Here is a 114618-nt window from a genome sequence, read left to right on the forward strand (position 1 = left end):
TAACAGTAACAGGCTGGTTACCTACGAAAGAATGCTGTAAGCGCATATGTGTTCTTACAGCGGTAAAAGAGGCGTTTCAGAGTGCTTGTAAGCACAAATAGGTGCTTATTGAGCAACTTAACAGGCTGGTTACCTACGAAAGAGTGCTGTAAGCGCATATGTGATCTTACAGCGGTAAAAGTTACATTGTTGAGAGTCTGTAAGCACAAATAGGTGCTTATTGAGCAATTTAACTGGCAGGTTACCTACGAAAGAATGCTGTAAGCGCATATGTGTTCTTACAGAGTTGAAAGTCACGTTCATGAGTGCTTGTAAGCACATATAGGTGCTTATTGAGCAACTTAACAGGCTGGTTAACTACGAAAGAGAGCTTTAAGCGCATATGTGTTCTTACAGCGGTAAAAGTGGAGTATCTGAGTGCTTGTAAGCACAAATAGGTGCTTATTGAGCAACTTAACAGGCTGGTTACCTACGAAAGAATGCTGTAAGCGCATATGTGTTCTTACAGCGGGAAAAGTGGCGTTTCAGAGTGCTTGTAAGCACCTATATATGCTTATTGAGCAACTTAACAGGCTGGTTACCTACGAAAGAGAGCTGTAAGCGCATATGTGTTCTTACAGCGGTAAAAGTGGAGTATCTGAGTGCTTGTAAGCACAAACAGGTGCTTATTGAGCAACTTAACAGGCGGTTACCTACGAAAGAATGCTGTAAGCGCATATGAGGTTCTTACAGCCGTAAAAGTTACATTGTTGAGAGTCTGTAAGCACAAATAGGTGCTTATTGAGCAACTTAACAGGCTGGTTACCTACGAAAGAATGCTATACGCGCATATGAGGTTCTTACAGCCGTAAAAGTTACATTGTTGAGAGTCTGTAAGCACATATAGGTGCTTACTGAGCAACTTAACAGGCAGGTTACCTGCGAAAGAATGCTGTAAGCGCATATGAGTTCTTACAGCCGTAAAAGTTACATTGTTGAGAGTCTGTAAGCACCTATATGTGCTTACAGAATACAGCGGCAGTTTGGTTATCAGCGATAGAGAGCTGTAAAGCGCATATGTGTTCTTACATCTAAACATTTATCACACAAAAAAATTTTACCAAACTTGTCTGACAACCTGATATTATAGAGGTATAAGTTACGAAAGGGGTGCGGGTATGAAGGTCTCATTATTTATTACTTGCTTAAGCGATGCGTTATATCCAAGGGTCGGCGAAGCGATGGTGCGCTTGCTGGCAAAGTACGGTGTTTCATTGGAGTTTCCGACGGTACAAACCTGCTGCGGACAGCCGGCCTACAACAGCGGCTATTGGAAGGAAGCGAGGGAGTCTGCCAAAACGATACTGGATGCGTTTGAAGACAGCGACTTCGTTATTTCACCATCAGGCTCCTGCACGGGAATGATTCACCATTATCCGAAGCTGTTCGAGGATGATCTGATCATGCTGAAACGGGCCAACAAGCTTCAGAGCAAGTCTTATGAATTCACACAGTTTCTGGTGCAGGTGCTTGGCGTTACCGATGTTGGCGCTGCATTTCCTCATAAAGTGACATATCATCCATCCTGCCACGGCAGTCGAATACTTGGCGTAAAGGATGAGCCGCTTGCGCTTATTCAGAATGTGAAGGGACTTGAGCTCGTACCGCTCCCATTTGCTGAGGATTGCTGCGGCTTTGGCGGAACATTCGCTGTCAAGATGGCTGATATTTCTGGAGCAATGGTGACGGAGAAGGTCGATCATGTGCTGGAGACGGAAGCGGAAGTGTTGGTCGGGCTAGATATGGCTTGTTTACTCAACATTGCTGGAAACCTGCGTTATCGCAACGAACCCGTCCGTGTTATGCACTTGGCTGAGCTGCTATATGAAGGGGTGAAATAAGATGGCTGTCGTGAAAAAGGAAGCTACAGTAAAAGCAAGAGCGGATCTTGCCCTCAACGACGAATTTTTGCGCAAAGCGGTGCGATTCACTACAGAACGGCTGCGCAATGGGAAGAAAAAAGCGACTGACGAGCACGGGAATTGGGAAGAATGGCGGGAGCGGGGCAGACAAATTCGTCTCCATACGATCGCGCATTTGGATTATTATTTGAACTTGTTTGTGAACAATGCCCGCGCAAACGGCGTTCATATCCATTTTGCGAGTACGGCTGAGGAAGCGGTCAAGCTGACGCTAGACATAGCAGAGCATGCGAATGCGAAGTCGGTCGTTAAATCCAAGTCAATGGTTTCAGAGGAGCTGCATCTTAATCATGCGCTTGAATCCATTGGCGTTGAAGCGGTAGAAACTGACTTAGGCGAATATATTATTCAGCTTGCAGGTGAAATGCCATCCCACATCGTCATCCCAGCCATTCACAAAAACCGCTATCAAATCGCCGAATTGCTGTCCAAGGAGGCTGGCTATACGCTGCCGCCGGATACGACGGCGCTTGCAGGTTTCGTTCGCAAAAAGCTGCGCGAGAAGTTTTTGGAGGCTGAGATCGGCATGACCGGCTGCAACTTTGCGATTGCGGAGACGGGATCGATGGTGCTTTTTGAAAATGAAGGCAATGCTCGGATGGTGAGTACCGTCCCTAAAACGCAAATTACGTTGATGGGTATGGAGCGAATCATTCCATCGTGGTCTGATCTTGAGGTGATGGCTACATTGCTGCCGCGCTCGGCAACAGGACAAAAGCTGACGATGTATATGAATGGCATTACAGGCCCGCGCCGCTCCGAGGATGCAGACGGCCCGGACGAAATGCACATCATTATAATTGATAATGGCCGTTCTTTGCAGCTTGGCGATCCGGAGTTCCAAGAGCTGCTCAATTGTATTCGCTGCGGTGCATGTCTGAATGCTTGTCCGGTATATCGCCACATTGGCGGTCATGCTTATGGCAGCACGTATAGCGGACCAATTGGAGCCGTGCTTACGCCGTCCTTGAACAAAAACATCGCCGAATGGGATGATGTCGCCAATGCTTCCAGCTTATGCGGCGCTTGCTATGAGGCATGTCCGGTCAAAATCCCCCTTCATGATATGCTTGTTTATTTACGCAGACGCAAGGTGGAAAGTGGAAATGGCAGCAAAATGGAGTCCATCGGTATGCAAGGCTTCGCCACCGTTATGGGCAATTCCTCGCGACTTGGCGGGGTACTGCGACTCGGTAAGCTCGGTCAGAAGCTCGTCGTACGAAGCGGCGTCATTAAGACGAAGCTTGGGCCGCTAAAGGGCTGGAACACCTATCGTGTGACACCTAGCCTGCCGAAGGAATCGTTCCGTGATCGCTGGGATACGCTTGATCAGGAGCTGAAGCAGGGTCTAAAACAGATGGAGCCGTCGATGCAAAATCGGATGGAAGAGCTTGTACGTAATCGTGAGCATGAGGAGAAGCAAGGTAAAGGAGGACATGGTCATGGCTGAGACACATAAACAATGGCTGGAAAAGCTTGAAGCAGATTCACGGGCGAAACAGGAGCTTTTTATGAATGATATTGCGGCTAAGCTGAGACATCCGCGAATGACACATAAGCCACAGCATCCATTTCGCGGAGCTCCCGATTTCTGGAACTCATTCGAATGGCCGGAAGAAGAGCGAATCAAACAATTTACAGACAATTTTCTTTCAGTAGGCGGTCATGTAGCCCATCTTCCATCGATGGATGATGTGAAATCCTTTATCGTTTCCAAAGCGGAGGAAATGAGTGCTAAATATATTATTCGTCAAAATCAGCCAGAGCTGAATGAACTCGATCTTGAAGGCGCTTTGAAGGATTCGCACGTATCGGTGTGGAATACGGATGCTGAGCAGCATTGGCGCGCTCGTGCAGCTGAAGCAGATTTTGGCATCGTGATCGCGGATCATGCCGTTGCCTATACGGGTTCGGTTACCGTATTATCAGCTCCGAATAAAGGGCGGTCCGTCAGCTTGCTGCCAACCGTACTGATTATTATTATCCCGATCGAACGTTTAAAAACGAGGCTTGGCGAAGTGCTCGTGACGTTTGATGAAGCGGGACGCGAGCAGCTGCCAGCTGGTATTCATTTTATTACTGGCCCAAGCCGCTCATCCGATATTGAGAATGATTTGACTATCGGCGTTCACGGACCAGGCATCGTGTATGCGCTGTTAGTCGGGTAGCTGCAAAGGTAAGGTAGGAGAAGCGGCTTGGCGTTGTTAGAAGGCAGTGCATGCCGTTTAAGGTTGGAGGTGAGAGGTTATTCTGTCATTAGAAGTGGAGAAGCTGTCAAAACGCAATCATTACGAGGAAATTACCGAGCAAGTGAAGCGTCTTATTATAGATGGCAAATTAAAAGTGGGAGATAAGCTTCCCTCTACGAAACAAATGTCCGAGCAATTTGGGGTAGGGCGCTCGACTACCCGCGAAGCGCTGAGCGCACTTAAAGCGATGGGCTTGATTGAAATTCGGCAAGGAGGCGGCTGTCGCGTCATTCGCAGCGTACCGATTGATATGGAGCTGCCGGAGCTAGCGTCTCTCCGTATGAACCGAAAGACGGTGCTGGAATTACTGGAAGCTCGCGAATCGCTTGAGGTATCCAATGCTGCAATCGCAGCTGTAAAGCATACGGATGAGGATCTTAAACAGCTGAGCCAAATTATCGATGAGATGGAGCGTGCCGCTGGTGATGAGTCCGAAGGTGAGAGACTGGATTTACGATTTCATCTCACGCTTGCCAATGCGACACATAACACAATCATAGTACGTTTGTTCGAATCAATTATGAATCATATCGAAACAGCTATCCATGATATTAGGCGGGTTGAGCTTTATTCGAGTACGGCGGTAGCGGAACGACTTTATAGGGAGCATTCTACAATAGTTGAAGCGATTGCGAAAAAGGACCCTGAGCTTGCAGCTGAGCGAATGAAGCAGCATTTGAAGCATGTTGAGAGCATCGTGCTGAAGCATTTGGGAGAGGGCTAGATGAAGGATAATCCTTAAATAGCATGCGATAAGATGTATTTCAATAGTACGTTGGCTAGTCAACATTTAAAAAGCCCGATTACCGAACAAACCATCATTATGGCTGTCGGAATCGGGCTTTTTTTTGTTATTCTGCTATTTTATTGTAGCCAGGTATTTATTAATGAATGCTTTGGCTTTGTCTGGATTTTTGCTGTCGACTCTGATGCCGATAATCATGTTTTCTTTGTACAGCGGAAGCTGGTTGACCAGTGCACTCTTGCTGAGGTCAATTCCGTATATATGCTCTTGGGTATCCTCGTCGGTCTTAAGCTTCTTCGAAAGGCTGTCAGTCATGTGCGGCTTGAACACTCCGTTAACATCGTCGTCTAGCTTCATAAGCATTCCCTGAACGCCGATCCAATCGAAAATGCTCTCATCCATAATATATACATCCGGATGCTCAGTAGCTAGTACGAGCACTGCTTTCTGCATATAGGCAAATTGTGATTGCTGGTCTTTAGGGACAAACGTAAGCGTAGAAACAAATCTTTTCCATTCGGGAAACGCTGTCAAAAGAGCGGTTTCAATCGGTTCTTTCTTAGGCGCATCATCCTTCAGCATGTAATTGCCCATAAATGAAACGTTCAAATCGACGGGCGGCAAATTAGCGAGCCGCTCTTGTTCTTCACGATAGTTCATGAAGCTGATTACACCATAAATAATAAGTGCTACCGCAGCGATGGCTCCGAGCGTGTGAAACTTGTAATAGCGCCAGAAATGATCCATTTTCTGAGCTTGTCCAGCCATCTTCTTGTATTTACCGTACTCTTGCTCGTTGAAGGCATCGGTTAGCTTGCGATCCTCGTACTCTAGAATCAGTCGATATGCTTTCGTAATCGTTGCAAAAGATTCATCCGCATCCCCCGCGTTATCCTTCTGCAGTTGTGCTCTGGAGCGTGATTGACGCATAAGTGTCGTATAACGCTTCTCCACTTCCTCTTTGGCCGCAAGTTCTGGCAGCCCCATCGTTTCATAGGCTTGTTTTAACTCGTCCACTTGTGTCACCTCAATTAGTAAATAGCTCCTATATGATTCCTATCTATTAGTATACGGAATTCCACGGGTAACGCAAATTTTGACGAATTTATTCGTATGGAATTTTTCTCGTATGCATAACTAGTAGAGAGCCATCGAGTGAAAAAGATAATGCACTGCGCTCCTTCATAAGGCATTCAAACGCAGGTGGACTGAATTTTGAACAAAAACCCCTTCTAATTAACTTCCTATCTTGCCGTATTTTGATATTCTAGAATGACATAAATAAACCGTTAGGATGGTGCCTTCATGACTGTTTCGCTTAAGTTTGATTTTGGGATCGGCAGCGCTCCCGCTTCACCATATATACAAGTACTGCCGAATACGATCTATAACAAAGACGCAGGCTACGGTTTTGAGTCAACATTGCGTATAAACTCACGGAATAGAGAAGAGGGGGATCGTCTTCGCGGAGCTTTCTGTATTCCACTTGAAGCCGCGTTTGTTGTTGATCTGCCAAATGGTTGCTACACGATAACAGCTACGATAGGCGATGCCATTGCTCCAACCTCTACTACGTTAAAATATGGCGTAGGGCGCATAGTGCTGCACAAGGCCGTTACATCAGCAGGACAATATGCGGTGCACAGCTTCACCGTCAAAGTAACCGATGGACGGCTGCGGCTCGCCTTCTCAGGAATAGCGCCGCGAATTAATGCACTTCAGATTGACGAGGCGAAGCAAGCGACGACGATTTATTTGGCGGGAGACTCAACCGTAACCGATCAAGATACGTTCCCATATGCCGGATGGGGGCAGATGCTTCCGCTTTATTTTAAGACGGATGTAGCGATTGATAATCATGCCATGTCGGGAAGAAGCTCACGAAGCTTTATTAACGAAGGGCGATTGGCAGCAATCATGGAGCAAATAAAGCCGGGCGACTATTTATGGATTCAATTCGGACATAATGACGAGAAGCCGGATGAAGAGCGGGCAACTGAACCGTTTGGCAGCTTTAAGGAAATGCTGGCCGTTTATGTAGAGGAATCAAGGGCACGCGGTGCAAAACCTGTATTAATTACACCGATGCATCGCCGCAAATTCGACGAGCAAGGCAGGATTATCGATACTCATGGTGATTATTTGCTCGGAATGAAGCAGCTTGCGGCAGAGCTGGATGTTCCGCTGATCGATTTGGCTGCAAAGAGTAAGGATTTGTATGAGCGTTTGGGAGACGAGTACTCTAAGGCGCTGTTCATGTGGGCTTACCCGGGGGAATTTATTCATTTTCCTGATGGCGCTCAGGACGACACACATTTTCAAGAGCTGGGCGGCATTCAAATTGCGGGATTAGTAGCAGARGGCGTGCGTGAGCTCGCTTTATCGCCGCTGCTTTTATATTTAAAGGGGCTTTAGAAGCGGCAGCGGTGGTGAAGCTAAATAGCTGAATTGACATAAAAAGAGGCTGTTCCACATGTAGATAAATCTACTTGAGGAGCAGCCTCTGTGACTTTTTTTATGCTGAAAAACGATGGATGATTGCTGGGATTTCACGTAAATCATGACATATCGCATCTGGATATTTAATTGAGTGGTCATTGCTCTTCAAAATCGTTCGCATCCCTAATTCGTTCGCCGGAATAATGTCAGCCTTGAGATTATCGCCAACAAAAACGGACTGCGCAGACGAGGAACTTAAATTAGAGAGCGACAATTGAAAAATAGCATGATCATGCTTTCGCAAATTGACCGCACCTGAAATCACAATATCATCAAACAGCTCCATAATACCGAGAGCATTTACTTTATTTCTCTGGTAAAATTCCCTGCCATTCGTAATCATGCCTAATTTATATCCTCGCTGCTTTAAGGAGAGAAGCATTTCATTCATGCCGGGAAACCCGACGCTGTATTGATGAAAGTGATTGTTTAAATCATTAAGCAGCGGCGAAAATAGAGCATCTTCAATCTTGAAAAATCCGATTAACTCGTGATAAACATCTTCTTTGGGTAGGAGTCTATTATTTAATTCAGTAAACTTCGCTATAAATTCATCTCTGTCTGCAATGAAGGTATGGAGTGCAAAACGTTCATACTGATACTTTGCAAAGTTGATCAACGATTGGTTTTTATCAAGCAAGGTCTGGTCTAAGTCAAAGATTATCGTATCAATGGTGCTCAATGAATCACCTCCGTCTGTTCTTGCGAAACAACATCGTATTTATTAGGTGGGGTTTAATAGATCGCTATGCCTTCCATTTCATAAGGGTAATCCATTTGTTTTTTAATACTTTTCACCTCATGCTCTTGTAAGAAAAAACCGATGATGTAAAGACCCAAGTCAATCGAGGTGGCGACTCCTCCGGCTGTAATGACATTGCCGTCCCGTACAATTCGCGAGCGAATAACCTCTTTGCAGTAGGGCTCTAATAAATCATAGGCGAACGGATGGGTGGTCGCGTTTTTATTGGTCAGATAACCAGCAGCTCCAAGCAGCAGCGATCCTGTGCAAACCGATACGATATACTCTGCCTGCTGAGCCTCCTTTATCCAAGCGGTGAACGATTCATCAAACCTTAACGCTCTTGTTCCAAGTCCACCGGGAATGAAAATGAGGTCATATTGCGCGAGATCCGGCTTGACTTGATTGACTTTAATCGTCATGCCAAGCTCATCCGTAACCTCATCCTGCAGCCCACAAATATCCCAAGAGAACTCTTTTGTTGATTCGTAGTACTTCAAGCGAGTGATGACATCATAGAAGCCGACAAAATCCAAAAAAGTAACGCCATCAAATAAAATAAAAGCTATTTTCATCGATGAAACACCTCTTTTCTTTATTGCAATAATATTACAAATATGGACTTCGGTATAGATTAAAGTGTCAAAAAAGCGGATCGAAGGCTCGATTCTGTTTCTCTTATCGACTACAATAGCAAAGACGATATTGTAGTATAAGTGAGGGAAATCGATGTTTGATCCAACTGTTTATGAAAATTTGAAAGTAGTCTTTGAGAATCAGCTCTATGATTTGGATACGCTCGACCGGAAAATTGATATTATCAACCGGGTAGATCGTCTAGAGCTGGCGGTTATGTCGCGAGAATTTATGCTGGAGTTTAAGCTTGCTGAATATGCTGGGGTGTCTGCGGAAATTCAGCTGACTGCTTCGCTGAAGGATTTGGCGGCGGAAATATTGGAGCTGACGGGCGAGACCCCTGCATGCTCGCTTCGAATTCGTTTCTTCATGGAAGTGACGGATGTCACAACGCAGTGCAGCCAAATTAAGCAAGTCATGCAGCGTATTTGGGAGCCGGATATAGAACCGACACAAACGATAAGCTACCTTTTTGGCACGGAGCTGCCTACCTTTTCGAATGTAATCGAGCTTGGCTTTAGTCGCAAAATAGGCGAAGAGCAAATGGAGGATATTCCGGAGCTGATTGATCATGTCCTTAAGACATTGATGAAGCTGAAAGAGATTGCTGAATAGATGTTTTTTTATATTCCAGCCCTCTAAGTTCCTAATATTTACAGTGAAATACTGTCTGTTTCTTTAAGCAAGAAGCTATGCTATAGTACTTGTGAATGAACAACTGAAGAAGAAACTCCGAAGCTGTTGTCTACGGACAATGATAGCTCTCGGGAGAGGTTCGCGAACTCCCTCTATAAAAAACTATGCGAAACGATTGTCCCATTAGGTGACATCGTCGTTTTCGCGTTCGGCGCGAAGCGGTTTTTTTAACGCTTCGCGCCGTTTCTTTGGTTTTTTATGTACATACGAAGGAATTCAAGCGATCTCGGTCTTCTCACATCAGAGAGGGAGATACAGCATGAAATCAGAAAAAGCGATCGTTGTGTTTAGCGGCGGTCAGGACAGCACGACCTGTTTATTTTGGGCAATGGAACGATTCGCGGAGGTAGAGGCCGTTACATTCAACTATGGACAGCGCCATAAGCTTGAGCTGGATTGCGCGGCGGCTATCGCCAAGGAACTTCAGATTAAGCATCATATTCTTGATATGTCGCTTCTTAATCAATTGGCACCCAACGCACTCACAAGAGACGATATCGCAATTGAGCAAAAAGAAGGAGAGCTGCCTACAACTTTTGTTGATGGGCGCAATCTCTTATTTCTTACGTTCGCAGCAGTGCTTGCAAAGCAGCTTGGTGCGAAACATATCATAACAGGCGTATGCGAAACGGACTTTAGCGGATATCCGGACTGCCGGGATATATTCGTAAAGTCGTTGAATGTGACATTGAACTTGTCAATGGACTATCCGTTTGTGATCGATACACCGCTTATGTGGCTGAACAAAGCCGAGACATGGAAGCTTGCGGATGAGCTGGGCGCCTTCGATTTTGTCCGTGAACGCACATTGACCTGCTATAACGGGATTATTGCGGATGGTTGCGGAGATTGTCCCGCTTGCCAGCTTCGAAGGAATGGGTTGGACGAATATTTAGTCCAGCGCATTTAGGGTGAAGCGATGATGCAGCAGATTTATCCGGCCGCACAGCATAGCTATAGTTATGAGCTTAATAAGGATTTTCACTTTGCAGCTGCTCACTTCGTACCGAGTGAAGAGGCTGGAAAATGCCAGCAGCTTCATGGCCATACGTATTATGCGAATGTAACAGTTGCAGGCGATGAGCTTGACGAGGCAGGTTTTCTTGTCAACTTCGCCATAATTAAAAGGTTGATTCATGATCGTTTTGACCATTCTTTGCTTAATGACGACAACGAACACTTTAGCAATGTGTTGCCTGATCGTTTTCCTACGACTGAAGTGGTAGCACGAACGATTAGCGACATCGTTCAGCGCCATTTGGATGGTACTGTAAATCGTCCGCAATGCGTTCAAGTCTTTTTGCGTGAAACGCCGACGAGCTATTGTATTTATCGTCCGAAGCGGGAGGCGTTCTAATGATGCCATCCAATAAACGAATTCCTGTAATGGAAATTTTCGGTCCAACGGTCCAAGGAGAAGGTATGGTTATTGGCCGGAAAACGATGTTCGTTCGTACCGCTGGCTGCGATTACAGCTGCTCTTGGTGCGATTCGGCATTTACTTGGGACGGCAGCGGCAAGGAAGATATTCGCATGCTGACCGCATTTGAAATAATAGAGCAATTAAAAGAAATAGGTGGAAATACGTTTGAGCATGTGACGATTTCCGGCGGCAATCCCGCATTGCTCCCGCAGCTGGGTGAATTTGTTGATGAGCTCCATAAACAAAACATCAGCGTTGCACTGGAGACACAAGGGAGTCGTTGGCAGGACTGGTTTTGGTCGATTGATGAGCTCACTTTGTCGCCTAAGCCGCCGAGCTCTGGCATGAAGACAGACTGGTCAAAGCTCGATGAAATCGTGTCCAACCTGAATCGGAAATCAACTAACTTTTGCTTAAAAACAGTCGTTTTCGACGAGGATGATCTAGAGTACGCGACATACATTCACCTCAGGTATCCAATGGTTCCATTTTATTTGCAGGCAGGCAATGCAAACTTGCAGGAAACAGAGCCGCAGCTCATGCTTCCTTATTTATTGGAGCGTTATGAATGGCTAATTGAGAAGGTTATGCCGAATCAGGATTTAAAGCGGGTGCACGTTCTGCCGCAGCTTCATACCTGGGTATGGGGCAATAAAAAAGGCGTTTAATTCAAAACAGCTGAGAGAGGCGGAAACGAGCATGGAAGGAAGAAGCAAAGAGGAACTGAGCGGTGTGACGCTGCTAGGCAATCAAGGAACACAATATTTGTTTAACTATGCACCGGAAATTTTGGAGGCCTTTGATAATAAACATCCAAATCGCGATTATTTCGTGAAATTCAATTGTCCGGAATTTACGAGTCTTTGCCCGATGACGGGACAGCCGGATTTTGCAACCATTTATATATCATATATTCCAGGTGACAAAATGGTAGAGAGCAAGTCGCTTAAGCTGTATTTGTTCAGCTTCCGCAATCACGGTGATTTCCACGAGGATTGCATGAACATTATCATGAATGATTTAATTGCGCTGATGAGTCCAAGATATATAGAAGTTTGGGGCAAATTCACACCTCGTGGCGGCATATCCATCGATCCGTATTGCAATTATGGCCAGCCTGGCACAAAATATGAGCAAATGGCTGAGCATCGTCTCATGAATCATGATTTGTACCCAGAGAAAGTGGATAATCGTTAATTTAGAATTGCAGCTCAAATTAGTAAAAGAGATACATTTATGATAGATTTTTCTGAATTGCCCGACTAAGGTCTAGGTGAATTTCATGCCTGAAGTCCATTTCAATTATTCTATTAAAGTCTATACTTAGTTTAGAGTTATTAGAGAATAGGTGGACAAACGATGATTAAAAATGCGATTTGTATGTCTGTACTGCTTTGCACCATAGCATCTGCATTAACGAACTTTGGAGTATCTCCCGTTCGAGCGCTTGCAGCTCCAAGCGCGTCACAAGCTGAATATATTAGTATAGATAATATGATTGAGCCCTTCTTGTTGCAGCCAAAGCAGGATGAAAAGGCATGAAGGCTGTTTTAACACAAGCCTAAACTTGCATGAAAGCATGACTAATTAGTAAACGCCGCGACCTATATGGAAGCGGCGTTTGCTGTTTCTAATAGAATACAATCAGCTCAAGCGCTGTCTGTCCCTATAAGCAAAATGATTGGTTGGGCCATGTCCGCTCCCAATCCCCAGCTTATCTTCAATAGCGGCTTGAATGAAGGCTTTGGCAGTTCTTATAGCTTCAAGTACAGGTTTGCCTTGAGCAATTTCTGCAGCAATCGCAGCGGAGAAAGTGCATCCAGTGCCGTGAGTATGCTTAGTGTCGATACGTTTGCTTTCCAAATATACAAATTGTTCTCCATCGTAGATGAGATCAACGAGCGGTTCGCTGCTTGAACCGTGGCCGCCCTTAATGACAACATAGCGGGAGCCCATCTGATGCAATATTCGGGCCGCTTCCTCTCGATCGCTTAACGTCCGGATCGGGATTCTTGCGATAAGCTCAGCTTCTGGAATGTTAGGAGTCGTTATAAGCGCGAGCGGCAGCAAATACGTAATCAGTGTCTGAATAGCTTCTTGCTGAAGCAGAGATGAGCCGCCTTTCGCCACCATGACAGGATCAATGATGAGATTATGCCAGTTATATTGCTTTACTTTCATTGCAACGATCTTTATAATCTCTGCGCTGAACAGCATGCCTGTCTTAACTGCGGATGGCTCCAGATCCTCGCCGATCGAATCGAGCTGGCAGCTAACAGCCTCAGCATCCAGCGGGTAGATGCCCTGAACGCCAAGCGTATTCTGCGCAGTCACTGCGGTAATAACCGACATGCCGTAGGTGCCGAGCTCTTGAAATGTTTTTAGATCAGCTTGAATACCTGCGCCGCCGCCGGAGTCCGAGCCTGCAATCGTAAGTGCTTGATATCTTCCCATCCGTGCATCTCCTTCGAAAGAGTAGAATTAATTTACAAGTTTGAAAAAGCATCCTCAGCCTTTATATTGTCTGGCAGCAAGTCGTTATCGACGAGCCAATCCCTAACATTAGACCAAGAAGCAGGCTCCTGATATCCAAATGATTGCTTCCCTGCATCCATGAGAGGCAGAAGAATGTCCAAGCTTTTTGTCTCGATTACTTGATCGAGAGGGGAGGTCTGGTTCTCATGCTCAAATAAAATCGACAACGATTTTTGTTTATTTTCAGCTACAAATTGTTGACCCTCCGTAATGGCTGCGATGAAGCTTTTGAACAACGCCTGCTTCTCAGCTAGTCCTTGATCACTTGCTACAAGCACAAGCTCGTAATAATCCGGCACGCCAAAATCAGTTGGGTTTATCGCCGTCATGGGATGCCCTTCCTTGGCAAGCAGCAATTGCTCATGATTAATAAATCCACCGATGATCGCATCTACCTTATTGGTTGCTATAGCCGGAATAAAGGAAAAACCAACGTCAATCATTTCCACATTTTGCGGGTCGCCGCCGTCATGCTTAATCATGGTGCGCATCATTGCTTCATACAGAGGGATGGAGGAGAAGCCGACCTTTTTACCAACAAGTTCCTTGGGTGATTTGGCGCTTCCGCCTTCTGGTACCATTAGATGATTAAGTGGATGCCTGACGATTGCTGCAATGGATTTAACAGGAATTTCCTCGCCGCGAGCCATCAATACCTGTGGCTGGTAGCTGAGCGCCAAATCAACCTTGCCGGCAGCCACTAGCTTCAATGCATCATTCGTATCCGCGGGCATTTGAATGTTGACCTCTAAACCATGCTTCGCAAAATAACCGTTTGTTTGAGCCGCATAGAGGAAGGAATGCACCGCATTTGGATACCAGTCGAGCATAATGCTAATAGTCTGAGGATTCTGTTTTGCCGTAGTGTCCTCGGGTTTGTTTTCAGTTGGGACAGCGTTGCTGCTGCACCCGTTAAGTACGAGCAGCAGAGAAGCAAGCATCGGAATAATCCATTTCATTTTTGCTTTGATGATCATGTATTGAACCTCTTTCTCTTTAGTATTGATTTCTCCAATAGGACAATGGCAGCAAATAATAAGATGCCAATGAGGGATAGCAGAAAAACGGATGCAAACATGGAGTCGGCGTTCAAATTGCTGGACATTCGGCGGCTATAGTAGCCTAGGCCTTCACTGCCTCCAAGCCATTCACCGATGGTGGCGCCTACAACGCAATAAACGATCGATAACTTAAGTCCTGAGAAGAAGGACGGTAGGGCGATGGGGACTTGTATTTTTCTGAAAATACCCCAGCGCGTTGCTCCCATTGTGAGCAGCAGCTCTTCATATTCGCTACCGCTTTTCTTAAGCCCGTCATAGGTGCTCACAACGATAGGGAAAAAAGCAGTCAAAAAAACAACAGCGACCTTGCTCCAAATCGTATAGCCAAACCACATAATGAAAATTGGAGACAGAGCGATAAGCGGGATGGTCTGACTGATGACGACAAACGGGTACAGCGCCTTCTCCAGTATTCGGAAAGTGTGCATGCCTGCTGCGAGCGTAGTCCCAATAATAATCGACAATAGAAAACCGAGGGACACTTCTTTAAGCGTAGCCAGCAGATGGTTGCCAAGCAGCAGATGGCCATCTTCGATTAATGCCTGAGCTATTGAGCTAGGTGACGGCAGTATGTAGGGTGGAACCAATCCGAGCTGTACGACCGCTTGCCAAACGAGCAGTAAGCTAATGAGCAGCAGTATGAATAGTCCGTAATGGCTCAGCCACTGGTTAATTAGAGGTTTGCGCATGCAGTCTTCGCTCCAAATCTTGCCGCAGCTTGATGAAGTCGGGTTCGTAATTTTGCTCATAGTGTCTTGGTCTCGGCAAAGGAACGACTATTTCCTGTATCCCTTGCGCCTCGTTAGCTGCACTTGGCAATAAATAAATGCGGTCGCTCAGCAATATCGCTTCCTCAAGATCATGTGTGATAAAGAGTACTGTTTTTCCAAGGTCGCTCCACAGCTCTAGCAGCCACTTATGCATACCGCGTTTGGTCATGGCGTCAAGCGCGCCAAACGGTTCGTCCAGCAGCAGCAGCTCTTGTCCGGTTACTAGTGTGCGCAGAAAAGCTGCCCGCTGTCGCATGCCGCCTGACAACTCGTCAGGGTAAGCTTGTTCATAGCCTGCCAGTCCGAAGCGCTCTAGCAGCTCCAAGATTTGGATCGTGTTATAATGGGGATTGCTGCGTGTCATCTCAAGTGGAAGCAGACAATTGCCGAGTATTGTTCTCCATGGCAGAAGAAGATCCTTTTGCGGCATATAAGCAATCTTGCCGAGACGATTGGGGGTAGGCTTGCCATGCAGCCTAATTTCGCCTAGGCTAGGCTGAAGCAATCCAGCCATGAGCTTAAAGAGCGTGCTTTTGCCTGAGCCGCTAGCACCGATGATAGAGACAAACTCACCTGAGTAGGCTTGAAGCGAAAGATTAGACAGTATAGATGTTTCAGCAAGCTTGTCGTAGGTGTAGCTTACTTGGTGAAGTGAGATTATAGCTGTAATACGCATCCCTCCGTAAACAAATAAAGACCCACCCATTTCCGAGGGGAAATGAGCGGGTCTAACGATCACACAAGGCTTGCGCGCATGAATGAATGCTTTGCTGCTCCACTTCCCTCCGCTGGAATGATCCAGATCAGGTTCCAAGGGTCCGGAGCAGATGCTCCATCTCAGCCGTTAGGCTCCCCTAGTGAAATAAATAGATTTATATGCAATTTGTATTTTATCTACTATAGCATACACTGGATAGATGTAAACCATAATTATCCGAAAAGGCGTTGGACAAATGAAAAATTTACTCGTAACGGGCTACCGAGCGCATGAGCTTAATATTTTTAGCCAGAAGCATGAGGGCATTGTTTATATAAAAAAAGCGCTGACAGGCAAGCTGGTTCCGCTTATAGAAGATGGGCTTGAGTGGGTGATTACCCCGGGTCAATATGGCGTGGATTTGTGGGCGTGCGAGGTCGTTATTGCGCTGAAGGAAATTTATCCTCATTTGAGACTTTCAATTATTTCGGCATACAGCAATCCGGAAGAGAAATGGAAGGATGATAAAAAGGAGTTTTATCAGCAGGTTTTAAAAGGGGTCGATTATTACGCTTCGGTCAGCAACCAGCCGTATAATGGCATTTGGCAGTTTACGGCTAGGGACGAGCTGCTGTTTCGGAAAACGGACGGTATTTTGCTCGTTTATGATGAGGATGCAGGCGAGGGCAGCCCCAAGTTTTTTAAAGAAAAAGCGTTAAAGAAACAGCAGGCTGAGGGCTATGGTTATTTCAGCATAAGCTCGGAGGACATTCAGAGCATTGCGGATGATGACAACCTGTATTCGGAAAATTAACGATGCATGGGAGTTGAGTAAGAGGAGTTTATTTCATGCTGGCAGGCAGAGACCTGTCAGCTTTTTTTATGCGCAAAGCTGACAGTTTGTATTTTCGAGATTATTGTGTTTGACAAATAATAGGTGGCGTATTATTATCTGATTAGATAAACATCTAATTAGACGAAAGTTAAATTTGTTTGGTGGAGGAAGAGGTGGCGAACGGTGCAATTAGATAAGGTGGTAGCCTATCATAAGGCATTATCCGATCCGACGAGAATTAAATTGTTGATTATGCTGGCTGAAGGTGAGCTTAACGGACAGGTGCTCGCAGAGAAATTAGGCGTGACGCCTGCTACGATTACGCATCATGCAACCAAATTAAGAGAGGCCAGCTTAATTAATGAACGCAGAGAGAAAAATACGATTTATTTTTCGTTGAACCATTATTTTATTAAGAGCAACGCTAATGCGGCGGCGGAGCTCATTTATCGGAATGCAGGCACAGAGAAGGGAGTGGACGACATGGAGGACAGCAATAAGAAACTGAAGGATTCAGTCATCCGCAACTTTTTTACAGCTGAGGGTAAGCTGAAGCATATGCCGGCTCAGCATAAGAAAAAATTGATCGTGCTTCAGCATATGGTTTCTCATTTGACGAGAGGGAAACAGTATACAGAGAAGGAAATTAACGAATTTATCAAAGGTTATCATGACGACTTCGCGACCATTCGCAGAGAGTTCATTATGCATCAACTAATGTTTAGAGAAAATGATATTTACGAATTGAATCCCCAAGAAATATGGGCGAAGTGGGAGATTCTTTCGTAAGCGGAAGTTGTTTATGATAATAACGGACATCAGATGCCTTATTTGCTTTATTCCTCTTCTATTGGCATTGGTTGCGGACATGAAGGCCGTTATTTGGCTCTAATCGTTATAAAAGGCTGCGATTTCTGCCAAATAACGGACTCTATGTCCGATAGAATCTAATTTAGCCTTTAATATTGCAAATAAGGGCTTCTATGTCCGTTAGAAGTAAAACTGAACTCATCGAGCGGCTGCTGTGCTACTGCGTCATAAAGGAAAAGTAATTTTTTTATCGAATGTAGTAACTTCTGAAGGATATCTGAAAGATAAAGTACATAATAAGAGTGGATTACAAAAGGAGCGAATACATATGACGTTGGCAGAAGGTACTAAAGAAAACCCATGGAAATTAAAAACACCCCCTCATACATCTGAATATGAAATGTATAAGGATGAAAAGGACGGTAAAGAAATTTTAGTATGCACAGTTGGGAAGACGGTCTTGCATTATGATTTCCGCTGCATTGATGACTTAAGCGCGATGCTCAAACAACATGGTGACTGGATTGAGCTTGGAAGCGCCGATGAGCAGAAGCCTGCTAAAGAGGGTACTGTTGAAGCATGGGGACGCTCGTCTGAAAACCCGATTGGCGGCTGGTATGGATTGAAAAAAGGGTTGCGCGGCAGATTCGGAATGTATCTTCCACCATTAATGGAGAAGCTGGGGCTTGCAGAAGTAGAGCATAATCCAAGGAATAATCGGATGAAGTCCATTTAATCGCAGTGGTGTGAAAACTTGAAATAGGACGAGAACCATACAATCCTATTGTGAATGATTATTGAGTTCGAGTGATTGGCTGCCGCAATGGCAGCTTTTTTTTATTGTAAGAGTGATTGAGAACTTACAAATATTTGTATATATTCATTTAAAAAGAATGATTAGGAGGGTTATTCCTTGACATCCTCACAATTGAAACCCGATAAACTAAAACCCGGAGATACCATTGGAATTGTTTCACCATCCTCGCCTGTTGCTTTTTATTGCCCTAACAGGTTGAATCGTGGAATAAATGCTTTAGAAAATATGGGATTTAAAGTAATTACAGGACAGCATAGCAGGAAGAGAACAGGTCACACGGCTGGAAGCCTAAATAATCGTTTGGATGATTTTCATCATATGATTCATGACCCTGATGTAAAAGCAATTATCGCTACAATCGGGGGATACAATTCACATCAACTGCTTGAAGAATTAGATTATTCGCTTATTAGCAGCCATCCAAAAATTATAATGGGGTATAGTGATATCACTGCACTTTTAGCAGGCATACATGCAAAAACAAATCTTATTACATTTATGGGACCCGCTATTATGCCGCAATTCGGAGAATTTGGCGGGCTCATTGATTTTACATACCATTCCTTTGTAAGAACTTTAATGAAAGATACACCAATAGGAATGATTAACTCCAGCGATCATTGGACAGAGGAACATTTAAGCTGGGACATTGACGATTCACGCCCAAGAGCGACCGTACCTAATACAGGCATGAAGATTTTAAAGCCAGGGCATGCGAGAGGACCTATACTAGCTGCGAATATGGGTACACTTCTCCTGCTGGCAGGTACACCTTATTTACCAAGCTTCGAGGGCAAAATTTTGTGTCTAGAAGACGACGAGAGTGAGCATCCAAGTACAATTGATAGATATGTTACACAATTTCGCCAGATGGGTATTTTTGATCAAATTTCCGGTCTGATTATTGGAAGATTCCATTCAAATGTAGGATTTAATGAAGAAGATTCGTTGCAAGAGCTGCTGCAAAATGCAACGAGAGGATATGATTTTCCGGTTATATATGATGCGGATTTTGGCCACACGGACCCTATGATTGTACTTCCGAATGGTGTTATGGCAAGTTTGCAAGCCACTGAGGAACGAGGGATACTTTTTTCGATTGAAGAATCGGCCGTGCAATAATAAAATCTACTATATGTCATTTATTTCAATACATGATATTGTGAATATTATTTTGGACAGAAATCAGCTGCTGTTTTAAACTAGAATAGAATTCAAACGATAATTTGGAGGGTAAAATATGAAATTAGAAAATGAAAAAGAGATCCTGACAATCGTTAATTCAGATGTTACAGCTTCCAGCTTCAAAAATGTTCGGGCGGAGCAGGTCACGCTTAACTGTTGTAATCTTAGCGGTATGAATATGAATGATGTGAATTTAACGGGATTACATATCTCCGATGCTAATTTGAGTGAGTTTGTCATTGACGGTGCACAGTGGGGCGGAGCCCATTTTCGCAACATTGGATTCGGTAATCCAAATCAGCCTGATGTTGAATTCAACAGAACACCTGTACAATTAACCAATTGTAATTTACATCAAAGCGTGTTTACGGATTGCAATTTGAAGAATGCTAAATTGGACAACTGCGATATTTCTGGTTTAACTATAAACGGAATTGATATCGAAAGTTTAATTAAACAGTTTAAAGCTATGGAGCAAAAATAAAAATAAATCAACTTTATCCAGCGAGGCACGATCACTTAAAGCCGTAAAAAGTTCGCCAACAAGGCAGCCTTTTGCGGTTTTTTTTAGAATCAATGGGATGAGTTTTGCTAGTAGGAGTTGTTCACGATTTAGAAGTATCAGTAACGGACATAGAGGACGCTATTTATGCGGTTAACGTACAATCGGTTTGCTAACGGACATAGGATACGTTATGGCTGTGAAAAGGAGGATAAATATAACTTTTGAAGCTGAATAAGGTCCTCTATGTCCGTTAGTTTGCAAAAAAGGGTGAAAATGTAGCAAATAGAGTACCTGATGTCCGTTAGCAAAGCAACATTGATCTAAATTGTCACGTCTCTATAATATCTGATCGAAAAATAGGAGGAGAGCAGCTATTCGAAACCATATTTTAACTGCTTTGCCGATTCATTTGTTGGCATGGGCAATGATTCTTGCGGCAATGTTATTTGATCCATTTCGTTGGTTTTTAAACCCCATCGTTAATAACACTCCAGCATTTTTAACTGTTTCAAGATGGTTGGCTCAATCATTATTCATAACGGGTCTAATTGGCTTTTCCATATATAAGTTAAGAACGAGCCCGCAGCTGTCAAGAAAAGATTTGAATGTAGTTTCTGTACATGTTTTATTTTCTATTGTTCATATTACAGTCGTTAGTGCGGGTATTTTTATAGCGGTCGGCTTTGAAGATTTATAGTAAATCACTATCGTACATAAGCAAATGGATGCTGCGAATTAAATGTATTTCTATATGAAGGCTGCCAAAGGGCAGTCTTTTTGTATTGTTAGGTCGGCCTGATTGAGCAGAAAATGATGACTAAATAAAGCCGTTATTGCGAGTACTATGTAAATGTAGAGCTACAGGAATCCTTAAATCTCTTATAAAGTGGAGTAATCGAAGGTAAGTTAATGATGGAAGGAGAGGTAACGTTGGGTATAACGTCCAATAAAGATGGTTTTGAGCTATTGGCATGCCTGCCTATGAAAGAGGATGAGCTCAGAGAGGATGTACCTTTAGCGGGATCATACGCGGTAATCAACTGTGGCGAGCGATTTCTTATTTGTTTTAACAAGTGGAGACAACAATGGGAAGTACCCGCAGGGGGGAGAGAGGAAGGGGAAACACCGAGGGAATGTGCAAGCAGGGAGTTATTCGAAGAAACATCACAAATCGTTAATGACTTCGAGTTCATCGGGTTGATAAAAGTGAAGAAGCCTAATGGAGATATCAAATATAATCCCATTTATTATGCTAGTGTAGATAAGCTCGTCCCATTCCAAGCAAATGAAGAAACTGAGCAGATCGTACTTTGGGATTTAATTGAAGAAATTGGTTATATGGACGAAGTCGACAAAGCGGTTCTTGAGTGGTGCAAGGTTATCTCTGCTAAAGGTAAAAACGAATGAAATATTGTATGACAAAATAACGATGACAACCGAGCAAAGAAAAACTTAATAAATAAAATATATTTATTGACACTTTCATTTTTTAGCTGGTATACTATGGAACATTACTCATACCCGATTAAAAACATCGGAATTAGAAACATGGAGGCAATGTTCATGAAAAACACAAAAGCATCATACACAAAACTGCTAGTAGCACTCCTCTTATCTTTCTCTGTTATCTTTACACAATCAGCAGCCTTTGCGGCTCCGTCTGAAGCAGCGGCACTAAAGGAAGATGGCGCAGCACAGTATAAGCAGTTTTTGAAAGAAAAATTTAATGTCAGCCTCTCCAGCAAAGTGACGAAGGGTGAATTCATTGAAGCAGTAGCTGATATTCTTGGTTACGAGCCATCAGGCAAAGAGGTCACTTTCTCCGATGTAAAGTCAGATAACAAGCTTTATCCGGCAGCGGCGGCTTTGTATGAGAAAGGCATTTTGTCTGGCCCGGCCATTCAAGGCGATCAAGTGCTTACAAGCGCTGTAGCGATTTCCATTGCGGTAAGAGCAGCAGATTTGAAGGAGCTTGCTTATACATACCCGGCTGTTAAAGTAAACAAAGTACTAACGAAGCTGAACGTTAAAAGCAGCGCGCTTGGCACAAAAGGTGCGCAAGAAGTTGCAGCAGCAGTAGATACTGGCTTGCTGCCAGCTGAATTTTACACAGGCTTCAAACCAAAAAATGCAGCAAGCGATCAATTGATCCACACATTGCTTGGTAAAGTGCTTATTACAAAAGGTCTTTACAAAAAGTATATCGGTTATGTTAACGACAACGATATTTTCCAAAAGCTAAGCAGCGCTTACGAAACTTCTGATATTATCGATGCGCCAAAGCTGCAAAAGCTGGTAAATACTGCTTTGGAGCAAAGCTTGATCACAGGCTATAACATCAAGGACTCCCGTTTCAATGCTAACTTCATCGATTCTTTGTCTCTGATTTACGGTCATTCCGATTTTAATCACGCGATTCAGCTTATTGGTTTGCTTCGCAGTGAAGGCCTAAATGCGAAAGTGCAATTTGAGCCAAAAACATCCGCATTTATTTTTCTAGCAGAATGGGGCAACCCTGGTCCAAACGTAGTTAAAATTGCAAATGGCAACTATATTTCGTATTCCAAAGAGTATGACCTTGAATTTGAATTTGCAACTGCGGCAGATAAAGCAGCTTTCCAAGATGTTGTTCTAGCTTATGCGAAGAAAGATGAAGAGGATCAAGCGGGACTTATCGTTGCATCATGGTGGCAGCCGCTTTACTACTCACAAACTGCACTGAAGGATTATGAAATTATTACGAACAATTTTATTACAGATCCAGACAGCCCTTATACAGTAAACCCGTTCTCGCTTAATGAGGATTCTGCGAAGGTCGTTGCAGGATTTAAAGCCATTGATCCTAATGTCAACATTACGCCTACTCAATTTTGGGTAGATAAGCCATTCTTTAGATATTTGCATAACGAAGCAGCTTAATAAGATTATTTGGCAAAATAGTTACGATGAAGCAGCCCTGACCATCATTGATGGTTAGGGCTGCTTTGTGTTATCGTTCAAGAAAAGGAGCTGGTATTTGATGACTGCAATTGCGCATGCTTTGGAAGCAAAGTTCGTGGAGCACGCCAATCCGGAGACGGCTCAGCCTATGGAGGCTTACATGCGCGGCCAATTTATTTTTCTTGGCCTAAAGACTCCAGAGCGAACGCAGCTGCTGCGCGAGTTTTGGAAGCATAATGAAAAGCCAAAGGGCGAGGAGCTGCTGCAAACTGCAGAGCAGCTATGGCAGCTGAACGAGCGAGAGTTCCATTATGTGGCGATGGGATTGATGGAAAGATACAGCAAAGAGGCCGAGCCTTCACATATCGACAGGCTGGAGCGGTGGGTAACGACCCATTCTTGGTGGGATACCGTTGATTTTCTGGCAGCACATTTAGTCGGCAGTCAGCTCTCGAAATATCCGGAATTAACAGCGGAGTATACGGAGCGCTGGATCGATTCAGATCAGATGTGGCTCCGGAGAACTGCTTTGTTGTTTCAGCTTAGGTACAAGCATGATACGGATAGAGATCGGTTATTTGACTACATACGCCGCACGAAGGACGAAAGCGAGTTTTTCATTCGCAAAGCGATCGGCTGGGCGCTTAGAGAATTTGCAAAAACCGATGCAGCCTGTGTGCATCGGTTTGTAGAAGAAACGCCGCTCTCGCCGCTTAGCAAGAAAGAGGCGTTAAAGCATATCGTTTAGCTTAACGTCGATTTGACTCATCGAGCTGCTGCTTTGAAGAGAAATAGTACAGCCACGATGCTGCAATGGCGAAGGCGGCAATGACGCCCATTCCCCAAAATATATTTGAAAATGCGCGGCCAAGCGGAACACTGCTTTGTGCCGCGAGAACGATACCGCTAATCGCTACGCTGAAAGCACCGCTAATGAATTGCGACAGCTGGAATAAGCCCATTCCAGCACCTACATGCTCACTTGGTAAAATTCTTGACAGCTCGTTCGAAACGCCCGAGTTTAACGCGGAGAAACTAACGCTCATCACGATATAAATTGCCATGACAACGTAGATGGATTGATCCGCGAACAAGGCGAAGGAAACAGCAGCGAGCAAGAGAAAGCAAGGAGTTAGTCGAAGCAGCAAGCTGTTGCCGTGTTGATCAATGATTTTTCCAATGCGATTGGAGGAAAGCATAGCTACAATGGCTCCCGGAAAAATAATGAGACCTGCTTGACCTGGTGTCAGCTTGAACAGGTGAATCAGCACCTGAGGCAGCAGAAAAAGTGTAGAAAAATTGTTAATGTAAGATACGACACCAAGTGTAATCAGACGAATATACCTTTTATTGCGGAACAGAGTAGGCTGAACAAAAGGATTTACTGCACGATTAATCCGTATCCAGAATAAGATTAGTGCAAGTATTCCGCCAATAAGAGCAATCAAGAAATGGTTCGTAATATAGAGCAGAACACCGGTGGAGCCAATTCCGACAAGTGCTGCACCTAGAATATCGAAGGACCCCTTGTTCGATGGTTCAACCGGCAGCAGTCGATAAAACACAGGAATGAGTAAAAGTGAGATTCCGGTAACGATAAACAGATCGTTCCAGCCTAAATATTGTGTTATAGCACCGCCGATGACGGGGCCTAGACCAAGGCCGAGTGACGCAGCCGAAGTAATAAGTGCCATGGATTTGCCCCGGCGAGCAAGTGGAATGAATCGTGTAATGAGAACGATGGTTAAACTAAGGACGGAGCCCGCTCCGCAAGCTTGAATCAGGCGCGCGACAAGCAGCAGTACATAATGATGACTAAAATAACCAAGCACAGATGCGCCGCCCATGGCGATTAAGCCAATCGTGAGCAGCAGACGAATCGGAACAAAGTCAGAGAGTCTGCTGAAGGTAATCGATGAAATGGCAAATATAATGGAATAACCCGTTATGATCCATGAAGCTGCCGATGGGGATAGCATAAACTGAGCCGTTACTTGGGGCAAGGCCAGATTAAACATCATCGTATTCATGATCACAATAATTACGGTTAAACCTAGCAGCGGGATAACGAGACCGTCTCTAAAGGCGGGCCGCTCCTCGGTGAATACGGGTGGGACAGTAACAGCGGCACTGTTTCTCATATAGAACCTCCAAAGTTGTCTCTTTATCTATTTTCATTGTACGAATATTATCGTACAATGAAAATATAGCATGAGCTATGGTATAATGCAATAAGTACTTAATGAGAGAGGTGCGAATGCCTTTGAAAATATTATTCCATCCCAATCGTGAGGATATTGAGCTTACTTCTGTTTTATATGCATTAAGTGATCCTATTCGGCTTAGCATTGTTGTCGCTATTGTTAAGCATGGCGAGCAGTCCTGCGGCCACTTTGATCTTCCTGTCGTAAAGTCTACAATGACGCATCATTTCCGTACATTGCGTGAAGCGGGTGTAGTGAATGTTAGAAAGCAAGGCACCCAGCATTTTTTGACGCTGCGCACAGAGGATTTGGATGCTCGGTTTCCAGGCCTGTTAACGGCCGTTATTCAACCGGCTTCTGTATAGACGAAAGTAAGGACTATTTCTTTTCTCGCCCATATACGCTAAAATAAGGCTGTACTTTGGCAACGAGAGAAGGAACAACTGTGGGTACACGCAAAGGCTTAAAACTTCGATTCGTCTTGGGGCTGTTCGTAATCGGCTCTGTTATCTTAACCGCCATCATCGGCGGTTATTTTGCATGGACGACAAATAAGACTTCACTAACGTCGGGTTATTTGGAAAGCAATTATCAATATGCGCAAAAGCTGTCCTCTAATACGAAAGAATTATTGGATATTATTAGCAACAATGTTGATGCCATAGCGGCAAGAGCAGGCATACAAAATATATCGCAAAAGGAATTGGATAGCTGGTACGATGCGAATGAGCAATATTTTAATGCGATTATCATTGTGGATTCCAATCGTAAAGTGATGTTATCTAGTTTGTCAAACGGAGGAGTCAAGGCAGGGGCAGTGCTGAACTCTTACGCATCGAAGCAAGCGGTTGAACAGAAACGCCCGCTTATTTCAGAGCCTTATGTGGGGACAACAACGAACCAGCTTCTTATGCTAATTTCTTCACCCATATTTAATGAACAAGGCGAATATGAAGGTTTTGTAGCTGGAACCATTTATTTGAGCGAGAGCAACGCGCTTAGCAAATTGCTCAACGAACATTTTTACGGAAACGGATCTTACGTCTACGTAGCAGATAAGCAAGGCCGCCTTATTTTCCATCCGGACCATCAGCGAATTAATGAAATAATTGCTTCAAATGAGGTTATTAATAAGGCGTTAGCTGGCCATAGCGGATCGCAGGAGATCGTTAATTCAAAGCAGAATCGTTATTTTGCGGGTTATGCGAACGAGTCGATAACCGGTTGGGCCATCGTAGCACAAACGCCTGCTTCAATTATTGATAAGCCGTTAAATGAATTGATATGGAGTATACTGCTGCAATTTCTCCCGTTATTTATCGTAATCCTGCTGCTTGCGTGGTATGTTTCCCATTTAATATCGAAGCCTCTATTTGAACTAGCTGCTTTCTCAGAGGAAGCGATTTTATCAACAAAGGCGATACGTTCCAAAATGCCCAAAACAAATTCTTACATCTATGAAGTGAGACAGCTTAATCAAAGTATAAATAACCATTTTAATTTACTGAACAAGGAAATTCGATTGGATGGGCTTACGGGACTTGCGAATAGGAAAACATTTGATTTGACCATTCAGGAGTGGATTGCCGAGGATATACCGTTTGCGCTTATACTGCTGGATGTTGACCATTTCAAAAAAATTAACGATCAGCACGGGCATCTTATAGGAGATGAAGTATTAATCTATACAGCTGCGCAAATAAAAGCATTTTCCAGAAGTCACGATCTTAGCTTCCGCTACGGCGGTGAAGAGTTTGGCATACTGGTTAAGCTAGGAAGCATTCCTACGGCAACCAATATTGCGGAGCGGCTTAGAGAAGGAATCGCTGCTGGCGCGAGTCCGACTGGCAGTCCAATCTACGTTTCAATCGGCATTTCAATGTCGAGTGGGAAGGCGAAGGATGCGAAGGAAATAATTGAAATGGCGGATCAAGCGCTTTATCGCTCGAAGGAAACAGGCAGAAACCGAACAACGGTTTACGACAATAAGCCATTAAGCGGACGAGAGGATTAGTTGTTCGGTTAAGGCTGCTCTGCTCCATACGCCATTCATCCTAAATAGAAAATCATACTGGTTTGTTTAACAGTACTCTAAAGCAATATAACGTTCCCCACATATTTGAACTAATTGCAGTAGATCTGGGCGTCGCCTCAAATTCGCCGCCATATGTGAGTCCTGCGGATTCGGCGGCGCGTTTGAGCTGCTGCAAGTCAACGGTCGGATAATCGAAGGTTAGCGCGATCTGGCCTCCTGGTTTCACTGTTCTTGCGAATTCTTTTAAGCTGAGGTCCTGATCTACATGTCTTAGATGCTCAAGCACAGAAATACAGAAGATGATGTCAAAATAATTATCCTCATAAGGAAGGTCAGTTATACTTGCCTGAGCATATTGAACCTTGGACCAACCCTGGTGGTTGGTTATTAACTGGAGAGCTGGCTGTCCTACGTCCTGAATAACTTCCTGAGAAATAGCCTCCCACGAGCTAATGCGCGCATCGAAATCGCAAGCATGCACCTCCTTGCAAACGCCACCCAAATAAAATTTTAATGGGTGCGAAATGCCGCAGGCTGCATCCAGTACGATATCATTTGGTGAAATGAGCGTTCGGCACCATTCATACTCATAGGGACGGCTCCACCAGGTTTCAGGCAAAGGATAGATAAGCGTATCTATCCTCGGATCAGTCGATGTGAAGAAGCGTGCTTCTTCGCGGCTGTGTTCATTTGGATTTAACATGCATTATTTTCCTCCCGCAAACGTGATTATATGGCAAGTTCACATGCAAGGCTCATTTTTCAAGCTTATGATGCAAGGGAAAGATTATGTATTTTACGTGTTTGTATGATGGGAAAAGGGGTTGAATAGATGGGTGCGTCATTCTCATTTCAGACGTTTCCGCGAATAGAGACGGATCGTTTTATTTTGCGAAAAACAGAGCAGCGGGATGTGCATGAATTGTTTGAGCTCTATTCCAATGATGATGTTGTCAAATATACACCGCTGCTGCCTTTCTCGGCAGAAGACGAGGCATGGCAGGAAATGAATTGGCATTTGGAGATTTATGCTCTACAAATAGGCATCAGATGGATAATTGAAGAGAAGAGCTCGGGTAAAGTAATCGGCACCTGTGGGTTTTTACATTACTTGAAGGAGCATGCGCGTACGGATTTAGGTTATGATCTATCTCCAAACTACTGGCGGAAAGGGATTATGAGTGAGGTAGCGGCGCCCATTATCGCTTTTGGCTTCAACAGCATGAAGCTCCATTGCATCGAGGCAAAGGTAGATCCGTCAAACACTGCATCGATCAACTTGCTCTGTAAGCTCGGTTTCAAACAGGATAGTCAGCCAAGGGAATTTGAGTTTGAGGATGGGAATTTTATTGAGCTGCTTGTATTTACGATGCTGCGCAAGGAGTTTGAATTATTGCACGCACGTTAGCGTCTTTCGCAAAGGACGTTTTCATCGTATAATAGGAGGAAGCGAGCCGCAGGAAGCTAAATGTATACTTGCTCGGCGGTGCTGCTTTATAATACTTTTTTTGGGAGGCATTACTAATGTCTATTAGCAAGGCGAGAAAAGCAAGGCAGAAGCTGGCGCAGCAAGGGCGCATGACGCCGGATGCACTGCGGGGCAGCTGGCTGGGCGTCAATCCAACGATCAAACGTACACCTACTTTGCAGGAGAAGCAGGCGAAGCTGAATAAGAAACACCGAAGGAATCACGCGAATTACAGCGATGGTTCCTTTTGTATTTATAGGGGTTGTTTGGTTTGGGAGAAGCAGGTTAGTTGACTTTGAATTTCGTGATTTTACTATGGTAATATGAAGACGTACATAATGAAAGCATGTTGCATTACATTGGGTTTGGTAAAAATTGATTTATGCCTATGTCATGCAACGGATACGAATCAATGACTCACAAACAGTCGTGCCAAGCAGGATTAAAAGTTAACTTTTGGGTAATAGTAAATTAACTTGCATCAAATCCTCGCTCCTCGCTATAATAAGAACAAACGTTCTTATTTGGAGGGGTGGCAATGGCCGCTAAAGAGGAAGAAGCCCGCGGAAAAGTCAGAATGGCAGCTAATCCACCGATACAGACCGAGGAAGAGCTTGTGCTGGTGAAGCAGTACGTTTTGCTTGGCATTGTTATGCGTATTTTGGATCATGATATACGTGTGATCGGCACTTCAGCCATTAAACTGCCGCGGTTTTATGAATCGATGATGCGCGGCATGCAGGATCGGGTGCTGCTTGACCTCGCTGGAATTAGAAGGAAATTCCGCGAAACAGGAATAAAGGTGTATGAGGAGAAGCGCGAAGCCGATGGTTTGCATGCCGAATATGTGTGCAGAGGGTACCATCATCGTTTTTTTATGCTGTGGGGCTTTGTAAAAGCGGAGTCTGAACGGGTGTTAAAACAGTATTTGTCCAGCTAATTTTGTAATTGTTCATGGTTTTGTCAAAATAACAAAAAAACTTTTCAGCTTTCCGTAGTTTAAGGTTGAGAACTTCGGACGATCTTATGTAATATAAGAGGTAGACATTATGATCGCAAAGGGGAGCACATAGCAATGCATAAGTGGATTATGTTTACTGTATTCGCAGCGGCGTCTTTGCTGGGCTTATATTTGCTCACATTCGCACTGCCAGCTAAGCCGGTTGATGAGTCTGCCTCGTTGCCAGAGGGCATGACTTTATTGAAGGTTGTAGCGTCCAACGATTTTGTATTTGATCAAAAAGAGTACAAAGTTAAAGTTGGAGACAAAGTTAGACTAAAACTTTCCAACAAAAGCGGTATCCACGGGATGCATATTGACGAGCTTCAAGTAGCTTTGGATAACGATCACCCGGAAACAGATTTGGAATTTAAAGAGCCAGGTACTTACAGAATCTATTGTTCCATTCCATGCGGTCAAGGACACACAACGATGGAATCGACTTTAGTGGTTGAAGCAGCCTAGTGCGTAATTGATTCATGTGCTGTAGAAATGAGAAAGGAGCCGAAAGGCTCCTTTTTGCCTAAAATAAAGCTATCGTGCTGAACGAGGATGATGCTCTTTATCACGACTGCGTACGATTAGAACGTCGGCGAGAAAGCCAAGCAGCGCCCATGTAGCAACAGTAAGCACATACATGAGCAAGACGTTAACCTCGTGCACGTCAACAAATAAATCAACGACCCATGCGGGAATGCTAAACATGAAGAAAACAAGATTGTGCGGGTCGTAACCCGTGGAGTTGAACAAGCAGATAGCTAGTCCAATAATTGTTGCAACAATTGTAACCGGATAGCGCATAACGTACACCGAGCCCCTTCGTGTTAAAGATTGCCGTAATGCGACTGCATAGGTTATTATGTGACAAATAGACAAAAGTTATGCGTCAATATTAGAGGAGGAACTAAATAATGCTTACTCATATCGTATTTTTTAAATTAAAAGATGGCAGCGCAGAGAGCGTAGCGCGTACCGCACAAGTGCTTAGGGATATGGAAGGGCAAATCGATGTATTAAAGTCGATTGAGGTTGGCGTGGACGTTGTGCATTCGGAGCGTTCTTACGATATCGCTCTTATTACGAAGTTCGAATCTTTGGAAGCGCTAGAAGTGTATCAAGTGCATCCTGTACATAAAAAAGTTATTGAACACATGATGCAAGTTCGTGAAGCTTCCGTCAGCGTTGATTTTGAAAGCTGAGAGGCAGGTTGAGCAGTTATGAGCGACATGAGGGATGTATACGAAATATTTACTTATTTGCTTGTTATCATATTTAGCAGCATTATTATGGTGGCGTGGCTGAAACGCAAAGGGAAAAAAAAGAAGCAAGGCTGAAAGCGGGCGACTGATTGATGTATTATGTGAATCGTGAACAAATAGCGGTAAGGTTGAATTCGATTACTGAAATTGCTTCGGCGCTGGACTCGCTTGCCGCTAATTGGCAGGGAACGGTGCTGGAGGGGCTGGCGCAGGAAAGAGCGCTGCATCTGGCTATTGAAACCGTAACAGATGTTGGCAGCTTCTTGATCGACGGGTTTATTTTGCGGGATGCGAGCAGCTATGAGGACATCATCGATATTACTGGCGAGGCAGGCGCGTTTCCGCTTGAAATGCAGGCGACGCTGACGGAGCTGGTGAAGCTTCGGAAGCCGTTAGTGCAGGACTATTATGTTTGGCCGAGAACTGAGCTTCATCCGCTTACGAAGACGCTTACTACTCTGCTGCCTGCCTTTAAGCAATCGATTGATGATTATTTAGAACGCGAGCTGTAGGCGTTTTTGCTATTTGCATGTAAACCATTACGATTGCAGAGCAAGCATAGATTATGACTTTATGATTGTTTTACGCTTGATTTACGAAAAACTAAAAATACGTTACAATGACGCTATCAAGCCTGCAAAGGTGGTGAAGGGTTGAAGCGGATGAAAACGGCAAGTGCATCAGATATAACGGCAGCTTCGCGCGGCGATCATTCCACGCGAGAGCGCATATTGATGCTGCTGAAAACAGGTGGCAGATTGAATGCTGGTTCCTTGTCAAGCGAGCTCGGACTAACAGAAATGGCAATCAGGCGGCATATGTATGCACTAGAGAGCGAAGGCAGCGTGAATATCGTATCGGTGCGGCAAGCCATGGGCAGACCGCTCCATGCGTATGAGCTGACAGCTGAGGCGGATGAGCTTTTCCCAAAAAATTATCATATGCTCGCACTCGACTTGCTGGGCGAGCTCGCTGATGACCCGGATACCGCAGCGCTTATTGACCGGATGTTTGATGGACGCAAGAACAAGCTGCTCGAGCGTTATGAGCCGCGGATGGCGGGCAAGAGCTTGGAGCAAAAGGTGAGTGAGCTCGCAGCGATTCAGAACGCTGGAGGGTATATGGCTGAAGTGGAACCACAAAGCGATGGCAGCTATATGTTGTATGAGTATAATTGTCCGATTGCTCAAGTAGCCGGCAAATATTTGCAAGCTTGCAAATGTGAGCTCTCCTTGTTTAAATCGCTGCTTGACGTGCCTGTTGAACGAACGGAATGTTTGGCGAAGGGCGGCGGCAAGTGCAGCTACCATATCGGTTGATGAAATAAATAGAGGTTGTCTTTGCAAATCGGAGAAGATTTGCTGAGGCAGCCTTTTTTTGTTGCCAATGTGGAGAAAGCAGTGATGCTTTATCATTTTTATTTCGGTTGTGTCATGACAAGCCCATGCTGCTTATACTGTCATTACGCAAGTGGGCATTCGTCTAGGAGCATATACGTATGATCCTGCAATTGATAGAGGAGGAGGGATGCAGGCATGGTCATGATGTGGAGCGCAGCGGTAGTTGCTGGAGCATTTGTCATTCTAGTTGGCGGTATACTCATTGCCTTGCGGTCGGCGCTAAGCAGAGTGAAGCAAGTGCAGGCTGAAGCGGAGGTTATGAGGCAGGACCTCAGTAAGTTATCCGCTGAGATTGGCGGGCTTGTGCAGCCGACCGAGGAAGCGATTCGCGCGGTACACCGTCAGCTGCAAGCCATGAGCAAGCTATTTGAAGCGGCAGGGCAGGTCGGCGGAGCAATTGCCCACACGACATCGACGGTTGAGCGGGTAACGTCTATATTATCGGAGTCGGCTGAGCAGCATGCGAAGCGGCACGAGACGAAGCGTCAAGTCGGTGAGGCGCTTGAATGGGCAGAGCTAGGGATGGCGGCATGGCAGCTGTGGCAAACTAGCCGAAAGGCAGCAACGACTGCCGAAGATGAGCATGGACCTGTATTCGAATCGGAATCTTAAGTCAAGGTGCTAAGGTCGAAGAGCACGCTAAACACGAAAGGAGCAAAAACAATGACAACACGTAAACAAACAAAAGGATTTTTTCTCGGCGCATTAGCTGGAGGTGTTGTAGGCTCGATTGCTGCATTGTTGCTAGCACCGAAGCCGGGCAAGGAATTGCGTCAGGATATTTCAACAGGCGCGCAGAAGGTTGGAGAAACGACGGTTAGAGTTGCAGGTCAAGTAGGCGATACGACGGGCCGTATTGCTAAACAGATCAGCGGCCAAGCGATTCAAATTGCCGATCGTACGAAACAAGCGGCAAGCAGCGTTGTAAGCACGGTAAGAGGCCGCAACAAGGGTACAGAGGAAACAGAAGCGGTTAGTGGCGATATTGCTTTTACAGAAGAGGGCAATGAGCAAGCAGCAAGTGCAATTGAAGCAGTAGAAGCCGGAGAAACAGAAGCTGCTACAGCAAAGGAACAATAGAGACTTAACGATAGATGCAACATACGTAAATTAGACAATGGGTAAAATGGTTCACTCGTATAATACAAAAAGGCAAACGGCAGGGAGCGAAGTCTCCTGCCGTTTGTTTTTTTATTCACGTGTATGGATAGGGGTTAGCCAACAATATGGTTGTGAACGTAATTGGATACGGGACGAAGCAAGCTTGCGAGCGGCTCCATATTGTAGTCGTTCATCGATGGTGAAGTTGCGGTAATGGCTTCACCTGGCCCTACTACAGAAATTTCATCATCTAATCGACCGATGAACGCGCCGTCATGAATGATAGCACCTTCACCGATAATGGCGCGATGGAGCGTAACATTTCTTCCAATTCTGGCTCCCGGCATGATGATGCTCTCATAAATTTCGCTGTTTACGCCAATCGTAACGCCTGAGCAAATGATGGAGCGTGTTACTTCTGCTTCCACAGCGCAAGCGGGGTGGAGGATGGAGTCGGTAATTGATGCTTCGGGGCTTAAGTAAGGCTTTTCGCTAGACTGGTTTGTTCCGGACTGAGCTGGCCACTTGGCTACACCAAGCTTTAGCTCGCCATCCAGCAGGTCCATGTTGGCTTCCCATAGGCTGTTGATTGTGCCGACATCCCGCCAGTAGCCTTTATAAGGATAAGCGATCATATTGGTTTTGGAGGAAAGAAGAGCAGGAATAATATCTTTGCCAAAATCATGAGTTGACGCTTCCGAAGCAGCATCTTCAATGAGTATTTTTTTCAAGTCTGCCCAGCGGAATAAATAAATGCCCATGGAAGCTAAGTTGCTGCGAGGATCCGAAGGTTTCTCATGAAAGGAATTGACCCGAAATTGTTCATCAGTTTCTAAAATGCCGAAGCGGCTTGCCTCGCGCCAAGGAACTTGTTTAACGGCGATCGTAACGGCTGCGCCGCGATTTTTGTGAAATTCAAGCATAGGCTTGTAGTCCATTTCGTAAATGTGGTCGCCCGAGAGGATAAGTACATGCTCTGGAGCTTTCTCATCGATAAAGTCGATGTTCTGATAAATAGCATCGGCCGTTCCTGCATAGCCCTCTAAACATTTGCTTGAAGAAGGGAGGAAGGATACTCCGCTATTCGCTTGATCCGTTTGATAGCCGTTCGTGGATTGATCTACATATTTATGAACGCTTTCGGCGCAGTACTGCGTAAGCACGCCAATCGTAGTAATATTTGAGTTTGCACAATTGTTAAGTGGAAAATCAATCATTCGGAAGCGATCGCCAAAAGGTACGACAGGTTTGGCAAACTGACTTGTGAGCGGGGCTAGGCGCCGCCCTTCTCCACCGGCTAACAACATAGCAATACATTCAGTATGGTTCTTCAATTCAATTTCCCCCTGACCAGTAAGTGTAGTAGTGTTGGCTCTGTTTCTTATATGGAGTCATTAACCTTTCATCGTGACTTTGAAACCGATACGGAGAAAAAAAGGGGGAAATAGATAAGTGAAAAGGGCTCTTGCTCCGCCAGCAAGACGGTGCAAAAGCCCTCAAATGATTAGATATTTCTATACAAAATTCGGAAGTCATGCGGGCCGAGCTCAAGCTGAAGCTGCTCTTCGAATGTGGTTACTTCTTCATTCGAGAGCGCATCTTTCCAATCGTCCGCCTCCATTGGATGCGTAAGCTTAACGGTTTCTTCGGTATTGTTAATCCAGATGGTGAAATGTTGCTTGGCGTTTAAGCGTTCATAAATGAAGGCGCCGCGTTCGTTATCTGCAAATAAGAAGCGGAATCGTCCATCACGAAGAACGGTATGCTGCTTGCGCAGGGCAATGAGGAGCTGGTAGAAATCAAACAGCTCGCGGTCCTGTTTGTCCGCATCCCATTCCATACATTTGCGGCAGTCCGGATCATCGCCGCCATTCATTCCAATCTCGTCGCCATAATAGATGCAAGGGATACCCATAGAAGTCATCATGAATACAACGGCTTGCTTTAAACGCTGCTTATCTCCATTTAAACGAGTTGACGCACGAGGTGTGTCATGACTGGATAGAAGGTTGAACATCGCCTCATTGGTTTGCTGAGGATATCGCATAAGTAAACGGTTGATTTGATCGGCGAAATCAGATGCTTTTCCTTCGGAGGAAGCAAAAAAATCCAAGATGTGCTGCGCAAATGGGTAATTCATCGAAGAGTCAAACTGATCACCGTGCAGCCAGTTAAGCGCATTGCTCCATACCTCGCCGATAATAAAAGCATCCGGCTTTTCAGCCTTAACGGCATGACGGAAATCCCGCCAGAAAGCATGATCAATTTCGTTGGCAACATCGAGCCGCCATCCGTCGATATCTGCTTCCTTAATCCAGTGCACAGCAACATCAAGCAAAAATTGTTTTACTTCCGGATTTGCGGTATTCAGCTTCGGCATATTGCCATAAAATCCAAACGTAGCATAATTTGCTGTACCGTCTTTGACCTCTACAGGGAAGCCATTCAAATGAAACCAATCCTTGTACTTCGAATTTTCTCCATTTGCCAGCACGTCTTGGAAAGGTGGAAACTGCTCGCTCGTATGATTAAAAACAGCATCCAAGACAACTCGGATATTTAGATCATGACAAGCGCTGACCAGCTTCTTAAGCTGCTCGGCATCTCCGAACTGCGGATCGATTTGCATATAATCGACCGTATCATATTTGTGATTTGACGGTGCTGTAAATAAAGGCGTCAAATAAATCGCCGTTACTCCGAGGTCCGTCAGATGCTTGAGATTATCCATTATGCCTTGCAGGTCGCCGCCAAAGTGGCTTTCGCCGCTCGGCGCTTCACCCCAGGGCTGTACGTTTTCGGGGTCGTTGGCCGAATCGCCATTTGCGAAGCGGTCGGGCATAATTTGATAGAAAACAGCTTCCTTTGCCCATTCAGGCGCATCAAACAAATCGACCGTATGAATAAAAGGAATTTCAAAATATCCGCCAGCTGGGGCGGGCTGCTCCTCAAAGATGCCATTCTCGATGAGCCATAACGTTTCTTCGCCGCTGCGTACACGAAAGCCGTACGAAAAACGCCGAAACTCCGGCTTGATGGCAGCTTCCCAATAATCAAAGAGGGAGTCGGCAGCTATTTTTTCCATCGGAACATCATGATGATGCTGATCCCAGTCGTATTTATCTCCTGTTACCGCAACAGCCTCTTCAATGTCATTTCTTTTGGTGCGGAGTCTAAGATGGAAAGTATCACGATCGTATGCATATGCCCATTTCAGATCCGATGAATGATGCAAACATTCTTTAAACAATGGCGTTCGCCCCTTATCATATGGTCTTCTATTTATCCTTATTAATAGCTATCCGCGCAGCAAGGATTCTGCTCCGTCTATGTAAACAGTGGTACCTGAGACATGGTCCGAATCATCAGATGCGAGGAATAATGCAAGCTTGGCCACTTGAGCCGCGCTGCCGGGCCCATCTTCGAGCGGCTGGCTGCCTTCTGGATATTCAACGGGTATCGACACACTCTCGAGCTCTGGCGTACGCTCTGTATTTTGCTCGATATTCGTCTCAATAGCTCCGGGGCAGATGGCATTCACGCGAATTTTGTACTGGGCAAGCTCCAAAGCAGCCATCTTGGCAAAAGCGACCTGTCCAGCCTTCGTGCTGCTGTAGGCGCTGAAACCGATATTCGAGAACACCCGATTACCATTTATGGAGCTGGTGATAATAATGCTTCCGCCTTTATCCTTTAACAAAGGGATAGCGTGTTTTACAGTTAGAAATGTACCGGTGAGATTAACTTGAAGCGTCGTATTCCAGTCTTCGATATCCATCAGTTCAATCGGTGTTAATACACCGTTAATACCTGCATTGGCAAATACAATGTCTAGGTGTCCATAATGCTCGCGTGTTTGTCGATAGGCGTCTGCAAGCTGAGCTTCATTGGAAATATCAGTTTCAATAGGCAGGCAGTCGACATTGTATTCTCGAACACGGCGGCATACTTGCTCCATGGCGGATTCTTTAACATCAAGCAGAACCAAATTGGCGCCTTCCTTCGCGAATTTTAAAGCTGCTGCCTTACCAATACCAGAGCCTGCCCCGGTAATGAGAGCGACCTTTTCTTGTAAACGGCCGATCGGATATTTCACTTTTGTCATCTGAACGCCCTCCTTTTTGTTTTCAATCCAAATGCAATGCTCCACATTGTTTCTACACGTATGTACCCGATCCGAGATGATCTAAACCGAATGCTAAAGGCTGAACCCCATTTATTCCTCTGCATTATTGCTGGATTAACCAAAAAAGGACTGTCAATGCTACGTAACGTAGTCATTGACGGTCCTTTGTCATTTACATTGAGCTTTCAATTTTAAATTTCAGACCGCTTGTCCGAAATGTCGATAAGATACTGGTACGTTTTTGTGCCTGTATTCATATGCTATTTTGTCTCTATTCATCACATTATGTTTAGGAAAGCGGTGTGTTTGTGCAGCAACCGATTGCAATACTGGACTCAGGCGTTGGCGGCCTCACCGTTGCCAAGGAAGTTATGCGCCAACTGCCGCGAGAAAAAATCCTTTACTTTGGAGACACGGCTCGAACGCCATATGGACCGCGTTCTTCAGAAGAGATTGTTCGTTTTACGAGGGAAATCGTCGATTACTTAATTCAGTTTAATCCGAAAATGATTGTTATAGCATGTAACACAGCAACAGCGGCCGGACTTGAAGACATTCGCTCAAGAGTCGCGATTCCGGTTGTTGGTGTCATTGATCCTGGTGCAAGAGCAGCTATCGGCCTTACAGCTACGGGTTATGTTGGTGTCATCGGCACAGAGGGAACGATCAAAAGCGGTGCTTATGAGCAAGCTTTAAAGACGTTGTCGCCGAAGGTGCAAGTGATAAGCGAAGCTTGCCCGAGATTTGTGCCGCTAGTGGAAAAGGGGAATTTTCGCTCCTTTGAAACGTACGAAACGGTGCAGAGCTCCATTGGGCATTTGCGGCTTTTTCCAATGGATACGTTAATACTTGGCTGCACGCATTATCCTTTTCTAGCGGAAACCATATCCGAGGTGATGGGTCAGAGCGTGAATCTCATCAGCTCAGCGGACGAGACGACACGCGAGATCAGAAATATTTTGGAAAACAATGACCAGCTTGCGAGCGAGCAGAGGGAAACGGTACATCAATTTTTTTGCAGCGGAGATCCGCGGATGTTTCAATCCATTACTCAGCAGTGGCTTGGGAAGCAGATTGAACTGACGCCTGTAGTTTGGCAAATACCCAATATCATTTAAATAATAAGAAACTGAAGCCGGGCTTAAACAAAGCAAGGCTTCTTTTTGTTGATTGCTACATAGGACAAGTAAGACCATGCATAGCATGATAGGAGCAAATTTATGCAGCTGGGGGCGATGGTTATATACTCCTTACAAACGTATGGCTATCTTGATTTAGTGGAGGGTGTTCGGCAGCTATCAGGCAGATACTCGTTTTTATCGGCACATATTATTGGGGAGAGCGTAATGGGCAAGCCGTTATTGGCGCTCCGCTGCGGCAACGGCCCGCGTCAAATTCATATGAACGGCTCTTTTCACGCAAATGAATGGATTACCTCTGCACTGCTGATGCGCTTCGTTGCTGATTTGTCGGCAGCTTATTGCAGCGGGGAGCGAATGGGTGGACAGCAAGTGGCGGATTTGTGCAAAGACGTGACTTTATGGGCTGTCCCGATGGTAAACCCAGATGGTGTGGAGCTTGCACAATACGGAGCATTGCCGAGGCATCCTTATTATCAACAGCTAATGGAGTGGAATGGCGGCTCCGATCAGTTCAGCAACTGGAAGGCCAACATTAGAGGTGTTGACTTAAATGATCAATTCCCTGCGTTTTGGGAAGAGGAGTGCAAGCGCAGAGGGGTAGAGGGGCCTGGACCACGCGACTATCCAGGACCGTATCCGCTAAGTGAGCCGGAGGCGAATGCCATGGCTCAATTTACGAGTAGAATCGGTTTCGATGCGGTTCTTGCGCTTCATACGCAGGGGCGGGAAATCTATTGGAATTATCGTGATTATGAGCCGGCCAATGCAGAGCAGCTTGCCAAACGGCTCGCTCAGGCAAGTGGATATGAAGCGGTAAAGCTGACAGGCAGCGATGCGGGATATAAGGACTGGTTCATTCATCAGTTCCGCAGACCTGGCTTTACAGTGGAAGCGGGCTATGGCGAAAATCCGCTGCCGATGAGTAATTTTGATCAAATTTATGTGGAGCTGCAGCCGCTGCTGCTAGAGGCGCTTCGCCTTTAGCGGCCGCTGGCCTCTAGTAGTTAATTACGCCATGCTTATGCTATACTAATCGGAAAAGGTCAGCAAAGGTGGGATTTCATGCGTAAGTTGCTGTCGCTGCGCCATTGGCAGCGTACGTTTGTCCGTATTTTTCAGCTGCTTCGATCAAAGGATGTTTCACTGCTGGACAAGCTGATTTTTTCCGTGCCTGTTTTTCTTTACTGGGTTTTGCYGGACGTCATGCCGTTCATGCCGATTGACGACATCGCGGTTACGATGGTGCTTGCCGAATGGTTTGCCCGTAGAATGGAGAGCAAGTATAATATAAAATAATAACGATTGCCGAAAGGCCTAACGATAAGAGGAGCTGGATAATTTATGAACTGCAAAATTTCAAAAAATGCTGCTAAAGTTCTGCAAGTAGAGCTGGACAAGCCTGAAAACGAAGGTAAAAAGCTGCGTATTTATGTCACTCATTCGCACGGCGACCATGCTCATTACGGTATGGGAATCGACGAGCCGACTGAGAAGGATATTGTTGTATCCACTGACAAAGGGATCGATGTTATTTTGGAGAAAGACAATGCTTTTCTGGACGGCGTTCGCATCGATTATTTCTATGTGCCTGAAGAAGGTTTTGCCGTTACGAATCCAACCAAGGGCAACCACGGTGATCACTAGCATTTTTCCGTATTCGGTTGAGACAGGACGATGAATAATGGCTAACGATATAATGGTTTGCGACAAATGCAAGCATACGAAGATCAAATCGATTTTGCCGAAGCTGCAGAAGCTGGCGCCGGACACAGAGGTTCGTGTAGGCTGCAAGTCGTACTGCGGGCCTTGTGCCCGCTATGCATTTATTTTTGTTAATGGAAGGTACATTAAGGCGCCTTCAGAGGATGAGGTCATCGAGAAGATCATTCCTTATATCAAGAAATAAATAATAATATTAATATTATAGAACGACATACACGACAAGACCCTGCGACAGTTTGATTTCGTAGGGTCTTTGTATTTTCATACGAGGAGCCAAACGAAAGGAGTGCGAGCGTGGACATAACGACGCCTCAGCTTTTATATCATGGAACCACAAGCGATACTGTGCAATCATTTGGGCAGAAGCTGTTGAATTCACCCTATTGGCGGCCGGGGAAAGATTTTGGAGAAGGATTTTATACGACAATATCGGCTGAGCAAGCACGCAAGTGGTCGCATAAGGCAGCAAAGGAGTCATGGGACGGCGGTCGTCCATGCGTGCTTGTCGTAGAGCTGACCTCGGTACCGGAACAGGTCGAGCCTCTCTTGTTTTTATCCGATTCACCGGCATGGGCGTCCTTTATTCTTGCTCACCGCAAGGCAGCAGTCAAAGGTACTGATCCCTGTGATGCACATCCAGATATCATCATCGGTCCTATGGCGGACAATGACACTGGAAAAATCGTACATAAAGCAGTACAATTAAAGAAAGATGAGCAATGGTTTTATGAGCAAATTACAGTGTCGCGCAAAGGCAGGAAGCTCGATTCGCTGCGGCTCGGCAATCAGGTCGTTTTTTGCTCCGAACGGTGGGAATCTCATTTGAAACTAGTCGGCTACCATATTTATACGGGAAGCAGGTGGATGTATCATGAAAGTGAAAACACAGGTCAGGTTAAGCTTATATGAACGCGGAATTGCTGAGGCTTTAGCTGCCGAATACGGCTATACCGCAGCGGATGCGAGAGAGCTTGTCGTCGAATATATTCAGGTTATCCGCAAGCTTAGCGGGTATGACAATTGTGCCCAGTATGCGCAGCTGCTCGATCGTGCGCGTCGTATGAACCATTCCCCAGCGCAGTGGCTTGAACGTATCCAAAGCGTGGAGAAAGGCGAAATGAGAGACAGAGGCATTGATTCGGAACAGCGGCAATATTTGCAAATGAAATAGGACCCCGCGATGTGTATCGCCCGGGTCCTTTGTTTATCCTAAAAGAAATACATATGCTTCGTTTGAGAAAGCTTAGGGGGAAAAGAATGCTGAAGCCAGCACGTTATTACCTATTTGGACTAGTCCTAGCGCTTGTCTGTTTGGCTGCAGCAGAGCTCATTTGGCTGCCGGCCCCGCTGAAGACGTCCGGCGGGATACAGTGGATAGAAATGATCGATTGGTTGTTCAATATATTAGCTCTAATACCGATTAGCTGGGCGGTTGGTGCCTTGCTCGGGGTTTGGCAGCAGCGGAAAAGAAAAGGCTGGACACTTATTTTACAGCTTGTACGGCTTGTAATCGCTGGACTAGGCATAATCGGAGCAGGTTATGTGCTGCTTGCGCCAGAGATGCTGTTCCAGATGCTGCTGATTATCGGCGCTGCTGCACCGCTAGTGTTTGTAGATATGCTTCTTACTGAAGCGTTAGAGCGGTCGCGAGCGGAGAAGGCATTGAACATAGGAGGGAATCGTTCAAACGCTCCCAGGAGGCTTCTAAGTCCTCTGTGGCTGCCAAAGCGCGGGGTGGTCACTCTAATGATTACGATAGTGCTTCTATTGGTGTTGCTCTGCCCTACCGGCTATCGCGTCACATACCCAGGGATGACGCTCAATATGAATCGTTATGCGCATGTAGAGAAGAGCGAAAACAGCGGGGGAACGGTAAACGGCATACTCGTATTCGAGAGGCCGGCCGTACCGGCTGATTGGCTGTATGCCAAGCTGCTTCCGATGTATAGCTTCGAGAAAATACCAGAAAATGAACCGCCGCTGACAGAAGCGTACACGCAAGTCGTTCATATGAAAACGGATGCCAATCGTGTTGCAGCAGCTGTTGCCATGCAGAAAGCAGGCGTTGGAGGCGGAATTAAGCCAGATGGCATTCGAATTGTTGCCATCGTAAAGGATAGTCCAGCCGAGCAGAAGCTGCAAGCTGGCGATATTATTGATGCGATGAATGGGCAAGCGGTTAAATCGATTGGCGAGATGACCGACTACATGGAGAAAGCGGTAAAGCCTGGCGAGTCCGTACAGATTACGCTAAGGAGAGCAGGGGTTCAGACACAAACGGAGGTTAAGACGAAGGCCTCAGCTGATTCGCCATACCGAGCAGTGTTCGGCATTTCGGTGCAAACAGAGTTGCTTCTCGATATCCCGCTTAACATCGATTACAAACGCTTTATGGCGCATATTGGAGGTCCATCTCATGGGGCGATGCTGACGCTGGCTATTATTGATCAGCTGACACCAGGCGGCGTTACGTATGGCAATCAGGTGGCGGGTACAGGTACAATTGAAGCAGATGGCTCGATTGGATTAATTGGCGGCATCAAGCAAAAGGCTTATGCCATCAGCCGGACGGATGCGGATGTGTTTTTTGTGCCGGCTGAGCTGGAAGGAGATGCTCGCAGCGGAGCGCTTGATCTCAACATTGTGCCAGTGAACACGATTGACGATGTGCTAAATTGGCTGTCTGAGCATAAAAAGCAGCTAAATGTGTAGGAATGTTAGTATACCGAATATAAAAAAGAACCTTCAGATCCACTATTGAATGTGGATTTGAAGGTTCTTTTGTTTTGCTTTTTCATAGCTTACCAAGCTGCAACGTTAACGACCAGCTGTCTCAAGCCCATTGCTGCTGCGAGCTTCTGTAGCGGTTTGCTCCTTGAAGTCAGCGATGAGATTGTTCATGACGATTTGATCCGACATGTTCAGCTCGGTGCGCGAGTCTTCAAAGGCACTTATGCAGCCGCTGACTGGTATGGATGCATTGTCTTGGATGTTCCAGCATGCTCCGTTCTCAGCGATGCCATCTGCTGAAGGCATAAAGTAGAGGGTACCATCAGTGAAGGCTCCGTTTCTTTGCACAACCTTCTTGCCAAGGAGAGGATTTTCCATAAGCAGAGGCATGCCAATTAAATATTGATCAGCCGTCGAGATGCCGAGCAGATGCATAATCGTAGGCGTTACATCCAGCTGACCGCCTACATTCGTATACGTTCCTGCATGCTCGTTCTTAGGCAAATGTATGAGCAGAGGTACCTGTTTCACAATCATTTGACGCTCTAAATCATTCAGCGGTTTGCCAAGGAAAGACTCAAACAACGACCAGTCATTAATTGAGTTGTCGTGATCCCCGTACATGACGAGAATCGTATGATCCCAAAGCCCTTCTGCTTTCATTCGATCAACCAGCTCACCGAGCGCGGCGTCTACATAATGAATTGATTGCAAATAATCCCCCATTAATGTACCATCCAGCTCGCCAAGGTTAAGCTTTTGCTCCTCTTCCGGCATCGTGAACGGATAATGGCTGGAGAGTGTGATCAGAAAGGAGTAAAAGGGCTGCTTCTGATCGGCAATGACGTCAAAGGATTGTCGGAAGAAAGACTTGTCTCCGAGAGCCCAGCCGATTTTTTCATCTAGTTGAAAATGCTTTAAGCTGTAAAACTGATCATATTGCATGTTTTTGTACATCGTATTTCGGTTCCAAAAACCACCCTCATAAGAGTGGAAGACGGATGTCCCATAATCGTTTGCTTTCAAGGTGCTGGACATACAATCGAATTCGTTTGGTGCATATTGGATGAAAACCGAGCCGTTCGTGACGGGCTGCATGGAGCAGTTTGCCATGAAATCGGCATCCGAGGTTCTGCCTTGAGCGGTTTGTTGATAAAATTGACTGAAATAGGCGCTCTGCTCGATTAAATCGTTTAAATTCGGGGTAATTTCTTGACCGCCGATTGATTTGTTAACCATAAAGTTTTGGAAAGCTTCGAGCTGAAGCATAATGACATTGCTGCCTTTATATGCGCCAAATAGAGCATCCTGCTCAAGCGTTTTCCGCTGGTCGCCGCGTTCTTGAATCCAGTTTTTTGCACCCGAATACTGCTCAGCGGTAACCGTCTCCGCATCCAGCCAGTGTTGTTTGACATACCGATACATATCATAGCCATGAAAACCAAGCGCGCCCGTCATGTTGTAGATGGACAGATTCCACCAATTGCCGACCAAAATACCTTGTCCCCACGTACGCTTCGCTTCATTTACGTTTGTGAAAACAAGCGATGTTCCGATGCCAAAAATCACAGCGCTTAGAACGATGCGGACGATTGCCTTTTGCATGCCAGCAGGCTTGCGACGATGCTCATTCGCTTGACGAAGATCACTCCGCCCTCGCCATAATGCGTAAATCGCAAAGGGAATGATGATAATCCAATCAAGGAACAAAATAAAATCCGTCGCTCGGAGAAGTGTGCCGATACTCTCGCCTAGGGAGTCCACTTGACTGAACTGAAGCAATACCGGAACGGAGATCAGATCTTGAAAGTAGCGATAATAAATAATATCGGCATACAAAACAAAGGATGCGATCAGGTTCAACACGATAAGTGCAACGATCCGTCCGCGTGCAGGCAGCCATATAGTCCAGAAGCTGAACAATAAAATGGCTCCGAGCTCGATAAGGGCATCTTTATCGGTCATTTTCATTTTTGGTACGTCAAGAATGGCATTGAATAGATAAACCTTCGCCATCATCACAGCCACAAATAAAAGCAAGTCTACAGCCTTCAGCCGCTCGAGCCCTATCAAAATCTTGCTCATCAAGCGGCGTAAAGCCGAGTGGTTATTATATAACATCAATAAAATATCCTTCCTCTTTCGTTACTATCGATTTCCGCGAGGGGGAAGCGGGCCAAAAAATTGCAAGTAATTACACTCGATACGACCATTAAACAGCTTCCGCTTCTTATCCGCAGGACGTCCGAAATAGTGCTCGATTGTCGTTGATGGGCTAATCGAGAAATACGACCAAGTTGGGTAATGGAGCGCAGTCAATCCGAACTGACGCAGCGCAGCCTCTGCTTGTACATCATCGCCGAGACGTTCGCCGTATGGCGGGTTCGTAATAATAACGCCGTAATCGCCTTCAAGCTTCACTTTGGCAACGGGTTGCACAGTAAGCTTGATTTCTTTGCCGAAACCCGCTTTCTTAATAGCAGCTTCTGCGATTTCAATCGCTCCTGGATCAATATCAGAACCTGCAATTTGAAGTGGAACATCATCTTTTACCAAATCAAATGCTTCATCGCGCGCTTCATCCCACAGCTCATTCGGAATAAGCGGCCAGCCTTCGCTGTTAAAGCTTCTGCGAAGGCCAGGTGCGATGTTCCAGCCAATCATTGCTGCTTCAATCAATATCGTGCCGGAACCGCAAAATGGGTCGTAAAGCGGCCGATCAGGACGCCAGCGGCTAAGCTGAACGAGAGCAGCGGCAAGCGTTTCCCTAATTGGAGCTTCGGTAGCTACTTTCCTGTATCCACGTTTATGCAAGCCATCGCCTGTAGTGTCCAGTGTCAGCATGGCACGGTCATTCATAAGCGTAACTTCTATTACATAACGTCCGCCGTTTTCGGGAAACCATTCGGTACCATAACGTGCAGACATTTTATCAACGACCGCTTTTTTTACGATACTTTGGCAGGCGGGTACGCTTGTCAGCTGAGATTTTTGCGAGCGGCCATTTACAGGGAATTCACCGTCGTTCGGAATCCATATCGGCCAATCAAGCGCTTTGGTGCCCTCAAACAATTCATCGAAGGTGGTAGCAGGGAATTCTCCCATTTTGATTAGAATTCTGCCTGCTGTGCGCAGCCAAAGATTGGTGCGGCAAATATCGATAGGACCGCCTGTGAAATTAACGCGTCCGTTCTCTACCTGAAGATCGGTATAACCTAGATCCTTCAATTCACGTGCAACAACCGCTTCAAGCCCCATTGGCGCAGTTGCGATCAATTGTAACTTTTCCATTTTACACTCTCTTTTCATTAATTCTTGGTGATCTTAGCTTCATATCTAAAGCATAAGCTTGTAACCCCGTGAACAAAAACATACAATCAAGTATAGGACAAACTAGCTTGTTTTTACAAATTGTAAAATTGGAGAGAGTAGAATGACGTTGCAAAATGAACAATATGTGGATTCGCTTTATGTGGCAGATGCTGATCTCGAGCGTACAAAAGCAGGTATAGCGGCTAATGGAATGCCGGATATATCAGTTGCTGATGGGTATGGCAGGCTGTTAACGATGCTTGTATCGCTGTCGAAAGCACAAAATATTATTGAAATTGGAGCACTAGGCGGCTATAGCGGCATTTGCTTGGCACGGGGCCTGCAAGAGGGCGGTAAATTAGTATCGCTTGAGCTGCTGCAAAACTATGCTGATCTAGCCAAGCTGCATATGGAAGCAGCTGGACTCGGAGATAAGGTAGAGTATATGGTCGGTGATGCGAAGCAAAGCCTTGCGGAGCTGAAGTCTGCTGGCAGGAAGTTTGATTTCTTTTTTATCGATGCAGATAAAGAAGGATATCCCATCTATCTGGACTACGCGATTGCACTCGCTAATCCGGGAGCAATTATTGTAGGCGATAATATTTTACTGCGCGGAAGAACGATCGATCCAGCCAAGGAAGGTCCAGCAGTTCGTGCCGTGCGCTCTTTTAATGAGATGATCGCAACAGACGATCGTTTGCAGAGCACGATATTGCCGGGCTACGATGGATTAGCGATAGCGATTGTGAAGTAATAGAGCAAGCCCTGACCCCCTTCGGTATAATGCTGGAGGGGATCAGGGCTTTTTTTTTGTGGAAGATGAGTTCTAGAAAAGTCCAAAAACCTTTTTGCAGCAATTTTTACGGTTCAAATGAACAACATCATCCGTGCCAATTTTGTTTAGCTTTGTGAATAAAGCTTCCACACCGTTTTTTAACTTGTAATCCATTTCCTCCTGATAGATCGGAATTAATGTGAAGAAGTGAACGACTTTCTCATCGGTAAGAAACAAATTGAAAAACCCTGGTTTATCTTCTACGTCTGGAAGTGAAAGGAGCATGCCTTGAAACTTCGCATCTTCACTATATGGCTCTACGGGCTCACCATTCGCAAGGGTATGCCCCATGTAAAGCCAAGTTTGATACTCATGTGGAAATCTCCCTAATTTTTTTAGCGCACGGATAGGCCAGTAATAGCGTTCATCCTTAAACGCTTCATCTGAAATCTTCCAAGTAGGAGGAAGGCTGATCATAAGTTCGGAATATCGGTATTCCTCTGCTCCTTCTGGAACGGTCATCGGTAATTCACTCATTCCATATGTAACCAGGGTATAATAATTACGCTTAGCGGTTGGACCCGCTACTATAATATCAATTGGGATGATATCTGACACAATTTCTCGGAAAACACCCTCGATAGGACCAATATATTTTTCAATATGGCTACAAATTTTTTCATAATTTTCAACAGAACGCTCCATAAGACTACCTCCACGCCAAAGTGAAATACTTAAAATGTGAATTTCGACACCATTCTACAATGTCCTTCCTTTTATCGGAATTAATAGTAAAAACAACCGACATTGCATTGATTTTCAGATTGATCGGTTGATCGGATACAGAGCGATAAGAATAGTTCACGGAATTTTGTTGAAAATGCCGAAAGTTTATAAGCTGTGAAGATTAATCAGTATAAACGCAAAAAGGGTCATGAAGGAATTTACATTCTCCTTCATGACCCTTTGCTATCTCCATGTAATGGATCAGCCGTCCTTGACCGGCTCTTTTGGCTGTGGCCGCTTGCGAAGCAGCGACTGCCATACCCATCCAGCGTTAATCATGAGCATGACCGCAGATAAAAGAAATAAACCTTTAATGCCGATCCAACCGGAGAGGGCACCACCCGTGATCGGGCCAATCATGTTGCCTAGACTCATTGTGCTGGTGTTGAAGCTGTAGGAACGGCTCTCCATGCCGTCAGGTGTGTATTTTCGAATAAGGGAGTTTACGGCTGGGATAAGCCCCCCGAGAAAGATGCCAAGAAAAAAGCGGGCAATGAGCAATTGCCATACGGTGCCTGCCATCGCTTGTGGAATAAAGGCGAGCGACGAACCAACAAGCGCTACGCCAAGTACACGTTCTGCACCGATTCGGTCACTAAGCTTACCGAGCAGCGGCGAGGACACGAGATTGGAGAGACCGGTGACTGATCCGACGAAACCTGCCAAGAAAGCAAGGTTGGCCGTTGTCCCGTGAAGCTCCTGAACATAAAGCGGAATAAGCGTCATTGGGCTCATCATAGCGAATTGAATGAGAAAAGTGACGGCAAATAACGCAGTGAGCTGAGGAATGCCGCTTAACTTTCGAAAACCCTCAATGACGGAAGCTTGCACGCGAGCCGCTGCTTTCATTCGGTCAAACGGTTCTTTTACAACAAATAGAGCAAGCAGCGAGGCTGCGAACAGCAAAGCTCCTGTCAGGTAGAAGATCGGCCTAAAGCCAATAGAATCCGCGAGCAAGCCGCCTATAAATGGGCCAAGTATCGTTCCGGCAATGCCTCCTGATTGAATCGTTCCCATCGCGAAGCCCATCTTATTTTTTGGCGTTGTTGCTGAAATTAATGCGATAGATGCAGGGTTGAAGCCGGATATTGTCCCATTCACCATTCGAAGCAGCAGCAAGTGCCATGGAGTTGTGGCAAACCCCATCAATACCATAACGATGGACATACCGAAACCAGAGCGGAGCAGCATCATTTTGCGACCGTACCTGTCAGCCATCTTCCCCCATATGGGTTGAAAAATAAATGACGTCACAAAGTTGCCCGCAAAAATAAGCCCAGCCCACACGCCGATCTCATGCTTATCGGTTAAACCTAAATCAAATTGCAAATAGAGGGACAGGAACGGAATGATCATCGTCATCCCAGCCATAACGAGAAACTGTCCGAACCACAACACGATCAGATTTTTTTTCCATTGTTCCATAAGAAAATTATAACATATGTGATCAAGGCAACAAAAATGGTTCGAATGACTTATTAAATCTACATATTAATGTCGAAACTCGTTCTTTTGTCATAGAAAAATATACCTAGCTATAGTAAACTGAGATTAGAAGAAAAAGGAATTAATTATGTCGATGGTGGCTATGAAGAAGCGGGTGAGGAATCACAAATGAGATTTTATAAGAAAGCAGAAGGACAAGCGGGCTTTTCACTAATTGAAGTGCTAGCTGCATTTACAATACTATCCATCGTTGCTCTAGCAATGACAGCATTTTTCACGAATGCACTCACCTATGCGAAAGGGAATCAGAATAAGACAGTTATGGTGAATCTAGCACGGAATGCTTTGTTTTATATGGAGAAGCAAGAATTTGATCCGATCAAAAAATACTTTGTTGTGGATGGCAAAACAGAGATTTCATGCGGGGCGACAAGCTGCTCTGAAGAAGTGAAAAAGCTGGTTTCGAATGGGGATATATTATTTGAGGTTCTTCACCCAACGATTAACGGTGTTGCATATCAAATATCGATTGAATATCAGAAAGACATTATGACCGATCTTTCGCTTCAAGGAAAAACAGCGAATTATTTAATCCCGATTAACGTTCTTGTAGAGCCTATTGGGAGCAGCAACAATGCTCGTGAGGTAACAAGGGTGGAGGGCTACATAACAAATGAGAAAATACGTTAGTAAGCTTCGAAATGAAGAAGGAATTTCATTAATTGAACTCATCGCATCAATGGCTTTGCTTTCGATATTTGGAGGAATCATATATTCAGTACTCGTCTTCGGAATTGGCACTTATAACAAAATCGAGGTCGAAAACTCCTTGCGTGATGAGGGAGATTTAGTCATGTCCTCTGTTATTAATGAGTTGTATACTTTTGCGCCAGATTTAATAGGGTCAACGGGGTATGGTATTGAACTGTCCAAAAGCGATCCCACCGAAATGAAAATGATTAAGATCGATAATGGCGAAATAATGGTAGGTAACCGCGATCTCAAAATAAAATCAACGATTGCTCCAGCGTCTACCATTAAACTTATTTGTGAGAAGCCTGGGGCATGCAGCACAGGACTTATTGAGATTAAGCTTGTGCTTAATCAAACCCACGCTGGAAAAACACAGCAATTAGCATTGGAAAGTAAATTTGGTTTCTAGGAGATATGCCATGATTCGAAATGAACGCGGCTATGCGTTATTGCTTGTTATATTTATGATTCTTTTATTTACGATATTAGGGACAGCCATTTTAGGTGCTAGTTTAGGAGGAGCAACTCGAACAGAGACACGCGAGAACGATGTGCAAAGCCTTCATTTAGCGGAAAAGTCTCTTAATCAAGCCGTGTCATATTTGATTTCCGAGTATGATGGACGAGATGATATTAGCTCTGAGGAATTACAGAAATATATGACTCAAATTCAGAATTTGGATAATTTTAAAGCGAAGCTTACGAGTACAGAGTTGGATGGGGCTAATGCAGAGATAACTGATATTAAGGTGGAAAGTGGAAGCAACCTTCAAAGTTACAAGCTTAAGCTTACCTCTGAAGCTGTTGTAAATGGAGTTAAACGAAAAATGGTTCAGCATGTCTTGATTGATTCCTATCCAGAATTTCTGCAGTATGCCTATGGTTCGGAACAGGATGTTATTATTAACGGCTCACCGTATGCAATGGGTAACGTCTATGCAGGGCATGAGTTGAAGATTTCCAACCGAGCAGAATATAGGTATAAATCTCTGGGAGATCGGCAGCTTACTCAATATCCAAGGCTAGATGGAAATCTATTTGTGCCTTCATTTCATGCCATCAAATATTTTGAAAGCACTGATAAAGCTCAGCCGGTCGTTTATAAAAGCTTATCGACAAATGATGAGAGTGAACTTCAAAGAGTTCTCGGTATTAAATATGAAAATATTCATCTTAAGGATAATGGCAAATTCAGATCCATTAATATTGATGAGTCATTTATTGACAAAGCAATTGAAGCAACCAGCAACAGTATTGGCGTTCGAGAAAAGCTGAAAACGGTATTTAATGCAAATAATATGAATCCTTTTATAGATGAACTCAGTAATATGGGATTGAACAAAGTTGCAATTGTGACGCAACCGACGCTTCCAAATCAGGATGACCCGCTTGATGTAGCTAGATACGAGGCTGAGATCATTAAATATGAGGAATACATAAATGTATTCAATTCGGTTTTATCGGAATCCATCATACATCAAGGGAATCTGACTTTAAACGGGGTAGATTTTAAAAAACTCACCTATTCAGAAGATGCAAGAAATTCAGGGAAATGGTTTATCGTAAATGGTGATTTGACGATTGTTAATCTTAGTTCTGATTACTTAGATCTTAAAGCTAATATACTTGTAACGGGCAACGTGTCGATTAAAGGTAAAAAGATTAAGGTGGACAGCACGATTTTTTGTTTAGGAGCAGGCTCAAGTTCTAATGAGACAACGATTGAGGATGCTGAACTAAAAGGAGATCAAACGGACGGGACAACGAAGCAGCTGGTACTCATTTCAAAGAAAAACATTTTGCTAAATCGATTTGATGCCTTCACGAATTATGGGAAATATGAAGGGGAAGGCATTAAAAAAAATAGACTAGATGCTTTCTTTTATACAGAAGGCAAAGCGGAGCTCTACGGGGTAGGTTCAACGTTTTGGTTGAATGGCGGTTTTTTTGCAAAAGGCGACCTAACCATTAATGCTGTTTTAGGGAATGTGAAAGAAAAATCAGATGAATCAGGTATAGACTTTCCATTGCAAGATAGCAGTGTAGGTAAGCTGGACTCTAGATTTATTGTGGAATACAATAATAAGATCTTTGAAGACCAGTACTCAGGTTTGCCTCGCGTCAAGCAAATAAGTGTAATGGTTGGAAGTAAGCAATTAGGAGATTAATAAAGATGCGAATAGCCTTCAGAGTACGCAGTCCTATACTCTGAAGGCTATTTTTTGCGTCATGATGATGAAAAGAAAAAAAGCCGCCAAGCTATTGCTGCTTGGCGGCTTTGACCGTTAGTATCTGTCTGTTCCGTCTGTCGGAGAAGGCGGATAGGTAACGATAATAGTAATTTGAGCATTGACTTTTGGATCATGTGAGTAGACTACTGTAATCGTTGCTGAACCAGGCTTAAGGGCCTTTATTTTACCGTCAGAACTAACGCTAACGATTGAAGAATCGCTGCTACTCCAAACTAGTGAATCCTTAATGTTTGTTTTACCATTAGTAGGATCTGAACCGAGTTCATTCCACAATTCCAACTCTGTTCCAGGAGTAACTGTTTTAGTGTTCGATAATTTCAATATAACCTGATTTACTTCAATGGTTAGCTTGTTAGAGACGTAAATACGCCCTGCGTTCGTCGTCACCGTTAGTTTAACTTCTACATTGCCAGCTTTTATGCCTTTAAGTGTTGCAGAGGTTTGTGTTTGTGAAGCCAAAATACCATTCGCATTTCCTTCTGTAACACTCCAAACTGCTGTTTTAATCGGGTCATTGCCAGAAGCAGGAATGACAGCCGATAATGCAATGCTCGTACCTAATGGAATGTTACTTGGCCCACTAATGACGGGGTTCGGTAATGTCACGGTTACTAATGCATTTTTGGATATCCCACTGCCATCCGAAGCTGTAACTGTAATCGTTGCTGCTCCAATGCCAACCCCTGTAATTTTACCGTCACTTCCGACAGTTACAATAGAGGTATCGCTCGATGACCAGGTGACCGCTTTGTTTTTTGCATCGACTGGATTAAACACGGGTGTCATTTGTTTTGTTTCGTTAAGTAAAAGCGTTGCATCAGCTAAATCGATACTTATTAGCTTCTTGTATACCGTTATTTTCTTTGTCGCGGTATATTCTCTTTTTTTGTTCGTTACAGGATCTGTCTGATCAGTAGTAACCTTTAAGGTAATGGTTGCATCGCCAGCTGATAATCCCTGTACATTCGTTGAGCTGCCGCTAGTGTTGCTTAAGCTTATATTTCCAGTGTTTGATGTGACTTTCCAGTTATAGGATGTGATATTCTCATAATCTGCTGTAAATAGCTTTGATTCCAGAATAATAGATTCATTAACAGCGACAGTTTCAGGGCCTGTAATATTAAGCCCTGGGCTAATAACGGTAACGACTGCGCTTGTTGTAATTTTACTGCCATCAGTTGTTGACGCTGTTATGTTTGCGGTACCTGATGTGATGCCTGTAATAATGCCAGTACTGCTATCGATAGAGACAACAGAAGGACGATCAGACGTCCAAATCAGTTGTTTATTAGTAGGTTCTTCAGGCGTAAATACGGGAATCAAAGGCAGTCTGTCACCTACTAAAATTGTTTTATTATTTACAGTCACCGCTTTGATTTTAGTAATAGCTTTTAATACATAATGTGGGAATTGCAGCTTTTTGGATGCCTGCTCACCAATATCTTTAAAATCTAATACGGCATCAAGTAATGGATAAGACCCGTCTTTTTTCGGTGTAACCGGAATATTGAAAGTAAACGGAATAGCTGTGTATGTGTTTCCAGAAAGCGTGTATTTGATATCATCAATTGTTCCAGTGACAGTGTAGCCTGTAGCCAAATTACCGATTTTTCTAAAATTAGACGGGAGTGCTCCTATCTCTAAATTAGCAGGAAACGTCTCATTAAATTTCAATGAAGTGATGATCATTCGATCAGCTGCAAGAGCCTCGTTTCTGTTTATTGGTTTAGGTGTCAGCGTGTATGTGAAGGTTGCTGCTGTATCTTTCTCAACGGTCTCCTGAACGACATTACTGGAAACAGTGCGATTCAACTCAAGGTTGGAGGAGACTTTAACAACCTTAACATTTATGAATTTAACAACTTCAGCGCCTTTAGCATCGCTTGCGATAATTTGGACTTTCAAATCTCCGCCGTTTGGAAGAGGATTAGTAACGCTCTTATTCACGGTTGATCCTGACAGAATCTTTTCGTTAGTTGTTACAGGATAAGATTTTCTGTTGTATATCAGATTAATTGATGTTATTAGTTCTCGATCGTTCAAGTCGAAATCCTCAGCCTTGTAGTTAATCAGAAGATCCTGATAGGAGGGGATAAAGTTATTGTCGACTTGATTATACTCAATTGGACTGAAGACAGTCAGTTGAGGAGCATGATTAGATCCCATAAATGCTCTATACATGGTATTAATAAACAACTTTTGCTCCCACGCTGGGAAGCCTTTGTTTGTATGACCTGAACCTGAATAGGTCACATTGCCTTTGGAATACGTGTAATAATGATTCCAGCTGTCACCGGACGTACGGACACCACCGATCATATTGTACCAAGGGATAACAGTAGCGTCCTCTAAATCAAGAGTGAAATACTGGTTGTGCGTCGTAGCGACCTGTGTGGATTCGTTTAATAAAAAAGGGTATTGCGTTAATAGTCCTTCATTTACTTTTTCTGTTGATGTAGCTTGTAGTGGATTTCCGAGTCCCATGTCTGTACGTGGGGCAATTTGTCCAGTTGTCGTTTGGAATTTATTGAGCCAGTTTTGACTTTCGCTATTATTATTCACAAAGATAGTATCATGCGTAAACATAACGCTCTGACCTGTACTTATGAACTGCTGTACAGCAGCTGTTGCGTTATTACCGATTGGTGCAAAGTTGTTGTACTCATCGACAAATCCGAATATGAGCATGTCATATTTTCCGTTTAATGTGTTGTACCCGCTGTTATTAAAATTAGTTATTGAGGTCGTATCGATCGTAATGCCATAATCATTAGTTATTAAATCTTTTGATTGTAAATTATTGTTTAGATTGCTGTCGTTTGTGTTTTTGTTCGGCAATACTTGAAGTACTTTAATATTAATTTTCTCATCTTGGAAGCGGTATACCCCAGTTTGAATATCTTTTAAAGGACTGCCGAATTCAGATAGCTCGAGTCTCCAATACTGAAGACCAGAGTATCCGGGTGGAAGCTTATACGTAAGCGTACCGCTTTTCTCTGTAACCGTTTGAGAAGTGACAAATTGTTCAGCACCAAACGGCAGAGAGCTGTCAGTTCCAATAAATAAGTTTAAATTAATGTTTTTGGAAGCGACATCGCCAAGGTTATCGACTGCATACTTAAATGTGATGATCTCATCAGGAGAATACTTTTTTGTCGAAGTTGATGTGTAGCCGTCAGGCTTCTCGGTTAGGGTGAGTAAAGGTCTGATATTTCCTTTATCAAGAAGATTGATTTTCGATACAAAATTAGTTTGGCTAGAAATGTCATTATTGTTCACAAAAATTACATTGCTTTTAGTCTTTCCTACTTGGTTGTAGATGGCGAAGTTTTTTTTCAAAAGAGCTTCTTTTATGTTATTGCCACTTCCTAAATCAGCCTGGTGCAGTAATCCTTTTTTGCTTCTGTCTGTAGAATCGCTATAGAGAATAACTGGGAGTCCTTTGTCAACGAAGTTTTTAATAATCTCTGTTGCTTTTAATTGAGTAATATCATTTTGCTTGCTAGCAGTATTATGGGCACTTGACGTAGAGCTTTGAGTAGGGAGTGTGATACTATAACTACCCTTCCCAATATATATCGCGTCATAGTTCCCATCTAGCTGTTCGCGTGAAGCAACAAATTGTTTCATGCTTAATGTATTTATCGTAATTAGGTTAGTTGTACCGACCGCAGCAGTCAGATCAGAAGTTCCTGATTCGGTAATTTCCAATACGTTAACAGTAGGACGAAGCTTTTTAACAGAAAGATTGAATTTTTGAGAATCATTTTCTGTATCGTTTTTAGCAACTAAAGTGTTTGAATTTACTTCCAAGTATTTTTGCGAGGAATTAATTGTACTTTTCGTTTTAAATCGAACAATTCCTTCAGAAACCGCTTGCTTCACGAATTTTTCACTATCTGAAGGATTCGTTTTTGTTAAAACTGTAAGTTTATTTACATTAGAGGATGATGTGGAATAGGAAAGATATTTGTTGGTGCCTTTGGATTTGATAGACACGATATCATTGCCATGATCCTCAAGCTCAAACAACTCGTCTAAGAAATATTGGTTTGCATCGACAGTTATAGCTTCATTCTTTAGAGAAACAAACTTCGAATTATTACTCAATGTAATCGTAGTGCTAGGCACTGCTGCTTTAACTAAGTAAGGCTTAACCCCGATGTATGTGAAAGTCATAGCTAGTATCGTAATAATGCAAACGATTGAAACTCTTTTCCTCAGAAATGATAGATTCATGATCCTTTCCTCCTTATAAACTAAAATCAAATGAGTCTTATTACCTAAAAATTGCAATGAAAACTGTTGTAATTTGCCATATGTAGGATATAATCAGTGTAAGCGACAACGCTAGTTGTTGCAAGATAAACTAGCGAAATACATATAAGAGAACGGATATTGTAGATTTAAAGATAGGATTCAATGTGAAGTAGGTATATAGAACCAATTATATAAAACTATTTATTTGCATTGGAATAGGGATAGAGATAGGGGTTGAAGCTGTGGCGGCAATCAAAAAAAGACTAGGAGATTTGCTTGTTGAGAGCTTGCTGATTTCTGAGGAGCAGCTGCAGGAAGCGTTGCGTGAGCAGAGTAAGACCAAGCAAAAGCTGGGTGACTTGCTCATTACACAAGGTTATATTACCGAACAGCAACTAATAGAGGTTTTAGAGTTCCAACTTGGTATCCCACATGTGAGTTTATACAAATTTCAAATAGATCCGGCAATCGCTCAGATTATTCCAGAGAGCATGGCAAGACGTTACCAAGCTATCCCGATTCAAAAAGAAGGCGGAAGGCTAATGGTCGCGATGGCCGATCCGCTTGATTATTTTGCAATAGAAGAATTGCGAATGAGCACGGGCTTCCGTATCGAACCAGCCATTTCAAGCAGAGATGAACTACAACGAGCCATTGCTCGTCATTACGGTCTTCAAGATTCCATGAATCAGATGCTGGTCGATCTTTCTTCTTCGGATGATATTCAAGAAATAGAAGTGATGGATGAAGATTCGCCAGTCGTTCGCCTTGTGAATCAGATGATTCAGCAAGCAGTTCAACTAAGGGCATCGGATATTCATGTGGACCCAGGCGAGATGCAAATATCGATTCGTTATCGGGTGGATGGTGTGCTTAGAACGGAGAAGACGGTTCCGAAGCAAATGCAAGGCTTCATCACAGCTAGGCTCAAAATTATGGCAAAGCTCAATATTGCCGAACGCAGACTGCCTCAAGACGGACGCATTAAGATGCAGGTTGATTTTAAAAATGTCGATATTCGAGTATCCTCACTTCCTACAATACACGGTGAAAAAATTGTATTGCGGATTCTCGATTTAAGTACTGGTGTGAAGGCGATTGATCAGTTGGGCTTCAACGAGCATAACTTCACCTTATTTAAAGAAATGATCGACAAGCCATACGGGATTTTGCTTATAACTGGCCCTACAGGCAGCGGTAAAACAACTACTTTATATTCTGGACTTCAGCATTTGAATCAGGAAGATACGAATATTATTACGATTGAAGATCCTGTTGAGTATCAGCTGGAAGGCATCAATCAGGTGCATGTGAGTCCGAATATCGGGCTGACATTTGCAGCAGGACTGCGCTCTATTTTGCGGCAAGATCCGAACGTCGTTATGGTGGGCGAAATTCGAGACAGCGAGACGGCAGAAATTGCGATCCGTGCATCGTTGACGGGGCATTTGGTATTGTCGACTTTACATACGAATGATTCAGTTAGTACGATTACCCGTTTTAGAGATATGGGTGTTGAGCCCTATTTGATTGCTTCCTCTCTCGTAGGCGTTGTTGCGCAAAGGCTTGTCCGACGCGTTTGTGCGGACTGCAAGCAGTCGCATGCCGTGACCGACCAGGAACGAATATTTTTGAGAAGTCGTTCAATTGAGATAGAGTCGCTTATAAAGGGCAAAGGCTGTGGAAGCTGCAACAATACTGGATATCGCGGCCGAGTTGCTATTCACGAGGTATTGTTTGTGAATGATGAGCTGCGCGAGCTTATTAACGAAGGGGCATCCGTTCAACAATTGCGTGAAGCGGCAGCAGGGCAAGGCATGATTCAATTGATGGACGACGGCTTGGAAAAAGTAACACGTGGGATTACGACGCTGCAGGAAGTGCTGCGCGAGACGGTAGCACATTAGGCGGAGGGTGGTAACATGTCTGCAAAAGAGAAAATAATGGATCTGCTTAGGCAAGCCCATGAGCAGAAAGCGTCCGATCTTCACATCTCGGTTGGCTCTGCCCCAACATTTCGGGTTAACGGCGGTTTAAAAGCAAGTGAGGACGAGCCAGTTGTTTCAGAGGAAGCTATGGAAATGGCGGGTTCGATGCTTAATGAGCAACAATTGCAATATTTTCAAGATCACGGTGAGATTGATTTCTCCTATAGCATGACGGGCTATTCCCGTTACCGGATTAATATTTATCGGCAGCAGGGCAATGTAAGTATTGCGGCAAGATTAATACCGACGCAAATTCCTACATTGGAGCTGCTCCAGCTTCCTCAGATGATTGCGCCTCTTGCCAATAAACCACAAGGGTTAATTCTTGTGACGGGCCCGACAGGGAGTGGGAAATCGTCAACGCTGGCTGCATTTTTAGGTTATATCAATCGAACGCAGAAGAAACATATTATTACGCTGGAAGATCCGATTGAGTACGTACATAAGAGCGAAGGGTCGATCATTGATCAGCGAGAGGTAGGCAGTGACACAAGAAGTTTCTCCAATGGCTTGCGTGCTGCGCTCAGGCAAGATCCAGATGTCATTTTGGTAGGGGAAATGCGAGATTTGGAGACGATTGCTGCTGCCGTAACGGCTGCAGAGACAGGCCACCTCGTGCTCGCTACATTACATACTACGGATGCGCCTCAGACGATTGATCGAATTATCGATGCTTTTCCAGGACATCAGCAGGCGCAAATTAGAGCACAGCTAGCTGCGGTTCTAGTGACAATCATATCTCAACGTTTGTTTCCTCGAATAAACGGTCAAGGCAGAATTGCTGCGACAGAAATTCTAGTCAATACTCCGGCTGTAGCAAACTTAATTCGTACAGAGAAGGTTCATCAAATTAGAAGCGTGATGCAGACAAGTCGAGCGTTAGGGATGCATACTCTCGATATGTCGATTAAGGAATTGCTGCAAAAGGGTATGATTGATCCGCTGTCAGCCAAATCTTATTTGGTGGAAGGAGGACTCTAATGCCGCAATATAACTATCAAGTCAAGGCAAACACCGGACGACTGATTAAAGGCAAGCTCTCGAGCATGGATAAAGCTTCTGCAGTGGAGGAGCTCCGTAAACGAGGCTTAAAGGTGTTGTCGGTTCAAGAGGTTCGATATACGGTCTTATCGACCGAACTATATATTGGGAATCCAGTAAAAGGGATTCATTTCATTATTTTTTGCAGACAGTTTGCAACGCTCATTCGTGCAGGTGTTACACTCGTCGAATCGACAGCCATTTTATCTGAGCAGACGGAGAGCAAACCACTGAAAAAGGCTTTAGTTGATGTGAACTCGTCCTTGCTAAGAGGGGTTTCGTTCTCACAAGCAGCACAGGAGCACAAGCGGATTTTTCCGCCGATGTTCATCAGCATGGTTCGCGCAGGCGAGGAAACGGGAGATTTAGAGGGTACGCTGGATCGTCTTGCTGTATTTTTCGAAAAAGCACATACGACGAAGGAAAAGATCAAATCGGCCATGACCTATCCGATTGTAGTTGGCATAATGTCACTCGCGGCGGTCGTCTACTTGCTTCAAGGTGTAGTGCCGCAATTCGTCACGATGTTCGCTTCATTTGACGCAGAATTGCCGATGATTACGAAAGTCGTATTGTCATTAAGCGATAGTATATCTAATCAGTGGTATATATGGGTGCTGGCTCTGGTGGCTGTCCTTACTGCCTATCAATTTGCGATACGCTCGGAACGAGGAAGTTACTTTATTGATTATGCGAAGCTGAAGATTCCGATTTTCGGCAAACTGCTCCAGAAGGGCGCCATCGCTCAAATGACTAGGACACTTTCTTCCCTGTATGCGAGTTCCGTGCCGGTATTGCAGTCTCTGGCTATCGTAGAGCAAGTAGTTGGCAATAAGGTGATCGGAGAAGTAATCCGCAAATCAGGAGATTCGCTAAGACAAGGTAGTCCGTTATCCGATCCGCTCAAAAAATCTTGGGTGTTCCCGCCGCTCGTTACACAAATGATAGCGGTCGGTGAGGAAACGGGGGCGCTCGATCAGATGCTCTCGAAAGTAGCTGATTTCTATGAAATGGACGTCGACAACACAGTTGACCGTCTCAAGTCATTAATCGAGCCGTTATTAATCGTATTTCTGGCTGGCGTTGTTGGTTTGATCGTTATGGCGATCATGCTGCCGATGTTTAGCTTATATTCTACTGTTGGGTAAGCACAGGATGCGATGAGTCCGCTCATCTATCTGCTGCTATTCATAAATAAACTATTTTCAGGAGGAATTACAAATGCAAATGTTATTGAAACGTTTTAAGAAGGAAGAGAAAGGTTTTACGCTAATCGAGCTATTGGCGGTAATCGTTATTTTGGCTGTTATCGCGGTAATCGCGGTTCCTTTGATTGGTAATATTATTAGCAATACAAAAGCAAAGTCGGATTTGGCCACTGCTCGTCAAGTTTATGATGCTGCTCGATTATACAATGTTGCCGTTAATGCCGGGGAAATGAAGACTGTATCAATTGCTGATTTACAGACAGGTAATTACTTGGAAAAGAAAATTTACTTGCCAAGTAATAAAGCAGAAATATTAGGTGGTACAGTAACATTTACATCAGGTGTTTTAACTTCGGTAACATTAGCAACTTCAGCAGCTACACTTCCAACTACAGTAGTTAGTGAGGCTACATCAACACCTGCTGATAAATTCTATGATGGTACAAACGTGTTAAAGCAGTAGATAAACATTAGTGTGAAGTTTTGGGGGTATAGCGATAATTTTAATTAAAGCTATTCTCCCTTAATTTCTATTAATAGAAATTTCTTGAGAAAGTGAACTTAAACTATGAATCTATTTATCTCCATCTACCTATTCATCCTCGGCCTCATCTTTGGCTCTTTCTTTAATGTAGTAGGACTACGAGTCCCAATGAAACAATCGATTGTGAATCCGCCTTCGCAGTGTCCGAATTGCGGGAACCGCTTGAAAGCTAGAGATCTTATTCCGGTATTAAGCTGGCTGTTTGCCAGAGCGAAATGCAGACAATGCAGTGTTCCGATATCTGTTGTTTATCCGCTTGGAGAATTAACGACAGGTCTTTTGTTTTTATGGATATATCTAACTTTTGGAATTTCGTGGGAAATGGTAATTGGTTTATTGCTCGTCAGTATGGGAGTAATCATCACCGTTTCTGATTTGAAATATATGCTTATTCCGAACCGAATTTTACTTGCTTTTGCGCCGCTGTTTATCATCCTTCGTCTTATTTATCCGCTGGACTCCATTTGGATTCATGTGTGGGGAGCTCTACTTGGCGGGGGTGTTCTGCTGCTGGTCGTAATTGTGACTCGCGGCGGGATGGGAATGGGCGATGTGAAGCTGATTATGCTGCTCGGCTGGATTATTGGATTTAAAAATTTAATTCCAGCTTTCATGATTGCTTGTTTAGCAGGAACTCTCGTAGGTGGGGCTCTCTTGCTGCTGCGTATCGTGCAGAGAAAACAGCCTATACCTTTTGGCCCTTTTCTTGTGTTTGGCGCATTATTAGCCTTTGCTTATGGCGAGGATTGGATTTCGTTTTACTTATCGATATTTGAGTAGCAGGATGTGATGATTAATGATTACGGGATTGAACCGAATAGGTTTGACAATCGATCATACAGGTGTTCGATATGTGAAAGCGAAAAAGAAAAAGGGCTGGGAAATCGAAAAAAGCGGCTTTTTGTCTTTTGCAGCAGGTTTAATTGTAGAGGATCAATTTATAGCGGTGGAGGAGCTTCGTAATCAGCTTAAGCACTGGGTAAAAGCTGAAAAGTTAACAGGGGCATTTGTTACTGTGTCGATACCGACTTCCCAAGTGATTATTCGTAAGCTTATTATTGAATCGTCAAATGCAAAGGAATTAAAGCAGCTGATCGAGCTTGAAATCGAAACTGCCCTTCATTTGCCTTTTGAAAAACCAGTATACGACTATGTGATCATATCTTCAGCAAATGATAGAAGTGAAGTGCTCGTTTATGTGTCGCCGCTCAAATGGATTCAACAGTGCGTGGCACTATTAGAGGGTGCAGGTTTAAAGGTAAAGTATGCTGAATTAGCTTCTACTGCTCTAGCACGGGCTATTAAAGAGAAAAATGATACAAAGCTAGAGAGCACGATGCTTATTAATTTGGATGATTCAAATATTGAAATTTATATGTTCCATAATAGCCAGCCCGTATTTATGCGAGTCATGAATGAATATGAGCAGCTAGCGATCAAAGAGACGGGACTTGCTCCGGAATTAATAGCTAGCATCAATGCGGAAATTTCGAGACTATTAAACTTTTATCAATATAGTATTCACGAGGGCCAATCGAAAATAACCCATACGCTTGTAACAGGCAATGTAATAGGAAAAGAGCAGCTCGTTAGTGAGTTCAGATTGCTGCAGCCGGACATGCTGGTGGAAAGCCAAAGCTTTGCTTCCTCATCACCTCAGATGAAAGGTAATGAAGCGGACGAATACCGCATGGCTTTTGGACTTGCGATTAGAGAAAACAAGGATAAGGCTATAAATCTCCTGCCAGAGAGAATCATTAACAAGAAGCAATTTTCTGCTCAGCTTGTCGTTGCAGGTATCCTTTGGTTTGCATGCCTGATCGTCATCGTGTCGTTGTATACAGGGGCTAGCTCAAGTTTGCAAAAGCAAACGAAAGCAGCTGACGCTCTGACGCAAAGCAATGCTCTATTAGAACAAGAGCTCGCTAATCTAAACAAGCAAAGTCAGCTCGATGTTGATCCAGAGTCAGTTATTAAGAGCATTCGAGAGCATAGACAAGATGCCGTCGTTGTCCTTGATCAATTGCAAGACCATTTGCCATCGCTCGCTGCTATTCAAACGATGGAGTACAGCAAGCCGGGCTCCATAGCGCTTATCGTGAAATTTGTTGATATGAAGGATGTTGCTGATTATTTAAATGTTTTAAGAACGCTGCCTTTTTCAGGCGGAGCGCTGCTTCAAGGCTTTACAGGTACGGAAACTCAGCAAATTGCCCGCTTCGAGATGAAATGGAAGGGTCAGCTGGAAAGCGAAACACAAGAAACTACGGGAACGACAGAAGAAGGAGGAGTTGCTGCTAATGGATAACAACAAAAACCATTCGCTCATCATCCTCGCGATCATGCTGATGTTTCTCATTTTGCTAGTAAGCTATGTGACGATGCTTCAACCGGCTTATAAGAAGCTTGGGGACAAAAAAGATCAGGTTGTTCAGCTACAAAAAACGACCGAGCTGCTTACCAAAGCACTTAGCAACAAAAAGGAAAAAGGGAAATTGCCCGAGCAAGAGATTCAAGCGACTTTGCCGCTATGGGACAATACGGAGCAAATGATCGTCAGTTTGAAGGAGATCGGACTGAGCACACAAACAAAGCTGAGCAGTGTTTCATTTAGTGTATCGGAAACGAACCAACTGAACACTTTAATTGGAACTAAAGAACCGATGTACCCAAGTGTAAAAGAGTTGAAGACGCAGCTAGTCATACAAGGCAGTTATGAACAGATACGGAGCTGGCTTGTTGAGGTTCAGAAGCTGCCACGTTTGGTCATCGTTGATAACATCCGATATTCAATGGCGATTAGCGGATCCATTTCTGCGGAAATTTCAATTACAGCCTTTTTTGATCCCTCGTATGCGTTTATGCTTGAAAATCCGATTTTGCCAAAAGCAGCTGAATAATGCTGCTGCTAATCACGAATAAATAAAAGCGCGAGTGCGATTTGGTGTTGATTTCCAAGTCTCTTGTGCTTTTTTTATTTGAACATTCATACATCCTTCATGCAACCTGCTGCTGATTGTCATACTATTGTCATAGGAAGTGGAGTGTCGGCGGTTGTTAGGTTTGCGGAAAAAGGGCATAATGGAAGCATAGGAAAATACATAGAAATGGGGAACGGGAATGTCTTATAACGACCGTTTCATACGGGCTTGCCGGAAGGAACAAGTAGATCAATTACCTGTATGGTACATGCGACAAGCGGGACGATATGATCCTGAGTATCGCAAAATAAAAGAGAAGTATTCTTTGCTTGAAATATGCAAACAGCCGGAGCTTGCGGCTGAAGTAACGATGATGCCGGTTCGTAAGCTGGGCGTCGATGCAGCTATTTTGTATTCTGATATTATGAATCCAGTAGCATCTATCGGAATTGATTTTGATATCGTAGCTAATATTGGGCCCGTAATTGCGAACCCGATTCGTTCGGCTGCTGATGTTGAGCGCTTGAAGCCGATTGATGTGGAAGGCGATCTAGGCCATGTCATCGAGACGATTCGGATACTAGACCGTGAGCTGGAAGTGCCGTTAATTACGTTCGCTGGTGCGCCATTCACCATTGCCAGCTATTTAATTGAAGGAAGACCATCCAAAAACTATTTGCGTACGAAAGAAATGATGTACAGCGAGCCGGAGCTATGGCATGAATTGATGCGTAAGCTTGGCGACATGGTCATCACTTATTTGCGCGCGCATATCGCGGCAGGCGGTAAAGCCTTTCAATTGTTCGACAGCTGGGTAGGCGCTTTGACGCCAGCGGATTTCCGGAAATTCGTCTTGCCGACGATTGAACGTATTTTTGCAGAATTGTCAGACTTGCCGCAGCCGAAAATTTACTTCCCAGGCGTAAGCTCAGGAGAGCTGCTTCCGGAACTATTAAATGTCAAAACAGATGTCATCGGTCTCGACTGGCGGGTTTCGATTGCAGAAGGCCGTCGGAGACTGGATCATGGCTTTGCCGTGCAAGGCAATCTAGATCCTACAATTCTGACTGCGCCAATTAGCGTGATTGAGTCGTATGCGAAAGAGATCATTGATAGCGGAATAGAGGAGCCAGGATTTATTTTCAACCTTGGTCATGGTTTGTTCCCTGAAGCATCACTTGAGAAGCTGGCTCAGTTAACTGCATTCGTACAATCGTATTCTAAAAAGGCAATCGCTGCACGCAGCCATAAGGAGACTAGTCATGTCTGAGCATAAAGCGAAACAAATAGGCGTACTTGTAATGTCCTACGGAACGCCGGAATCGATGGATGATGTTGAAACGTATTACACGCATATTCGCCGCGGCAATGCACCAACGCCTGAGCTGCTTGCTGAGCTTAAGGGTCGTTATGAAGCGATTGTTGGCGGGGTTTTCCCACTGCGTGAAAATACGAACGGTCAGGTTGCCGGCTTGCAGGACAAACTAGAGCAGCTGGCTCCTAACAAATTCACATGCTACCAGGGCTTGAAGCACGCAAAACCGTATATTGAAGACGGTGTTGAGCAAATGGCGAAGGACGGCATCACACAAGCGGTAGGAATCGTACTTGCGCCACATTTTTCAACGATGAGTGTGGGCAGTTATATTAAGCGTGCGGAAGAAAAGGCGAAAGAGCTAGGTATCGCGATGACTTTCGTAAAGCAATACCATATGCATCCAAAATTGCTTGAGGCGCTTACGGATCGCGTTGTAGCTGGATTAGAACGCTTGGATGCTGCTACAGATGGTGAAGAGCGTGTGAAGGTGCTTTTTAGCGCGCATAGCTTGCCTGAAAAAATTCGTGAGCTTGGTGATCCTTATGAGCAGCAGCTGCTTGAAACTTCTGCAGCGGTTGCGAAGGCAGCTAATGTGAAGGATTGGCAGTTTACTTGGCAAAGCGCAGGACGGACAAGAGATCCTTGGCTAGGCCCTGATATTTTGGAAACATTGCCAGTGCTCGCAGAAGAGGGCGTAAAAGTGGTACTTGTTGCACCCGTTGGTTTCGTATCAGATCATTTGGAAGTGCTGTACGATCTTGATATTGAAGCCCAAGCTGCTGCGAAAGAGCTGAATATGACTTTGGATAGAATTGCGATGCTGAATCGTGATCCTTTATATATGGAAACATTGGCAGAATCGGTCATCGAGGCTTTGGACAGCCAAGGGAAGGAATGAATGAGATGCGGAGAATCGGAAAACCTGATCGAATTGTCATTATTGGCGGAGGGATCAGCGGACTGAGCTCCGCTTTTTATTTGCAGCGGGAAGCGGAGCGGCAAGGCAGGGAGCTGGAGATAACCATCGTAGATGGGGCTCCTGCCTTAGGCGGAAAAATTAATACGCTGCAGCGTGACGGGTTCGTCATTGAGAAAGGGCCGGATTCTTTTTTGGCGCGCAAGCTTGCCATCATTGATTTGGCGGAGGAGCTTGGCATAGCGGACGAGCTTACGACAACGAATCCAGGAGCGAAAAAAACATATATTTTGCATCAAAGAAAGCTGTTTCCGATGCCAGCGGGACTCGTGCTTGGGGTTCCGACTGAAATTGGGCCGTTCGTGAAAACAGGCTTATTGTCATGGGGCGGCAAGCTGCGGGCGCTGATGGATTTGGTGCTGCCTGTTCGCAAGGAGCAAAGCGATGAGTCGCTTGGCGGTTTTTTGGAACGGCGAGTGGGCAATCAAGTGATGCGGCGCATCGCGGAGCCGCTGCTTGCAGGTATTTATGCAGGTGATTTGAAAAAGCTAAGTCTGCAAGCTACGTTTCCGCAGTTTGCCGCGTCAGAGCGCAAGCATGGCAGCCTGATTCGCGGCATGCAGCATAACCGTAAAGTGAGTGCTGCTGCAGGAGCGCTTCCAGCCGTCGCAAAGGGTGGAACTTTTTTGACGTTCAAGGGTGGTTTGTCTTCGCTAGTTAACGCACTAGATAAAGCTTTGAGCAAAGTGCAGCGACGACTCAGTACAAAGGTTGTGGAAATTAAACGATGTGCGGATCTAGCATTAAGCAGCGATCAAGCTGTTTCGAATGCGTCAGAGGGAGCTCGTTATGAGGTTGTCCTTGATAGCGGCGAGACGCTGTGGGCGGATCAAATCGTGATGACGGCACCTGCATATAACGCGGCAGAGCTGCTTGCGCCTTTGACAGAAGTTAATGAGCTGCGCGCTATTAATTATGTATCGGTAGCGAACGTCGTACTGGCATTTGATAAAGCGACGTTTGGGCTCGATTTTGACGGATCGGGATTTGTAGTGCCTCGCTCAGAAGGATTGCAAATTACTGCTTGCACATGGACATCAAATAAATGGCTGCATTCGAGTCCGAATGACAAGGTGCTGCTACGCTGCTATGTCGGACGGTCGGGTGATGAAGAAAGCGTTAGGCTTCCGGATGCTGAGCTTATTAAGGCTGTGCGGCGAGATATTGAAGAAACAATGGGCATAAAAGCAGAGCCTTTGTTTGTTGAAATTACGAGGTTGCCGCGCTCCATGCCGCAATATCCGGTGGGTCATGTTGAGAATATGAAACAGCTGCGAGAACGCTTCGAAAAGGAGCTGCCAGGAGTTTGGATTACAGGTGCAGCGTTCGATGGAGTAGGTCTTCCGGACTGCATAAGACAGGGCAAGGAAGCTGCTCAAGAACTATTAAAGTAAGCTCGTAATAATAGTTCTCCCCGCGAAGGTGGATCATTGCTATAATGGAAGAGTCTAGCTATTCATAGACTTTGATTCTATTAAAGAGGAGCCATCTTCCATGCACATATCACGTTCTGAAACGCATCAGCAGGATAGGTCTAAACGTAAAAAGAGGCTTCGAAGACTCATTTTCGTTAATTTGTCGCTGCTAGGCATCATTATAATCGTATTAGGTGCCTGGCTTGCGGCTGAAAATTCAGATAAGCTAAAAGGTTTGTCAAGCTTCGCAGGTGATTGGAATAAAGGACAAAATCAAACGGTTAACACAGGTGATAAAGGGTCAGAAAACGAGCTGGATTTAACAGAAGACGTCGATTTGTCTGGAAATGACACAGAATCCAATCTACCGAATGAAGAGGAAGATACTTCTGCTATAACGGATCCTAACGGAGCCGGCAGCGAGGAAGAGAGAGTCAGCCTTTCCTTTGTAGGGGATTTACTCGTTGCTGATTATGTGAGCGCCATCACTGCCCGTGAAGGCTATGAGTATCTCTATCAACCTGCCATGCTGTACTTAAGCGAGCCGGATCTGACGGCTGGCAATTTGGAATTTCCAGTAACGAAGCGTGGTACTCCGGTAACAGGAACGCCTTATGTGTTTAAAGGTTCGCCTGATGTTCTTCCATCGATACGCAATGCAGGCTTTGATGTTTTGAGCTTAGCCAATAACCATGCGCTTGACCAAGGCGTTGAGGGTATGCTCGACACGATGAAATATTTGGATGAAGCAGGCCTATCGCATATGGGGGCGGGCAATAATGATACCGAGGCTTTTACTCCTGTTATCAAAGAGGTTCGGGGCATTAAGGTAGCTTACATCGGACTGAGTAAAGTGGTTCCGTTTTCTTCATGGAAAGCGGATAAAAATACAGCAGGATTAGCTGAAACCTATGATACTCGGCGTGCGACGGAAGCGATTGCGAAAGCAAAGAAAGAAGCAGATATCGTTGTCGTGATGGTGCACTGGGGCAAGGAACGAGTGGATCAGCCCGAGCCGTATCAAAAGGATTTTGGCAAACAATATATCGATGCGGGAGCAGATCTGGTGATCGGAAGCCACCCGCATGTGCTGCAAGGCTTCGAAATGTATAAAGGCAAATGGATTGCATACAGTTTAGGAAACTTTATTTTTAGCTCATATCCCAAGGAGACAGCGGGCGAGACCGGTGTTCTTGACGCTTTATGCACTAAAAACGGGGATTGTGAGATGACGTTTCATCCGATGTTTACAGTTAATGCGCAGCCTACTCCATTAGAGGGAGAAAAAGCAAAAGCGTTACTCGATCGGCTAACATCGGTCTCCTTTGGCGTAAAGCTGAATGAGGATGGACGCATTGCACCTGAACAATGAGCCGAGTGAGAGGATGATCGTTTAATGAAAAATCCGTGCGTAGCGCACCGAGGCTGGTCTAGCCGCGCGCCGGAAAATACGATGGCAGCTATACGGTTGGCGCTCGCTGATCCACTAATTGAATGGATTGAAATTGATGTTCATCTTTCAAAGGATCATGTACCGATGGTTATTCATGATTACACGCTGCGTAGAACGACAGATGGAAAAGGCGATGTGAAAAAAAAGACGGCTGACGAGCTTGCAGCACTGGATGCGGGCAATTGGTTTTCACAAAAGTATCAAGGCGAGCATATTCCGACCCTTGCTCAGGTGCTTAAAGAATCAGTCGGACACTGCAAGCTTAACATCGAGCTGAAGACGGACGGCATCCGTTATCCGTTGATCGAGCAGAAGGTGCTTGAATGTATACAGGCATATCAAGCGGAAAGTGAAGTAGTCATCACGTCCTTTCATGAAGGTACATTATACCGAATGAAGCGCCTATGCAGCCAAATTCGTACCGGTATTATTATTGACGGCTGGCGGAATTCGCTGCCTAAAGAGCTAAAAGAGCTTGGAGCAGATTTTTTGTCGATCAGCTATTCCAAGCTAAACAAGGAACGAGTCGAACTATTGAAAAATGCAGGCATTCAAATTATGGCCTGGACGATCAATGAGAAACGTGCGATCCGTAAAATTGCTGCACTTGATCCGGAATTATTAATATGTACAAATTACCCGGAACGCTGGCATGAGCTGCGGGCTGAAAGCATGGAATTAGAAGTAGTAAATAGAAAAAAATGATTAAAAATAATAAATAGAGTGCAAGGAATAAGATAGCAAGCATGTATGGGTTGTGTATAAGCAGGAGGTTGCTCGCTAGATGGTAGGATGGATAGATGAATGGTGGTTGCGAATGATTATCGGCTTAGTGGGCAGTTGCTTTATTGCAGCAGCAGCCTATCATGTGAAATCATTGTCCGCTTCAGGCGCGTGCTCGGCGATCATAATGGGAACCGGCTTCGTAACACTAGGTGAACCGGTCTGGTTTGGGTTATTGATCGGTTTTTTTGTTTCATCAAGTGTATGGTCGAAGTGGAAGAGAAAACATAGAGCGAAGGAAGCTGCCGAAGCCAAATATGCGAAGACTGGCCGCCGTGATGCAGGGCAAGTATGGGCAAATGGCGGCGTAGGACTCCTATTATGCGCCGCTCATGCAATCTGGCCTGATGAGGGGTGGCTGTTCGCTTACATAGGCGTGATGGCTGCTGTAAACGCGGATACATGGGCCACGGAGATCGGGGCCTTAAGTAAGACGGCGCCGCGATCGGTGACGAGCGGCAAGCCGGTCACGCCTGGAACGAGCGGCGGTGTCACGCCGCTCGGCAGCGCAGCAGCGCTCGCAGGCGCCGTGTTCATCGGCGCCGTTGCCGCGCTGCTGCTTGCGGCCCCGCAGCCAGCAGAGGCTGCTGCGGGTACGCTTGGCGGCTCGGCGGCGGTATATATCGCCGCCGCAGCCGCCGCTGGCCTGGCCGGGGCGTTCGCCGACTCTTTGCTCGGCGCAACCGGCCAGGCCATGTATCGCTGCCGGGTATGCGGCAGCGAGATCGAGCGCGCCGCGCATTGCGGCAGTGCGGCGGAGCAAGTGCGCGGCTTCGCCTGGCTGAACAACGACAGAGTGAACCTTATGTCGTCGTTATTCGCAGGCGTGCTAGCATGGGGGATCGGTCAAGTTTTTCTGTGACCGATGCGAGTAGTTATTGTGAAAAGACTGATCAGGATGAAGAAATTCTCCTGATCAGTCTTTTTTTCAATCTACACGATGATCAACCCTATCAATAACCACAAAAAAAGGTAATCTATGTTATTGTTATCCTATATCTATCTCGTTAAAATTTACATAAATATGTAAATGAAAAGACTTCCAATACACAAGGAGGGACTCTTATGAACGATAGTTTTAATCGAGAGTGGTTAACCAATAAATTTGAAGAAATCAGAAAAAGAATGCTGAAGGCGATCGAACAGCTTGATGATGACCAGTTGAATTGGCAGCCTGATCCATCAAGTCACAGCATATCGATGTTGATCAATCACATAGATGGCAATATTGAAGAGAGAATCGTAAAAGGTATTTTACGTGTAGATATTAAGAGAAGCCGTGACGATGAGTTCAAAGCTGAATATGTAAAGAAGGCAGCCTTGCAAACGATCATTCAGGATAGGCTGCAGCTGGTCATCGATACGATTCAGACGATTTCGGATGAAGCGTTGGGACAAACCCAAACAGTGAGGAACCGGGAAAGAACGAACTTGGATATGCTGCATCAATGTGCTGCCCATTATTCTGAACATATGGGACAACTATTCTATATTGCAAAACTATGTTTGAAAGAGGAATACACATCCACATCAGTGGTTCGCCCAAAGTCATACGAATAGATTTCAGAACCAAAAGATTCCTTGCCATTGCTAAGGAATCTTTTGGTGTTATCCGAGCTCTACAAAATACCTGCTTAACGCAAAATATATCCGCCATCAGGGAAAAGGGTGCTTCCAGTTGTATACGCATTAGTCATTAAATAAATCGTAGTATGGGCTGCATCGTCTGCTTGACCGATTTTGCCTAACAGATTGATTTTTGCATAGGCATCATAAGACTGGTCTCTGACTTCCTGTTCTGCACCTTCCCAGTTGAAATTCGTATGGATGGTGCCGGGAGATATAACGTTGACACGTATGGGAGCAAGTTCAACCGCCAGCGCTTTGCCAAGACTTTCGATAGCCCCGTTGCAGGCAGCATAGGAAGCGCCGCCCTCAAGCGGCCGTTGGCCAAAAGCACCGGACATGAGCACGATTGAGCCATTCGAGTTAATAAATGGAGCAGCGTATTTCACCGCATTGTACTGCGGCCAAAATTTTGAATTAAAGCAGCTGTGTGCAACCTCAGCACTTGATGTAATTGGACCTCGAACGTAGGAGGCACCCGGTGTAAATAAATGGTCGAAATGACCGATCTGCTCGAAAAAAGACTGAAGCGCCAGTTCATTCTTGTTATCTAATGCATAGGCTTCAACATGCTCATGACCTAAGTACTGCCGTGCAGCATCCAACCTTTCTTTGGACCGGCCGGCAATGACAACTTGAGCCCCTTGCTCTATTGCTTGTTTTGCAGTCGCTAAGCCAATTCCTGAGCTTCCTCCGATAATGACGATCCGTTTATTTTTTAATGAAAAATTAGACATGATCATATTCTCCTTTTGCAGTCAAATCACTTCTAATGTTTATTATTCATGACAAAAACAAGACTGCCAAGTACGCACTTTGTTCGTACTTAGTACGAAAAATCGTACTAATCATAAAAAAATATAATGACTGGAACAAACGTGCACATGCAAATAACATGCGATATGATGATAGTGGAGGTGATACGATGATTACGGATTTGAAGGAACCGAGGCTAAAAGGTGTACTTACCACCCTTCATATGATTGGCGGGAAATGGAAGCCGCTTATATTGTTTATTTTATTAATTGACGGGACCAAACGATTTGGTGAACTAAGACGGCTTATTCCTGAAGTCTCGCAAGGCACGCTGGCGAAGCAGCTTCGAGAGCTCGAAGAGGATGAGCTCATTACCCGTGTTATCTATCAAGAAGTGCCTCCGAAGGTGGAGTACAGCATTTCTGAACACGGGAGAACACTGACCTCGGTGCTGGACAGCATGTGCGGCTGGGGTAGGGAACATTTGGCTTATGTTAATACGAAGGAAATGAAATAATCAATCCAGCTCCTCAAAAATAAACAGCAAAAAGACCGTCAAGCAGGCTTGACGGTCTCTTTGCGTATTTCGGTTATTTCGTCAATTGCTCCATTTGACCAATAAGCTCTTCAAAGACGCTCATTGCTTGCTCAATTGGCTCAGGTGAAGACATATCCACGCCGGCTTTTTTCAAGATATTAATCGAGAAGTCTTTGCCGCCGCTTTTGAGGAAGCCAAGATAACGCTCAACCGCAGGCTCGCCTTCCTCCAAAATTTGCTTGGAGAAGCTGGTTGCAGCTGAGAAGCCCGTTGCGTATTTGTACACATAGAAGCTGTTATAGAAATGGGGGATACGAGCCCATTCCATTTCAATGTCTTTATCTACGACCATGCCTGAGCCGTAGTACTGAACGTTAAGATCATAATAGATTTTGCTAAGGTCTTGCGGCGTTAACGAATCGCCTTGCTCCGTGCGCTCATGGATGATTTTCTCGAACTCTGCAAACATCGTTTGACGGAATACGGTTGTGCGGAACTGATCCGCATAATAAGTGAGCAAATACATTTTTTCTTTTGGATCAGTTGATTTGTTAAGGAGATAATCCATCAACAAAGCTTCGTTTAATGTTGAAGCAACCTCAGCAAGGAAAATCGTATATTGTGCGTCGCGGTAGTTCTGATTTGTATCCGAATAATGGGAATGCAGAGCATGACCCATTTCGTGCGTCAATGTGAACATGCTGTTCAAGTTGTCATTATGATTGAGCAATACATACGGATGCGTGCCGAAAGCGCCCCAGCTATAAGCACCGCTGCGTTTGCCTTCATTCTCGTACACATCAATCCAGCCATTGTCGAAGCCCTCTTGCAGCACCTTCAAATAATCTTCGCCCAGTGGCTTCAAGCTTTCTTTTACTGTTTTTTTGGCTTCCTCATACGTAATGTCCATTTTGAATTCGTCAACGAGCGGTGCGAACAAGTCGTACATATGCAGCTCATCCAAACCGAGCAGCTTTTTGCGAAGCTCCATATAACGATGCATCAACGGCAGGTGCTTATGAATGGTGTTGATGAGGTTTGTATATACTTCCTGCGGAATGTTGTCACCATAAAGGGACATATCCAGCACGGAGTCATATTTGCGAGCTTTTGCATAAAAGCTGTTTTTTGTAACGTTAGCCGTCAATGTTGTAGCAAGTGTATTTTTTAACTTGCCGTATGTTTCGTACACTGCTTTAAATGCCTCGCGGCGTACGTCTTGGTTTTTGCTCTCAAGGAACTGTATGTAACTGCCGTGTGTCAGCTCAACCAATTCGCCTTTTTCGTTTTTCACTTTTGGGAATTTGAGGTCTGCATTGTTCAGCATGCTGAAGATTGTGCCGGGAGCGGAGCTCATATTGCCTACTTGTGCAAGCAGCGCTTCCTCGTCTTTGGATAAAATATGAGCTTTCTGGCGACGCATTTCTTCGAGCGTATGGCGGAATTTGGCAACGGATTCGTTCGTTATCAATTGCTCCAGCTGCTCATCGGATAGACTGAGAACTTCAGGTGTGATGAATGATAATGCTTCGCCGGATTCCACACTTAGTTTTTTGGATTTCTCGGATAGAGCCTGATAAGTAGGTTCAGCCGTATCCTCATGATGCTTCATATTTGCATATACATAAAGCCGTTCAACATGCAGTGACAATTCGTCTTCAAGCTCGAAGCAAGCTTTAAGCTGCGCGACGTCGGCTAATTTGCCTTGGTATTCGGATATTTTTTTGATTAATCCTTTTGCTTCTGCATATTCCTTGTCCCATGCCGCTTGGCTTGCAAAAATATCCTCTAGCTTCCAGCGGGTCTCAGGTGCCGATTCTGAACGTTTAGGTACGTGATTCATCGAATTCCTCCTTGGTATGGATAAGGTTGGTAAAGCATGCTCTGCATGTGCCGCGGTCTCATTTGTAGCGGTAGCACCTGGCACGAGGCTTAAAACAAGCAGCAGGGGAAGCCATTTCATCCAGTTATCACCTCAGGACACAGTTTGTTTCTACTATGTCCGTACGGGATAACGAATATTCAGCTGCCTGCCGGCTAAGCTGTACCCATTGTGAAAAAAGCATATACGATCAGAAAAAACGCAAATGCAATAAATCCAATGGATACAAGTGCAAGACCTCTGCGTATGCCAGGAGGCAAGGTATCTCGTTTCATGATAACGATGGCTCCTAGCGCGAAGGCTGCAATAATGAAAATAACTGAAGCGGTAGCATCCATTTGAAGGTAAGTCCTCCTGATTGTAAGCTGGCCTCAAAAGGCAGCATTCTAATTTTACCTATGCACAAATGCGTAACGATATGTTCGCCGCGCTGTGTGAAATATCCTGCTGATTGGTTAGAAATAGACTGCTTATACTTCCTTTAGCGCACTCATAATGGATGCTAGTTCATCTTCGCGTCCAACAAAGTCGGCTGCGCGAAACCGATTCTGTGCCCAGTGAAGCATCTCAGGGCGGCTAATAAAAGTATGTGTGTCCTCGCCCCATTGATCAGAAATTTCCCGAACAATAAGTGTTTTGCCTTGAACTTCAACCGTCAACATATTGTATTTGTCGGTCTTGTAAATTTCGTGTTTCTTAAACATGCGTAAATTCCACCCTTATAGTAGTTAATTATGGTATTCTTATCATCATAGCCATTATGGCGGCGGTAATCAATACGACGCTGCAAGAAGAAGCTATAGCTGTAACGAGAAAAGTTGAGATGAGACGAGCAGAGGAGAGTGCAAGAATGAGTAAACAGGGCTATGAGCAAATGGGAGTCGCTATGACTTGCAGAAGCTACGAAGAGTATTTAAGGATGTTTGATTTACAGCAGGAGGATCTTGCTAAAGGGGAAATTCTTGATGTTGCAGCCGGGGGTTCGTCATTTACTGCAGAAGTAAATGAGAGAGGTTTTTCAGCAACTGCTGTTGATCCGCGCTACGGGGCAGGAATTGAGCAATGGATCTCTGAGGCAGCTGAGGAAATCGAAACATCAACGGCGAAGATTGCAAAAATTCAGGTGCATTTTGACTGGAGCTATTACGGGTCGGTTGAGAATCATCGAGCTGGACGCGAAGCATCCATTGAACGATTTAAAGCCGATGTATTAAGAAACGAGAATAAACAAATCTATATAGATGGCAAGCTTCCAGAGCTGCCCTTCAAGGAGAATCGCTTTTCACTCATTTTGTGCAGCCATTTTATGTTTTTGTATGCGAATCAATTTGGTCATGAATTTCATTCGCAGGCTGTTCTGGAACTGATGCGTATTTGTAAGCCAGGCGGTCAAATTCGAATTTATCCGCTTATATCGCTTAACTGGGAACCTTATTCGGAACTAGATAACCTGATTGCGATGATAGCTGCTAACGGAGGGCGCACAGAGCTTGGAGAATCCAACCTTCCGTTTATCCCTGGATCTAGTCAATATTTGAAAATTTTACTTTAATTGCTTTTTTGAAATGGGATAGCTATAATAATTTTACTCGCACGTTCAAATAAAACGGCGGTCATATTTAGGAGGTTGTTCAATTGAAAGGAACAGTTAAATGGTTTAATGCAGAGAAAGGCTACGGCTTTATCCAAACAGAGGGCGGAGAAGACGTATTCGTGCATTTCTCAGCGATTCAAAGCGATGGCTTCAAATCTTTAGATGAAGGGCAAGCGGTTGAATTCGACATTACTGAAGGTAACCGCGGTGCTCAAGCGGCCAACGTCATTAAACTATAGGAAAATGTGCGAATGGAGAGGGCTCCCTGGAAGCGGGGAGCCCTTTTTTAATATGAACATATTACCATTATTAGTATTTTTAAATTTTATTGTCAGCCTTTTATAAATAATCAAAGCATTTTTTATATATTTTGAAGCTGGGCTATTAAACCATCATTAGGATACGAATTTCTAAGCCATAATCAGATCAATAGATAACGTGAAATAACCGCCGTTTGCGCTTGCTTTCATTGACCAAGACCTATTTGCAATGATAAACTGTTGCTTGGAAACTTTGTCAGGGGAGCGAGCATAATGAAATTTAAATTGTTCAAAGACCGTAAAGGAAAGGCCGATCAGGCTAAAAATAACAAGTTCGTCAAGCTTGGACGTGAAATTTATGTACAAGCCCGCAGAGGCGGACCAAACCCAGATTCGAACTTTGGTTTGAAAACAGCGATTGCCAACGCAAGAGCGGAGCAAATGCCAAACGATAATATCGAGCGTGCGATCAAGAAAGCAGCTGGTGCAGGCGATGGCGTCGAGTACGATGATATTATGTATGAGGGTTATGGCCCAGGCGGCGTAGCTATTATGGTTAAATGCTTGACGGATAATCGGAATCGTACGGCAGCTGACGTTCGTTCTGCGTTTAATAAACGTGGCGGCAATATGGGTGAGAGCGGCTGTGTAGGTTATATGTTCGACCATAAAGGATTGCTTGTTGTCGATCGTGAAGCCCATGAGACAGATGAGGATACGATGATGATGGTTTCGCTTGAAGCCGGAGCTGAGGACGTTATTGTCAATGACGACAGCTTTGAGATTTTGACACATCCGCATGAGTTCGAGCAGGTGAAAAATGCGCTTGAGAAGGAAGGCTACTCCTTCGTAAATGCTGGCGTGCGCTGGCTTCCGCAAACGATTGTTAAAGTCGATGGCGAAAATGCGGAGAAGCTGCTTAAGATGATGGATGCTTTTGAAGATAACGACGATGTGCAGGATGTATACTCCAATTTTGAAATTGTAGAATAGTATCTGCTTAAGCAATAAAAAAGGGCTGCTCCAAGCGTAGGTGATACGCCTTCTGGAGCAGCCTTTGTTTAACTATAAGAAATGATTTCATTTGTGACGCGGAAGTCATATTGCTTGGTAGAAATAGAGATCGTTATCGGTTCGTACGACTGAAAAAATATCTTGTTAGGAAGGCAGCCGCTGCAACCAGTGCTAAGGCAGCTCCCATACGGAAGAAGGTCTCGCGTCCGAAATGCTCATAAATATAACCGCCAAACATACCGCTGATCACACCGGCAAGTCCAGTCCAGACAACGGCATAAACGGCTTGGCCGGATGCGCGGAACTCGTCGGGAATCAGGTGGGACAAATAACGCAGCGCAGTTGAAAAATAAATGCCGAACGAAACGCTGTGCATGGCTTGGGTAGCAATTACCCAGCGTGGATCTTGAATATCGCTAAGCAGCCATAGTCTGACAGCATACATGATGGATGCGATCATAAGCAGCGGCAGCTCCTTAAATTTATGGCCGTATTTGCCGAGTAGAAACAAGATCGGAATCTCGCTCATCGCGGACACGAGCCATGCAAGTCCAACCAAAGAATCGCTTGCTCCCATTTGGCGCATGGTGACGGCAAGAAATCCTTCGTACATACGGTGCGGGATCGAAATGGTCAAAATAATTAAAAAGAACAATAGGACATCGCGCTGGCGAATAAGCTTAAAGAATCCAGAAAAATCGATTTTCCGAGCGCTTCCTTGATAGTCTCTAATTCTCGTCGTTAAGGCGAGGGTGATGGCTATGGTACAAAGTGCTAGCGGAAGCGTCCACTGTGAGCCAATTTCTTTTAGAATAAGTCCGAACGTATAAGCCGTTACTGCAAAGCCAAGCGAGCCGAATATGCGTATTAAAGCGTATGGCGTTCCGGTGTATTGACTTGATAATAAAAGCAGACTGTCACTTAATGGATTAATAGGTGTCTGAAAAAAATAAAAGCCCATCATAACTAGGCAAACAAGAGCAAAGTTTTCAATAGGGAAAAGCAATGAAATCATGACAAGCTGTCCAAATAACAGAATCATAAGCAGTTTTTTTATCGTTCTGAATTTGTCGCTGGCTATCCCAAGAAGGATATTCGCAAAGATTGATATGAACGGTCCTGTTGAGTAAATAATTCCAATTTGCTGCTCAGAGAAACCTCTATCCAAAAAGTATAACGGGATAAAGGAAACAACCATCGCAGCGGTAGAATAAGAAGAGAAGCTGTAAATTCGTAGTGAAAGTGTTTCCTTGCGTGCAGTCGAAGAGCGCTCTGCTGGCGCAATCTCAGATGTGTCCATCTTTTAAAGCTCACTCCATCTCTTTACAAAAACAATATGGTTCTCAGTATAACATGGATTAGTTATCGAACCAATGAGATTTGAAGCTGGATTATTATGAGCTGAGATGATACATTTAGAGGCGGAGGTTTACAATGGGTGCTTATCGTTTTGACTGGAATGAACGGCTTCGGATCCGTATTCCCGTGCTGGAAATGGAATGGGAGCAGTATGCAGCAGCTGTGCAGCTTGCGATCGTAGAGCAGTGGGAACTCATTCGTGGGACGATCCCCGATCGCGTGAAAGAGTTTGAAGCGTTCATCAATGAAAAGCAGGCAAAGCTGTTTGAAGAAGATAGCTTTGAGCAATCCTGTATACTAAACTATGAAATTGCCGATTATGCAAGTAGGATAAACGACCTTCATATTTGGTATCGCCTAGAGCAGCAATTAGAGCCGCGCTGGCATTCATGAACGATTTTGAGGAGAGGTGCATCATGAGATTGACGACTTTGACAGGCCATCGAGTGCCCCAGAGCCCACTAAAGCTCATGCATCGCGTATATAAATATGTACTTCCCGAAGTGGCGCGAGAGCTCAAGCAACATCGCGTATTTGCACTGCGAATACCAGATGCTGAGCTGCGAACACAAGCTCTTAGCAGTATGGATAGCAAGAAGTTTCATTGCCAAGGCGGCGGAGTATATGCAGCGGCGAACTTAGAGCACAGACATGTGCTCATACCGTTAATTGTTGCGCTGCAGACCATTAGCGACTATTTGGATAATCTATGTGATCGCAGCACTTCTCTTGATCCGAATGATTTTCGATTATTGCATCAATCGATGCTCGATGCCGTCAATCCCGAAGCTCAGCTTCAGGATTATTATGCATTTCGCGATGAAAAAGATGATGGGGGTTATTTGCATCACCTGGTACGAACTTGTCAGATCCATGTCGCGCAATTGCCTTCCTATGGAAGTGTTCAGCAGCATGTGATCGAGCTAGTCACTTTATATGGCGATTTGCAGGTGTACAAGCATATACGCAAGGAATTGCGTGAGGAGCATTTGTTTGCATGGTGGGAGCAGCATCGAGGGAACTATCCAAACCTGAAATGGAATGAATTTGCTGCGGCATCAGGTTCGACGCTGGGCATGTTTATGTTGTTTCTAGCCGCAAGCGAGCCATGCTTATCCACGCAGGACGCTGCAGCGATCAAAAATATTTATTTTCCGCATGTTTGCGGACTTCATATCCTGCTCGATTATTTAATCGATCAAGAAGAGGATCAAGTAGGCGGAGACCTTAATTTTTGCAATTATTATGATAATGACAGTCTGCTTGTTGAGCGTCTCGGTACGATTGTGAACCGAGCGCGTGAGGATGTGAAGCAGCTTCCTGCTTCTCGTTTTCATCGTTTGATTATTGAAGGGCTCTTAGCCTTATATTTGTCAGACCCGAAGGTTCGCCACCAGGCGGATGTCAGAAATGTTTCTAGGAGGCTAATGAAGAACAGCCCGCTTACGCGTCTGTTTTTCCTTATTAACAGCATCTGGATTCGGAAACAACAGGCTTAACTATAAATAAAAAATGTGGAGGAATGACCATGTCTGCAGTCAAATCAATCGCAGTATTGACAAGCGGAGGAGATTCGCAAGGAATGAACGCAGCCGTTCGTGCTGTTGTAAGGAGTGCACTATATCACGGTTTAGATGTATATGGTGTTCAAAGGGGTTACCAAGGGCTTATCAATGACGACCTTAGACAAATGGATTTGAGAAGCGTTGGCGATATTATTCAACGCGGCGGTACAATTTTGCAAACAGCTAGATGCAAGGAGTTTATGACACCTGAAGGCCAACAGCGCGGTGCCGAAGTGCTTCGTGCTAGAGGTATCGACGGTTTGGTCGTTATTGGCGGCGACGGCTCGTATCATGGCGCTAATAAGCTAAGCAAGCTGGGCATTAAAACGATGGGACTTCCAGGAACGATTGATAACGATATTCCGTTTACGGATATTACAATCGGCTTTGATACCGCGGTTAGCATCGTAGTAGATGCGATTAACAAAATTCGCGACACGATGTCATCGCATGAGCGTTCATCCGTCGTTGAAGTTATGGGACGTCATTGCGGCGATATCGCTTTGCATGCTGGTCTAGCAAGCGGTGCGGAGACGATTCTTGTACCAGAGGTTCCTTTTGAACTGACTGAGGTTGCAGAGCGTATGAAGACGAATTTTGCCAAAGGCAAGCGTCATTCAATTATTGTTGTAGCAGAAGGTGCGGGCAAAGGTGAAGAGGTAGCAAGACAGATTACAGCTAATAGCGGAATTGAGCCGCGTGTAACTGTACTTGGACATATTCAACGCGGCGGTACGCCGACGGCAATCGATCGTATTCTAGCAAGCCGTCTTGGTGACTTTGCCGTTAGACAGCTAATGGCTGGCGATTCAGGCAAAGGCTGCGGCGTTGTTAAAGGCGAGCTCGTAACGACTGATATTGATCTTGTTGTCAATACGAAGAAACCATTTGACACTGATATGTACGAGCTGGCACTTCGTTTATCCCAATAAAAATAAATATAAAAAAAGTCCACCGCCGCTTTGTTAGCGAAGGTGGACTTTTTTGTGTCTAAATAGGATTTAAGCTAATCATATTCCACGTTAGGAGTGTATTTATTTCCGGCATTCCATAGGAGAAACTCCTTGATTCCTGTTTCTTTCAAAGCTCTAATCTGAGCTTCGACTTCCGTTTTGCCATACTTCACAAAATGACCAGCGCCTAACCAGCTTGCAGTGAAATCTTGAATCCACGGCCGAATAATCGGTTTAACCTCCGTACCCGGATCAAGCTTCTTATGCGTATCAAGCATGGCGCCTTTTATAGTCTCATATGGGCTTTTGTCAGGATCCTTTTGTTTAAACCATCCCGTACTATAGTGACTAGGATAAACCATAGGCGAAATGACATGCACATCATTTGAAATTTTCACAAAATCTTGGCCAATGCCTTCGGCTGTCGGTACGGATGCCGCATAACCAAATATATCTACCGAAACCCTAACACCGAGCGGCTGAAGCTGTTCTCTAGCATATTTGACAAATCCAGCGACTGTGTCCACGCGGCTCTGATCAGCCTTGCTGAAGGTCAGTGTATCTGATTTGTTATCAAAGCCCTCTGGGAACCGAACATAGTCGAATTGGATTTCCTTAAAGCCAAGCTTTGCTGCTTCCTTGGCGACAGCAATATTATAATCCCATACTTCTTTGCGATAAGGATTTACGAAGCTCTCACCGCGATTATTTTTCCATATCGTTCCGTCTTGCTGGAGGAAAGACAGCTCAGGCTGCTTTCGGGCAAGTACCGTATCCTTAAAAACTACAATTCTGGCTATCGGATAAATATTATGTTTTTTTAAAGTAAGCATAAGTTCATTAATATCTCGGATATATTTCTTCGAAGCGCCAACCTCTAGCAGTTCGGGTGTTGTAGTAGGATATGTAATGTAGCCGTTGTCATCTTTAATGTCGATCACCATACTATTGAGGTCCGTGTCGTCAAGCAGCTTTAAAAGCGATTCCATGCGCGCACCGCCTGCGCTGTGAGCAGTTACATAGATTCCTTTGATCGGCGGTGTTTCAGGCTGCGGGTCTTTTATGATGAGTCCAGCGTGATTTTTTCCTGAGATTTCGCCTCCATTTGCAGCTGCATCCGGATCAATGATGGTTTGGCCAGCTGCGGAATTTAAGTATGCAATTGCTAGCTGCTTCACTGCGGTGTTATGCTCTCCGCTTCCAGTGAGCAAGCTGTACAGCAGCAGCAATGTTGAAATGATGTTGTCCATTTTGCTCTCTCCCCGTTAGCTATTCTGTTCAAATTATAAAGCAGATGGCATGTCTGGGTCATTAACTTTTTTACAATTGTCATAAAACTCATATTGAAAATTTGCTAAAAAGCTGAAATAAAGACTTGCGAATAGGTGATTATCGCCGCCGTTTTCCTGCAAAACAAACAAAAGCCAGCCGAGTGTGACTCGACTGGCGCATAAATAATCCGTGTGTGTCCCGCATTGTCATTGTAACAAAGCTTCTCTCTGCTGATTGCAAATACTGTGCTGCACAATTTCCATTGCGTCAGCAGGCTCTAATACTGCAAGACCGTCACGCAGCACAATGCTGATGTCCAATTCGCGTTTCGTAAGAAAAGGACTGAGCTCTGGGGCTAGCTTCTCTACAATTTGAGACAATTTGACCGTTTCCATATCCACCTGAGCCTCACCCTTTCATATCTAATGTTTAGGGGAAATCATATGGCAAGAAACCAAACTACGGGATACAAACATTATATCAGGATCATTTTCAAAAACATAGGGATACGGTGTAAAATCCATACCTGCGTATATGATTTAGTCTTTTGGCTTGTAAAAATCGCCGATGACACCAACCGTTTCTACGATGTTAATGAATGCACGCGGGTCGATGGTGGTAATCGTTTTGCAAAGCTCTGCTATTTCATATTTCGTTCTTACAGTCATCAGCATATCGCGATCACCCGAAGAATATGCACCGCGTGTTTTTATTATTGTAATTCCGCGCGGGTGCAAGAGCAGCTTTGCGAGCAGCTCTTCGGTTTTGGTCGTGATGATGAAGGCCGTAAGTTTAATATGCCTCACGTGGATGAGATCTACTACTTTTCCAGCGGAAAAAATAGCGACGAGCGAGTATAAGGCTAAATTCCAGTCCTTCGTAAACAAAATCAACACTGCAATGACTACGCCATTCAATAAAAATATAATCATGCCTATTGGCCAATCGTGTTTTCGCGTTGCAATTGAGGCAATAATATCGAAACCGCCTGATGAGCCGCCGTACCGAAGGGTTAAGCCGCTGCCAAACCCGACTATAATCCCGCCGAATACAGCGCCAAGCATAAGGTCATCCGCAATTTTCATGACGGGTATAACCTGTAGGAATACCGTAGAGGCGACAACGGTGTAGACGCTCCATATAATAAAGCGATGACCTACGATAAACCATCCCCATAATAGCACCGGCACATTGAGGATAAAATAAAGCAAGGCGATGTTTCCGCCCGTAATATAGCCGACCATCATGGAAATACCAGATATTCCACCGCTAAGCAGCTGGTGCGGAATTAGAAAAAAATTGAAGCCCAGTGCGATAAGGAAGGCGCCTACCGTCATCATTGGGATTGTAAAAAGGTAACGCAGGGAATGCGGATTCAATAAAATCGCTCCAATGCAACCGACTTGTTTAATTCCTTTATTTTGGCATGCTTAGTATGTCTTAAATTGGTTTGCTGGTATTCACGATTGATTGTGTGCTATAATGATTTGGATATTCTTAAGTAGGCTGCAGATAAAAGGAGTTTGAGAAAAGTTTGAAAACATTTGCTGAATTTGGCTTGGAACCAAAAGTGTTACAAGCAATTACCGAACTTGGATYCGAGGAATCTACCCCGATTCAAGACAAAGCTATCCCTATTGCTATGGCGGGACAAGATTTAATTGGCCAAGCACAAACGGGTACAGGAAAGACAGCGGCATTCGGAATTCCGCTCATTAACAAAATTCCGACAAGCGAGGAACGCATTGTCGCATTAATAATGACGCCAACCCGTGAACTCGCTATTCAAGTGGCTGACGAGATCGGGAAGCTAACAAGGTACAAAGGTCTTCGCTCGTTGCCGATTTATGGCGGACAGGAAATTGGTCGTCAAATCCGTGCATTGAAGAAGAAGCCTCAAATTATTATTGGTACACCAGGACGTTTGCTTGATCACATCAACCGCAAAACAATCCGTCTTGAAGATGTACAAACCGTTATTTTGGATGAAGCAGATGAAATGCTTGATATGGGCTTCATGGAGGATATTCAATCTATCCTTAAGCAAGTGCCAGACGAGCGTCACACCATGCTGTTCTCTGCAACAATGCCAGCAAACATTCAGAAGCTTGCACAGCAATTTCTGAAAAACCCTGAGCATGTTTCAGTTATTCCAAAACAAATCACAGCTCCACTTATTGAGCAATCTTATATTGAAGTGCATGAGCGCCAGAAGTTCGAAGCGCTTAGCCGCTTGCTTGATATGGAATCCCCTGAGCTAGCTATCATTTTCGGTCGTACAAAACGTCGGGTTGATGAGCTTAGCGAAGCGCTTCAAAAACGTGGATATACTGCAGACGGTTTGCACGGCGACTTGTCGCAGAACCAACGCGACAGCGTAATGCGTAAATTCCGTGATGGCAGCATCGATGTATTGGTAGCGACTGACGTTGCTGCTCGTGGACTTGATGTATCCGGCGTAACGCATGTTATCAACTTTGACCTTCCGCAAGATCCTGAGAGCTATGTTCACCGTATCGGTCGTACAGGCCGCGCAGGTAAAGAAGGTACAGCTTGGTCATTCGTTACACCTCGTGAAACGGACCACTTGCATTTCATCGAGAAAGTCACGCGTCAGAAGATGAACCGCAAGCCGCTTCCAAGCATCGCAGAAGCTATTGAAGGCAAACAACGCGTAACAGCTGAACGTCTTCTTGAAGTCGTTCAAAACGAAGAGTTCTCTGAGTACAAAGCGATTTCGATTCAATTGCTTGAGCAATATGATTCCGTTCACTTGCTCTCAGCAGCAATTAAATTGCTGACTGGCGAGAAGAAAAACGTAGAAATCGAATTGACACCGGAAGATCCGCTTCGCGCGAAAAAACGCAAGCCGGACATTCGTTCAAACGGTCGTCCATTCAACCGCAGCGGTTCGTCCTCTTCATACGGCGGCAATCGCAGCAGCAGCACTGGCGGCAGCGGTGGCGGCGGATATCGCGGTCGCGATGACAGACGCAGCAGCGGCAGCAGTACTGGCGGCAGCTCACGCGGTGGCTATGAGTCCCGTGGCGGCAGCAGCAGTGGCGGCGGCTACGCTGGTAAAAGAAGCAGCGAAGGACGTCCAGAAAACCGTCGTCCAAAAAGCTCTTCCGACGGTTATGTAAATAACTAATAATCGTTTCCCTTGTGTAACCAAAAAAATCGAGGAAGTCCGTGATCCCTAACGGGCATCTGGACGACCTCGATTTTTTTATTATTATTCTATTGGTTGTCTTATTACAAAACAGATATACGAATTCCGCTACACTTTGTAGTCTAGTGGGAGTAATCTTACTTTTCTGGAGGCAGATCCGATGGAACCAAAGGGGCTAATGGGTGGGTTTTACCGAATTTCGGAATGGATCATGAGATTGGCAGTTATTAATGTTTTGTGGTTGATCTGTTYGATTCCATTCGCTTTTTTTGCATGGGGATTGGTTTTGTCACAGGATGTCAATCAAATCTATTCCGCTCTTATTGCGATGGCAGTCGTCGCGCCGTTCTCCTTATTTCCAGCAACAGCAGCTATGTTTGCGGTTGCGCGCAAATGGGTAATGGGAGAGAGTGACGTTGCGCTGTTCAAAACGTTCTTCCGCGGCTACAAGGAAAATTATAAGCAAAGTATGCTAGGCGGTATTATTTATACAATACTGCTTGCGATTATGGTTGTTGACTTTATCGTATATCGTGAACAATTGAATTTGCTTTCATACATTTTCATTGCATTTTTGCTGCTGTTAATCGTATCGCTATTTAATTTTTTCTCTATGCTTGTCCACTATCATATGAAAACGTTTCAATTACTGAAAAACGCTGTTCTCATTACGATCGGCAAACCTTTCCGTTCGCTTTCTACAGCGATTATGAGCGGCGCGGTTATGTATTTCAGTACTAGATTCACTTTTCTTATTCCTTTCTTTATGGGCAGCATCATCGCTTACCTGGCGTTCTGGAACTTCAACTTGATTTACCAGAAGCTTCAAGACCAAGCGGAGAAAGCGCGTTTGGCAGAGGAAGAAGAAGCAGAGAAGGCAGCTGAGCTAGACCGTATCGATTTAGTTAAGGAAGATTCGAGCGGCTCCAGTAAATAACAGCCCATCAAAGTTTACTTTTTCTTTTGTTCAGTCTATAATAAGCAATACCTCCTGCGATGCTCGTTACGGCTTTACGCTGTTTTGAACCAATGGCTGTTTCACGGGAGACCAACATCGAGACGCAGCTGACATGCCCCCGAAAGGGGATCTCAAAAGCGGTTCTGCGGTCACCCACCTGCGTAAGCGGGTTCAGAAACATGTGAGTCGGACGGCATAGGCGGGTTCTCATTTTCAAATAAAGAGCATTTGCTGGTTAAATCCAGTGATAGCTCTTTTTTCATGGGACAAATCATGGTATCATATAGAGTAATGTACATAGATGCCGGAGGGGGAGATCGTTGTTGTTGAAGCGGACCTTGATCGGGCTGCTGCGCAGTCATGAACAGACGGGCGACAGGGCTAAGGATCCAATGCTCAAATCTCATTTCTACAAGCTGTCGAAAGATAAGGCTTGGGAAGAAGTGATATCGACTCTTAAGAAAATGCAAGGATATAAGGTGCTTCATGAGGTGCAATCCGTAGGGGAGATTGTGCTGGAGAAGCGCACAGCATTTGGAAGAACGATGGACATTACCGTTTCCGTTATTAGCGTAAATCCGCTCCAATCAGCTGTCGATATTTATTCAGCATCCCGCGGCTCATTAGGGGATCTTGGTTCTAATTACAGAGTCATTATGGATTTATATCGTACGCTTGATAAGAAGCTAGCTGCATTTAAAGTAAATAATTAATTCATAAACAAAGCGAGGAAGGGTAGCCTTCACTCGCTTTGTTTGCAATAGTGCTGAAAAACTTCTTTGTTTTGAATTTACACGAGTGCTTTTACAGCGTTGATTGCTTGCTCGTAATTCGGGTGCTCTGTCATTTCAGGCAAATATTCAACATATTGGATCGTATCATTAGCATCGATAACGAAGATCGAACGTTGATCCAAACCAAGTTCTTTAATATATACGCCATATGATTCACCAAAGCTATGCGCTTTGTAGTCAGACAGCAGCACAACTTTGTCGATACCTGCAGCACCGCACCAGCGTGCTTGTGCGAACGGTAGGTCAACGCTGACCGTTAGGACAACAACATTGTCGCCTAGTTCGCCAGCAGCTTCGTTAAAGCGACGAGTTTGTGCATCGCAAACGCCAGTGTCGATTGAAGGCACAACGCTGATTAGTTTGATCTTACCGGAGTAGTCCTTGAGGGTAACATTTTCAACAAGTGATTTGTTAAGATTGAAATCTGGGGCTTTGTCCCCTGCTTTAAGTTCTGGTCCTACTAATGTGATCGGGTTGCCTTTGAATGTGGCAGCTCCATTACGTTCTTGTGTCATTTGTAAATTTCCTCCTCTAATAAGATATGGTCAATACCAGATTTATTATAATCGTTATGAAACAACCTTGTCCAATTGTTGGATTGAGAAAGGGGATGTACTCGTGATCTTCTTGCGATATGAGAGCTTTCGCTCTTACTTAAAGATGTATCCCGTAACATCAATATTAATTTTATTGAATATTATTTATTTTATTGTCGTATTATGGAATGGCGATCCTAATGATCAATTGCATGCATACAATTATGGTGCGTTTTATACTGACCCTGTGAATGATCCATTTGGATTAGAACAGCCATGGCGTTATATAACAAGCATGTTCATGCATGCGGGATTTGAGCATTTGCTCTACAATATGTTTGCTTTGCTCGTGTTTGCACCGCCGCTAGAGTATCTGCTTAAACAAACGAGATATATTATATTTTATTTGCTTTGTGGGTTTGCGGGAAATGCGATGAGCGCTTTCGTAAATGTGCTGCAAGACGATCTTTATGGTCATGTGGGTGTAGGAGCCTCTGGGGCTATTTACGGCGTGTATGGCGCCTTTCTGTTCATATCGTTGTTCCGCAAGGCTCAGCTTGACGAGAGCTCTCGTAAAACGGTGTACACGATATTAATATTTGGGGTTATTTATTCGATTGTAGTTGCCAAAGTGGATTTATGGGCACATGTTGGCGGCGCTCTTGCAGGCTTCTTGCTCTACCATTTCTTTGACCGAATAAAGACTCAAAAGAAACAGCGATACTCATAAAAACTATGTAAGTACGGGAGAGAATTGAACCGGTATGGAACTTCGTCAGCTTCATTATTTTGTAAAAGTAGCGAAAAAAGAGCATGTAACGCAAGCGGCGGAAGAGCTGCATGTGGCGCAATCTGCAGTAAGCCGGCAGATTCATCAGCTTGAAGAAGAGCTTGGCGTAAAACTGTTCGTTCAAAAAGGTAGAAATTTGCAGCTCACACCAGTCGGTCAGCTTTTTCTAAAGCGGGCTGAAGTGATATTGGCTGATCTGGAACGTGCTGTCATTGAAATACATGAATTTCTTGACCCCGAGAAGGGTGAAATTAGACTGGGCTTCCCGCATAGCCTTGGGATCTCATTAATTCCACAGGTTGTGGCAGCTTTCCGCAAGCTCCATCCGAATGTGAAATTTAAATTTAAGCAGGGGATGTATCCATCGCTTATTCGTGACATGGTGAAAGGCGAGATTGACTTGGCGTTTATATCTCCTTTCCCTGATGAACATGAATTCGTTTGCGGCGAAGTATTGCTGACAGAGGAGCTATATGCGATATTGCCGCCGGGGCATCGTTTATCAGACAAAGCATCGATTGAACTGAAAGAGCTGGAGCATGAGACGTTCGTATTGTTCAGCGAAGGGTATTCGCTTAGGCCGATCGTTTGGGGAGCTTGCCAAGAGGCAGGTTTTACGCCGAAAATCGGTTTTGAAGGGGAAGAGACGGATACGATTCGTGGTTTGGTAGCCGCTGGGATGGGCGTAAGCCTTCTTCCAGAGATGGCGCTTCACTATACAGGGCCATTGCAGCCGACTAAAGTAAGGGTGATCGAACCTCAGGTGACTCGTACGATCGGACTTATTCAGCGTTCAAATGAGAAATTGCCTTTAGTTGCGAAAGTGTTTCACGGTTTTCTGCTTCGTTATTTCCAGAACACGATAAAATAGATAAAAGAACAAACAAAAGAGGAGCAGTTCCTGTCGGTCGATGAAGACCGAAGGGGAACTGCTCCTCTTTTGTTTAGCTATAAGGCACGGAAGCTTATTCCTGACGGCTGCCGCCTACGAAGATTAAGATATATCTGACAAGCTCCAGCAAGGACAAGAGAGCCGCTGCTACATACGTTAAAGCCGCTGCGTTAAGCACCTTTGCGACCCCGCGTTCCTCATCATTCGTTATGAACCCTTCAGCAACCATAATGTCTCTTGCTCGGTTGCTCGCATTAAATTCAACCGGAAGTGTAATGACCTGAAAGGCAACTGCTACTGAGAAAAATATGATGCCAAGCCCAATTAGGTTAAGTGCTGAGAATAGAATACCGGCAATAAATAAAAATGGTGCTACGCCGGATGCAAAATTCACGACTGGGAATATACGATGTCTGAGCACGAGCATTGGGTAATGCTCCGCATGCTGTATGGCATGGCCGACTTCGTGACAAGCGACTGAAATCGCTGAAATTGAATTTTCATAATACACAGGCTCCGACAAACGTACAACTCGGTGAATCGGATCATAATGATCGGTTAGTGTACCGCGTACTGGCTCGATCGGAACATCATGAAGTCCGTTAGAATCAAGCATTCTTCGTGCTGCCTGGTAACCGGTCAAACCACTGTTGGCTTGAACTTGCGTCCATTTTTTAAACGTTCCTTTGACTCGGAATTGAGCCCAAATTGTTAGTATAAATGCAAGTACGATTAAAACATAGATAAACGCCATTGAGTCATTCCTCCAATTTTTGATGAAATGTATAGCTACATGAGGGAGCTTTTGTTAATGAGAAGCATAAGTGCCTCTATGCAAGCTGCGGTTTGCGGCATAAGACGCGTGTAGAGGTGATTGGCTTGACGAGGCTTGAGCTTCTTAATAACAGGCTCTAACTCCTTCACTTCACGCTCGAGCTGGCTTAGATGGTACTGCAAGTCCGTAAGCTTACGTGAGACCTGCTCCTCAGGTGTAATCTTGCTCCAGCTTTCAATTGTGGCCTTAATCTCATCTAATGTATATTTATCTTTTTTCATCTGTTCAATACGTTCCAGACGCTGCAAAGTTTCATCAGAATAGAGGCGATAGTTTTTGGCGGAACGCTCTGCAGGCTCTATTAGACCGATTGAAGTGTAATAATCAATGGTTCGTGCACTGATTTGCGCAAGCTTGGATAGTTCTCCGATACGATACATTTTCAAATCCTCCATTCGTTCAAAATATAAGTAAACTAGATTCCGCTTGCGTACTAAGCTTATGTTTCATCTCATTCTGAGATGATGTGTCGACAAAGAACAGGTTTGTTGTTTTAGCTCGTCATGTCTAAAAGAACATCATTACCTATTGAGGTGAATTTCACAATCACCATCTTATGGGAAAACGTATAACTATTGTTCCTCTAATGATAATAGGAAAGTAACCATACAGTCAAACGTGTTACATGACTATACAATTTTAGTGTCAATTTTCAATTTCGACAGGGCGTTTTCATGTGTTTCTTCTATATAACGTAATTTAGGTGACATGAAACGGGTGTGAGTCATAGTGATTTGCGTTTTTAACTAGAAAAAGTAGGAACCAATACCTATATAGAGTGAAAATGCGAAGAATAAGGAGTTTCAGCTGACGATTTTGGCGTTGATTTGCCTCATTTCTTAACGTTCGTGTTAGATTATATGCCGAACGTTTGATTTTTTTTATAAAAATAGTTAAAACGTATTGTCAAATTGAGCACTACTGACTATAATGACATTAAGTCTTTCTTAACGTGTAAGGAAATATAACATTTAGGGAGTGGTCGTAATGATTAAGAAAACGATGTTAGCTTTAGGAATCTTCACCTTATTGTTCCCGGTAATGGCGTTTGCAGAGGATCCTTCCGCAGCAACGTTGAACATGGGTCTCAACTCTCTATGGGTTATGCTCTCATTCATTCTTGTTCTTCTCATGCAAGGCGGTTTTATTCTTCTTGAAACAGGCTCAACACGGATGAAAAATGCTGGTCACGTTGCTGGCAAAACGATTTTCACAACGGGTTTGGCAGCACTTATTTATTGGGCTTTCGGCTACGGCATCGCATTTGGCGGCGATAGCGGAATTAACGCATTGATCGGCTGGGGCAATTTCTTCTTCGATCCATCCCTAGCAGCTGGTGAAGGCGAGAGCTATCCAAGTACTGTATTCTTCTTGTTCCAATTAGCATTTGCAGCGGTTTCGCTTTCCATAGCATGGGGCGGTTTTGCAGAAAGAGCTAAACTTTCAGCTTATATCGTATTTACTGTATTCTTCATTGCCATAATCTACCCTGTAGTAGCTCACTGGATCTGGGGCGGCGGTTGGCTCGCTGAAGATGGAGCACAAGATTTTGCGGGCTCCACAGTTGTTCACTTAACGGGTGCGCTTGCAGCATTTGCAGCGACTGTACTACTTAAACCTCGTATTGGTAAATTTAACAAAGACGGCTCTGCGAATGAGATTTTGGGACATAACCAAGTATTCACAGCACTTTCTGTATTGCTTCTATGGGTGGGCTGGTTTGGGTTCAACGCAGGCAGCACGGTAGCGATTGGCGATGGATTTTTTGGATATGTAGCATTCAACACGATGCTTGGAGCAGGCGCAGGCGGCGTTGCAGCACTTCTTATTTCTTGGGCAGTAACAGGCAAAGCTGACATTACGGCTATGCTGAATGGTACGCTAGCAGGTCTAGTTGCAATTACAGCTTCTTGTGCTTACGTCGCTCCTTGGGCGGCAGTTGTAATCGGTTTAGTGGCTGGCGTGCTCGTGTTCTACAGTGTGAAATTTTTCGAGAAAGTTAAAGTTGATGATCCTATCTATGCTCTATCTGTACACGGCGCGGCTGGTGTGTGGGGTACGCTTGCCAACGGGATCTTTGCAACACAAGAACTCGCTGATAAAGTGGGCGTAGGCACAGGCGGCTTGGTCGACACAGGCAGCTGGAAGCAACTTTGGGTTCAATTCGAATCGGTAGTAGTCGTTGGCGCATTCGTACTCGCTGCATCATTCCTTATTCTAGGTATTATGAAGCTTGTGATGGGCTTCCGCGTAACAGAGGAGCAAGAAATTATCGGTCTTGACCTGAGTGAGCATGGAGCTTATGGTTATCCCGAGCAAATGAAAAAAGCTGGTCAAAACATTCAAGGCTAATAGAAGATACGCGATGGACTGACCGAAAGGAGAGAGCGTCGCATGAGTGATCCGGTGCGATTGCAGCTGCTTAAGCAGATTGGTTCAGCTGATCATGTGGATAGGCTGCGAAACTTGCGGGATCAGGTTCACGAGCATATGGAGGCTCTTCTCCCAACGCGTCCAGTCGAACAATTTAATGAACAATTAAATGAGGTGCACGATGCGGTGATTCAGCGCTCGATTATCCTCGCAGAAGCGGAAATGGCACGGAGGGGGAATGGTTCTCCCCCCGTGCCTTACGCATATGTATTGTTCGGCAGCGGCGGTCGGCAAGAGCAAACTTTGTCAAGCGATCAAGACAGYGGAGTTGTCTATCAGGATCCAGTGGCTGATTCAACAGAAGTTAAGAACTATTTTTTGAATTTAAGTGCGCTCATTGTAAAAAATCTCCAAAATGTAGGTTACCCGCCTTGTGAGGGCAATGTGCTTAGCAGCAACTCCGACTGGTGTTTGTCCATTTCGGAGTGGGGCGTTAAACTGGGTGCTTGGTTTGAAGAGCCTGCTTGGGAGGCAGTGCGCTATTTGCTTATTATTGCTGATGGCCGCTGTATTTACGGTGATTATAAGCTCGTTGAACAGCTTAAAGAATTGTTTTTTATTGATATGCTTAACCACCAGATCATCCTGCAGCGGATGCTGGATAATACGCTTCGGCATAAGGTGCTGTTAGGCTTTTTTGGCCAATTGCTAAAGGAGCAGTATGGCGAGGAAGCGGGAAGCTTGGATATTAAATATGGCGCCTATATTCCTATGGTTAATTCGATTCGGCTATTATCCATACAAGAAGGCATCCGTGAAACCTCTACGCTTGAAAGAATTAGAATGCTTGTAAAGGCAGGGAAGATGTCATCAGCTGACGGGGCTATTTATGATCAAGCTTTTCGGATTTTTCTCCGGCTCCGTCTAATGACGACTGAGAAAAACGCAGATGGCTTATATGCCAACAATGGAAAGCTGTCGAGCCATAAGCTTACGAAGGAAATGACGGATGAGCTTAAGAGCGGACTGCGTCTTGGCAAGAGGCTGCAACGAACGGTTTTTAAGCAAACAATGGGCAGGTTTACGTAAGGCGGTGGAGAAATGAAGGAACAAAAAGGCGTCGGTCGCATGTGGAACCTATACAAAATGGGAGGATTTACGCCTGCCATCGCTTCTATGCTAGGCTCGCAAAATGCGCAGCAAATGGCGTTTATTCGGAATGTCAACAAAGAGCAGCGCAAGCAGTCAATGTTCGATATGCCTCTTCGAGAGCTGGAGGTCATTGTTTTTGATCTAGAGACAACGGGCTTTTATCCGAATAACGGAGATGAAATTATTTCATTTGGCGCTGTATTGTTTCGAGATGGCGAACTTGTTGAAAGTGAAACCTTCTATAGTCTCGTGAATCCTAAACGAAGAATTCCGAAAGCGATAGTCGAACTAACCGGCATTACGAATGAAATGGTACAGGATGCTCCTGATTTGATGCAGGTGCTTCATGATTTTATGGAGTTTGTCGGCAGAAGGCTGCTTATCGCTCATGCTTCCGGCCACGATAAGCAATTTCTGAACGCGGCATTGTGGAGGACGTCAAAGATTAATTTGAACCACAGAGTGCTGGACATGATGATGGTGGCCAAATGGCTCGAGCCCAATCTGGAAGGATACAGTCTCGATGATTTGCTTGAGAGCTGCTGTATTCCAATTACAGAGCGGCATCATGCTTTGCAGGATTCAATCATGACAGCAAAGCTGTGGCGGAACTATTTGACGCGTATTTTGGAACGAAATATTACGACACTCGGCGATCTGTATGCCTACTTAAGCAAGCACTAGCTGCAGTGGAATAAATGAACCTTCCGAGCGGCGATAGGGCTTAACGTCAGGCGATTTCATGTTCTCCAGTGAAACAATCCAATAGGAAAGCTCCGAAGCGGGCAGGAAACCGTCAGTATCGCTAGAAGACGGAATAGCCTTAGTACGCGGATGCGAATGAAATAAGCCGACAAGCGTTTGTCGGTTTTTTTGCATGTCATAATAAGCAGCGGTCCACTCGGTCGGGTCAAACGAGAACGAATGCATGGGATCGTTATGATTATTAGTTATGGGGATAACGATATCTATAATGGCTTCATTTTGATCAGTGGCAATGGAATGTAAGGATTGGCTGCTTGCCATAATGCCGCATGCCTCTAAAGGTTGAGCATCCGCACATATTTGAATAAGCCGCTCGTATGCCGATTTGGTTATGCATCCACGCGTTTGCTGTGATTCCAACACAATGCCTCCTTTTTTATAATGCGAATGAATTAAGTATAACGAAATAGGCTTAAGTCCGCTAACTTCAATAAGGCTGGGTATGAATAATACTTAACTTACCCATAATAGTCGTCAGAGAATAGATAAGAACCATTTCTTTAAAAATGACGTTTTGATGGCTAATTTGTCCTGTGTATTGAGCTTCTATACGGTGCATGATACCATGAAGCGATATAGGCATTTGAAAATGTGAAAAAAAGGATGGAACCTCATGAAGCGTGTCGCAGCACTATTTACGATTGCGTTGCTGTTTGCAGGATTAGCTGTATTTCAATATAAAAATGATGACTCGGATTCAGCAGCGCTAGCAGCCACTTCAGTCGATTTTAAGCCGAAAGCAGGATTTCAAGCGACAACCTTTAAACTCCCTGATCTTGATGAGAAGTCCTATGAAATAGGGGGCAAACAGGATAAACTGACCTTCGTTAATTTCTGGGCATCTTGGTGTGGCCCTTGTGAGCTGGAAGCGCCGGATCTGCAGCGGCTGCATGAGCAATACGGGGAAAAAATTTCACTCGTTGGCGTTAATGCTACGAAATTTGATAAAGAACGGGCAGCTAGAGACTTTGTCAAAGAATACGAGTTCACGTTTCCAATCTTAATGGATCGGGTGGGCGATGTGACGAAGCAGTATAAGGTAGATACGTTTCCAACAACGTTCCTTATTGACAGTGAGGGTGTCATTAGAGAGCGGATCAATGGCGTCATTCCTTATGCGGAGTGGGAACGCATGATTGAGAAATGGATGTAGTCGGCAGCAACAACAAAAAAGAGTCGAGCAGGCGTGAACAGCCTGTTCGACTCTTTTTGTTGTTTTAATGATTGACGAGGCCCATGCGATCGTGAGGATCAACGAGCGTGCTGTCAACCTTTACCATGTTAAGCAGGGCATAACGAATGCTGTCTACGAGAGCTTCCCAGCTTGCTTCGATGACGTTGTTTGATACGCCAACTGTGCTCCACGTATTGTTTAGTCCTGTCGACTCGATAAGAACACGCACCTTAGCTGCTGTAGCGTCCTTCTCGTCGATTACACGGACTTTATAATCGGATAGATGGATATCAACGATTTCCGGATAAAACTGCACCAGCGCCTTGCGCAGGGCGTTATCGAGGGCGTTGACAGGTCCGTTGCCTTCAGCAGCCATATAAACTTGTTGGCCGCCAACGTTGATTTTTACAATCGCTTCTGAAATCATTTGGCCGTTTGTTTTTTCTACGAGCATTTTGAAGGATTCAACCTTGAACAATTCTTTTACTTCGCTGCCGAATGCTTCACGAAGCAGCAGCTCCATAGAAGCGTCGGCGCCTTCAAATTGATAGCCTTGATGCTCGAGCTCTTTAATTTGATCCATAATGAGCTTTGTTTTCTCATTATTTGCGTTGACATCAAGTCCAAGCTCTTTCGCCTTGGATATGATATTGCTTTGTCCTGCGAGCTCAGAGACTAGAATACGCTGCTTGTTGCCAACAAGCTCTGGTTGAATATGCTCATAGGTTTTGGAATCCTTCATAATGGCGGAGACATGAATGCCGCCTTTGTGAGCAAATGCGGCATTGCCGACATAAGCTTGACCAACAGGCATGTGGACATTCGCAATTTCACTGATATATCGAGCAGTACTCGTCAATGTGCGAAGCTTATCCTCTGGCAAAACGTCATAATTCATTTTGATTTGTAAGTTAGGGATGATGGAGCATAGGTTCGCGTTCCCGCAGCGCTCGCCGTAGCCGTTAATCGTGCCTTGTACTTGACGTGCTCCGGCTTCGATTGCTGCTAAAGAGTTTGCGACAGCCAGCTCACAGTCATTATGTGTATGAATGCCGATAGGAGCCGTTAGCTCCTGCTTCACGCGTGAAACGATTTCATGGATTTCACTAGGCAATGTGCCGCCGTTCGTATCGCATAGGACGAGCCAGTTGGCGCCAGCCTCCTGTGCTTTCTTCAAAACAGCAATGGCATACTCCGGATTGTTCTTGTAGCCATCGAAAAAATGCTCGGCATCGAACAAGGCTTCCATTTGATTCTGCTTTAGAAAAGCAATGGAATCAAAAATCATCGACATGTTTTCTTCTAAAGTCGTTTGCAGGGCGGTATGTACATGGAAATCCCATGACTTGCCTACAAGCGTAGCGGCCGGAACACCGGACTCCACGATGCGAACAAGGCTGGCATCCTGCTCTGCCAAACTGTTTTTGCGACGAGTGCTGCCGAAGGCAGTAATTTTGGCGCTTAAATTGAAAGCTTTGATCCGCTGAAAAAACTCAATATCCTTACTGTTGCTTCCAGGATTTCCGCCTTCAATATAATGAACGCCCAACGTGTCGAGCTTCTGGGCAATTTTTAATTTGTCATCTGCCGACAGGCTGATCCCTTCACCTTGAGTACCGTCACGCAGCGTCGTATCGAATATAGATATGTTTTTTGTCATTAACGGGACGCCTCCTTCACTGAATGCCTTTTCAAATCATAATTTAGTATTATAACACTTGTCGCCTTGAAAGTAGAGGGGGCAAAAGGAATTTTTGTCAGCTCACGCGTGCTTCGTTGACTTGACCCTATTGGAATTGTATGCTTGGGTGGATAAGCTTATGTAGGCTTATGGCTTAGGTTAGGCGGTGTGTTGCGCGATTATGACGAATACGAATGAGTTCTATCCGGCTAAGGGCCGAGTTATCATTCATTTAGATATGAATGCTTTTTATTGTTCCGTACATGAGGCTGAGGAGCCGGAGAAATATAAGGACAAACCAACTGCGGTGTCCGGCAGCGTTGAGCAGCGAAAGGGCATCCTCGTCACTTGTTCTTATGCAGCACGGAGCAGAGGGATAAAGACGGGAATGACAGTCAGACAGGCACTAACACTTTGTCCTGAGCTTATATTAATCAAACCGGACTTTTCATTATACCGCAAATATTCACATGGCTTTATGGCAATCGCTAGACAATATACGCCGCTCGTTGAGTCTGTTTCGATTGACGAATGTTATATGGACATTACCGGTTCGAAAATGTTCGGCTCGCCGCTTGATATTGCGGCTTCGCTGCAGCAGCGGATCAAGTCTGAGTGGTCTCTTCCTTGTTCAATTGGTTTAGCTCCAAATAAGCTGCTTGCAAAGATGGCATCCGACATGAAAAAACCAAACGGGCTGACTGTGCTGCGGATTCGTGATGTGCAAAAGGTGCTTTGGGATAAGCCGTGCGATCATTTGTTTGGCATCGGCAAAAAAACGGCTGATAAGCTTAGCAAGCTGAATATTCGGACGATTGGCCAGTTGGCGGCATCGGAAGAAACGATGCTGAATAAGCATTTTGGCGTAGTTGGCTCTTGGATGAAATCAGCTGCCCATGGACTAGATTATTCTGAAGTTAACCCAAATCGGGAACGGAACAAATCGATCGGTCATACGACCACGCTTCCAAGCGATATTACATCGCGGGACGACGTTTTCCGGGTGCTGCTTAATTTGGCGGATCAGACAGGTCGCAGGCTGCGAAGGCAGAAGATGGTCGCAACCACGGTTCAAATCACAATTCGCAAGCCGGATATGACGACGATTGCCCGCTCCCACACCCTTGCAGCACCTACGGAATCGAGTGAAGATTTCTATAGGGAGGCTTGCAAGCTATATGACCGGCATTGGAAGGAAGGTGAACCGATTCGGCTGCTTGGCATAACGCTCCAGAACCTCACTTTGCTTGCGGAAACTGCCTTGCAGCTTGATTTGTTCAGCTACGAGAAACAGCCGAGAAAAGAAGCGTTGACTAAAGCGATGGATCAGCTCCGCGACAAGTATGGAGAAGATGCTGTTTTGACGGCAGGAATGCTTGGTGATGATCCTTCAACCTTAATTAGGAATAAACGAATTCGCGGTACATCCTTGCAAAAGGACGATAGTTTGTTATATATTGATGAATGAAGCTTGACTGTACAGAGACGAGATTATTCCGTTTATTTATTTGGGAGGGGATTTCCATGGGTAAGTTTACTTGGGTTGAAAAAGATACGTGCATCGCTTGTGGAGCTTGCGGAGCGACTGCTCCTGACATTTATGATTATGATGACGAAGGTCTTGCAGAAGTTATTTATAAAGCTGACGGTAATACAGGCAACACTGAAATTCCTGAAGATTTGTTCGATGATTTGCAGGATGCAGCTGACGGCTGTCCGACAGATTCAATCAAAATTGCAGACGTTCCTTTTAATTACTAATTTTTGAGTGATGATAAAAAAGTTCCTCCTCGCTGGCCTATGCAGCGGTGAGGAGCTTTTTTTGTATATGCAGCAAAAACAGAAATGGACTCGGGATTACAATCAAACTCCCTGCCTGCCGATATAGAGGATATATACCACATGTCGGGAGGATGGGGGATGGACTCTCCGGAAGATATTTTTTATTTGAAGCAATTTGTAAAGCAGCACCCTGATAACCAAATGGGTTGGTATCTGTTAGGCAAGCAATACAAGCTCGCTGGCAAGGAGGGCAAAGCGAATTATTGCTTCCTGCAAGCTGGTGAAGTATACGATGCCTTCGAGCATGAAAGTCATCCGTTATCGGAAAATCAATTGCAGCTGCTTAAAGATTGGGATTTGCAGCAAAAGAAAAAAAGACGAGCTCGTAAATTAGGAGCATTAGCTCTATTGTTCCTGCTCGTTGCATTGTTTGCTCCAGCTAGCACTTCCGTATTCAAGGAAAGGCCAGAGCAGCCTGAACCGATAGCTGTAGTTGAAGTGAATCCAATTGGCGTTGTGTTTATACCGCGTAAAGAACGAAATCCAGTCGGCAGCGCATGGAACAGCCTCATCGCAGCCGGCAAACAAGCACCTCTTCATACCATTGCAGCTCGCCTTGAGGAAGATGAGGGCTGGCGGAAATGGACAGGGAACACTAGACTGCTCATGTCTATAGAAAAGGAAAACGGAAGCAGTAAGCTGGATGTAACGATGTATGACCGCCTTACCTGCGAGTGTGAGCCTTCTGAGGCGAGCTCGGCAGCAGCACAATATAAGGAATGGAGCGTGCAGCAAGAGACGCACTGGACGCTTGCAAGCGGCATCTATCAATATGAGAAAAAATATAAAAAGTGGCCGGAGAAGCTGGATGATCTCATTCAATCTTATCCGAACAATGTTCTTTCCGGGGAACGCAGCGGTATGCGCTCTATGTTTCCGGCTGTATTGCGAAAGCTGAAAGCCGCGCAGGCACAAAAAAACCGTTCAATCCAAGAGCAAGAACAAGCAGCAGGAAATCAGCAGCAAGAGGAAAGCGAAAAAAGAACGAGTCCGATAGTAGGCACAAATGGAATTTTGGATAAACAGTGGAGCCAGCCGCTAGAGGTCGTGGTAGATAAAGCGAGTTATCGACTTGCTGTTATTCAAGGGGATATCATTGTGCGCAGCTATAAGGTGGGCCTCGGAGGCGATGCAACACCTGAGGGAAGCTTCTACATAAGTGAAAAGGTTAGAAATCCGAATGGGCGTGACGATGGAAACTTCGGAAGCCGAGGAATGACATTATCGAATACGCTGTACGCGATTCATGGAACGGATGAACCCGGCAGTATTGGCAAAGACGAATCACTTGGCTGTATCCGCATGGGCAAAGCTGATGTGGAGGAGTTGTTTGATATGGTGCCGCTAGGAACGGTTGTCAAAATAAAAAATGGGACGCTTCCGTCTAAGGTGCAGCAGCCAGCAGAACGCTTTCAGCTGGAGCCGCTCCAAAACGAAACCAATCCCTTGAAAATCTATAAATGGTTGACGTAGACCGCTTACGAAGTGAAAATAAGAAGCAGCGCGACAGCTACAACAACTACGCCGACGATTGAACCAATCCATACAAGCGCTTTTTTGTTTACTTCATCCTTCGGTTTCGCTTTTATTGTAGCCGGTCTTCTTTTTGGTGAACTCATCGTCAATCAACCTCTCTATTTCATAGTAATAAATAATATGATCTCATTGTAATCGTTTTCTAGACAAGCCGCAATACAATGGAAGCTTGCACCTTGCGTGCAGGCTCTTTTCTTTTTGCTGCAAAAAAGATAAACTGTCAGATAGAGCATACATCTAAGATCGGAGTGAGTAAGTTGATTTATTCTTCAATTTTAAAACCTATTTTTTTTCGAATGGATCCTGAGAGGGCCCATCATCTTGTGATTGACGGCTTAGCAGCCGGCGGTGTAGTTCCAGGACTGAATGGTCTGATGAATGCGATGTATGGCGTAGCAAAGTCGCCTGAGCTTGCTACAGAACTATTCGGACTGCAATTCCCGCACCCTGTTGGACTTGCTGCTGGACTTGATAAGAACGGCAAAGCCGCGGACGGTTTCTCAAGCATAGGTTTTGGTTTTGCTGAGGTAGGTACGGTAACGCCAAAAGGACAAGCCGGCAATGAGCAGCCGCGATTGTTCCGCCTTCCATCAGACGAAGCGCTTATTAATCGGATGGGCTTTAACAATGATGGCACAGCGGCAATGGCAGAGAAGCTGTCACGCCGCAAAATAAATAGAATCCCGATAGCGGTTAACATTGGCAAAAACAAGATAACGCCAAATGAACTTGCTCATGAGGACTATCAGACCTGCATACGCGAATTGTATACATACGGCGACTTTTTTGTCGTCAATATCAGCTCTCCGAACACCCCGGATTTGCGTGATTTGCAGCATGGTGAAGAACTGAGAAATTTGCTTACCGCTGTAAAAAAGGAAATAAACACGCAAGCGGCGAAAACAGGAGCAAAAGCAAAACCTGTTCTCGTCAAAATTGCGCCTGACATGACAGATGAACAGCTGGAGCTTACCGTTGCGACTATTATGGAAAGCGGAGTTTCAGGTATAATTGCAACAAACACAACATTATCGCGCCAAGGCCTTCAGCATTCGAATGCTGGCGAAGCGGGCGGGCTCAGCGGCAAGCCGCTGCGAGATCGTTCAACGGAGGTTATTCGGGCGGTATATCGCCAAACCGGGGGCAAGCTGCCCATTATTGGTTCGGGCGGCATTTTTACAGCACAAGACGCATACGATAAAATCCGCGCGGGAGCATCACTTGTAGAAATCTACACGGCGCTTATTTACAAAGGGCCTGGAGTGCTGCGAGAGCTAACGAGTGGATTGAAGGAATGTTTACGCAAAGATGGCTACCGCAATATTGCCGAAGCAGTTGGTGCAGATCACGTTTAAGAACAGGAGGCGTCCGGATGGACGGTAGAGACTGGAATCTTTTTTTACAGCCTTATGAACAAGCGGTTGAAGAACTTAAAGTGAAATTTAAAACGATGCGGGTCGAACTGAAGATACGAGAAGCTTACGCGCCGATAGAATTCGTCACCGGCCGGGTAAAGCGAATTTCTAGTATTCTGGAAAAGGCCAAGCGTCTCAAAGTCCCCTCGGATCAATTGGATACGGGTATAGAGGACATTGCAGGTATTCGCATTATGTGCCAGTTTGTGGATGATATTCACCGCGTAGCTGGCTTGATTCGCACGCGTAAAGATCTTTCCCTTGTTTATGAGAAGGATTATATTACGAATTTCAAAGACAGCGGCTACCGAAGCTACCATATGATTGTAGAATATCCGGTTCAAACAGCACTAGGATACAAAATCGTGTTGGCTGAAATTCAAATACGGACGTTAGCGATGAATTTTTGGGCGACAATCGAGCATTCATTAAACTACAAGTTTAAAGAAAGCTTGCCTGAGGATGTGCGTGAGCGATTGAAGAAAGCGGCTGAAGCCGCATCGCAGCTGGATACAGAAATGACCAGCATACGCAAAGAGATTTTGGATGCGCAGACCGAGTTCGAGGAGCAGTCCAATGTGGTCTCGAAGGTGCTTAAAGGCATTCAAGATTTGTATTTTTATAATCGGGTTCGTGAAGCTGCTCAATTTCAAATGAAATTTAACGAGAAATTTGAAAAAGAGGACTATCATGAGCTTAATCAGCTTTCGCTTGATATTCAAACAGCCATTGGGAAAGCTAAGAAAGCAAACCAAAGCTAGCATAAAAGCAGGCGTAAAACCAATGTGAATTGGATTTAGGATAGTTAGGCAAAATGAACATTGAAGACGACTTTCACTCCATTATAGAGTGAGAAGTCGTCTTTTTTTGTTGTCCAAGGGAGGTGGCGCCATTCCATCATTTACAATAAACAAACGTTAAAATGACTTCTGTTTAACAATACAACCAATCAAAACATATATAATGCACATGAAACAAGAAATTTAAAGGAGTGATTGATTTGTTTTTTAAGTGGAGGAGAAGTTTAGCGGTTTTCATAGTTATGGCTGTTTTATGTTCCAATGCACAAGGGTTCATTCGATCAGCAAGCGCTGCTGATGGTGCGGTACTAGCACCTGAAGCATCTGTCGCTGGAGGACGTTACGAGGCTGCGATAGCGGTTGTATTAAGCTCTAAAACAAGTGATGCTAGCATTTACTACACACTTGACGGAACGCTGCCTAACGAGAAAAGCAAAAAAGCTGACAATAATCCGATCACGATTGCCAAAACCACAAACCTTAGCGCGATTGCGATAAAGGATGGCGTGGCGAGCAAGGCGGTAACGTTTGGCTACATGATTAAAACAAGTGAGAAGCCGCTGCTGCAATTTGTAGCGATGTCAGATGTTCATGTAGGCTCACGCACGACAGGCGATCCAAGATATGAAAGCTATTTCAATACAATCGCTTCAATCTTCCCAAATCCTGATGCCATCTTAGTTGTGGGTGATATGATCAACGATAACGGGGGAGACAAACCGAACGATCATCAAATGGTAAGGGAAATTTTCAAAGCGAATCTAGCTAGAAAAAATATGACCAATACAAAGATGCATGTTGCAATGGGAAATCATGACGCGACAGTTGCAAAAGTGAATGAGCATTATCCAGCGGATTGGTTCACATCACAGGCTAACGGCTATTATGAAACTCAAATCGGCGGCTATTATTTTTTCTTCTTGAACGGAAATAACTACAACTCGGATACAAGCCAGCGTAATTGGCTTAAGGGCAGATTGGCAGAAATTACGGCTGATCCATTAAACAAAAATAAACCGATCTTTGTAGGCATTCATCAGCCGATCACAGGAACGGTAATGGATGGACAGCAGGCGTCCAATCCGAACCTTAACAGTGATCTGGCGGGTTACCCGCAGGTTATTACGTTGTCGGGGCACTCTCATCTGACCAACAGCGATGAACGCTCTATTTTCCAGAAGGATTATACGGCTCTGAATCTTGGCTCGATGTCGTACATTGAAGCAGAGCATGGCTACTCTGCTGTAACGAATGCAGGACTGGTCAACCGCTTTGAATTTCCGGTATCTCAGGCTAATTTTATTGAAGTGTATGCGGATCGGATTGAAGTAGATAGAATTGCTTTTAATGCAGATCCGGCAGATATTATGGATGATTGGACACCGGTTCCCCCATTCAACAGCGTCGGTACAATTGCTGGCGAGAAATGGGTTATTGAACTGAAAGGCAACACGATTCAAGAGATCAAAAACAATTTCAAGTATACGAGTGCAAATCGCAATAAAGTAGCACCGCAATTTCCTGCTGAGACGGATCTGAAAGTGGAGGATTTGGATGGCACTCCTAAGCTGAGCTTCAACCAAGCGAAGGATGACCAAAACATGCATCATTACGAGCTGACGCTAACGAACAAAAGGACGGGTACGACCGCAAAATCGGTTAATGTGTTCTCCGACTATTTCTTTACGCCGATCCCGAATGCGATGACGATTCCTCTGGACGGACTTGATCCGCAAACGACCTATAATGCGGTCATTTATGCCGTTGACAGCTACGGGAACAAGTCTAGCGCGATCCAGCATACATTCCGTACGGGAGGCACGCTGCCTGAGCTTACGCCGATTGATCCTGAAACGATGTGGAAGGACCTAGTCGTTGATATGAAGTTTGACGACAACTTAAACGATGATGCAAGCGGCGTGACGGGTTCGGCTGTATCACGCGGAAGCGTTGCGTACGTGCAGGGCAAATCGAATAAAGCAGCTTACATTCCGGCAGGCAATGCGAATTATATTGATCTGGGCAGCCGCAGCGATCTGAAGTTTGGCAGTGGCAGCTTTACGGTATCGTTCTGGCATACAGGCAATTTATCTGGTGATCAGACGGTCATTTCGAATAAAAACTGGAACAGCGGCAAAAACGTCGGTTGGTATATCGGACCTGCTGTAGCCAATGCAATGACGTTAAACATTGCAGACGGCACGAACCGAATGGATACTTCGGCGGGTAGTGTAGGAAGTGAATGGCATTTGCTTACGGTCACCGTCGACCGAGCAAACCAAGTTGGCAAAGTGTATGTCGATGGTGTGGAGAAGGCCTCTAAAGAAATGACTGCACTTGGCACGAGCAGTATAGATACAGCTTTTAATACGATTATTGGTGCGGATGGCAACAAAGGGAACGGCGGTGCCAATGTTACGATGGACGATTTGAAAATTTGGAAACGGACGCTCACTGCAACGGAGATCAAGGCTTTATCCGATTCCTACAAAATCATTCCTGCTTATACGTATGAGCAGCTTAACAAGTTGAAGGTTGATGCTTCGGCCTTTGATGCTGCCAGTGAAAGTGTTGTAGGCGTCACCTATTCCGCTGCCAAGATGATGGAGCTTCGGTCTGCTTTAAGCAGTGCATCGGCGCTTACTCCAGAAAGCCCAGTTAACGAAATCGATGAAGCTTATGTGAATCTTATGCTCGCTTTGGAAGCGGCAAAGGAATCTGTGACTTATCAGTTCCTATCGAAATCGGCATTTGCAATCGAATCATTCAGCTCTTATGCGGATAATGAAGATGCATTTGCATCAAATATTCTCGATGGTGATTCGGCGACTATTTGGCACTCCAAATGGGAGGCTTCCGCGGCAGATTTCCCTCACTGGGTTATTATTGATTCAAAGAATAGCCACAGCTTGAGTGGCATTCAAAGAACAAGCAGAATGAATCAAACTGCGCTGGAATTTCCGAAAGAATTTGAGGTATACGCTTCTGATCGCTTGTCAGATCTAAGTGACGCGGCGTTCCTTGCGAATGAAGCCAATAAAGCCACAGGCACCTTCGGCAAATCGTGGACAGGCAGTACGTATAAAGACTTTACACCGCTTAACAAAACGATTTCCGGCAGATATATCAAATTTGTTGTAAAGAGCTCTTATAATGCAGCAGGCACTTTTACGAGCATGAGCGAAATTGATTTTACAGGTACCGTGAAGGACAAGCAGACGGAAAAAGCCAGTTTAAAAGGTGAAACAAAAGTAACAGTGGGTGGTTCCATTGCGCTTACTTACGGTCTAGAAAACGTAGTGGGTCCCGTTATGGCAGAGGACATTACGATTGAATATGATCCTTCCAAGTTAACCTTTGTTTCAGCAGTATCCATGGATGAAACTAAATTTTTGATCCCAGAAACGAAGGATAAGGATGGACAAGTAAGATTGATCGCAGTCCATTTGAATGAGGCACAGACGAATGCGAATGGGGATTGGATGAAGCTCACATTCCAAGCTAAGGCAGGAGCTTTGGCTGGCCCAACTCAAATTACAGTGAAAAAAGCAGTATTATCCGACAGTGTGGAAGAAGTAACGATAGCCGGCGATTCGCATGCACTTGAGGTTATTAATATCCCTGGCGATTATAACAATGATGAGAAGGTAAGCATCGTTGACTTAGCAATCCTCGTAAAATCATATGGTGCGAAGGAAGGCGACAGCAACTGGAATGCAGTTAAATCTGGGGATTTGAACAACGACAAGGTCATTGATATTCTCGATCTCGTATTAATGGCCAAATTAATCGTTGATTGGAGCAAATAAGAAAGAATAAGTAAATAAAGCCTTAGTTGCATTACATGTTTGAAAAAAAGAAGCTGTCCAGCAAGGTCGGAGTAGACCTAGTTGGACAGCTTCTTCAACTTATACAGCAGATGAGCGTTAACTAATCTGTTGATTTTTTTGGTTTGTACAGTTTATCGATGGCTGCACGTATTTCTTCCTTGGTCTTGCCTTGCTTGCTTAAGGCGATTACTTCTTCCATCTCTTTCTTACAAATGCCGCAGCTGGTACTGTGATTGGTCCATGTGACAGCGCCCTCGTCCGCAGGATGTTCGGCAACGTAGCAGCGCAAAAGCGAGTCATGCGGGGTTTCAACTGCTAACCCATCTGAGCAACCGCAATAACAAGTGATCCCGCTCATAATGTCGGCGTGAGCATGGACTCCTTTATATAGCTCACTCGTATGCGGCGTATAGTCCGCTAAAAAACCAGGCAGCTCATCATAGGATGCTGTTGTTTGCCATGTTTCTGAACCGTGTTGATGCTCAGCGCCTGCCTTGTCGTCGTTCGCTAAGCCGCATGCGGTGAGCAAAGTAATAAAAGCGAATGCGAGCAGCAAAGCATACATGATGCTGCGAATGCGTGAATTTTTTTGCTCCTCCGTAATCTGCTCAGCCGTTTGGCGCTGACGCTTCATCATTTGGTTTCAGCCCCCGAATATTTATTGAAAAACGCTCTAAAATCATCTAGTTTGTAGCCGGTAGTTCCTTCTTCAGCAAGTCCGCCCTCTAGCTTGTCAATTTGAACGCCATCTTTGAAATAAGCAAGTGTAGGCGTAAACTCGACATTATATTTGTTGAAATAGCTAGGGAATTCTCTTAAGTTGAATTGCGGAAGTTCAATTCCAAGCTCATCAACAAGCGGCATAAGCTGTGGCGTCGTTCTTTGACAATGAGGACAATCAGAAGCGAATAGGTAAACGAAGAAATCTTCCTTATCGGCCACTTTCTTGTCTAATTCAGCAGGCAAAATGATATTCTGATAGTTAGGATCATTAAGCAGCTTGCGTGTTTCTGGGTTCAGCTCGGAGAGGGGCTTGTCATATACGGCGTTTACCTTGCCACTGTTGTTTAAAACGGTAATAAGACCGAATAAAATAACAACGATACCGATATAGACGTAAATCATTTTCAATTTCTTTTTCTTCTTCATGTAAGCAACTACCTCCGAAACAGGTTTAAGTGGACAAGCTATGAAAGAACAGCATGTCCTTACTTAAATATATTATATAACAAATCCGTATTGGTATGTAAGAGCTTGAACATCAATGTCATACAACATTCGGATTTAGAGAATCAAAGGAAATATACGGATAAAATGTTGGATATTACTGGTTGTCTGATCTGGCGTTAATTGCTTGGGGATATTGCATGGCTTCTCGTTGTTCAATGTATAACGAATGATCAGAGATGCCATAGGTTTTAACTATTTCCTGCATTTTTCCCATAGCTGCTTCTTCACTGCTATAATATCCAGCTTCGACAAAGTAGCCCCCTTGTTGATCTTTGAGCGTTCGTACTCCTTCAAGGCCTCTTAACATTTCTTCGTAGATGCCTTGCGTTTCTCCGAATGCGGAAGAAGCGGTACGAAGCGAATAAATGGTGGGAGGATTGGTTTCTGCAGAGTCCCRCTTTATCGTAAGAACAACTTGTGCCGGTTCTTTATATTCCTTGACCTCGTAACTTACATTGCTCTTAAATGTTATGTTAAAGCGAACAAGCGAGTCGTCGGGCGAAATTAATGGATATGCTTCCGCGATTAAACTGCTTTTCTTTAGCTCCGCTAAGTCCTTCTCGGCTGAGAATCGTCTAACACCGCCAATTGAAAAAGTCATCGTATTAGGATATTGGCTATAGTTTACGGTAAAAGAATTCGTCATTTGCTGATCTTTATTGTTTTGCTGAAAATGAATGACAATATGCTCAAGATCGCCTTTTTTCTCGAGTGAAATGACATTAATAGCAGTGGAGTCCGTAATTGTACCGCCACCTGCGCTTCCTTTGTTAAACTGCAAAGTACGCACGAGTTGCTCAAGTCCAGGTATTTTTTCTAAGCTGCTAGCGAAAGCGGGCATCGTATTAATGCTGATTGTAAAAAGAATAAAAAGGGCTGCTGCACCAACAACTACACGTTTCACCCAGCGGATTGAGTTTGCTTGTTTCGTGCGCTTGCGCTCGATTTTGCCTCTTTGAATAGCTGCATCGGCAACGGCAGCAAGCTGATCGGGAATATCGATTTCATTATATGTTTTTTTAAATAAATCCAATCGGTTACTCATCGTCTTCCCCCTCGTTTAGATGAATATTCAGCTTTGCTAAAGCCCGGTAGACGCTCGATTTCACCGAGCTTAACGGCATATCGACAATTTCAGCAACATCTTTTAAGGGCAAATCTTCAAAATACCTAAGGATGATCACCGTTTTGGACTTCTCGTCAAGACTGTTGAGTGCCTGATGCAGATCGATTTGTTCTTCGGTTCGTTCAGGAGCGTAACCAGCCTCATAATCACTGTCGATATAGACTGTTTTTTTCGCTTTTCGAATATATTCAAGCGCATAATTGACGGCGATCTTTGTTAGCCACGTATGAAAGTATTGCGGCTCACGCACTTTTTTGACAGAAATAAAGGCGCGATATATGGTTTCTTGTACAATTTCGAGAGCATCGTCCTTGTTCCGAACATAAGTATAGGCGATTCGGTAGAGCCGATCCTGCCGACTCGCGATCAACTTGGAGAAGCTTTCGTCATCGCCGGCTATCGCTTTTTTTACAAGTTCAATTTCATTTGAAATGGCGGTCGGCCTCCTTATGAGTAATAGTCGTGCTCTGGTTATGCTCTCCCACACGGTTCCAATCATACTGAACCTTGCCCCAGTCAGGTGCGCCGATAGAAGCTGTTCCAAAACCTGAGGCAAGCACTTTTTCGCCATGTTTTAGGGTATAATGATAGGTGCCCTCTGAAAGTCTCGCCTCGCCCTTTAAGGAATAATCGACGGATACAGGAGTGATCATCAGGTTGCGAAATGATTCGTTATCGACTTTTTTGCTGTTTGCGTACATCGTTAGCGGCATGTTGATTTTGCGAACTTGTTCGCCGCTCTCTTGATCAATTTCATATAGCTCGATATGGAGCGGGATGTCGAGTGACAACTTATTTACCGGAACGATAATGGTCTGATTCACTTTGCCCCATTCCGGTCCGCCTACAGAAGCAGTTCCAAAACCAGTCATGATGATTTTATCGCCTTGCTTGATTGTGAAATGGTAGGTGCCTTCGAATAGGCTTGCTTCGCCATTAATTTCAAATACTAAACTTTGCTTCGCGGCTTCAATGTTGTGGAACGAGTCGTTGCTAATGCTTGCATTGGGCTGTTTCACATGCTGCTGCGTTATTTGGTTTACGTTTTCCTTGGCTTGAACGATGCTACGGTCGCTGACCGAATTCGTCAGCAACCCGATAAGGGTTACTCCGGCAATGACTGAAGTTACGACTGTACCTATTACTATTTTTTTCATATGAATAATCTCCTGATGGCTTTTTCGCCGTGTATTATTGTTAAACGATAGTTGCTGTTTGCTTCATGAAGGCTACATAGGTTAGATGGGCGAGATGGTCATAAAGACGCAAGGAAGTATATTCCATTAATCGGCTATGGAATGCGACCAACTTTTGTATAACGAATAGCGTTTCGGAGCTTGTCTAACTTTTCAACAATTTTAATGGCGCTTCATTATTACGTGCGTTGTATAATGAATCCTTAAGCTTTGTGTACGAATGCCTCGGCGAATGCTGAGAGGCTATTTATTTGGCAGGAGGAAATAGCATGAACGGCAATTTGCCGCGTAATTTCACAGAAAAAATGGAAAAGCTGCTTGGTGATGAGTTTGATAGCTTTATGTCTTCGTATGATGCACCGAGAGTATACGGTCTTCGAATCAATCGATTAAAGCTAGGTGTCGAGCAATGGAAAAAGCTATCTGACATGGGCGAGGAGGTGCGTGAAATACCTTGGGCACCGGATGGTTTGTATTACAAAGAGGGTGAACGGCCAGGCAAACATCCGCACTATCATGCGGGGCTCTATTATATTCAAGAACCGAGTGCGATGGCTCCGGTAGAACTGCTGGACGTTCAGCCTGGTCAACGCGTACTTGATCTATGCGCGGCTCCAGGAGGTAAATCGACGCAAATTGCAGGGAAGCTGCAAGGAAGCGGAGTGCTCGTCACGAATGATAACGCCAGAGAAAGAACAAAGGCTTTGGCCAAAAATATAGAGCTTGCCGGCGTACGCAATGCTGTCGTGCTTAACGATGAGCCCGCAGCAATTGCCGCTGTTTTTCCACAATGGTTCGATCGTATTCTCATTGATGCACCATGCTCCGGCGAGGGCATGTTTCGCAAGGATGATTCAATGATCGCAGAATGGGAGAAACACTCGATTGAAAAATGCTCCTTAATGCAGCGCGATATTATGCAGCATGCCGCAGCGATGCTGGCACCTGGGGGGAGAATGGTCTATTCGACATGCACGTTCTCGCCGGAGGAGAACGAGCAGCAAATGGCTCAGTTTTTAGCCGAGCATGAAGATTTTTTTGTTGAAGCTATTTCTCCTCAGCATGGCTGGAGGGCAGGCAGAGCGGATTTAGCAGTAGGCATGGCACAGCTTGATGAAGAGCGTCTGCAATCCATTCAGGGAACGGTAAGGCTATGGCCGCATTTAATTGAGGGAGAAGGTCATTATGCGGCTGTCCTTAGACGCAGCGGGGAGCGGACAAGCATTATTGAAGAAGAGCCGGCGGTTGCTGCTTCTGTAAAGCGCCAGAGCGTCCAGTCTGCTGGCGGAAGCTTAAAACGCGAAGTCGTGCCAAGCAGCGGGAAAAGACAAGAAAAGAAACAAGATCATAGGGATGAGCGCCGCGCAGCTAAACGGCAAACGAGAAATGATTGGGCCAACGCTGGATTGGAGCGCCCTGCAAACAAGAAAGGGGCAGGGAGTGGTCGTGATGGAGCCGCGATGAACCTCACTGAAGAAGCAAGTCCAATTGAGCTGTGGCATCAGTATGCAGAACAATTTGCGATAAATGCACGAAGCTGGCCAGGGCGTGTAGTAGCCTTTGGTTCTCGCGTATATATTCAGCCTGCCGAACTGCCATCGCTCGATGGCTTGCGCGTGGTTAGAGCCGGCTGGTATGTAGGTGAAGCTATTCGAGGTCGATTTGAACCGTCACACCCGCTAGCCATGGGGTTAAAGCGAGATGAAGCCGTGCGCTCCGTTAATTGGAGCTCGTCTGATGAGCAGACGATTCGATATCTCAAAGGGGAAACCTTGTTTGTTGATGAATCGGAATTAACGGTGCATGCTGGCGCCGCCTCAAAAGGATATATATTAGTTTGCACAGACGGTTTCCCGATAGGTTGGGGGAAATATGCCGCTGGAATGATCAAAAATGAACTGCCTGCAGGATGGAGATGGATGTAGTATGAGTAAACGTATTCGAATTGACAAGCTGATCGCCCATATGGGACTGGGTACGCGCAGCGAAATTAAACGAGCTGTGAAGCTCGGCATGGTTGTTGTCGATGATAAAGTAGTGAAAGACAGCGGACTAATCGTTGACCCTGATACAGCAAAGGTTTATTTTGACGGCGCACCTGTCGTGTATCGTGATGTCGTTTATTTCATGTTGAATAAGCCGCAGGGCGTTATTTCTGCAACAGAAGATAGTCGTGAACGCACGGTAATCGATTTACTTGAGCTCTCCGATCGGCAGCGAGATCCATTTCCAGTCGGACGACTGGATAAAGACACGGTTGGCTTGCTGCTGCTGACGAACGATGGGCAGCTTGCTCATGAACTGTTGTCTCCGCGCAAGCATGTTGCGAAGACCTATGAAGCATTGGTTCATGGCGATGTTGGCGAAGAAGACCAGCAGCTTTTTTTGGCTGGCGTTGCATTAGACGACGGGTATGTTACCATGCCGGCTGAGCTACACATCAAGAGTCGTGAACAACGGGATGATGAAATATTTTCGAGTATCTCCCTTACCATTATGGAAGGTAAGTTCCACCAAGTGAAAAGAATGTTTGAAGCTGTCGGCAAAAAGGTCGTATACTTGAAAAGAGTATCGATGGGTCCGCTTAAGCTTGATGAAACTCTTGAAGAGGGCTCCTATCGCGAGCTGACGGAAGAAGAACTAGAGCTTCTGCGCTCACATAAACGGAAGACGGATTAGACATTGTATCTAGTGTTTGCTGTAATTAAGAGATAGAGAGAGCACTTACAGAGTTTGGAATAGGAGTGGAGACATGAGCCTTAATTATGACTTAATTGCTTTAGATGTGGATGGGACGCTGCTTACAGATGATCATGTGCTGACGAAAGCTATTCGTGAGTCGGTACATGAGGCTGCCAATCGCGGAGCTCAAATCGTATTATGTACTGGGAGAGGACCATCAGGCGCACTTCCTGTGCTGAAAGAGCTTGGACTTAGCGGGACGGTTATTACTCATAATGGCGCAGCAACGATAAATGCGGACGACCATTCCGTTGTTCACCAATTCGATATGGTACCTGAGCATTTATTGCGTTTTATTCAATATTGCCGCGAGAATGGCATTCATTTTGATTTGAATACTGCTTTTGAAATGATGGTCGAGAGCATGACGCCGGAAGTGGAAGCGATGTATGGTCATTTTCAAGCTAAACCATCGATTCATGATTTCCGCCTGGGC

At 44.8% G+C, this 114618-nt stretch carries 119 protein-coding genes, 1 other RNA gene and 2 riboswitches (1 of these 122 only partly in view); of the genes, 83 read left to right on the forward strand and 37 right to left on the reverse strand.

The genetic code is table 11. The features are described from left to right. Window positions 1–1157 precede the first annotated feature (1157 nt). From AB4Z50_RS17900 to AB4Z50_RS17915, 4 genes are all read left to right on the forward strand, one after another. On the forward strand, window positions 1158–1880 hold the full coding sequence (locus tag AB4Z50_RS17900; RefSeq protein ID WP_441880961.1) for a (Fe-S)-binding protein: 723 nt from the start codon (window positions 1158–1160) through the stop codon (window positions 1878–1880). 1 nt (window position 1881) lies between these two features. Further along, a complete protein-coding gene (locus AB4Z50_RS17905; RefSeq protein ID WP_441880962.1) occupies window positions 1882–3411 on the forward strand; it encodes a LutB/LldF family L-lactate oxidation iron-sulfur protein in 1530 nt (509 codons plus the stop codon). After that, a complete protein-coding gene (locus AB4Z50_RS17910) occupies window positions 3404–4129 on the forward strand; it encodes a LutC/YkgG family protein (protein WP_441880963.1) in 726 nt (241 codons plus the stop codon). Before AB4Z50_RS17905 ends, AB4Z50_RS17910 begins: the two co-directional genes overlap by 8 nt. Window positions 4130–4223: 94 nt before the next feature. Next, complete coding sequence (locus tag AB4Z50_RS17915; RefSeq protein ID WP_441880964.1) at window positions 4224–4934, forward strand: FadR/GntR family transcriptional regulator; 711 nt, start codon at window positions 4224–4226, stop codon at window positions 4932–4934. Between the two features lie 135 nt (window positions 4935–5069). Here the strand turns inward: AB4Z50_RS17915 and AB4Z50_RS17920 are convergent, their stop codons facing one another. Next, window positions 5070–5972: a J domain-containing protein gene (locus AB4Z50_RS17920; protein WP_441880965.1), complete on the reverse strand. Its 903-nt coding sequence runs from the start codon at window positions 5970–5972 to the stop codon at window positions 5070–5072. Window positions 5973–6260: 288 nt separating this feature from the next. Between AB4Z50_RS17920 and AB4Z50_RS17925 the strand changes: the two genes are divergently transcribed. Further along, window positions 6261–7370, forward strand: a complete 1110-nt coding sequence (locus AB4Z50_RS17925) for a rhamnogalacturonan acetylesterase (protein WP_441880966.1) — start codon at window positions 6261–6263, stop codon at window positions 7368–7370. A gap of 100 nt (window positions 7371–7470) precedes the next feature. Here AB4Z50_RS17925 and AB4Z50_RS17930 read toward each other — a convergent pair whose 3' ends face one another. Then, on the reverse strand, window positions 7471–8136 hold the full coding sequence (locus AB4Z50_RS17930) for an HAD family hydrolase (protein ID WP_441880967.1): 666 nt from the start codon (window positions 8134–8136) through the stop codon (window positions 7471–7473). 53 nt (window positions 8137–8189) lie between these two features. Beyond that, on the reverse strand, window positions 8190–8771 hold the full coding sequence (locus AB4Z50_RS17935; RefSeq protein WP_441880968.1) for a DJ-1/PfpI family protein: 582 nt from the start codon (window positions 8769–8771) through the stop codon (window positions 8190–8192). 154 nt (window positions 8772–8925) lie between these two features. On the opposite strand from AB4Z50_RS17935, the gene AB4Z50_RS17940 reads away from it, so the two are divergent. The 6 genes from AB4Z50_RS17940 to AB4Z50_RS17965 all read left to right on the forward strand — a co-directional run bounded on the left by AB4Z50_RS17940 (window position 8926) and on the right by AB4Z50_RS17965 (window position 12493). Further along, on the forward strand, window positions 8926–9447 hold the full coding sequence (locus tag AB4Z50_RS17940) for a hypothetical protein (protein WP_441880969.1): 522 nt from the start codon (window positions 8926–8928) through the stop codon (window positions 9445–9447). A gap of 149 nt (window positions 9448–9596) precedes the next feature. Then, window positions 9597–9640: riboswitch (PreQ1 riboswitch) on the forward strand. A 147-nt stretch (window positions 9641–9787) separates the two neighbouring features. After that, the gene (queC, locus tag AB4Z50_RS17945) at window positions 9788–10438 is read left to right on the forward strand and encodes a 7-cyano-7-deazaguanine synthase QueC (protein ID WP_441880970.1); all 651 of its coding nucleotides are present in this window, start codon (window positions 9788–9790) and stop codon (window positions 10436–10438) included. A gap of 9 nt (window positions 10439–10447) precedes the next feature. Continuing rightward, window positions 10448–10885, forward strand: coding sequence for a 6-carboxytetrahydropterin synthase QueD (gene queD / locus AB4Z50_RS17950; protein ID WP_441880971.1), 438 nt, complete (start codon window positions 10448–10450; stop codon window positions 10883–10885). Beyond that, complete coding sequence (gene queE, locus AB4Z50_RS17955; protein WP_441880972.1) at window positions 10885–11619, forward strand: 7-carboxy-7-deazaguanine synthase QueE; 735 nt, start codon at window positions 10885–10887, stop codon at window positions 11617–11619. Before queD ends, queE begins: the two co-directional genes overlap by 1 nt. 31 nt (window positions 11620–11650) lie before the next feature. Beyond that, window positions 11651–12148 carry a preQ(1) synthase gene (gene queF, locus AB4Z50_RS17960; RefSeq protein WP_339203627.1) on the forward strand — a complete coding sequence of 166 codons (498 nt, stop codon included), beginning with the start codon at window positions 11651–11653 and terminating at the stop codon, window positions 12146–12148. Between the two features lie 162 nt (window positions 12149–12310). Further along, window positions 12311–12493 carry a hypothetical protein gene (locus AB4Z50_RS17965; RefSeq protein ID WP_076266766.1) on the forward strand — a complete coding sequence of 61 codons (183 nt, stop codon included), beginning with the start codon at window positions 12311–12313 and terminating at the stop codon, window positions 12491–12493. Window positions 12494–12595: 102 nt separating this feature from the next. On the opposite strand, the gene thiD is transcribed toward AB4Z50_RS17965, so the two are convergent. From thiD to AB4Z50_RS17985, 4 genes are read right to left on the reverse strand one after another with little or no spacing between them, the layout of a single operon-like run. Continuing rightward, entirely contained in the window at window positions 12596–13405 is an 810-nt protein-coding gene (gene thiD / locus AB4Z50_RS17970) for a bifunctional hydroxymethylpyrimidine kinase/phosphomethylpyrimidine kinase (RefSeq protein ID WP_441880973.1), read from the reverse strand. A gap of 32 nt (window positions 13406–13437) precedes the next feature. Beyond that, window positions 13438–14463 (reverse strand): ABC transporter substrate-binding protein, encoded by a 1026-nt coding sequence (locus AB4Z50_RS17975; RefSeq protein WP_441880974.1) that lies wholly within the window; start codon window positions 14461–14463, stop codon window positions 13438–13440. Then, complete coding sequence (locus AB4Z50_RS17980; protein ID WP_441880975.1) at window positions 14460–15236, reverse strand: ABC transporter permease; 777 nt, start codon at window positions 15234–15236, stop codon at window positions 14460–14462. The genes AB4Z50_RS17975 and AB4Z50_RS17980 overlap by 4 nt, the downstream gene beginning before the upstream one ends. Further along, entirely contained in the window at window positions 15217–16056 is an 840-nt protein-coding gene (locus AB4Z50_RS17985; RefSeq protein WP_441880976.1) for an ABC transporter ATP-binding protein, read from the reverse strand. The genes AB4Z50_RS17980 and AB4Z50_RS17985 overlap by 20 nt, the downstream gene beginning before the upstream one ends. A gap of 24 nt (window positions 16057–16080) precedes the next feature. Continuing rightward, window positions 16081–16183, reverse strand: a riboswitch (TPP riboswitch). Window positions 16184–16270: 87 nt separating this feature from the next. Between AB4Z50_RS17985 and AB4Z50_RS17990 the strand changes: the two genes are divergently transcribed. From AB4Z50_RS17990 to AB4Z50_RS18030, 9 genes are all read left to right on the forward strand, one after another. Then, window positions 16271–16828, forward strand: a complete 558-nt coding sequence (locus tag AB4Z50_RS17990) for a DUF1273 domain-containing protein (protein ID WP_076266769.1) — start codon at window positions 16271–16273, stop codon at window positions 16826–16828. 204 nt (window positions 16829–17032) lie between these two features. Next, the gene (locus tag AB4Z50_RS17995) at window positions 17033–17638 is read left to right on the forward strand and encodes a metalloregulator ArsR/SmtB family transcription factor (RefSeq protein ID WP_441880977.1); all 606 of its coding nucleotides are present in this window, start codon (window positions 17033–17035) and stop codon (window positions 17636–17638) included. A 349-nt stretch (window positions 17639–17987) separates the two neighbouring features. Next, a complete protein-coding gene (locus AB4Z50_RS18000; RefSeq protein ID WP_441880978.1) occupies window positions 17988–18395 on the forward strand; it encodes a DUF6855 family protein in 408 nt (135 codons plus the stop codon). Between the two features lie 192 nt (window positions 18396–18587). Further along, window positions 18588–19598: a S66 family peptidase gene (locus AB4Z50_RS18005; protein ID WP_441881080.1), complete on the forward strand. Its 1011-nt coding sequence runs from the start codon at window positions 18588–18590 to the stop codon at window positions 19596–19598. A gap of 118 nt (window positions 19599–19716) precedes the next feature. Further along, window positions 19717–20145 carry a pentapeptide repeat-containing protein gene (locus AB4Z50_RS18010; protein WP_441880979.1) on the forward strand — a complete coding sequence of 143 codons (429 nt, stop codon included), beginning with the start codon at window positions 19717–19719 and terminating at the stop codon, window positions 20143–20145. Window positions 20146–20563: 418 nt separating this feature from the next. Next, the gene (locus AB4Z50_RS18015; protein ID WP_441880980.1) at window positions 20564–20863 is read left to right on the forward strand and encodes a hypothetical protein; all 300 of its coding nucleotides are present in this window, start codon (window positions 20564–20566) and stop codon (window positions 20861–20863) included. A gap of 233 nt (window positions 20864–21096) precedes the next feature. After that, window positions 21097–21573 carry an NUDIX domain-containing protein gene (locus tag AB4Z50_RS18020; RefSeq protein ID WP_441880981.1) on the forward strand — a complete coding sequence of 159 codons (477 nt, stop codon included), beginning with the start codon at window positions 21097–21099 and terminating at the stop codon, window positions 21571–21573. Between the two features lie 156 nt (window positions 21574–21729). After that, window positions 21730–23085, forward strand: a complete 1356-nt coding sequence (locus AB4Z50_RS18025; protein ID WP_441880982.1) for a hypothetical protein — start codon at window positions 21730–21732, stop codon at window positions 23083–23085. 100 nt (window positions 23086–23185) lie between these two features. After that, window positions 23186–23854, forward strand: a complete 669-nt coding sequence (locus AB4Z50_RS18030) for a DNA alkylation repair protein (RefSeq protein WP_441880983.1) — start codon at window positions 23186–23188, stop codon at window positions 23852–23854. A 1-nt stretch (window position 23855) separates the two neighbouring features. Here the strand turns inward: AB4Z50_RS18030 and AB4Z50_RS18035 are convergent, their stop codons facing one another. Further along, window positions 23856–25247, reverse strand: a complete 1392-nt coding sequence (locus AB4Z50_RS18035; RefSeq protein ID WP_441880984.1) for an MFS transporter — start codon at window positions 25245–25247, stop codon at window positions 23856–23858. 122 nt (window positions 25248–25369) lie between these two features. Here AB4Z50_RS18035 and AB4Z50_RS18040 point away from each other — a divergent pair, with 122 nt between their 5' ends. After that, window positions 25370–25675, forward strand: a complete 306-nt coding sequence (locus tag AB4Z50_RS18040) for an ArsR/SmtB family transcription factor (protein WP_441880985.1) — start codon at window positions 25370–25372, stop codon at window positions 25673–25675. An 80-nt stretch (window positions 25676–25755) separates the two neighbouring features. Further along, window positions 25756–27324: a sensor domain-containing diguanylate cyclase gene (locus AB4Z50_RS18045; protein WP_441880986.1), complete on the forward strand. Its 1569-nt coding sequence runs from the start codon at window positions 25756–25758 to the stop codon at window positions 27322–27324. A gap of 52 nt (window positions 27325–27376) precedes the next feature. On the opposite strand, the gene AB4Z50_RS18050 is transcribed toward AB4Z50_RS18045, so the two are convergent. After that, a complete protein-coding gene (locus AB4Z50_RS18050) occupies window positions 27377–28048 on the reverse strand; it encodes a class I SAM-dependent methyltransferase (protein ID WP_441880987.1) in 672 nt (223 codons plus the stop codon). A 129-nt stretch (window positions 28049–28177) separates the two neighbouring features. Between AB4Z50_RS18050 and AB4Z50_RS18055 the strand changes: the two genes are divergently transcribed. The 4 genes from AB4Z50_RS18055 (at window position 28178) to AB4Z50_RS18070 (ending at window position 30278) form a co-directional block, all read left to right on the forward strand. Then, window positions 28178–28753 carry a GNAT family N-acetyltransferase gene (locus AB4Z50_RS18055; protein WP_441880988.1) on the forward strand — a complete coding sequence of 192 codons (576 nt, stop codon included), beginning with the start codon at window positions 28178–28180 and terminating at the stop codon, window positions 28751–28753. A gap of 116 nt (window positions 28754–28869) precedes the next feature. Beyond that, window positions 28870–29106 carry a hypothetical protein gene (locus AB4Z50_RS18060; RefSeq protein ID WP_441880989.1) on the forward strand — a complete coding sequence of 79 codons (237 nt, stop codon included), beginning with the start codon at window positions 28870–28872 and terminating at the stop codon, window positions 29104–29106. 245 nt (window positions 29107–29351) lie between these two features. Then, window positions 29352–29753, forward strand: coding sequence for a hypothetical protein (locus tag AB4Z50_RS18065; RefSeq protein WP_083681694.1), 402 nt, complete (start codon window positions 29352–29354; stop codon window positions 29751–29753). Between the two features lie 135 nt (window positions 29754–29888). Further along, complete coding sequence (locus AB4Z50_RS18070; protein WP_441880990.1) at window positions 29889–30278, forward strand: cytochrome C oxidase subunit II; 390 nt, start codon at window positions 29889–29891, stop codon at window positions 30276–30278. 69 nt (window positions 30279–30347) lie between these two features. Here the strand turns inward: AB4Z50_RS18070 and AB4Z50_RS18075 are convergent, their stop codons facing one another. Further along, window positions 30348–30614, reverse strand: coding sequence for a hypothetical protein (locus AB4Z50_RS18075; RefSeq protein ID WP_076266782.1), 267 nt, complete (start codon window positions 30612–30614; stop codon window positions 30348–30350). A gap of 110 nt (window positions 30615–30724) precedes the next feature. On the opposite strand from AB4Z50_RS18075, the gene AB4Z50_RS18080 reads away from it, so the two are divergent. From AB4Z50_RS18080 to AB4Z50_RS18100, 5 genes are all read left to right on the forward strand, one after another. Next, window positions 30725–31012: a Dabb family protein gene (locus AB4Z50_RS18080; protein WP_339203604.1), complete on the forward strand. Its 288-nt coding sequence runs from the start codon at window positions 30725–30727 to the stop codon at window positions 31010–31012. 152 nt (window positions 31013–31164) lie between these two features. Beyond that, on the forward strand, window positions 31165–31584 hold the full coding sequence (locus AB4Z50_RS18085; RefSeq protein WP_441881081.1) for a DUF86 domain-containing protein: 420 nt from the start codon (window positions 31165–31167) through the stop codon (window positions 31582–31584). A gap of 150 nt (window positions 31585–31734) precedes the next feature. Then, window positions 31735–32391, forward strand: a complete 657-nt coding sequence (locus AB4Z50_RS18090; RefSeq protein ID WP_339209688.1) for a helix-turn-helix transcriptional regulator — start codon at window positions 31735–31737, stop codon at window positions 32389–32391. Between the two features lie 216 nt (window positions 32392–32607). Beyond that, a complete protein-coding gene (locus AB4Z50_RS18095; protein WP_339203601.1) occupies window positions 32608–33084 on the forward strand; it encodes a DUF948 domain-containing protein in 477 nt (158 codons plus the stop codon). Between the two features lie 51 nt (window positions 33085–33135). Then, window positions 33136–33552 (forward strand): YtxH domain-containing protein, encoded by a 417-nt coding sequence (locus AB4Z50_RS18100; protein ID WP_441880991.1) that lies wholly within the window; start codon window positions 33136–33138, stop codon window positions 33550–33552. A gap of 134 nt (window positions 33553–33686) precedes the next feature. Here AB4Z50_RS18100 and AB4Z50_RS18105 read toward each other — a convergent pair whose 3' ends face one another. The 3 genes from AB4Z50_RS18105 to AB4Z50_RS18115 all read right to left on the reverse strand — a co-directional run bounded on the left by AB4Z50_RS18105 (window position 33687) and on the right by AB4Z50_RS18115 (window position 37678). Continuing rightward, window positions 33687–34907 carry a sugar phosphate nucleotidyltransferase gene (locus tag AB4Z50_RS18105; protein WP_441880992.1) on the reverse strand — a complete coding sequence of 407 codons (1221 nt, stop codon included), beginning with the start codon at window positions 34905–34907 and terminating at the stop codon, window positions 33687–33689. Between the two features lie 170 nt (window positions 34908–35077). Continuing rightward, window positions 35078–36823 carry an alpha-glycosidase gene (locus AB4Z50_RS18110; protein ID WP_441880993.1) on the reverse strand — a complete coding sequence of 582 codons (1746 nt, stop codon included), beginning with the start codon at window positions 36821–36823 and terminating at the stop codon, window positions 35078–35080. Between the two features lie 48 nt (window positions 36824–36871). After that, a complete protein-coding gene (locus AB4Z50_RS18115; RefSeq protein ID WP_441880994.1) occupies window positions 36872–37678 on the reverse strand; it encodes an SDR family oxidoreductase in 807 nt (268 codons plus the stop codon). A 329-nt stretch (window positions 37679–38007) separates the two neighbouring features. Between AB4Z50_RS18115 and racE the strand changes: the two genes are divergently transcribed. From racE to AB4Z50_RS18155, 8 genes are all read left to right on the forward strand, one after another. Next, complete coding sequence (racE, locus tag AB4Z50_RS18120) at window positions 38008–38817, forward strand: glutamate racemase (RefSeq protein ID WP_441880995.1); 810 nt, start codon at window positions 38008–38010, stop codon at window positions 38815–38817. A gap of 102 nt (window positions 38818–38919) precedes the next feature. Beyond that, window positions 38920–39825 carry a M14 family metallopeptidase gene (locus AB4Z50_RS18125; protein ID WP_339203591.1) on the forward strand — a complete coding sequence of 302 codons (906 nt, stop codon included), beginning with the start codon at window positions 38920–38922 and terminating at the stop codon, window positions 39823–39825. A 78-nt stretch (window positions 39826–39903) separates the two neighbouring features. Continuing rightward, complete coding sequence (locus AB4Z50_RS18130; RefSeq protein ID WP_441880996.1) at window positions 39904–40137, forward strand: hypothetical protein; 234 nt, start codon at window positions 39904–39906, stop codon at window positions 40135–40137. A 45-nt stretch (window positions 40138–40182) separates the two neighbouring features. Further along, complete coding sequence (locus tag AB4Z50_RS18135; RefSeq protein ID WP_339203589.1) at window positions 40183–40485, forward strand: iron-sulfur cluster assembly accessory protein; 303 nt, start codon at window positions 40183–40185, stop codon at window positions 40483–40485. Between the two features lie 37 nt (window positions 40486–40522). Continuing rightward, complete coding sequence (locus AB4Z50_RS18140) at window positions 40523–40747, forward strand: DUF1450 domain-containing protein (RefSeq protein WP_076266791.1); 225 nt, start codon at window positions 40523–40525, stop codon at window positions 40745–40747. 110 nt (window positions 40748–40857) lie between these two features. Then, entirely contained in the window at window positions 40858–41472 is a 615-nt protein-coding gene (locus AB4Z50_RS18145; protein ID WP_076266792.1) for a DUF3990 domain-containing protein, read from the forward strand. Beyond that, the gene (locus tag AB4Z50_RS18150; RefSeq protein WP_076266793.1) at window positions 41435–41734 is read left to right on the forward strand and encodes a hypothetical protein; all 300 of its coding nucleotides are present in this window, start codon (window positions 41435–41437) and stop codon (window positions 41732–41734) included. Before AB4Z50_RS18145 ends, AB4Z50_RS18150 begins: the two co-directional genes overlap by 38 nt. Before the next feature lie 86 nt (window positions 41735–41820). Continuing rightward, entirely contained in the window at window positions 41821–43275 is a 1455-nt protein-coding gene (locus AB4Z50_RS18155) for a PDZ domain-containing protein (protein ID WP_441880997.1), read from the forward strand. A gap of 105 nt (window positions 43276–43380) precedes the next feature. Here the strand turns inward: AB4Z50_RS18155 and AB4Z50_RS18160 are convergent, their stop codons facing one another. Both AB4Z50_RS18160 and AB4Z50_RS18165 read right to left on the reverse strand, forming a co-directional pair. Beyond that, the gene (locus AB4Z50_RS18160; RefSeq protein ID WP_441881082.1) at window positions 43381–45414 is read right to left on the reverse strand and encodes an LTA synthase family protein; all 2034 of its coding nucleotides are present in this window, start codon (window positions 45412–45414) and stop codon (window positions 43381–43383) included. Window positions 45415–45441: 27 nt separating this feature from the next. Continuing rightward, window positions 45442–46584: a THUMP domain-containing class I SAM-dependent RNA methyltransferase gene (locus AB4Z50_RS18165; RefSeq protein ID WP_441880998.1), complete on the reverse strand. Its 1143-nt coding sequence runs from the start codon at window positions 46582–46584 to the stop codon at window positions 45442–45444. 142 nt (window positions 46585–46726) lie between these two features. Between AB4Z50_RS18165 and AB4Z50_RS18170 the strand changes: the two genes are divergently transcribed. Then, window positions 46727–47359 (forward strand): O-methyltransferase, encoded by a 633-nt coding sequence (locus tag AB4Z50_RS18170; RefSeq protein ID WP_441880999.1) that lies wholly within the window; start codon window positions 46727–46729, stop codon window positions 47357–47359. Window positions 47360–47431: 72 nt separating this feature from the next. On the opposite strand, the gene AB4Z50_RS18175 is transcribed toward AB4Z50_RS18170, so the two are convergent. Further along, window positions 47432–48085, reverse strand: a complete 654-nt coding sequence (locus tag AB4Z50_RS18175) for a suppressor of fused domain protein (RefSeq protein WP_441881000.1) — start codon at window positions 48083–48085, stop codon at window positions 47432–47434. Between the two features lie 282 nt (window positions 48086–48367). Next, entirely contained in the window at window positions 48368–49591 is a 1224-nt protein-coding gene (locus AB4Z50_RS18180) for an MFS transporter (RefSeq protein ID WP_076266798.1), read from the reverse strand. 189 nt (window positions 49592–49780) lie between these two features. Between AB4Z50_RS18180 and AB4Z50_RS18185 the strand changes: the two genes are divergently transcribed. The 3 genes from AB4Z50_RS18185 to AB4Z50_RS18195 are packed head-to-tail and all read left to right on the forward strand — an operon-like array spanning window position 49781 to window position 52533. After that, window positions 49781–50302, forward strand: a complete 522-nt coding sequence (locus AB4Z50_RS18185) for a type IV pilus modification PilV family protein (RefSeq protein ID WP_441881001.1) — start codon at window positions 49781–49783, stop codon at window positions 50300–50302. After that, window positions 50286–50774 (forward strand): PilW family protein, encoded by a 489-nt coding sequence (locus AB4Z50_RS18190; protein ID WP_441881002.1) that lies wholly within the window; start codon window positions 50286–50288, stop codon window positions 50772–50774. Before AB4Z50_RS18185 ends, AB4Z50_RS18190 begins: the two co-directional genes overlap by 17 nt. Window positions 50775–50784: 10 nt before the next feature. Next, window positions 50785–52533 carry a hypothetical protein gene (locus AB4Z50_RS18195; protein ID WP_441881003.1) on the forward strand — a complete coding sequence of 583 codons (1749 nt, stop codon included), beginning with the start codon at window positions 50785–50787 and terminating at the stop codon, window positions 52531–52533. A gap of 117 nt (window positions 52534–52650) precedes the next feature. Here AB4Z50_RS18195 and AB4Z50_RS18200 read toward each other — a convergent pair whose 3' ends face one another. Further along, on the reverse strand, window positions 52651–56856 hold the full coding sequence (locus AB4Z50_RS18200; RefSeq protein ID WP_441881004.1) for a DUF5057 domain-containing protein: 4206 nt from the start codon (window positions 56854–56856) through the stop codon (window positions 52651–52653). 263 nt (window positions 56857–57119) lie between these two features. Between AB4Z50_RS18200 and AB4Z50_RS18205 the strand changes: the two genes are divergently transcribed. The 14 genes from AB4Z50_RS18205 (at window position 57120) to AB4Z50_RS18270 (ending at window position 72084) form a co-directional block, all read left to right on the forward strand. Next, complete coding sequence (locus tag AB4Z50_RS18205; RefSeq protein ID WP_441881005.1) at window positions 57120–58784, forward strand: GspE/PulE family protein; 1665 nt, start codon at window positions 57120–57122, stop codon at window positions 58782–58784. Between the two features lie 15 nt (window positions 58785–58799). Continuing rightward, window positions 58800–59846: a type IV pilus twitching motility protein PilT gene (locus AB4Z50_RS18210; RefSeq protein ID WP_441881006.1), complete on the forward strand. Its 1047-nt coding sequence runs from the start codon at window positions 58800–58802 to the stop codon at window positions 59844–59846. Then, the gene (locus AB4Z50_RS18215; protein WP_441881007.1) at window positions 59846–61054 is read left to right on the forward strand and encodes a type II secretion system F family protein; all 1209 of its coding nucleotides are present in this window, start codon (window positions 59846–59848) and stop codon (window positions 61052–61054) included. The genes AB4Z50_RS18210 and AB4Z50_RS18215 overlap by 1 nt, the downstream gene beginning before the upstream one ends. Window positions 61055–61127: 73 nt before the next feature. Then, window positions 61128–61577: a type II secretion system protein gene (locus AB4Z50_RS18220; RefSeq protein ID WP_441881008.1), complete on the forward strand. Its 450-nt coding sequence runs from the start codon at window positions 61128–61130 to the stop codon at window positions 61575–61577. A gap of 105 nt (window positions 61578–61682) precedes the next feature. Continuing rightward, window positions 61683–62438, forward strand: coding sequence for a prepilin peptidase (locus AB4Z50_RS18225; RefSeq protein WP_441881009.1), 756 nt, complete (start codon window positions 61683–61685; stop codon window positions 62436–62438). A gap of 16 nt (window positions 62439–62454) precedes the next feature. After that, window positions 62455–63966, forward strand: a complete 1512-nt coding sequence (gene pilM, locus AB4Z50_RS18230) for a pilus assembly protein PilM (RefSeq protein ID WP_441881010.1) — start codon at window positions 62455–62457, stop codon at window positions 63964–63966. Then, window positions 63959–64558 carry a hypothetical protein gene (locus AB4Z50_RS18235; protein ID WP_441881011.1) on the forward strand — a complete coding sequence of 200 codons (600 nt, stop codon included), beginning with the start codon at window positions 63959–63961 and terminating at the stop codon, window positions 64556–64558. The genes pilM and AB4Z50_RS18235 overlap by 8 nt, the downstream gene beginning before the upstream one ends. A 220-nt stretch (window positions 64559–64778) precedes the next feature. Continuing rightward, complete coding sequence (hemE, locus tag AB4Z50_RS18240) at window positions 64779–65849, forward strand: uroporphyrinogen decarboxylase (protein ID WP_441881012.1); 1071 nt, start codon at window positions 64779–64781, stop codon at window positions 65847–65849. After that, window positions 65842–66795 (forward strand): ferrochelatase, encoded by a 954-nt coding sequence (gene hemH, locus AB4Z50_RS18245; RefSeq protein ID WP_441881013.1) that lies wholly within the window; start codon window positions 65842–65844, stop codon window positions 66793–66795. The genes hemE and hemH overlap by 8 nt, the downstream gene beginning before the upstream one ends. A 5-nt stretch (window positions 66796–66800) precedes the next feature. Next, the gene (gene hemG / locus AB4Z50_RS18250; RefSeq protein ID WP_441881014.1) at window positions 66801–68267 is read left to right on the forward strand and encodes a protoporphyrinogen oxidase; all 1467 of its coding nucleotides are present in this window, start codon (window positions 66801–66803) and stop codon (window positions 68265–68267) included. Between the two features lie 100 nt (window positions 68268–68367). Beyond that, a complete protein-coding gene (locus tag AB4Z50_RS18255) occupies window positions 68368–69660 on the forward strand; it encodes a CapA family protein (protein WP_441881015.1) in 1293 nt (430 codons plus the stop codon). Window positions 69661–69684: 24 nt separating this feature from the next. After that, on the forward strand, window positions 69685–70446 hold the full coding sequence (locus AB4Z50_RS18260) for a glycerophosphodiester phosphodiesterase (protein WP_441881016.1): 762 nt from the start codon (window positions 69685–69687) through the stop codon (window positions 70444–70446). Between the two features lie 79 nt (window positions 70447–70525). Further along, a complete protein-coding gene (locus tag AB4Z50_RS18265; protein WP_441881017.1) occupies window positions 70526–71386 on the forward strand; it encodes a DUF92 domain-containing protein in 861 nt (286 codons plus the stop codon). A 203-nt stretch (window positions 71387–71589) separates the two neighbouring features. Beyond that, complete coding sequence (locus tag AB4Z50_RS18270) at window positions 71590–72084, forward strand: DinB family protein (protein WP_441881018.1); 495 nt, start codon at window positions 71590–71592, stop codon at window positions 72082–72084. Window positions 72085–72158: 74 nt separating this feature from the next. On the opposite strand, the gene AB4Z50_RS18275 is transcribed toward AB4Z50_RS18270, so the two are convergent. Beyond that, a complete protein-coding gene (locus AB4Z50_RS18275; protein WP_441881019.1) occupies window positions 72159–72887 on the reverse strand; it encodes an SDR family oxidoreductase in 729 nt (242 codons plus the stop codon). A gap of 188 nt (window positions 72888–73075) precedes the next feature. Between AB4Z50_RS18275 and AB4Z50_RS18280 the strand changes: the two genes are divergently transcribed. Then, a complete protein-coding gene (locus tag AB4Z50_RS18280; RefSeq protein ID WP_430058049.1) occupies window positions 73076–73423 on the forward strand; it encodes a winged helix-turn-helix transcriptional regulator in 348 nt (115 codons plus the stop codon). Between the two features lie 73 nt (window positions 73424–73496). Here the strand turns inward: AB4Z50_RS18280 and pepF are convergent, their stop codons facing one another. The 3 genes from pepF to AB4Z50_RS18295 all read right to left on the reverse strand — a co-directional run bounded on the left by pepF (window position 73497) and on the right by AB4Z50_RS18295 (window position 76030). Then, window positions 73497–75287, reverse strand: a complete 1791-nt coding sequence (pepF, locus tag AB4Z50_RS18285) for an oligoendopeptidase F (protein WP_076267058.1) — start codon at window positions 75285–75287, stop codon at window positions 73497–73499. Between the two features lie 194 nt (window positions 75288–75481). Beyond that, a complete protein-coding gene (locus AB4Z50_RS18290) occupies window positions 75482–75664 on the reverse strand; it encodes a hypothetical protein (protein ID WP_076266818.1) in 183 nt (60 codons plus the stop codon). A 132-nt stretch (window positions 75665–75796) separates the two neighbouring features. Beyond that, on the reverse strand, window positions 75797–76030 hold the full coding sequence (locus AB4Z50_RS18295) for a hypothetical protein (protein ID WP_076266819.1): 234 nt from the start codon (window positions 76028–76030) through the stop codon (window positions 75797–75799). 56 nt (window positions 76031–76086) lie between these two features. On the opposite strand from AB4Z50_RS18295, the gene AB4Z50_RS18300 reads away from it, so the two are divergent. From AB4Z50_RS18300 to AB4Z50_RS18310, 3 genes are all read left to right on the forward strand, one after another. Continuing rightward, window positions 76087–76878 carry a class I SAM-dependent methyltransferase gene (locus AB4Z50_RS18300; protein ID WP_441881020.1) on the forward strand — a complete coding sequence of 264 codons (792 nt, stop codon included), beginning with the start codon at window positions 76087–76089 and terminating at the stop codon, window positions 76876–76878. A gap of 83 nt (window positions 76879–76961) precedes the next feature. Next, on the forward strand, window positions 76962–77159 hold the full coding sequence (locus AB4Z50_RS18305; protein ID WP_054024152.1) for a cold shock domain-containing protein: 198 nt from the start codon (window positions 76962–76964) through the stop codon (window positions 77157–77159). 294 nt (window positions 77160–77453) lie between these two features. Further along, window positions 77454–78173, forward strand: a complete 720-nt coding sequence (locus AB4Z50_RS18310; protein WP_441881021.1) for a YebC/PmpR family DNA-binding transcriptional regulator — start codon at window positions 77454–77456, stop codon at window positions 78171–78173. A gap of 133 nt (window positions 78174–78306) precedes the next feature. On the opposite strand, the gene AB4Z50_RS18315 is transcribed toward AB4Z50_RS18310, so the two are convergent. Continuing rightward, the gene (locus AB4Z50_RS18315; RefSeq protein WP_083681702.1) at window positions 78307–79494 is read right to left on the reverse strand and encodes an MFS transporter; all 1188 of its coding nucleotides are present in this window, start codon (window positions 79492–79494) and stop codon (window positions 78307–78309) included. A gap of 134 nt (window positions 79495–79628) precedes the next feature. Here AB4Z50_RS18315 and AB4Z50_RS18320 point away from each other — a divergent pair, with 134 nt between their 5' ends. From AB4Z50_RS18320 to pfkA, 3 genes are read left to right on the forward strand one after another with little or no spacing between them, the layout of a single operon-like run. Beyond that, on the forward strand, window positions 79629–79946 hold the full coding sequence (locus tag AB4Z50_RS18320) for a hypothetical protein (protein WP_076266822.1): 318 nt from the start codon (window positions 79629–79631) through the stop codon (window positions 79944–79946). A 23-nt stretch (window positions 79947–79969) separates the two neighbouring features. Further along, window positions 79970–81052 (forward strand): tetraprenyl-beta-curcumene synthase family protein, encoded by a 1083-nt coding sequence (locus AB4Z50_RS18325; protein ID WP_441881022.1) that lies wholly within the window; start codon window positions 79970–79972, stop codon window positions 81050–81052. Window positions 81053–81081: 29 nt separating this feature from the next. Then, the gene (gene pfkA / locus AB4Z50_RS18330; RefSeq protein WP_076266824.1) at window positions 81082–82050 is read left to right on the forward strand and encodes a 6-phosphofructokinase; all 969 of its coding nucleotides are present in this window, start codon (window positions 81082–81084) and stop codon (window positions 82048–82050) included. Window positions 82051–82124: 74 nt separating this feature from the next. Here pfkA and AB4Z50_RS18335 read toward each other — a convergent pair whose 3' ends face one another. The 3 genes from AB4Z50_RS18335 to AB4Z50_RS18345 all read right to left on the reverse strand — a co-directional run bounded on the left by AB4Z50_RS18335 (window position 82125) and on the right by AB4Z50_RS18345 (window position 84683). After that, on the reverse strand, window positions 82125–83321 hold the full coding sequence (locus tag AB4Z50_RS18335) for a putative glycoside hydrolase (RefSeq protein ID WP_441881023.1): 1197 nt from the start codon (window positions 83319–83321) through the stop codon (window positions 82125–82127). A gap of 228 nt (window positions 83322–83549) precedes the next feature. Then, a complete protein-coding gene (locus tag AB4Z50_RS18340; protein ID WP_076267060.1) occupies window positions 83550–83738 on the reverse strand; it encodes a hypothetical protein in 189 nt (62 codons plus the stop codon). 144 nt (window positions 83739–83882) lie between these two features. Beyond that, entirely contained in the window at window positions 83883–84683 is an 801-nt protein-coding gene (locus tag AB4Z50_RS18345) for a YitT family protein (RefSeq protein ID WP_441881083.1), read from the reverse strand. A gap of 194 nt (window positions 84684–84877) precedes the next feature. Here AB4Z50_RS18345 and AB4Z50_RS18350 point away from each other — a divergent pair, with 194 nt between their 5' ends. From AB4Z50_RS18350 to AB4Z50_RS18365, 4 genes are all read left to right on the forward strand, one after another. Then, window positions 84878–86494, forward strand: a complete 1617-nt coding sequence (locus tag AB4Z50_RS18350) for a DEAD/DEAH box helicase (RefSeq protein ID WP_441881024.1) — start codon at window positions 84878–84880, stop codon at window positions 86492–86494. Window positions 86495–86675: 181 nt separating this feature from the next. Further along, entirely contained in the window at window positions 86676–87452 is a 777-nt protein-coding gene (locus AB4Z50_RS18355; protein ID WP_441881025.1) for a YesL family protein, read from the forward strand. Window positions 87453–87500: 48 nt separating this feature from the next. After that, window positions 87501–87683, forward strand: a non-coding RNA gene (gene ssrS, locus AB4Z50_RS18360) — 6S RNA. Between the two features lie 113 nt (window positions 87684–87796). Next, complete coding sequence (locus tag AB4Z50_RS18365; RefSeq protein ID WP_083681704.1) at window positions 87797–88186, forward strand: DUF1499 domain-containing protein; 390 nt, start codon at window positions 87797–87799, stop codon at window positions 88184–88186. A 77-nt stretch (window positions 88187–88263) separates the two neighbouring features. Here the strand turns inward: AB4Z50_RS18365 and tpx are convergent, their stop codons facing one another. Continuing rightward, window positions 88264–88782 (reverse strand): thiol peroxidase, encoded by a 519-nt coding sequence (gene tpx / locus AB4Z50_RS18370; RefSeq protein WP_441881026.1) that lies wholly within the window; start codon window positions 88780–88782, stop codon window positions 88264–88266. Between the two features lie 175 nt (window positions 88783–88957). Between tpx and AB4Z50_RS18375 the strand changes: the two genes are divergently transcribed. Further along, window positions 88958–89533 carry a rhomboid family intramembrane serine protease gene (locus tag AB4Z50_RS18375; RefSeq protein ID WP_441881027.1) on the forward strand — a complete coding sequence of 192 codons (576 nt, stop codon included), beginning with the start codon at window positions 88958–88960 and terminating at the stop codon, window positions 89531–89533. A gap of 34 nt (window positions 89534–89567) precedes the next feature. Beyond that, a complete protein-coding gene (locus AB4Z50_RS18380) occupies window positions 89568–90464 on the forward strand; it encodes a LysR family transcriptional regulator (RefSeq protein WP_076266831.1) in 897 nt (298 codons plus the stop codon). A 94-nt stretch (window positions 90465–90558) separates the two neighbouring features. Here AB4Z50_RS18380 and AB4Z50_RS18385 read toward each other — a convergent pair whose 3' ends face one another. Together AB4Z50_RS18385 and AB4Z50_RS18390 are read right to left on the reverse strand one after the other, a co-directional pair. After that, window positions 90559–91239, reverse strand: coding sequence for a zinc metallopeptidase (locus AB4Z50_RS18385; RefSeq protein ID WP_076266832.1), 681 nt, complete (start codon window positions 91237–91239; stop codon window positions 90559–90561). A gap of 35 nt (window positions 91240–91274) precedes the next feature. Then, window positions 91275–91700 (reverse strand): MerR family transcriptional regulator, encoded by a 426-nt coding sequence (locus AB4Z50_RS18390; RefSeq protein WP_372238962.1) that lies wholly within the window; start codon window positions 91698–91700, stop codon window positions 91275–91277. 607 nt (window positions 91701–92307) lie between these two features. Here AB4Z50_RS18390 and AB4Z50_RS18395 point away from each other — a divergent pair. From AB4Z50_RS18395 to AB4Z50_RS18405, 3 genes are read left to right on the forward strand one after another with little or no spacing between them, the layout of a single operon-like run. Further along, window positions 92308–93672 (forward strand): ammonium transporter, encoded by a 1365-nt coding sequence (locus AB4Z50_RS18395; protein WP_441881028.1) that lies wholly within the window; start codon window positions 92308–92310, stop codon window positions 93670–93672. A gap of 42 nt (window positions 93673–93714) precedes the next feature. Further along, the gene (locus AB4Z50_RS18400) at window positions 93715–94782 is read left to right on the forward strand and encodes a DUF294 nucleotidyltransferase-like domain-containing protein (RefSeq protein WP_441881029.1); all 1068 of its coding nucleotides are present in this window, start codon (window positions 93715–93717) and stop codon (window positions 94780–94782) included. Window positions 94783–94794: 12 nt separating this feature from the next. After that, a complete protein-coding gene (locus tag AB4Z50_RS18405) occupies window positions 94795–95529 on the forward strand; it encodes a 3'-5' exonuclease (RefSeq protein ID WP_076266836.1) in 735 nt (244 codons plus the stop codon). On the opposite strand, the gene AB4Z50_RS18410 is transcribed toward AB4Z50_RS18405, so the two are convergent. Continuing rightward, entirely contained in the window at window positions 95515–95970 is a 456-nt protein-coding gene (locus AB4Z50_RS18410) for a M67 family metallopeptidase (protein WP_441881030.1), read from the reverse strand. The genes AB4Z50_RS18405 and AB4Z50_RS18410 overlap by 15 nt on opposite strands. Before the next feature lie 253 nt (window positions 95971–96223). On the opposite strand from AB4Z50_RS18410, the gene AB4Z50_RS18415 reads away from it, so the two are divergent. Further along, window positions 96224–96763, forward strand: coding sequence for a TlpA family protein disulfide reductase (locus AB4Z50_RS18415; protein WP_441881031.1), 540 nt, complete (start codon window positions 96224–96226; stop codon window positions 96761–96763). Window positions 96764–96827: 64 nt separating this feature from the next. On the opposite strand, the gene cimA is transcribed toward AB4Z50_RS18415, so the two are convergent. After that, the gene (cimA, locus tag AB4Z50_RS18420; protein ID WP_076266839.1) at window positions 96828–98444 is read right to left on the reverse strand and encodes a citramalate synthase; all 1617 of its coding nucleotides are present in this window, start codon (window positions 98442–98444) and stop codon (window positions 96828–96830) included. Between the two features lie 202 nt (window positions 98445–98646). On the opposite strand from cimA, the gene AB4Z50_RS18425 reads away from it, so the two are divergent. The 3 genes from AB4Z50_RS18425 to AB4Z50_RS18435 all read left to right on the forward strand — a co-directional run bounded on the left by AB4Z50_RS18425 (window position 98647) and on the right by AB4Z50_RS18435 (window position 101780). Continuing rightward, a complete protein-coding gene (locus tag AB4Z50_RS18425; protein ID WP_441881032.1) occupies window positions 98647–99933 on the forward strand; it encodes a DNA polymerase IV in 1287 nt (428 codons plus the stop codon). Window positions 99934–99989: 56 nt separating this feature from the next. Further along, window positions 99990–100226, forward strand: a complete 237-nt coding sequence (locus tag AB4Z50_RS18430) for a ferredoxin (protein WP_053376893.1) — start codon at window positions 99990–99992, stop codon at window positions 100224–100226. Window positions 100227–100385: 159 nt separating this feature from the next. After that, a complete protein-coding gene (locus AB4Z50_RS18435) occupies window positions 100386–101780 on the forward strand; it encodes a L,D-transpeptidase (protein ID WP_441881033.1) in 1395 nt (464 codons plus the stop codon). Between the two features lie 5 nt (window positions 101781–101785). On the opposite strand, the gene AB4Z50_RS18440 is transcribed toward AB4Z50_RS18435, so the two are convergent. Continuing rightward, window positions 101786–101926, reverse strand: coding sequence for a hypothetical protein (locus tag AB4Z50_RS18440; protein ID WP_179089760.1), 141 nt, complete (start codon window positions 101924–101926; stop codon window positions 101786–101788). 174 nt (window positions 101927–102100) lie between these two features. Between AB4Z50_RS18440 and AB4Z50_RS18445 the strand changes: the two genes are divergently transcribed. The 3 genes from AB4Z50_RS18445 (at window position 102101) to AB4Z50_RS18455 (ending at window position 107867) form a co-directional block, all read left to right on the forward strand. Further along, complete coding sequence (locus AB4Z50_RS18445) at window positions 102101–103198, forward strand: quinone-dependent dihydroorotate dehydrogenase (RefSeq protein WP_441881034.1); 1098 nt, start codon at window positions 102101–102103, stop codon at window positions 103196–103198. A 17-nt stretch (window positions 103199–103215) separates the two neighbouring features. After that, the gene (locus tag AB4Z50_RS18450) at window positions 103216–104019 is read left to right on the forward strand and encodes a GTP pyrophosphokinase (protein ID WP_076266843.1); all 804 of its coding nucleotides are present in this window, start codon (window positions 103216–103218) and stop codon (window positions 104017–104019) included. A 281-nt stretch (window positions 104020–104300) separates the two neighbouring features. After that, entirely contained in the window at window positions 104301–107867 is a 3567-nt protein-coding gene (locus tag AB4Z50_RS18455) for a LamG-like jellyroll fold domain-containing protein (RefSeq protein ID WP_441881035.1), read from the forward strand. Window positions 107868–107988: 121 nt separating this feature from the next. On the opposite strand, the gene AB4Z50_RS18460 is transcribed toward AB4Z50_RS18455, so the two are convergent. The 5 genes from AB4Z50_RS18460 to AB4Z50_RS18480 all read right to left on the reverse strand — a co-directional run bounded on the left by AB4Z50_RS18460 (window position 107989) and on the right by AB4Z50_RS18480 (window position 111401). Then, window positions 107989–108525 carry a PCYCGC motif-containing (lipo)protein gene (locus tag AB4Z50_RS18460; RefSeq protein ID WP_339203518.1) on the reverse strand — a complete coding sequence of 179 codons (537 nt, stop codon included), beginning with the start codon at window positions 108523–108525 and terminating at the stop codon, window positions 107989–107991. Next, window positions 108522–109037: a thioredoxin family protein gene (locus tag AB4Z50_RS18465; RefSeq protein WP_441881036.1), complete on the reverse strand. Its 516-nt coding sequence runs from the start codon at window positions 109035–109037 to the stop codon at window positions 108522–108524. Before AB4Z50_RS18465 ends, AB4Z50_RS18460 begins: the two co-directional genes overlap by 4 nt. 175 nt (window positions 109038–109212) lie before the next feature. Continuing rightward, window positions 109213–110163, reverse strand: coding sequence for a DUF4179 domain-containing protein (locus AB4Z50_RS18470; protein WP_441881037.1), 951 nt, complete (start codon window positions 110161–110163; stop codon window positions 109213–109215). Continuing rightward, complete coding sequence (locus tag AB4Z50_RS18475; protein WP_441881038.1) at window positions 110156–110743, reverse strand: sigma-70 family RNA polymerase sigma factor; 588 nt, start codon at window positions 110741–110743, stop codon at window positions 110156–110158. Before AB4Z50_RS18475 ends, AB4Z50_RS18470 begins: the two co-directional genes overlap by 8 nt. Then, window positions 110667–111401 (reverse strand): Gmad2 immunoglobulin-like domain-containing protein, encoded by a 735-nt coding sequence (locus AB4Z50_RS18480; protein WP_441881039.1) that lies wholly within the window; start codon window positions 111399–111401, stop codon window positions 110667–110669. The genes AB4Z50_RS18475 and AB4Z50_RS18480 overlap by 77 nt, the downstream gene beginning before the upstream one ends. A 308-nt stretch (window positions 111402–111709) precedes the next feature. On the opposite strand from AB4Z50_RS18480, the gene AB4Z50_RS18485 reads away from it, so the two are divergent. The 3 genes from AB4Z50_RS18485 to AB4Z50_RS18495 all read left to right on the forward strand — a co-directional run. Beyond that, entirely contained in the window at window positions 111710–113365 is a 1656-nt protein-coding gene (locus AB4Z50_RS18485; RefSeq protein WP_441881040.1) for an RsmB/NOP family class I SAM-dependent RNA methyltransferase, read from the forward strand. Between the two features lies 1 nt (window position 113366). Continuing rightward, on the forward strand, window positions 113367–114119 hold the full coding sequence (locus AB4Z50_RS18490; protein ID WP_441881041.1) for a 16S rRNA pseudouridine(516) synthase: 753 nt from the start codon (window positions 113367–113369) through the stop codon (window positions 114117–114119). Window positions 114120–114192: 73 nt separating this feature from the next. Continuing rightward, window positions 114193–114618, forward strand: the 5' portion of a protein-coding gene (locus AB4Z50_RS18495) for a Cof-type HAD-IIB family hydrolase (RefSeq protein WP_441881042.1). Its footprint extends 372 nt past the window's final position; the window shows 426 of its 798 coding nt (coding positions 1–426); its start codon is at window positions 114193–114195; the stop codon falls past the right edge of the window.

The organism is Paenibacillus sp. 2TAB26 (assembly GCF_052115145.1).
Lineage (GTDB): Bacteria > Bacillota > Bacilli > Paenibacillales > Paenibacillaceae > Pristimantibacillus.

Excerpts from the sequence above, each read along its gene's own strand:
- AB4Z50_RS18280 (WP_430058049.1), top strand. The coding sequence starts at position 73,076 with ATGATTACGGATTTGAAGGAACCGAGGCTAAAAGGTGTACTTACCACC.
- AB4Z50_RS18165 (WP_441880998.1), bottom strand. The coding sequence starts at position 46,584 with ATGGAAAAGTTACAATTGATCGCAACTGCGCCAATGGGGCTTGAAGCG.
- AB4Z50_RS18100 (WP_441880991.1), top strand. The coding sequence starts at position 33,136 with ATGACAACACGTAAACAAACAAAAGGATTTTTTCTCGGCGCATTAGCT.
- pepF (WP_076267058.1), bottom strand. The coding sequence starts at position 75,287 with ATGAATCACGTACCTAAACGTTCAGAATCGGCACCTGAGACCCGCTGG.
- AB4Z50_RS18290 (WP_076266818.1), bottom strand. The coding sequence starts at position 75,664 with ATGGATGCTACCGCTTCAGTTATTTTCATTATTGCAGCCTTCGCGCTA.
- AB4Z50_RS18270 (WP_441881018.1), top strand. The coding sequence starts at position 71,590 with ATGAACGATAGTTTTAATCGAGAGTGGTTAACCAATAAATTTGAAGAA.
- AB4Z50_RS18150 (WP_076266793.1), top strand. The coding sequence starts at position 41,435 with ATGAAAGTGAAAACACAGGTCAGGTTAAGCTTATATGAACGCGGAATT.
- AB4Z50_RS18405 (WP_076266836.1), top strand. The coding sequence starts at position 94,795 with ATGAAGGAACAAAAAGGCGTCGGTCGCATGTGGAACCTATACAAAATG.
- AB4Z50_RS18160 (WP_441881082.1), bottom strand. The coding sequence starts at position 45,414 with ATGTTATATAATAACCACTCGGCTTTACGCCGCTTGATGAGCAAGATT.
- AB4Z50_RS18215 (WP_441881007.1), top strand. The coding sequence starts at position 59,846 with ATGCCGCAATATAACTATCAAGTCAAGGCAAACACCGGACGACTGATT.
- queC (WP_441880970.1), top strand. The coding sequence starts at position 9,788 with ATGAAATCAGAAAAAGCGATCGTTGTGTTTAGCGGCGGTCAGGACAGC.
- AB4Z50_RS18320 (WP_076266822.1), top strand. The coding sequence starts at position 79,629 with ATGGGTGCTTATCGTTTTGACTGGAATGAACGGCTTCGGATCCGTATT.
- AB4Z50_RS18080 (WP_339203604.1), top strand. The coding sequence starts at position 30,725 with ATGCTTACTCATATCGTATTTTTTAAATTAAAAGATGGCAGCGCAGAG.
- AB4Z50_RS18175 (WP_441881000.1), bottom strand. The coding sequence starts at position 48,085 with ATGGAGCGTTCTGTTGAAAATTATGAAAAAATTTGTAGCCATATTGAA.
- AB4Z50_RS18315 (WP_083681702.1), bottom strand. The coding sequence starts at position 79,494 with ATGGACACATCTGAGATTGCGCCAGCAGAGCGCTCTTCGACTGCACGC.
- hemE (WP_441881012.1), top strand. The coding sequence starts at position 64,779 with ATGTCTTATAACGACCGTTTCATACGGGCTTGCCGGAAGGAACAAGTA.
- AB4Z50_RS18455 (WP_441881035.1), top strand. The coding sequence starts at position 104,301 with ATGGCTGTTTTATGTTCCAATGCACAAGGGTTCATTCGATCAGCAAGC.
- AB4Z50_RS18115 (WP_441880994.1), bottom strand. The coding sequence starts at position 37,678 with ATGACAAAAGTGAAATATCCGATCGGCCGTTTACAAGAAAAGGTCGCT.
- AB4Z50_RS18300 (WP_441881020.1), top strand. The coding sequence starts at position 76,087 with ATGGCGGCGGTAATCAATACGACGCTGCAAGAAGAAGCTATAGCTGTA.
- AB4Z50_RS18010 (WP_441880979.1), top strand. The coding sequence starts at position 19,717 with ATGAAATTAGAAAATGAAAAAGAGATCCTGACAATCGTTAATTCAGAT.
- AB4Z50_RS17965 (WP_076266766.1), top strand. The coding sequence starts at position 12,311 with ATGATTAAAAATGCGATTTGTATGTCTGTACTGCTTTGCACCATAGCA.
- thiD (WP_441880973.1), bottom strand. The coding sequence starts at position 13,405 with ATGGGAAGATATCAAGCACTTACGATTGCAGGCTCGGACTCCGGCGGC.
- AB4Z50_RS18075 (WP_076266782.1), bottom strand. The coding sequence starts at position 30,614 with ATGCGCTATCCGGTTACAATTGTTGCAACAATTATTGGACTAGCTATC.
- AB4Z50_RS18085 (WP_441881081.1), top strand. The coding sequence starts at position 31,165 with ATGTATTATGTGAATCGTGAACAAATAGCGGTAAGGTTGAATTCGATT.
- AB4Z50_RS18140 (WP_076266791.1), top strand. The coding sequence starts at position 40,523 with ATGGCTAACGATATAATGGTTTGCGACAAATGCAAGCATACGAAGATC.
- hemH (WP_441881013.1), top strand. The coding sequence starts at position 65,842 with ATGTCTGAGCATAAAGCGAAACAAATAGGCGTACTTGTAATGTCCTAC.
- AB4Z50_RS18200 (WP_441881004.1), bottom strand. The coding sequence starts at position 56,856 with ATGAATCTATCATTTCTGAGGAAAAGAGTTTCAATCGTTTGCATTATT.
- AB4Z50_RS18425 (WP_441881032.1), top strand. The coding sequence starts at position 98,647 with ATGACGAATACGAATGAGTTCTATCCGGCTAAGGGCCGAGTTATCATT.
- AB4Z50_RS18465 (WP_441881036.1), bottom strand. The coding sequence starts at position 109,037 with ATGAAGAAGAAAAAGAAATTGAAAATGATTTACGTCTATATCGGTATC.
- AB4Z50_RS18265 (WP_441881017.1), top strand. The coding sequence starts at position 70,526 with ATGGTAGGATGGATAGATGAATGGTGGTTGCGAATGATTATCGGCTTA.
- AB4Z50_RS18195 (WP_441881003.1), top strand. The coding sequence starts at position 50,785 with ATGATTCGAAATGAACGCGGCTATGCGTTATTGCTTGTTATATTTATG.
- AB4Z50_RS18185 (WP_441881001.1), top strand. The coding sequence starts at position 49,781 with ATGAGATTTTATAAGAAAGCAGAAGGACAAGCGGGCTTTTCACTAATT.
- tpx (WP_441881026.1), bottom strand. The coding sequence starts at position 88,782 with ATGACACAAGAACGTAATGGAGCTGCCACATTCAAAGGCAACCCGATC.
- AB4Z50_RS18170 (WP_441880999.1), top strand. The coding sequence starts at position 46,727 with ATGACGTTGCAAAATGAACAATATGTGGATTCGCTTTATGTGGCAGAT.
- AB4Z50_RS18255 (WP_441881015.1), top strand. The coding sequence starts at position 68,368 with ATGCACATATCACGTTCTGAAACGCATCAGCAGGATAGGTCTAAACGT.
- AB4Z50_RS17900 (WP_441880961.1), top strand. The coding sequence starts at position 1,158 with ATGAAGGTCTCATTATTTATTACTTGCTTAAGCGATGCGTTATATCCA.
- AB4Z50_RS18345 (WP_441881083.1), bottom strand. The coding sequence starts at position 84,683 with ATGATGACGGTAGGCGCCTTCCTTATCGCACTGGGCTTCAATTTTTTT.
- AB4Z50_RS18430 (WP_053376893.1), top strand. The coding sequence starts at position 99,990 with ATGGGTAAGTTTACTTGGGTTGAAAAAGATACGTGCATCGCTTGTGGA.
- AB4Z50_RS18485 (WP_441881040.1), top strand. The coding sequence starts at position 111,710 with ATGAACGGCAATTTGCCGCGTAATTTCACAGAAAAAATGGAAAAGCTG.
- AB4Z50_RS18440 (WP_179089760.1), bottom strand. The coding sequence starts at position 101,926 with ATGAGTTCACCAAAAAGAAGACCGGCTACAATAAAAGCGAAACCGAAG.
- AB4Z50_RS17910 (WP_441880963.1), top strand. The coding sequence starts at position 3,404 with ATGGCTGAGACACATAAACAATGGCTGGAAAAGCTTGAAGCAGATTCA.
- AB4Z50_RS18210 (WP_441881006.1), top strand. The coding sequence starts at position 58,800 with ATGTCTGCAAAAGAGAAAATAATGGATCTGCTTAGGCAAGCCCATGAG.
- AB4Z50_RS18135 (WP_339203589.1), top strand. The coding sequence starts at position 40,183 with ATGAACTGCAAAATTTCAAAAAATGCTGCTAAAGTTCTGCAAGTAGAG.
- AB4Z50_RS18065 (WP_083681694.1), top strand. The coding sequence starts at position 29,352 with ATGGCCGCTAAAGAGGAAGAAGCCCGCGGAAAAGTCAGAATGGCAGCT.
- AB4Z50_RS18475 (WP_441881038.1), bottom strand. The coding sequence starts at position 110,743 with ATGATTGGAACCGTGTGGGAGAGCATAACCAGAGCACGACTATTACTC.
- AB4Z50_RS18090 (WP_339209688.1), top strand. The coding sequence starts at position 31,735 with ATGAAAACGGCAAGTGCATCAGATATAACGGCAGCTTCGCGCGGCGAT.
- AB4Z50_RS18390 (WP_372238962.1), bottom strand. The coding sequence starts at position 91,700 with ATGTATCGTATCGGAGAACTATCCAAGCTTGCGCAAATCAGTGCACGA.
- AB4Z50_RS18220 (WP_441881008.1), top strand. The coding sequence starts at position 61,128 with ATGCAAATGTTATTGAAACGTTTTAAGAAGGAAGAGAAAGGTTTTACG.
- AB4Z50_RS18050 (WP_441880987.1), bottom strand. The coding sequence starts at position 28,048 with ATGTTAAATCCAAATGAACACAGCCGCGAAGAAGCACGCTTCTTCACA.
- AB4Z50_RS18060 (WP_441880989.1), top strand. The coding sequence starts at position 28,870 with ATGTCTATTAGCAAGGCGAGAAAAGCAAGGCAGAAGCTGGCGCAGCAA.
- AB4Z50_RS18055 (WP_441880988.1), top strand. The coding sequence starts at position 28,178 with ATGGGTGCGTCATTCTCATTTCAGACGTTTCCGCGAATAGAGACGGAT.
- AB4Z50_RS17940 (WP_441880969.1), top strand. The coding sequence starts at position 8,926 with ATGTTTGATCCAACTGTTTATGAAAATTTGAAAGTAGTCTTTGAGAAT.
- AB4Z50_RS18275 (WP_441881019.1), bottom strand. The coding sequence starts at position 72,887 with ATGTCTAATTTTTCATTAAAAAATAAACGGATCGTCATTATCGGAGGA.
- AB4Z50_RS17935 (WP_441880968.1), bottom strand. The coding sequence starts at position 8,771 with ATGAAAATAGCTTTTATTTTATTTGATGGCGTTACTTTTTTGGATTTT.
- AB4Z50_RS18025 (WP_441880982.1), top strand. The coding sequence starts at position 21,730 with ATGAAAAACACAAAAGCATCATACACAAAACTGCTAGTAGCACTCCTC.
- AB4Z50_RS18235 (WP_441881011.1), top strand. The coding sequence starts at position 63,959 with ATGGATAACAACAAAAACCATTCGCTCATCATCCTCGCGATCATGCTG.
- AB4Z50_RS18155 (WP_441880997.1), top strand. The coding sequence starts at position 41,821 with ATGCTGAAGCCAGCACGTTATTACCTATTTGGACTAGTCCTAGCGCTT.
- AB4Z50_RS18260 (WP_441881016.1), top strand. The coding sequence starts at position 69,685 with ATGAAAAATCCGTGCGTAGCGCACCGAGGCTGGTCTAGCCGCGCGCCG.
- AB4Z50_RS18225 (WP_441881009.1), top strand. The coding sequence starts at position 61,683 with ATGAATCTATTTATCTCCATCTACCTATTCATCCTCGGCCTCATCTTT.
- queD (WP_441880971.1), top strand. The coding sequence starts at position 10,448 with ATGATGCAGCAGATTTATCCGGCCGCACAGCATAGCTATAGTTATGAG.
- AB4Z50_RS18035 (WP_441880984.1), bottom strand. The coding sequence starts at position 25,247 with ATGAGAAACAGTGCCGCTGTTACTGTCCCACCCGTATTCACCGAGGAG.
- AB4Z50_RS18435 (WP_441881033.1), top strand. The coding sequence starts at position 100,386 with ATGGACTCTCCGGAAGATATTTTTTATTTGAAGCAATTTGTAAAGCAG.
- AB4Z50_RS18415 (WP_441881031.1), top strand. The coding sequence starts at position 96,224 with ATGAAGCGTGTCGCAGCACTATTTACGATTGCGTTGCTGTTTGCAGGA.
- queE (WP_441880972.1), top strand. The coding sequence starts at position 10,885 with ATGATGCCATCCAATAAACGAATTCCTGTAATGGAAATTTTCGGTCCA.
- hemG (WP_441881014.1), top strand. The coding sequence starts at position 66,801 with ATGCGGAGAATCGGAAAACCTGATCGAATTGTCATTATTGGCGGAGGG.
- AB4Z50_RS18380 (WP_076266831.1), top strand. The coding sequence starts at position 89,568 with ATGGAACTTCGTCAGCTTCATTATTTTGTAAAAGTAGCGAAAAAAGAG.
- pilM (WP_441881010.1), top strand. The coding sequence starts at position 62,455 with ATGATTACGGGATTGAACCGAATAGGTTTGACAATCGATCATACAGGT.
- AB4Z50_RS18335 (WP_441881023.1), bottom strand. The coding sequence starts at position 83,321 with ATGGACAACATCATTTCAACATTGCTGCTGCTGTACAGCTTGCTCACT.
- AB4Z50_RS18385 (WP_076266832.1), bottom strand. The coding sequence starts at position 91,239 with ATGGCGTTTATCTATGTTTTAATCGTACTTGCATTTATACTAACAATT.
- AB4Z50_RS18095 (WP_339203601.1), top strand. The coding sequence starts at position 32,608 with ATGGTCATGATGTGGAGCGCAGCGGTAGTTGCTGGAGCATTTGTCATT.
- AB4Z50_RS18070 (WP_441880990.1), top strand. The coding sequence starts at position 29,889 with ATGCATAAGTGGATTATGTTTACTGTATTCGCAGCGGCGTCTTTGCTG.
- AB4Z50_RS18030 (WP_441880983.1), top strand. The coding sequence starts at position 23,186 with ATGACTGCAATTGCGCATGCTTTGGAAGCAAAGTTCGTGGAGCACGCC.
- AB4Z50_RS18325 (WP_441881022.1), top strand. The coding sequence starts at position 79,970 with ATGAGATTGACGACTTTGACAGGCCATCGAGTGCCCCAGAGCCCACTA.
- AB4Z50_RS18490 (WP_441881041.1), top strand. The coding sequence starts at position 113,367 with ATGAGTAAACGTATTCGAATTGACAAGCTGATCGCCCATATGGGACTG.
- AB4Z50_RS18000 (WP_441880978.1), top strand. The coding sequence starts at position 17,988 with ATGACGTTGGCAGAAGGTACTAAAGAAAACCCATGGAAATTAAAAACA.
- AB4Z50_RS18310 (WP_441881021.1), top strand. The coding sequence starts at position 77,454 with ATGAAATTTAAATTGTTCAAAGACCGTAAAGGAAAGGCCGATCAGGCT.
- AB4Z50_RS17905 (WP_441880962.1), top strand. The coding sequence starts at position 1,882 with ATGGCTGTCGTGAAAAAGGAAGCTACAGTAAAAGCAAGAGCGGATCTT.
- AB4Z50_RS18450 (WP_076266843.1), top strand. The coding sequence starts at position 103,216 with ATGGACGGTAGAGACTGGAATCTTTTTTTACAGCCTTATGAACAAGCG.
- pfkA (WP_076266824.1), top strand. The coding sequence starts at position 81,082 with ATGTCTGCAGTCAAATCAATCGCAGTATTGACAAGCGGAGGAGATTCG.
- AB4Z50_RS18340 (WP_076267060.1), bottom strand. The coding sequence starts at position 83,738 with ATGGAAACGGTCAAATTGTCTCAAATTGTAGAGAAGCTAGCCCCAGAG.
- AB4Z50_RS18190 (WP_441881002.1), top strand. The coding sequence starts at position 50,286 with ATGAGAAAATACGTTAGTAAGCTTCGAAATGAAGAAGGAATTTCATTA.
- AB4Z50_RS18125 (WP_339203591.1), top strand. The coding sequence starts at position 38,920 with ATGCAGCTGGGGGCGATGGTTATATACTCCTTACAAACGTATGGCTAT.
- queF (WP_339203627.1), top strand. The coding sequence starts at position 11,651 with ATGGAAGGAAGAAGCAAAGAGGAACTGAGCGGTGTGACGCTGCTAGGC.
- AB4Z50_RS18480 (WP_441881039.1), bottom strand. The coding sequence starts at position 111,401 with ATGAAAAAAATAGTAATAGGTACAGTCGTAACTTCAGTCATTGCCGGA.
- AB4Z50_RS18180 (WP_076266798.1), bottom strand. The coding sequence starts at position 49,591 with ATGGAACAATGGAAAAAAAATCTGATCGTGTTGTGGTTCGGACAGTTT.
- AB4Z50_RS17975 (WP_441880974.1), bottom strand. The coding sequence starts at position 14,463 with ATGATCATCAAAGCAAAAATGAAATGGATTATTCCGATGCTTGCTTCT.
- AB4Z50_RS18395 (WP_441881028.1), top strand. The coding sequence starts at position 92,308 with ATGATTAAGAAAACGATGTTAGCTTTAGGAATCTTCACCTTATTGTTC.
- AB4Z50_RS18460 (WP_339203518.1), bottom strand. The coding sequence starts at position 108,525 with ATGATGAAGCGTCAGCGCCAAACGGCTGAGCAGATTACGGAGGAGCAA.
- AB4Z50_RS17980 (WP_441880975.1), bottom strand. The coding sequence starts at position 15,236 with ATGCGCAAACCTCTAATTAACCAGTGGCTGAGCCATTACGGACTATTC.
- cimA (WP_076266839.1), bottom strand. The coding sequence starts at position 98,444 with ATGACAAAAAACATATCTATATTCGATACGACGCTGCGTGACGGTACT.
- AB4Z50_RS18295 (WP_076266819.1), bottom strand. The coding sequence starts at position 76,030 with ATGTTTAAGAAACACGAAATTTACAAGACCGACAAATACAATATGTTG.
- AB4Z50_RS17990 (WP_076266769.1), top strand. The coding sequence starts at position 16,271 with ATGAAAAATTTACTCGTAACGGGCTACCGAGCGCATGAGCTTAATATT.